This window comes from Amycolatopsis sp. FU40 (assembly GCF_021903635.1).
Taxonomy (GTDB): domain Bacteria; phylum Actinomycetota; class Actinomycetes; order Mycobacteriales; family Pseudonocardiaceae; genus Amycolatopsis; species Amycolatopsis dendrobii.
Genome location: NZ_CP091381.1, coordinates 8,523,085 through 8,636,800 on the forward strand (window position 1 = coordinate 8,523,085; position 113,716 = coordinate 8,636,800).

Below are 113,716 nucleotides of genomic sequence, written 5' to 3' on the forward strand. Positions count from 1 at the left end.
ACCGCGCGGGAGAACCAGCGACGCGTCGTGCAGCCGCCCGCTCCGGTGTTGCTGGAGCCGCGGGTGACGGTGCAGCACGGGCTCGGGCTCGGCTCCGTGGCGGGCGCGTTCAGCGCCGGTGCGCTGCTGGCCTGGCTGGGCAGGCGAAAGGGCTGAGACGGAAAAGGGCCTCCTTGAGCGAATCAAGGAGGCCCTTTTCCGTGGTCGTCACGAGCGGACGTTGCGCTTCCGCTGATAGCTGATGACAAACCCGGCCACGATGATCACGAGCACCACCACGGTCAGCACCCAGCCGGTGGCGCCGAACGGGTCCGGTTTCTGCGCCGCCGCGGTCGTCGCGCCCGCGGGGGTGACTTCCTTGTCCGACATCGGGGCGGCGTCGGAGCTCAGCGGCTGGTAGGCGATCTGACCGACCGGCTGCGCGCCGTTCTTCTCCAGCGCGAAGCCGTAGTCGAGCAGCTTCGCCGCCTGGTCGACCACCTTCGTCGGGCGCTGTTCGGCCCGCATCATCACGATCGCGAGGCGGTGGCCGTCGCGTTCCGCGCCGCCGACGTACGTGTGCCGCGCGTCGTCCGTGAAGCCGGTCTTCCCGCCGAGGAAACCGGGATAAACGCCGAGCAGCTTGTTGTCGTTGAACACCGGGATCGGCGGCTTCCCGTCGATCGCCGGGATCGTGTACGTCTTCGTCGCGACCGCCTTGGCGAACTCCGGCTGCTTCATCGCGTAGTGGAAGACCAGGCTCAGGTCGTACGCCGAGGTCGACATGCCCGGCCCGTCGAGGCCGGACGGGGTCGCCGCGCGAGTGTCCGTGGCGCCGATGCGGGCCGCGAGCGCGTTCATCTTGGCGACTGCCGCGTCGACGCCGCCCAGCGCCGTCGCGAAGGCGTGCGCCACGTCGTTGCCCGAGTGCATAAGCAGGCCGTGCAGCAGCTGGTCGACCGTGTAGTGCCCGCCCGCGGTGATGCCGACGCAGGTGCACTCCTGCTCGGCGTCCTCCTTCGTCGGGACGATGACCTGGTCCGGCTTGAGCTCGGTGACCACCACCAGCGCCAGCAGCGTCTTGATCAGCGACGCCGGCCGCTCGCGCGCGTGCGGGTCCTTCGCCGCGACGACCGCGCCGGTGTCGAGATCCTGAAGGACCCACGACGCCGAGGTGTCGCCAGGAGGCAGCGCGGGCGCGCCCGGCGGCAGGATCGGGCCGCAGCCGCCCAAGCGGTCGCCGCCGACCGGCTGGGCGGGCACCGGAAGCGGCGGCGGGACGGTCTGGCCCGGCTTCGGCTTCTCCGAGGTGTCCACTGGCGGCGGCGGCGCGGCGTGTTCGGTGCATTGCTCCGCCAGCGCCGGTGCGGCGAGGGCGACGGGCGCGGCGACGACTGCGAGGGCTGCGGCGAGTGTCGCGGCGAATGCTCGCAGCGACCGGGCGAAAGCGGGGTGCACCCACGCAATCTAGCGCCGATGGTCCGGCGGCATACTCGAGACATGCGCATTTCACGAGGTACAGCGATGGCCTTGTTCGCTTTCGGCATCTGGTCCTGGATCATCTGGATCACGTTCGCCAAGAATCTGTGGGCCAGCAACCAGTCGTGGGCGGCCGACGGTTCACCCACTGGGTACTTCATCGTGCACGCGGTGCTGACTGTGGTCTCGTTCGTGCTCGGCACCGCGATCGGGGTGCTCGGCTGGCGCGGCATCCGGGCGACCTCGAAGGAGCGCGCGAACACCTGATGCGGGGATGAGTCCTTTGGTCGGTGGCGGGGCGCGTCCGGGCTGGCTTAGTTTCGGGCGACCGACCATGGAGGCTAAATGTCCCGTTTACGTCGATTGCTCGTCCCGGTCGCGGTAGCCGGCGTCGCCGCCGGTGCGGTGGCCGTGCCCGCGTCCGGCGCGCCCGCGCCGTCGTGCGACACCACCAGCAAGCAGTACAGCTACGTCGTGCTGTACCAACCGGGCGAGAAGCAGCGTTCGGTCGACGCGGAGCTGACCGCCAAATGCGGCAAGCGGATCGCGTACTACCCGGAGATCGGCGTCGCGGTAGCCAGCTCGCGCAACGCGGACTTCGCCGATCGGCTCGGCGTGCAGCGGGCGTACTCGGCGGGCAAGGACGTCGCCGCGAAGGCCGCCGCCCGCGCCGGATTGCGCTCCGCGATCGGAATGCTGGAGCAGACGGAGAGCGTCGCCGCCGGTGACGATTTGTCGACTCAGCAGTGGGACATGCGGGCCATCCACGCTCCCGAGGCGAACAAGATCAACCCCGGTTCGCGGTCGGTCACCGTCGGCGTGCTGGATTCCGGCATCGATGCCAAGCACCCCGCGCTCGCGCACGCGGTAGACGCGCAGTCTTCAACCGGCTGTGTCACCGGCGCACCTGACGCTTCCGCCTGGGCCCCGACGAACTCCGACCACGGCACGCACGTCGCGGGCACCATCGCGGGCAAGGACCCGTCACGCGGCTTCACCGGCATCGCGCCGGGCGTGCGGCTGGCGTCGGTGAAGGTGGTGAACGACGACGGCTACATCTTCCCGGAGGCAGCCGTCTGTGGCTTTGTCTGGGCCGCACAGCACGGTTTTCAGGTGACGAACAACAGCTACTACATCGACCCCGGAATGTTCTACTGCCGCAACGAGGCGGGCGACGCTGCCGCGTACGAGGCCGTACGGCGCGCTGTCACTTACTCGACGCAGCGCGGGACTCTCAACATCGCTGCCGCGGGCAACTCGGGCTTCGACGTCACGAAGCAGACTGTGGACCCGAACCGTCCACACAAGATTGATTCATCGTGCGGCATCCTGCCGAAGGCGATCGACGGCGTGGTGACAGTGTCCGCGGTTGGTTACGCGGGGACGAAGGCTTACTACTCCAACTACGGCTCAGTCACCGTCACCGCACCGGGCGGGGATTCGGGGCAGATGCCGCCTGCCGGGGAAGGGGCGGGATGCCCGCTGTCGACGATCTTCAACGGTGCTTACGGCACTAAGTGCGGCACCTCGATGGCTTCACCGCACGCGGCTGGGGTTGCGGCGTTGTTGGCGTCTACGCATCGGAACGCGCCGCCGCGTGCTTTGACGGCTTTGCTTACCGCGGAGGCGGATCCGGTGGCTTGTGATGTGTCGGCGTGCTCCGGCTCGGCGCGAAACAACTCGTATTACGGGCGCGGCCTGGTCAACGCCCTCGACGCAGTTCGCTGACGCCTGTTCTACGTCCGTGAAGGGCTCCTTGAGGGAATCAGATTCCCTCAAGGAGCCCTTCACGGACATCGAAGCTAGGCGGGAGGTGTAGGTGGGGCGCCCAGGGATACCGGTGGGCGAGGGCGAGTAAGCGCGGCGGCGTAAGCGGCGCGCAGTTCATCCAGGACGGCCTTCGGCTCGGTTCGAAGCCTGGACGGCAGTGTTTGGACAACTGCAACCCCGAGCGAGGCGTAGCGAGTGTTCCGCCGCAACGTCCGCGCGTAGTCGGCTGGCCGGAAGTGGAAATTCAGAGAATCGATTTCCCAGGCCAGCCCTACGTCGTCCCACCAGAAGTCCGGACGGCCAGCGTAGCTGCCGGTACGGTCGTACAACACCTCATTCTGGTGAGTCGGCGGGTGTGGGAGAACCTTCGCCAGTTTCTGGGCTTCAGCTTCAGCGACAGATCTGGCGTTTGCCCATTCGGCGAGGAGGCGACGGGGAAGTGCCGTGCCGCGTTTGGTTCCGCGATCCAGTTCTTCTGCGAGTGATTGCGGAGTGCATCCTCCTCGTTGGACTGCTTCTATCATCGCCTGCCCGATGACGTTGACAGCCCGAGCCCGACGGACGAAGTCGGTCGTAGCCCTGGTCAGCGGAGCAAGCGGGACACCTGCACGCAGCCATGGGCGAGGCATGCGTTTTGTGCGCTCGACGGTGACAAAGTCGGAGCTGATCCTCTTGAGATGATGGGGGATCAGTACGTGGATCTTTCGCTCGCTCGTCGCAGGAACGGTCAAGTGCAGCCCGTGTCGGCGACATGCTTCTTCGCCGGTGACAATCGCGCCGCTCCCGGCGTAAAGCAGGGCGGCGTGCACGAGTTGGTCCGGCGTTGGATCGTTGTTGTGCAGGAGGATGATCCCGGGCAACAGCCGTCGCCAGGGTCCCCCGGGCAAGCATCTCCGATAGATGACCTTGCTGTTCATGTCCAGCGATTCCAGCGTCATCGCTCGAATCACCTGATGAGTGCTGTGCTGTGAGAGTGCGTCGGGTTCCTTCGCCCAACGGCCTTGTCGCTGCATCTCATAAATGCTGCCGCACCCGTAAGCGCGGAAAGATTGCCTAGCGCCAACCTGTGGACAACCCGCGACCTTGTGGATACGTAGCCAAAAGCCGTGAAGGGCTCCTTGAGGGAACCAGATTCCCTCAAGGAGCCCTTCACGGACCGCTAAAGATCAGACGCGTTTGAAGAGGAGCGCGCGTTTGACTTCCTGGATCGCCTTGGTCACCTGGATGCCGCGCGGGCAGGCGTCGGTGCAGTTGAACGTCGTGCGGCAGCGCCACACGCCCTCGCCGTCGTTCAGGATGTCCAGCCGCTCTTCGGCGCCCTCGTCGCGGGAGTCGAAGATGAAGCGGTGGGCGTTGACGATCGCCGCCGGGCCGAAGTACGAGCCGTCGTTCCAGTAGACCGGGCAGGACGACGTGCAGCAGGCGCACAGGATGCACTTGGTGGTGTCGTCGAACCGGTTGCGGTCGGCCTGGGACTGGATCCGCTCGCGGGTCGGCTCGTTGCCGTAGGTGATCAGATACGGCTTGATCGCCCGGTACGCCTCGAAGAACGGGTCCATGTCGACGTAGAGGTCCTTCAACGTCGTCAGGCCCTTGATCGGGGCGATGGTGATCTCGGTCTTCTTGCCGTTCTTCTCGAGCAGGTCCTTCAGCAGCACCTTGCAGGCCAACCGGTTGATCCCGTTGATCTGCATCGCGTCCGAACCGCACACGCCGTGCGCGCACGAGCGGCGGAAGGAGAACGTGCCGTCGATGTAGTCCTTGACGTAGAACAGCAGGTTCAGCACGCGGTCGGTCGGCTGCGCCGGGACGTCGTAGGACTCCCAGTGCGGTTCCTGGTCGACCTCCGGGTTGAACCGCAGGATCTTCAGCGTGACCTGGATCGGCGTGTGCTCGTCGGACGCCTTGGAGGAAGGCGCTTCAGGGGTGGCCGTCGTCATCAGTACTTCCGCTCCATCGGTTCGTAGCGGGTGAAGGTGACCGGCTTGTAGTCGAGCCGGATGTCGGACGACAGCCCCTCGCCCTGCTTGTAGGCCATGGTGTGCCGCATGAAGTTCGTGTCGTCGCGGTTCGGGTAGTCCTCGCGGGCGTGGCCGCCGCGGGACTCCTTGCGCGCGATCGCGCCGACGACCAGCACCTCGGCCAGCTCCAGCAGGAAGCCGAGCTCGACGGCCTCGAGCAGGTCGGTGTTGTACCGCTTGCCCTTGTCCGCCACGGTGATCCGCTGGTAGCGCTCCTTGAGCGCCTGGATGTCGGTCAGCGCCTGCTTCAGCGTGTCCTCGGTGCGGTACACCGACGCGTGCGAGTCCATCGTCTGCTGCATTTCCTTGCGGATGTCGGCGACGCGCTCGTCGCCGTGTTCCGACAGCAGCAGTTCCAGCTGTTCCTCGACCAGGGTGGTCGGGTTCTCCGGCAGCTCGACGTGCTCGTGCGCCAGCGCGTACTCCGCGGCGGCGATGCCCGCGCGGCGGCCGAACACGTTGATGTCCAGCAGCGAGTTCGTGCCCAGCCGGTTCGAACCGTGCACCGACACGCAGGCGACCTCGCCCGCGGCGTACAGGCCCGGGATGACGTGCTCGTTGTCGCGCAGCGCCTCGCCGTGGATGTTCGTCGGGATGCCGCCCATGACGTAGTGGCACGTCGGGAACACCGGCACCGGCTCCTTGACCGGGTCGACGCCCAGGTAGGTGCGGGAGAACTCGGTGATGTCCGGCAGCTTGGTCTCGAGGACCTCGACCGGGAGGTGGGTCACGTCGAGGACGACGTAGTCCTTGTTCGGCCCGCAGCCGCGGCCCTGCAGCACCTCCTGGACCATCGACCGGGCGACGATGTCGCGCGGCGCGAGGTCCTTGATGGTGGGGGCGTAGCGCTCCATGAACCGCTCGCCGTCGGCGTTGCGGAGGATGCCGCCCTCGCCGCGCACCGCCTCGGAGATCAGGATGCCCAGGCCGGCCAGGCCGGTCGGGTGGAACTGGAAGAACTCCATGTCCTCCAGCGGAAGGCCCTTGCGGAAGATGATGCCGAGGCCGTCGCCGGTGAGGGTGTGCGCGTTCGAGGTGGTCTTGAAGATCTTGCCCGCGCCGCCGGTGGCGAACACGATCGACTTCGCCTGGAACACGTGCAGTTCGCCGGTGGCCAGCTCGTAGGCGACCACGCCCGACGCGATCGGGTTGCCGTCCTCGCCCTCGGACAGGACCAGGTCGAGCACGTAGAACTCGTTGAAGAACTCGGTGCCGTGCTTGACGCAGTTTTGGTACAGCGTCTGGAGAATCATGTGCCCGGTGCGGTCCGCGGCGTAGCAGGCGCGGCGCACCGCGGCCTTGCCGTGGTCGCGGGTGTGCCCGCCGAACCGGCGCTGGTCGATCTTGCCCTCGGGCGTCCGGTTGAACGGAAGGCCCATCTTCTCCAGGTCGAGGACGGCGTCGATGGCCTCCTTGGCCATGATCTCCGCGGCGTCCTGGTCGACCAGGTAGTCACCGCCCTTGACGGTGTCGAAGGTGTGCCATTCCCAGTTGTCCTCTTCGACGTTCGCCAGCGCGGCGCACATGCCGCCCTGGGCCGCGCCGGTGTGGGACCGGGTCGGGTACAGCTTGGTGAGGACCGCGGTGCGGGCGCGCTGACCGGATTCGATGGCCGCGCGCATGCCGGCGCCGCCCGCGCCGACGATCACCACGTCGTACTTGTGGAACTGCATAGGGAAAGACTCCGCTAGCTAGTGGTGGGTGCGCCCTTAGGAGGCAGGCATCTCGGGGTCGAACGTGAAGATCACCATCGTGCCGACGGCCAGGATGAGCACCATCGAGACGTAGAGCAGGATCTTCAGCCAGAACCGGGTGGAGTCCTTGCGCGCGTAGTCGTCGATGATCGTGCGCAGCCCGTTGCCACCGTGGATCTCGGCGAGCCACAGCATCGCCAGGTCCCAGAACTGCCAGAACGGCGAGGCCCAGCGGCCGGCGACGAAGCCCCAGTTGATGCGGTGCACGCCGCCGTCGAGGATGTTCATGATGAACAGGTGGCCCAGCACCAGGATGATCAGCGCGAGCCCGGAAATGCGCATGAACAGCCAGCTGTAGAGCTCGAAGTTGCTGCGCCGGGCGGACGGGCGCCGCGGCGAGCGCGGCTTGTCGAGGATCAGAGCGTCGGCCATGGGATCAGGCACCCCCGAAAAGCGTCTCGACGGTGCGCTTCAGCATGAAGAACGCACCCGGAACCATCACGACCACCCACACGACGCCGATGACCCAGAGCATCGTCTTCTGGTACTTCGGGCCCTTGGCCCAGAAGTCGACCAGCAGGACGCGAAGCCCGTTGAGCGCGTGGAACAGCACCGCGCCGACAAGGCCGACCTCGAGCAGGTTCACGATCGGCGTCTTGTACGTCTCGATGACCTGGTCGTAGGTGTTCGGCGACACGCGCACGAGCGCGGTGTCGAGCACGTGCACGAACAGGAAGAAAAAGGTCAGCACGCCGGTGATGCGGTGCAGCACCCAGGACCACATGCCGGGGTCGCCCCGGTAGAAAGTTCCCTGCCGGCGTGAGGCACCCGCCCGATCGCTAGCTCCTGCCCCGCTTTCGGTGGCAGTGCTCGCCGTGGTGGACATCGGTGAACGGCCTCCAACGTCATGACTGTCGTGCCCGGGTGACCGGTGAGGTCCGCACCCGCGGCCGGGGTCGGTCCACTGGGGACAACTCCGGCGACGGTGCCGAGATCAGGGGCCATCGAGCGTGGATGCATGGATGCTAGACCCGACCCATACGCGCGGCTCACCTCCGGGTTCCTCTCTGTGACAGACCAGACACCGGTGACCACGCCAGACCACTCGGACGTGTGGTCTGGAGCACGTCTGAGCTGGCCGTGAAGGACTCCTTCCGGGAATCGGATTCCCTCAAGGAGTCCTTCACGGACGTTTCCCGGGCGAAAGCGAGGCCACGGTGAGTGATCGCGGCGGGCAGGGAGGCGGCTCTTGATCACGTTCGGCGCCGGATTGGTCGCGGATCGACCCTCCGAGTAAACGTTTGTGTTACGTAGCGTGCCGTTCCTATGGCGGTTACCCGGCGGTTGGGTACGGTCTGCCAGTTGAGCCCGGCGACCGTGACCGGGCCGTTCCTGGATCGTCCGCTGGATCAGCGGGGAGGGAGACACACGTTGCGTCGCATGCGTGGAACCGCGCTGGCCGCCGCGACCATGGCTGGGGTGCTTGCACTGGCCGGGTGCGCGAAGGACACCGGGGGAAGCAAGAACAACGCGTCCGGTTCGGACGGCAACGCGGGCTCGAACTGCATCACCGCCCCGAAGCCGCCCGCCGCGCCTGCCGCCGCCACGAGCAGCAGCGCCGCCTCGGGCAAGGTCGACGGCAGCAAGCTCAAGGTCGGCCTGGCCTTCGACGTCGGCGGTCGCGGTGACGCTTCCTTCAACGACGCGGCCGCCGCGGGCACCGACCGGGCGAAGTCCGACCTGGGCGTCCCGACCGTGAACGAGAGCACCGCGAGCGCGAGCGAGAGCGAAGCCGCCAAGCAGCAGCGGCTCGAGCAGATGGCGCAGCAGGGCCTGAACCCGATCGTCGCGGTCGGTTTCGCGTACGCGCAGTCGGTCAAGGCCGTCGCCACCAAGTACCCGAACACCAAGTTCGCGATCGTCGACGACGACTCGATCAGCCTCCCGAACGTCACGCCGCTGGTCTTCGCCGAGGAGCAGGGCTCGTTCCTGGCCGGCGTCGCCGCCGCGTACAAGAGCAAGAAGTGCCACGTCGGCTTCGTCGGCGGCGTGAACACCCCGCTGATCCAGAAGTTCGAGGCCGGCTTCCTGCAGGGCGCGAAGGCCGTTTCGAGCAAGATCAAGATCGAGGACGAGTACCTGACGCCCGCCGGCGACTTCTCCGGTTTCCAGGACCCGCCGAAGGGCAACGCGAAGGCGGCCGCGGAGATCTCCCGCGGCGCGGACGTCGTCTACCACGCTGCCGGCGCCTCCGGTAAGGGCGTGTTCGACGCGGCGAAGCAGAACAACGCGCTGGCCATCGGCGTCGACTCCGACCAGTACAACCAGAAGACGGTCGCCGCCGACAAGGACATCATCATCACCTCGATGATCAAGCGCGTCGACGTCGCGGTCTTCGAGTACCTCCAGGCCGTCGCGAAGGGCGACCTGAGCACGGTGCCGAAGCGCTTCGACCTCAAGTCCGACGGGGTCGGCTACTCGACCTCCGGCGGCAAGGTCGACGACATCAAGGACGTGCTCGACGGGTACAAGGCCCAGATCGTCTCCGGTGCCATCAAGGTTTCGGACAAGCCGGCCAAGTAACGCTCATGACGCGGCAGGGCTCGGAAGGATCTTCCTTCCGGGCCCTCACGCGTTTCCGACAGAACGGGATGTCCCCTCCGATGACCGAGATCGAGGCCGAAGCCGTCCCCGACCGGGGCGTGCCGGCCGTCCAGCTGACCGGGATCACCAAACGGTTCCCCGGCGTCGTCGCGAACTCCGACGTGAACCTCACCGTGGCGGCGGGCGAGGTGCACGCGCTGTGCGGCGAGAACGGCGCGGGCAAGTCGACCCTGATGAAGATCCTGTACGGGATGCAGCAGCCCGACGAGGGCAGCATCGCCATCAACGGCGGCGAGGTGAGACTGCGCAACCCGCAGGACGCCATCCGCGCCGGAATCGGCATGGTGCACCAGCACTTCATGCTCGCCGACAATCTGACCGTCGCGGAAAACGTGTTCCTCGGCGCGGAGGCACTGCACGGCATCGGCCGCGCGGCGCGAGCGCGTTTGGCGGAACTGTCGAAGCGGACCGGGCTGCACGCGAAGCCGGACACGCTGCTGGAGGAACTCGGCGTCGCCGACCGGCAGCGCGTCGAGATCGTCAAAGTCCTTTACCGCGGCGCGAAAATCATCATTCTCGACGAGCCGACCGCCGTGCTCGTGCCGCAGGAAGTGGACGCGCTGTTCACGACCGTCCGCGAAATGCAGGCCGACGGCTACACCTTCCTCTTCATCTCGCACAAGCTCGACGAGGTGCGCGCGATCGCCGACACGGTCACCGTGATCCGGCGCGGCACCACGGTCGGCACCGCGGATCCGAAGAAGATCACCAGCCGCGAGCTGGCCGAGATGATGGTCGGTTCGGAGCTGCCGAGCCCGGAGACGCGCGAGTCGACGGTGACCGACCGCGAGGTTCTGCGGGTACGCGAGCTGCGGCTGTCCGCCGAGGGGTCCGAGCGCAACGTGCTCGACGACATCTCCTTCACCGTGCACGCGGGCGAGGTGCTCGGCATCGCGGGCGTCGAGGGCAACGGCCAGACCGAACTGGTCGAGACGATCATGGGGATGCGCAAGGCGAGCGGCGGCCACATCGAGCTGACGCCGCCGGACGGCGAGACGCACGACCTGGTCAAGCTGGGCACGCTGGCGCGGCGCGAGGCGGGCATCGGCTACATCGCCGAGGACCGCACGCGGCACAGCCTGCTGCTCACGCAACCGTTGTGGGTCAACCGGATTCTCGGCTACCAGACGCGGGAACCGGTGTCCGGCGGGCAACTGCTCAACATCGCGGGCGCGCGCGAGGACACCGAACGGATCGTGCGCGAGTACGACGTCCGCACGCCCGGCATCGACGTTCCGGCCGCCGCGCTGTCCGGCGGCAACCAGCAGAAGCTGATCGTCGGGCGCGAGCTGTCCGGCAACCCGGTGCTGCTGATCGCTTCGCATCCGACGCGCGGCGTCGACGTCGGCGCGCAGGCGCTGATCTGGGAGCAGATCCGCCAGGCACGTGCCGACGGCCTCGCCGTGCTGCTGATTTCCGCGGACCTCGACGAGCTGATCGGGTTGTCCGACACCATTCGCGTGATGCTGCGCGGGCGGCTCGTGAGCGAGGCGAACCCGGCCACCGTCACCCCGCAGGAACTCGGTTCCGCCATGACCGGCGCCGAAGAAGGTGAAGACTCATGAGTTCGTGGCGCACGCGGCTGTTGCCGCCTCTGCTCGCGATCGCGTTCGCAGTGATCCTGTCCGCGATCGCGCTCGTCATCTCCGGTGCCGACCCATTGCAGGCGTACGGGACGATGATCGGCCAGCTGTTCAAGGGTTCCACCGCGGTCGACACGGTGAACCTCGCGACGGTGTACTACCTGTCCGGCCTCGCGGTGGCGATCGGGTTCCAGATGAACCTGTTCAACATCGGCGTCGAGGGCCAGTACCGGTTCGCCGCGGTGGTCGCCGCGATCATCGGCGGGGCGCTGCAGCTGCCGCCGGTCATCCACACCATCGTGATCTTGCTGGTGGCCATCGTTTCCGGGGCGCTGTACGCGACGATCCCGGCGGTGCTCAAGGTGACCCGCGGCGTCAGCGAGGTCATCTCGACGATCATGCTGAACTCGATCGTCGCGGGCATCATCGCGTTCCTGATCAACGCCGACCAGTTCGGCGTGCAGACCGGCAACAACATCGGGACCAGGGTGATCGCGCCGTCCGGCCGGATCCCGGGCATCCCGCTGGGGTCGGGCACGCTGTTCGGGTTCGTGTTCATCGCGATCGTGATCGGCGGCGCGTACTGGTTCATGCTGAACCGCACCCGGTTCGGCTTCGAGCTGAAGGCGAGCGGCGAGTCCGCGACGGCGGCCGCGGCCGGTGGCGTGAGCGCGAAGAAGATGACGCTCATCGCGATGCTGCTGTCCGGTGCGGTGGCCGGTCTGGTCGCCATGCCGGAACTGCTCGGCCGTGACTACAGCTACGGCATCACCGCGACCCAGATGTACGGCTTCACCGGCATCGCGGTCGCGCTGCTCGGCCGCAACCACCCCGGCGGCATCGCGTTCGGCGCGCTGCTGTGGGCGTTCCTGGACACCTCCGCGGTGTCGCTGGAGCAGATCAACGTGTCCAAGGAGATCGCGACGATCATGCAGGGCATCATCGTGCTCTCGGTCGTCGTGGCGTACGAGATCGTGCGCCGGGCCGACCTCGCCGCGGAACAGCGCAGGGTGGGCAGGGCGCTCGCCGGCAACGGCCGCAAGGGCGCCTCGGTCGCGGAAGGCGGTGCGGTGTGACCACCACGACGGAGTTCTCCCGGCCGGGTCCGGAGTCCGGGACGCCGATGCCGATCAAGCGCAAGCGGCCGCGGATCCCCGGCTGGCTGCGCGGCGTGATCTGGGCCGTGGTCGCGATCGCGGTCATGTCGACCGCGTCGTACGCAACCGATGTTTCGGCGCTGACGTCCAGCAACACCGCGTCGACCGCGCTGCGGCTGGCGCTGCCGATCCTGCTGTGTGCGCTGGGCGGGCTGTGGGCCGAGCGCGTGGGCGTGATCAACATCGGCCTCGAAGGCATGATGATCCTCGGCACCTGGGGTGCGGCCTGGGGCGCTTATTACGGCGGCGCGTGGGTCGGCCTGCTGGCCGCGATCGCGTTCGGCGCGCTGGGCGGACTGCTGCACGCGGTGGCGACGGTGACGTTCAACGTCAACCACATCGTCTCCGGTGTCGCGATCAACCTGCTCGGGCTCGGCGTCGCGAAGTATCTGGCGAACCTGATTTTCGAACCGCTGTCGGGCAACCCGCGCCAGTCGCCGCCGGTGCCGAAATTCGACACCTATTCGGCGGCCGGGCTGTCGGACTGGCTGGGGTCGCTGGAAGACCAGCAGCGCGTCGGATTGTCCGATGTCGCGGGCATTCTGCGCGGGCTGGTGACCGGAGTCGCGCCGCTGACCATGATCGCGATCGTGCTGATCCCGGTGAGCTACTGGATTCTCTGGCGCACGCGGTTCGGCCTGCGGCTGCGTTCGTGCGGCGAGAACCCGGTCGCGGCCGAGTCGCTCGGCGTGAACGTGTACCGCTACAAGTACGTCGGCGTGCTGATCTCCGGCGGGTTCGCGGGCATGGGCGGTGCCTCGCTGGTGCTGCTCAAGGGCGGGGCGGACTACCTGGAAAACCAGACGAACGGCCGCGGGTACATCGGCCTGGCCGCGATGATCTTCGGCAACTGGCGACCGGGCGGGCTGCTCGGCGGTGCCGCGCTGTTCGGGTACTCCGACGGTCTGCAACTCGCCGGTGGTGGCGACGCGGTGCTGGCGCTGCTGTACGGCGCGGTCATTCTGCTGGCGATCATCGTGATCGTGCAGCTGATCCGGAAGCGCTGGATCGCGGCTGCGCTCGGCGTCGTCGGCGCTGGGATTCTGTACGCGATCTACTGGACCAACGACACGCTGCCGAGCGACTTGATCCCGTACACCGCGCACTTCGTGACGCTGATCGTGCTAGCCGTTGCGTCGCAACGACTTCGGCCGCCGAAGGCGGATGGTGCGCAGTATCGGCGAGGTGAGGGCGACTGATGTCCGAAGTGGACTGGGAGGCGTTGCGTGCGGCCGCGGTTTCGGCTGCTTCGCACGCTTACGCACCTTATTCGGGACTGCATGTCGGCGTCGCGGCCATTGTGGACGATGGTCGGCAGGTGACGGGTTGCAATGTCGAAAACGCCTCGTACGGCTTGGGTTTGTGCGCTGAGTGCACAATGGCCGGACAATTGCGACTGTCCGGCGGCGGCCGTTTGGTTGCGGTGGCTTGCCGTAGCGGTGCGGGTGAGCTGTTGATGCCTTGTGGACGGTGCCGGCAGATCCTGTTCGAGCTCGGCGGTTCCTCTTGCCTGGTCGACACTCCGCGCGGAGTGCTGCCGATGTCGGAGGTGCTGCCGGACGCGTTCGGGCCGGAGGATCTGCCATGACTTTCACTGCGGTAGACGTCATCCGGACCAAGCGGGACGGCGGGCAGCTGAGTGACGAACAGATCGACTGGGTCGTCGACGCCTATACCCACGGAGCGGTCGCGGAAGAGCAGATGGCCGCGCTGGCCATGGCGATTTTCTTGCGTGGCATGGACGACGGCGAGATCGCGCGCTGGACCGGCGCGATGATCGACTCGGGCTCGCGGCTTTCGCTGGATGTCGCGCGCCCGACCGTGGACAAGCACTCGACCGGCGGAGTCGGGGACAAGATCACCTTGCCGCTGGCTCCGCTGGTCGCCGCGTGCGGTGCCGCGGTGCCGCAGCTGTCCGGTCGCGGGCTCGGCCACACCGGCGGGACGCTGGACAAACTGGAGTCGATTCCCGGTTGGCGCGCGGCTTTGTCTCTGGACGAGATCGCGGCGCAGCTGAACTCAGTCGGCGCCGTGGTCTGCGCGGCGACCGAGGGGTTGGCTCCGGCGGACAAGAAGCTTTATGCGCTGCGGGACGTCACGTCGACGGTCGAGTCGGTGCCGTTGATCGCCAGCTCGATCATGAGCAAGAAGATCGCCGAAGGCGCTTCGGGGCTGGTACTGGATGTGAAGGCCGGCTCCGGGGCGTTCATGAAGACCGTGCCGGAGGCGCAACTGCTGGCGCGGACGCTCGTGGACATCGGCACCGCGCACGGCGTGGCTTGCACCGCGTTGATCACCGACATGAGCACGCCGCTCGGCCGGGCCGTCGGGAACGCGGTGGAGGTTGCCGAGGCGGTTGAGGTCCTCCGCGGTGGCGGCCCCGCTGACGTCGTTGCACTGACGGTGGCGCTGGCTCGGGAGATGCTGGCGTTGGCGGGCATTTCCGTCGATCCGGCCGAGGTGCTGGCGTCCGGTGAGGCTTACGAAGTGTGGGCCCGGATGATCGCCGCACAGGGCGGGGATCCCTCGGCTGAGTTGCCGCGTCCTTCTACGGTGCACGTCGTCCCGGCGCCTGCTTCGGGGGTGCTGACCTCGCTGGACGCCTACGCGGTGGGCGTCGCGGCTTGGCGGCTCGGGGCCGGTCGGGCGCGGAAGGAAGACCCGGTGCAGGCCGCGGCGGGAATCCTGTGCCACGCGAAGCCAGGCGACGCGGTGGTGGAGGGGGAGCCGTTGCTGGAACTGCACACGGACACTCCGGATGCCTTGCCTGCTGCTCTTGCTGCTTTGGAAGGCGGGTTCTCGGTGGGTGCGGAGGCACCTGCTGCGACGGGGATCGTGCTGGACACGGTTCGGCCTTGACGCCTTGAACGACGAAGCCCCCGTCCGGATCCCGGACGGGGGGCTTCGTGCAAAGAGCGTCAGTCAGTCGACTCGTCCGAGTCGCCGCCGGCCTTCGCCTTGGCGTCAGCGGCCTTGGGCGAACGCCCGTTCCGCGAGCTGCGGCGCGGCTGCCGCGGGGCGGGCGGCGGCGGGGCGATCTGCTGCACCGCGGGTCCGCCGCCGAGCATGAGTTCCGCGAAGGTCGCCATCGCTTCGTCCAGCTGGCCGCCGATGCGGCGCACGGATTCGTCGTTGCTGCGGCGCACCAGCGAGTCGACCGCGTCGGTGTCCGGCTGCTTCGACAGCGTGCCTTCGACCTTCGACAGACCGCTGCGGACCGAGCCGTCCAGGTCGCCGATGCGGCCGGTGACGTCGTCCTCGACCTTGTCGATGCGGCTGGACAGGTCGTCGAGACGCTGGGTGATCGTTTCGAGCTTCGTGCCCACCGAGTCCAGCCGCGCGGCCGGGTCGATCATCTCGCCGGTGTCGGAGACCGCGCTCTTCAGCGCGTCGGTCGCGGTCGCGATGCGTTCCTTCGTCGCGCGGTCCAGTTCGTCCACGCGCGAGCGCAGTTCCTGGTCCGTGGTCTCGATCCGCTCGCGCAGCGACGTCTCGGCCATCTCGATCCGGTCGCGGATCGGGCCCTGCGTCGTCTGCGGCAGCGATTCGAGCTTCGCGTCCTGCTTGTCCAGGTGCCCGCCCAGCTCGTCGAGGCGGCGGTGGATGTTCTGCAGCTTGTCCTCGAGCCCGTCCATCCGGCCCGCGACGCCCTCGAACCGCGCCGCCACGCCGTCGAGGCGTCCGTCGAGCTGGGCGAAGGGCTTCGCCAGCTTGTCGACGATGCTCTCCACCGCGTGCGTGAGCGCGGCGATCGCGTTGTCCTGGGACTCCAGCCGCGTCATCGCCTCGTCGAGGCGTTCCGCCAGCACCCCGACCTCGGTCCGGTCCGGCAGTTCCGACAGCCGCTTGCGCACCGCGCCCAGGGAGTCCACCGGCGCGAGCCGGGCGTAGATGTCGTCGAGCGCGTCGAAGATCTGCTGCTGCTCGCTCTCACGAACCTCGGCCGCGCGCACCAGCATGTTGCGCATCCGGTCGAACGACGGAGCGGCAATGTGGTTGTCAGTGGTCACTGCGGTGTCCTTCGTCGGCGGGGAAAATGGAAGGGACTGACCCGAGCTTATCGATGAAGAAAATTGCTGTGCGTATGGCCCCCGGGGAACGCGGATAAGGGGCGCGCCACCCGGATGGCCGATTCCTTGCGCACAGTGCTGAGCAGAGGGTTGTTCCGGTGCTCTCGGTTACGGCCAGGTAGGGGAATGACAGCGAGGCTACCGTTGGAGCATGTCGGACGTAACCCCGTTGAGCGCGGAGATCCTGCGCCGCGCCCCCAAGGTCCTGCTCCACGATCACCTCGACGGCGGCTTGCGCCCCGGCACGGTGGCCGAACTCGCCGAGAATCTCGGCTACCGGGACCTTCCCGCGACGGATCCGGACGAACTGGGCCGCTGGTTCCGCGCCGCGGCGGACTCCGGTTCCCTCGTGTCGTATCTCGAGACGTTCGCCCATACGTGTGGGGTCATGCAAACGGAGGAAGCGCTGGTCAGGGTTGCCGCTGAAGCAGTGGAAGACCTGGCCGCGGACGGGGTCGTCTACGCCGAGCTGCGGTACGCGCCGGAGCTGTTCGTGGAACGCGGGCTGTCACTCGATGCAGTGGTTGAGGCTGTCCAAGAGGGTTTCGCGGAAGGGATGCGGAGGGTAGCCGCGGGCGGCGGGCGGATCCGGGTGCGGACGCTGTTGTGCGGGATGCGCCAGCACGCCCGCGCGCTCGAGATCGCCGAACTCGCGGTGCGCTACCGCGACGCCGGGGTGGCCGGATTCGACATCGCCGGACCGGAGGACGGATTCCCGCCCACCCGAAATCTGGACGCATTCGACTATTTGCGCCGGAACAATGCACACTTCACTATTCATGCCGGCGAAGCGTTCGGACTTCCGTCGATCGGCGAGGCAATCCAGTACTGCGGTGCGGAACGGCTCGGGCACGGCGTCCGGATCGTCGAGGACATCACCGCCGACGCCGACGGAAATGTCCATCTTGGACGGTTGGCGGGCTACGTCCGGGACCGGCGGATCCCGCTGGAGATCTGCCCCTCGTCGAATGTCCAGACCGGAACCGTGCCGTCGCTGGCCGAGCATCCCATCGGCCTGCTCGCCCGGCTGCGCTTCCGCGTCACCGTCAACACCGACAACCGGCTGATGAGCGGCTGCACGATGACCAGTGAATTCGCCGCGCTGGCCGAGACGTTCGGCTTCGGCCTCGACGACTTCCGCTGGTTCACGATCAACGCCATGAAATCCGCGTTCCTCGATTTCGACGAGCGGCTCGAGCTGATCGAGAAGGTCGTTAAACCCGGGTACGCGGCGCTCAGCTGAGCCCCGGCCCTTCGGACGCGGCCGCCCCGAAAGGCGGTTGCGTTCGTTAGCCATGCCAACTATCGTTCACTATGTAAGACATACTTCTCAACTAATGAGACGGTGGACGGAATGGCGCAGGTCGAGACCGGGGAGCAGGTGCGGCAAAAAGGCGGCTCGCGGCGGTGGCTGATCCTTGCGCTCGGTCTCGCCGCGCAGACCGCCAGCTGCTCGTTCCTTTACGGGCTGCCGTTTCTCGTGCCCGCCATGCGCGAGGCCGACCATTTGACGCTGGCGCAGGCGGGCACGGTCGTCGCCGCGCCGAGCATCGGCCTGCTGCTCACGCTCATCGCGTGGGGCGCGGCTGCGGACCGTTACGGCGAGCGCCTCATCATGGCGCTGGGCCTGGGCGTATCGGGGTTACTCCTCGTGTACGCCGCCCTGTGGCACCACCCGGTCGGACTTCTCTTTGGAGTGTTTCTCGTAGCCGGTGCGTGCACGGCTTCGGTGAACGCGGCGAGCGGCCGGGTCGTGATGGGCTGGTTCGCGAAATCCGAGCGCGGCGTCGCGATGGGGATCCGGCAGACGGCGCAGCCGCTGGGGGTCGGAGTGGCCGCGCTCGGGCTGCCGCCGCTGGCCGCGCAGTGGGGGTTCCAGGCGGCGATGCTGCTCCCCGCCGTGCTGGCGGTCGGCGTGGCGCTCTTGGTGGCGCTGTTCGTTGTGGACCCGCCGCGGCCGCCGCGCGCGGCGAAGAGGGAGCGGCCGCCGTCGCCGTATCGCAAGCCGTGGCTGTGGCGTGTGCACGGCGCGAGCGCGCTGTTGGTGGTGCCGCAGTTCGCGGTGTCCGCGTTCGCGCCGGTGTATCTGGTGTCGCAGCATCAGTGGACCGCTGCGCAGGCCGGGGTGTTCGTCGCGGTGGCGCAGGTGCTCGGCGCGCTCGGGCGGCTGGCGTCGGGGTATTGGTCGGACCGCGTCGGCAGCCGGTTGCGGCCGATGCGGCAGCTCGCCGTCGCGAGTGTGGTCGTGATGCTGCTGGTCGCGGTCGGGGACGCGACTTGGCTCTGGCTGGTGCTGGCCGCGCTCGTGCTGGCGGCGGTGATCACGGTGGCGGACAACGGTCTTGGCTTTACGGCATCGGCTGAGCTGGCCGGGGTCGCATGGTCGGGTCGCGCGATGGGGACGCAGAACACCGCGCAGAACATCGCCGCGTCGGCGACGCCGCCGTTGCTGGGCTTGGTGATCGGGGACAGCCGGTATGCGCTGGCGTATTGCGTGGCGGCGATTTTCCCGCTGCTGGCAATAGGGTTGGTGCCGGTGCGGGCGGAAAGTGCGGAGGGGTAGGGGTCGTGAGTGGCAATCCCGGTTAGAACCGGGATTGCCACTCACGAGACCTTGAGCCCGTCGAGGAAGAACGCCAAATGCCGCCGCCAGGTTTCCGTCGGTTCATGGATCAGCGGCGACATCGCGGTAACCAGCGGGGCGAGATCCTCTGGCTCGAAATCCGCGCGCAGCTGACCGGATTCCTTCGCCCGGTCCAAAACTCGCGCCGCGTGTACGAACCCGGCGTGGCACGCCTCCAGCACGGCCGGGCTCAACGGCATCCGCCGGGCGAGTGCGTCGTTGAGGCCGTGATCCTTGGCCTGCAAGGCGAATAGCCCGTCGAGGAACTCGGTGAACCCCTGCCACGGGTCAGGTTCCGCTAACGCCTTCGTCGCCAGTTCGTCCAGCGCGGCGATCTGCGCGGGCAGGATCGCGTCGACAAAGGCGTCCCGGGTCGGGAAGTGCGCGTACAGCGTGCCGATGCTGACCCCGGCGCTGCGGGCGATCTGCTCCAGCGGCGCGTCGAGGCCGTGCTCGCCGAACGCGCGCGTCGCGGCGGCCAGCAGCTTGTCGCGGTTGCGGGCGGCATCCGCGCGCAACGGCTTCGATCCGGTGGCCATGGGTCCCATCGTACAAAGTCGAGGCCGCCCTCGGGTTTTGTGGTAGCTTGGCGAGCAAAGTCGAGGGTGCCCTCGACTTATCGCTGGGGAAGGAAGCCAAGTCATGACCACTCGCCCGACCGCTGTCGTTCTCGGAGTCGGACCCGGCCTCGGAATGTCCATGGCACGCCGGTTCGCTGGGGAGGGATACAACGTCGCGCTCGTTTCGCGTACCGCTGAGCGGCACCCGGCCTACCTGGCCGAACTCGACAACGCGGAAGCGTTCGCCGGCGACGTCCGGAACGGAATCGGAGCGACACTCGACAAAATCACCGAACGGTTCGGGGTCATCGACGTCGCCTACTACGGCCCCGCCGCGATCGAACCGGACAGCATGCCTACGGACATCACCGACGCGACCGCCGAAGCCGTCGAGAAGGCGATGAGCTGGGTGTATCCGGCGGTCGAGGTGGTGGGCAAACTGCTGCCGGGCATGCTGGAACGCGGCAGCGGCGGATTCCTGTTCGCCGGCGGGCTCAGCGCGGTGCGGCCGATGCCCGCGCTCGGCGCGCTCGCGGTGTCGTCAGCGGCGCTGCGGAACTACGCGCGGACACTGCACGAGGGGCTGGCCGGCACCGGCGTGTACGCGGGCAGCCTGATCATCGGCGGTCTGGTCGAACGCGGCGACATTCACCGGATGGTCGTCTCGCAGCGGGAAAAATACGGCGACGCCGGCGGTCACACCCTGGATCCGGATGCGATCGCCGGCGTCGCCTGGAAGATGTTCTCCGCCGGTGACTCGGCCGAGAGCGTGTTCGACGCCCTCTAGCAGGTCTCAGAGGTTCAGACCACCGTGAGGCGGTTCTCGAAGTCCTCGACCAGCTTGCGCCAGGCGCTCTGCTCGGTGTCGAACGGAGCGCTCGGCTCGAGCCGGCTCGGGTCCGGCCGCAGCACGAACGACACCAGCCAGCCGAGGCTTTCGTTGGCCGCCAGCGCGGTTTCGACGGTGTCGTCGCCAGCCCATTCGGCGGCGTCGGTGATCAGCTCGACGGCCAGTTCCAGCTGGGTCGGGTCGATCGACTCCGGGCCCTCGGCGATGTCCTCGTCGAGGCCGGGGAAGACGTAGGTGTTGTCGGTGTCGACCTCGATCTCGAGCTCGCCTGCCGCCGCCTTCTCGCGCACCTCGTCCCAAGTGGACACCCCGGCGAGGTCGGTGTCGGCGAGCTCGTCACCCGCCTTGATCGCCTTGAGCAGCGCCTTCGGCGAGCTGAACACGTCGATCTCGCCCTCGTTGCCGAGGAACACCGGCTTGTCGTCGAGGTAGCAGCGCAGCGTGTAGTACTCCGCGCCGGAGGTGACGATCTTGATCGGGTCGATGCCGACCTCGCCCCAGAAGCCGACCGGCTCGTCCTCGGCGTCCTCGTCCTCGGCGTCGACCGCTTCGAGGTCTTCCGGCCCGCCGTCCTCTTCACCGGCCTCCGCCTCGGCGGATTCCTCGTGGAAGGCGGCCAGCTCTTCGGCGGTCTGCTCCAGCACCGCGGCGTCGACCTCCGGCACCGTCACCAGGTTGTCGATCGCGTCGAGCACGGTGTCCCACTTCTCGGAGACGGCCTTCGACAGGTCGTTCCACAGCGCTTCGCCCTCGCGCCCGGTGAACGGCAGCCGGCCCTGCTCCAGCAGCGAGAAGCCCTCGTAGGCGTCGAGCACCTCGTGCACCTCGTCCAGCTCGCACACGTCGGCGAGCGAACGCACGATGCCGACGATCTCGGCCAGTTCGCCGATCGTCCACGAGTCCGGCTCCTCGGCGACCAGTTCGGGCACGCCGACGAGGTCGTACGAGTGGTCGTCGTCCGGGATCAGCTCGGGCACGTTCAGCGCGGGCACCGCGTCCCACGCCGGGTGGTCGAGCAGGTCGTGCTGCTCGGCCGTGCGCACGAAGGCGGCTAGGTGCGCGGCGTCCGGGAAGGCGTACAGGTCGTCCTCGTCGCCGAGGAACGCTTCCCACTCCTCGCCGTCCTCCCGCCACCGCGGGGCCCAGAGGGTGACCACGTCGCCCTGCGGCAGCCCGAGCTCGATCGGGATGATGTCCTGTGCCATTGCCGAATCCTCCGCGAGTACCGCCCGTGTGCGCGCCCGCCTTTCCGTCCCCTCCGGCAGCGCGCGGTACCGGAAGCCTACGGGTTAGGGCAAGCACCCGCGATCTCCCCTGCACCTGCGGGCGGCACGGGGATGGCACGATGGGCGGCACGATGACTCTCACCGACCTCCTGCCAGCGGATCCCGACGCAGATGCCCTGTTCGAAGCCTTCACGACGTGGACGGCGGAACGGGGCATCGAGCTGTACCCGGCGCAGGAGGAGGCGGTGATCGAGGTCGTCTCCGGGGCCAACGTCATCCTGTCGACGCCGACCGGCTCCGGCAAAAGCCTCGTCGCGGTCGGCGCGCACTTCACCGCGCTCGCACACGGCAAACGCAGTTTTTACACCGCGCCCATCAAAGCGCTGGTCTCGGAGAAGTTCTTCCAGCTCATCGAGATCTTCGGGGCTGATCAGGTCGGCATGATGACCGGCGATTCGAGCGTCAACGCGGACGCGCCGATCATCTGCTGCACCGCGGAAATCTTGGCGAACATCGCGTTGCGCGACGGCGCCGGCGCCCCGGTCGGCCAGGTCGTCGCGGACGAGTTCCACTTCTACTCGGAACCGGACCGCGGCTGGGCGTGGCAGGTCCCGCTGATCGAACTGCCGAACGCGCAGTTCGTGCTCATGTCGGCCACGCTCGGCGACGTTTCGTTCTTCGAAAAGGACCTGACCCGGCGGACCGGACGGCCGACCGCGGTGGTCACTTCGGCGCAGCGGCCGGTGCCGCTCACCTTCCGGTACGCGCTCACGCCGCTGCACGAAACGATGTCCGAGCTGCTCAACGGCGGCCAGGCGCCGGTGTATGTCGTCCATTTCTCGCAGGCCGCGGCCATCGAACGGGCGCAGACGCTGATGAGCATCAACGTCACCACCAAGGCGGAGAAGGAAGCGATCGCCGACCTGCTCGGCGACTTCCGGTTCTCCGCCGGATTCGGCAAGACGCTCTCGCGGCTCGTGCGGCACGGCATCGGCGTGCACCACGCGGGCATGCTGCCGAAGTACCGGCGGCTGGTCGAAACGCTGGCGCAGTCCGGGCTGCTGAAGGTGATCTGCGGGACGGACACTCTCGGCGTCGGCATCAACGTGCCGATCCGGACCGTGGTGTTCTCGGCGCTGACTAAGTACGACGGTGTGCGCCAGCGGCATCTGAAGGCGCGCGAGTTCCACCAGATCGCCGGACGCGCGGGCCGGGCCGGGTACGACACCGACGGTTACGTGGTCGTGCAGGCTCCGGATCACGTGGTGGAGAACGCGAAGGCGCTGGAGAAAGCGGGCGACGACCCGAAGAAGAAAAAGAAGATCGTCCGGAAGAAAGCGCCGGAGGGCTTCGTCAACTGGACCGAGAGCACGTTCGACCGGCTGATCGCGGCCGATCCGGAGCCGCTCACGTCCAGCTTCCAGGTCAGCCACTCGATGCTGCTGAACGTGATTTCCCGGCCGGGCAACGCGTTCGACGCGATGCGGCATCTGCTGGAGGACAACCATTCGGACCGTCCGACGCAGCGGAAGCTGATCCTGCGGGCGATCGAGATCTACCGTTCGCTGCTCGCCGCCGGTGTCGTGGAGAAGCTCCCCGAACCCGATGCCGAGGGGCGCATTGTCCGCCTGACGGTGGACCTGCAGTTCGATTTCGCGTTGAACCAGCCGCTTTCGCCGTTCGCACTGGCCGCGATCGAGCTGCTGGACATGGAGTCCCCGTCGTACGCGCTGGACGTCGTGTCCATTGTGGAATCCACAGTGGACAATCCGCGGCCGGTGCTGTCGCAGCAGCAGTTCAAGGCTCGCGGCGAGGCCGTGCAGGCGATGAAGGCCGACGGGATCGAGTACGACGAACGGATGGAGCTTCTCGAGTCCGTCACGTACCCGAAACCGTTGGAGGAACTGCTCAACGCGGCTTACCAGTCGTATCGCGCTGGACATCCGTGGGTGGCGGATTACGAGCTGTCGCCGAAGTCGGTGGTGCGCGATATGTACGAGCGCGCGATGAACTTCGTGGAATACGTGGGCTTTTATCAGCTCGCGCGTTCCGAAGGCCTGGTGCTGCGCTATCTCGCCGACACCTACGACGCGTTGCGGCACACGGTGCCGGACGAGGCGAAGACCGAACCGCTGCAGGACCTCATCGAATGGCTCGGCGAATTGGTGCGCCAGGTCGACTCGAGCCTGCTGGACGAATGGGAAGCGCTGCGGCATCCGGACGAGGAAGGCCCGGTGTCGCATCGCCCGCCGGCCGAACCGCCCGCGGTCACGCGCAACGAGCGGGCGTTCCGGGTGCTGGTGCGCAACGAGTTGTTCCGCCGCGTGGAGCTGGCTTCGCGCCGGGCGTACGACGAACTGGGCTCGCTGGACGCCGCCTCTGGCTGGGACGCGGACGCCTGGGAAGACGCGATCGAGGACTACTTCGACGAACACGATTCCCTCGGAATCGGCCCGGACGCGCGCGGCCCGGCTTTGCTGCTGATCGAGCAGGAGCCGGATGTGTGGCGGGTCCGGCAGATCTTCGACGATCCGGCCGGCGACCATGACTGGGGAATCAGCGCGGAGGTCGATTTGCGCGCCTCGGACGAGGTGGGCAGCGCGGTGGTGCGGATCGTGGACGTCAACCAGCTCTGAGGGCCTAGGCCGCTCGGCGCGCATTCAGTGCTTCCGTCGGCTGCTCGTGACTCGGGTTTCGATGTCCTGGACAAGAAGATGCGGGAGATCGACCACCGCGTCCGCGCCCGCGGCCTTCGCGGCGGCTGCGGCGCTGGAACTGGCGTTCGCGGTGTAGACCACGACCGGAATCCGATTGCCCGCGGACCGGAGTTCCTGGATGAACCGGGTGCCCGCCTCCGGGTCGTCGTCGCGGCCGAGGTTGGTGACGACGGCGGCGAAGTCCATCCGGCTGAGGTAAATGCGCGCGGCCGCGCTGGTGGTCGCCGCGGTGACGAGCTTTCCGAGACGCTCCAGCGCGAGGGTTTCGTAGACGTTGTTGGCCGGATGGTCGTCGATCCAGAGCACCCGGGCCAGCGCGCTCGTCGCTCCCAGTTCGGGAAGTGCGCGCGGGGAGCTTTGAGCGGGCTTGGTCTTCTCGGCCTCGCTGATGTCTTCCTGTGCCTGTGCCGTGTTTTGCGGGGACAGGGACAGATCCATTTTGAAGATGTCGGCCAGGGAGAGCTTGAGGGTGCTCGGCCGGGTGCCTTTCTGGCCTCGCCACAGCAGCACCAGGACACCGGCCACGACGAGTACGCCGAGGATCAGGATGACAATGTTCGTGTCCATTTCGGCTACTCCTGATCGCTAGGGTTCAGCCGGGCGAGGGATACTCCGAGGTCCAGGGGTATGCGGGCGAGCGGATCGAGTCGACCGGTCTCCGCGAACATGTCTGCCATCGTCGAGGGACCGAACCGTCGGACGGAGAAGGCGGTCAGACCGGAGATATCGAGGTCGGCGACGTCTACCGGGGCCGAGGCATTCGTCCACAAGTACTCGTTGGACCGGGCCATCTCCATCGTTTCGCCGTACACCCGGCACATCGAGTGGAGAAGCCTGGCGATGGCGAACGCGTCATCCGGCTCTCCGCCGAGGAGATGGCTGGCGACTGACCAGTACTTGGCGATCGGGGTGCCCAGGCTTCCGACAGGGATGACGCCGGAGCGGTGGGGAGACCGGCGCGCGGCGGCCTGCGTGAATTGTCGGGCCGTCCTTGTTTCTAGGCTGCTTGCGGTGACGATCAAGTAGGCCTGTTGTTGAGGGTGTGCCCGGATTTCAGAAATGCCGAGGAACTCTGGCAGGTCCAGGGGCTCTCCGGTCAGCTCGGCGTACATCACGTACATCAGGTCGCTGATCCGGCCCGGGTCTTGCTTGTCAAGGGATCCCGCCATCGATTTCAGGTAATACCCGAACGGTTGCCCGAGTGCTTGGAAGAGCGCACCGGCTTGGCTGAGGCGGGACAGCGCGCTCGCGGGACTCAGGAGCAGTCGCCACTGCGCGGCCTCGCGCAGTGCGCTGGCCGCGTTAGCTCGAAGCATGAACTGGATGTCGTTGAGGCGCTCTTGTTCAGCGGGCTGAGATTGGCGTGCGATCGTTCTCAGTTCGGTGAGCGAGGTTTGCGCGCAGGCCTCGTGAAACTTGGCCGCACTGCGCACTTGCCCGATGGAGAGGCCGAGCGCTTGCAGGTCTTCGCCGTTCATTTCAGATCAGCTCCCGGACATTGCTCAGCGCCTCGGGCTCGGTGAATCGTGGATTCGGATGGACCAACGTCCGGTGGAAGGCCTTCTTCGAGCGGTTCAGCTCCCACTTTTCGCACGACTTGATCTGATTGTCGGGAACCATGATCTTGGCGGTCACTTCGCCTTCGGTTTGATACGCGGAGTACCGCCGGTAGGCGTTGAGATCACGTACCTCCTCGGCGACTCCTTCGACTTCCACAGCCGGTCTCGGGGCGAGCAGCACCCAGCAGGTGTACAGGTAGGCGAACTCGTGCTTACCGTATTCAGTGCCGAACCACAGAGCGGTGTCGCGTGCCCGCCGCACATGATTCGTGGCGGCGAAGGCGTCGCGCTCCACGGTGCCGGATGTTAGCGAGATGAAGGGGCTGTCCTCGCTGAAGGGAACTCGGGTGACCGGGTCAAGTTCGTCGAAGTGATTGATGTGCCGGTCGAGTGCCGTGGCCGTCAGCTTGTCCCTGACTTGACTGGGGCGGATTCTGCCCACTTTCCGCCACCAGTTGCAGAGGAGGCCGCCGTGGTTGTCGATCAGTCCTTTCGCCTTCTCATCGCTCTCCAGGTGCAGCCCTTTCACGCACCACTGGACGATCATGTTCGGCGGCCCTTCGTCGTTTTACTCGGCCAGGATCAGGAATGCAGCTTAGGCGGCTGCCAACGGGTGTAGCGCAGCATCGACCGGGCCATCACCGATGTCGGCATGGCGCGGAACATCGCATTCCGCACCGCGATCCCGACGGGGTTCGTCAACTGCTGGCCCATCCGGCCGGTTTGCCGAGCAGCGCGGGCAACGGCTTGACTGCGCGGGCGGCGTTCGGCGTCGTACCGGGCGAGTGCGGTGTCGAGGTCCGCGGACGAGAGAGCGTGAGCCAGTGTCACAGCGTCTTCCAACGCCTGGCAGGCACCTTGGCCGAGATTTGGTCGCATCGCGTGTGCGGCATCTCCGAGAAAGGCGACGCGACCGGACACATAGGACGGCAGCGGGGTCACCAGCTCGTAGACATCGTGGTGCAGCACGGATTCCGGGTCGGTCGCGTCGAGCAACGCGGTGATCGGTTCGTGCCAGGGGCCGAAGCGGCGGCGCATTTCGGCCAGTGGATCCGGGTATCGGGTGCCTGGTGGAACAGTCAACACCGCGTGCCATTCGGCTCGGCCGTCCGCCACGGCGATGTGGCCGAACTCGACTCCGCGGCCCCAGGTGAGGTTGAAGTCCGAAGAGGACAGTTCGACCGGTTGCGCGGTGATGGCCCGGACGACCGAAGATCCACTGTGGACAGGTCCTGGGTGCGAGGGAAAGAAGTGCTTGCGCAGCAGGCTGTTGACGCCATCAGCGGCGATGACCACGTCAGCTTCGTGGCGGCCGGATGAAGTGACCACGGTGCTGCCCTCGGCGGCGGTGACCTCGGCTCGCACCACCGGCGAGGGCAGCAAAGAACGCAACAACCGATGCAGTTCGTACCGCGCGATGCCGACGATCGGTGTTCCGGCGACGCGTTCGAGTTCGGCTCCGTCCATGCGGGCCAGCCAGGCTCCGCGCGGGTTGCGGGTGCTGACCGTGCGCTGGAAGCGGCCGGCGGCGCGAAGTGCGTCGCCGGCTCCTAACGCGTCCAGCGCTCGGACGCCGTTGGCGGCCAGGGAAATGCCGGAACCGGCGTCGTCCAGTTCGCCGGGCAGGCGTTCGAGGACCGTGACCTGCCAGCCGACCCGCGACAATCCGATGGCCGCGGCCAGGCCGCCGATTCCGCCGCCGACGACTATCGCTGATCCACCTGTGGGCACCCAGCCAGGATAGGGCGATTCAGGCGCTCATGAGCATGGAACGCGCATCTAAGCCGTCGACCCACAAGCCGATCGCCAGTCCGGCGGCGGCTTCCAGCAGGGCGGCTCGGTCGAGATCGCCGGCGGGCAGGGGAGTGCAGCCCAGGTCCTGGACCAGCTCCGTCGCCACGGCGACGGCCTCCGGAGCACCGCACAGCGGGACGCCGAGCGGGCGGCCTTCGAACAGCGGCGGGGTCATTCGCCAGACGTCCACGTGGGCGAGGTTGAACGCCTTCACCACTGCGGCTCCGGGGGCGTATCCGGCAATCCGCGCGGCCACGGGTTCGCCGGTCGCGCCGGGGGTGTTGGTGCAGTCGATGAGGACTTTGCCGGTGAGGTCGAGCGGGGTGAGCAGGGCTTCGAGGGCGGTGGTGGGGACGGCCAGCAGGATGGCGTCCGTTCGGGCCGCGGCGTCGGCCCAGTCCGCGACCTCGGCGCCGAGTTCGGTTGCCAAGGCGGCAGCGCTGGCGGGGGAGCGGCCGGAAACGGTCAGGTCGTGCCGGGTCCATTGGCCGCCGAGGGCGGAAGCCATGCCGCCGGTGCCGAAGAGAGCGATGCGCATGGGAAGGTCTCCTGTCGTCGCGTGGTTGTACGGAAGCGACGTTATGGACCACGGCAGGAACCGAAAGGTAACCATGGAGTTCATCGCCGACTGCCGCACCCGGCTCGCGTTCGACCTGGTGGCGAACACCTGGCATCCAGTTGTGCTGTGGGCGCTGAAGAACGGCCCGCTGCGGCACGGCGAACTGCGCACGCGCATCGGCGGGATCAGCGCGAAGGTGCTCACCGAGGCGGTGCGCAAGCTGGAACGCGACGGGCTCGTCGAGCGCACGGAGGGGGCGTACCGGCTGACGGAGCTGGGGGTGAGTTTCCTCGGGCCGATCGAGGGCTTCGGAAGGTGGGCGGCGGAGTACGGGGATCGGGTGGTGGAGGCCCAGGCTCGGGTGTCGTGAGTGGCAACGCCGGTTCTAACCGGCGCCAGCCCTCACGAGGGCAGTGGCCTGGCCCGCGCCAGTTCCAGCAGCGGTACGGCCGCCGCGGCGTCGGTGACCAGCGTCGACACCAGCCCGGACCGCAGTACGGCGTCCACCGCTTCGGCTTTCGGCCTGCTGTAACCGATCGCGATCACCTCGGGGACTGCCATCAGCTCCTCGTGGCTGATCGCCAGCACGTGGTGTGCCAGCCCGGTGCCGAGCGAGTTGCCGTCCGAGTCGAACAGCCGCGCGGCGACCTCGGCGGTCGCGCCCCGGGCGGCGATAGCGGCGCGTTCGGCCTCGTCCAGCGCGTCGTACACGGTGGACTCACCGGCCTCCCACGAACCGATGCTCACCACGGCTTTGGTGAGTTTCCCGAACTGGGCGAACGTTTCCGCGATGCCCGGCTGGTGCCGCAGGATCTCGGTGGTCCTCCGGTCGGGCAGCACGAGCGGGCCGAAGATCGGGTACGAATCGCCGCCGGACACCGAGGTCACGCGGCTGACCGTCTCCACCGAACGGCCGCGCATGTCCATTCCGGCCTGCACCCCGCACAACTGCACGATCGGGCAGCGCGGCAGGGTCCGGATCGCCTCGGTCATCGCGTTGACCGACCGCGCCCAGGACAGCCCGATGACATCGTCCGGGGTCGCGATCTCCTCCAGCAGCCGGGCGGCCAGCGCCCCGACCTGCTTGCGGACGACCTCCCTCGGCTCCTTTTCGGATGCTCGTTCGAGCACGAGCACGCGGTCCAGCCGGTAGGCGCGGCGGATGTCGTCGGACAGGTCGACGTCGATCGGCGCCGGCAGGTCGAACTCGATCCGCACCAGCCCGGACTCGAGCGCCGTGTCCAGCATCCGCGCGACCTTGAACCGGCTCATGCCGAACTCGTCGGCGATCTCCAGTTTCGAGGCGCCCTGCACGTAGAACCGCCTGGCCATGGTCGCCAGCAGCAGCGTTTCGGTCAGCGGTAGTGGCCCCTTTTTCCTGCTCACATGAGCAGGATAGCGCAAAAATGAGCTTTGCCGGTTGACGGATCCGCAGGCAGCGGCCTCTAATGCCTACGCATGTTACCTACGGCATAAGTCAAAATCGCTCAAACGAGCATCTTGGAAGGTGATGACGCATGCGCGCCGCGATCGTGGACCGGCCCGGGGAGATCCGGGTCGGCGAGGTTCCCGATCCGAAGCCCGGGGAGCGCCAGGTCGTCGTGAAGGTGGGTGCCTGCGGGATCTGCGGCACGGACCTGCACATCGCCGACGGGCATTTCCCGCCGACCCCGTATCCCATCGTCCCCGGGCACGAGTTCTCCGGGGAGATCGTCGAACTCGGCGCGGACGTGCCCGCCGAGTGGAAGGTCGGCGACCGGGTCGCGGTCGACCCGTCGATCTACTGCGGATACTGCACCCCGTGCCGGTCCGGGCACGGCAATCTCTGCGCGAACTGGAACGCGACCGGCGACACCGTCAACGGCGCCTTCGCCGAGTACGTCGCGGTGCCCGCCGACACCTGCTACCAGATGCCCGACTCGATGACCTGGGAACAGGGCGCGCTGGTCGAACCCGTTTCCTGCGCGGTGCACGGCGTGCGCCGGATCGGCGTGGAGGCGGGCGAACGCTTCCTCGTGGTCGGCGCGGGCACGATGGGCCTGATCATGCAGCAGCTCCTGATTCGCGCGGGCGCACACGTGACGATGGTCGACCGCAATGCGGCACGGCTTCCTCGGGCGACTGATCTCGGCGCGACCGCGGTCGCCTCCGACATGTCCGAATTGGACGACGAACGCTTCGACGCCGCCGTGGACTGCACCGGCGCGGCACCCGCGATCGAGGCGGCTTTCAACGCGCTGCACCGCGGTGGCCGGTTGCTCGTCTTCGGCGTCGCTCCGGCCGAAGCACGCGTCGCGCTCTCGCCGTTCCGCATCTACAACGACGAAATCACCATCGTCGGCTCGATGGCCGTGCTGAACAGCTACGGCAACGCGCTCGACCTCGTCGCGAACGGCTACATCGACACCGAAGCGCTGATCACCGACACTCTGCCGCTGGAGCAGTACCCGGAGGCGCTGGCGAAGATGCGCAGCGGGTCCGGCCTCAAGATCCAGGTGCTGCCCGGAGGTGGCGGCCGTGCGTAAACTCCTGTGCCTCCTTGCCGCGACAGCGTTGTTAGTGACGGGATGCGCCGGAGCCGGGGCGCTCGGCACCGGCGGGCGGACACTGGTCGTCGCGATCGTGTCCAATCCGCAGATGAAGGACGCCATCTCGCTCAAGGGCGAGTTCGAGCAGGCCAACCCCGGGATCAAGCTCAAATTCGTTTCCCTGCCGGAAAACGAGGCCAGGGCGAAGATCACCGCGTCCACCGCCACCCAGGGAGGCGAGTTCGACGTGGTGATGATCAGCAATTACGAGGCTCCGCAGTGGGCGGCCAACGGCTGGCTGGAGAACCTCGAACCGCACATGAAGGCGACGCCGGGATACGACGAGGCCGACTTCATCCCGAGCATCCGGCAGTCGCTGTCGTACGAGAACCAGATGTACGCGGTGCCGTTCTACGGCGAATCGTCCTTTGTGGTCTACCGCAAGGACCTGTTCCAGAAGGCCGGGCTGGACATGCCGGCGCATCCGACGTGGCAGCAGATCGCCGATTTCGCCGCGAAACTCGACGACAAGCAGGCGGGCATCTCCGGGATCTGCCTGCGCGGCAAGCCGGGCTGGGGCGAGAGCCTCGCGCCGTTCACCACGGTCGCGAACACCTTCGGCGCGCAATGGTTCGACAAGGACTGGAACGCGAAGCTGACCAGCCCGGAGTTCACCAAGGCGGCGAACTTCTACGTGAACCTGCTGCGCGACCACGGCGAGGTCGGCGCCTCCAGCGCCGGGTTCACCGAATGCGGCACGAAGTACGCCCAGGGCAACGCCGCGATGTGGTATGACGCCACGTCGATGACCGGCACCACGGAAGACCCGAAGACCAGCCACGTCGTCGGCAAGAACGGCTACGCCGCCGCGCCGGTGGAGAAGACCCAGGCGAGCGGCTGGCTTTACACCTGGGCGCTGGGCATTCCGAAGGTCGGCAAGAACAAGGACGACGCCTGGAAGTTCATGGCGTGGATGACCAACAAGGAGTACGCGAAGAAGGTCGGCCAGACCTACGGCTGGAACCGGGTGCCGCCCGGCACGCGCAAGTCGACCTATGAGATCCCGCAGTACAAGGAAGCCGCCAAGGCCTACGCCCAGCCGACGCTGGACGGCATCGCGGCGGCCAACCAGCAGAAGACGATGGTGAACCCGGTGCCCTACCCCGGCATCCAGTTCGTCGGGATCCCGGAGTTCCAGGATCTCGGCACCCGGGTGAGCCAGCAGTTGTCCGCCGCGATCGCCGGTCAGACCTCCGTCGCCGACGCGCTCGCGCAATCGCAGAAATACGCGGAAACCGTCGGAAAGTCGTATCAGGAGGTGCAGCGATGAGCACCCTCTCCGTCCCCGCCGGAACCGCGCCGGCGACCGCCAAGCCCGCTGCGAAGAAGGTGACCGGTTCGGCCGGGAAACGGCGGCTGCCGCTGCTGCCCGCGTTGATCTTCGTGATCGCGGTGACGCAGATTCCGTTCCTGCTCACCTTGTTCTACTCGTTCCAGTCGTGGAACCTGGTGCGTCCTGGCTCGCGGCATTTCGTCGGTTTCCGCAACTACATCGACGTCTTCACCGACACGACGTTCCTCGGCGCGCTGCTGAACACCGTGGTGCTCACCGTGGTCTGCGTGTTCCTTTCGCTGCTGCTCGGACTCGGGCTCGCAGTGCTGCTGGACCGGAAGTTCCTCGGCCGCGGCTTCGTCCGCACGCTGCTGATCACGCCCTTCCTGATCCTCCCGGCGGCAGGCGCGCTGCTGTGGAAGACCACGGTGTTCGACCCGACGTACGGGTTGCTGCACTTCGTGTTCGGCACGGACACCGACTGGCTTTCGCAGTTCCCGCTGGCCGCGGTGATGGCGCAGATCGTCTGGCAGTGGACGCCGTTCATGACGCTGCTGATCCTCGCCGGGCTGCAGAGCCAGTCGAAGGAGGTGCTGGAGGCGGCGTCGGTGGACGGCGCGAGCCGCTGGCGTACCTTCGTGTCGATCACGCTGCCGCACCTTTCGCGGTTCCTGCAGCTGGCCACGCTGCTCGGCGCGATTTACATCGTGAACAGTTTCGACGCGATTTTCCTGATGACGCAAGGCGGTCCGGGCACGGCCAGCACGAACCTGCCGTTCTACATCTACCAGCGCGCGTTCGAGGGCTTCGACATCGGACAGTCGTCCGCGATGGGCGTGGTGGTGGTCATCCTGACGATGATCGTCGCGACGTTCGCGCTGCGGCTGATGTTCCGCGCGTTCTCCGTGGACGGAGGAGTCAAGTGAGCACCGCAACCGCCACCGCCGCACCCGCCGCTACCGGCACCGCGCCGCCTCCGCGCCGCCGGACCAAACGCCGCTACGGTCCGGGCACGCTCACCGTCGCGACCTGGATCATCGCGATCCTCTTCGTTTTCCCGTTGCTGTGGATGATCCTCACCGCGTTCAAACAGGAGAACGACGCCTACACCGATCCGCCGAAGCTGTTCTTCACTCCGACGTTCGACCAGATATCGAACGTTCTCACCAGCGGTTTCCTGCCGTACCTGGGAAATTCGGCGTTCGTCACGGTGATTTCGACGCTGCTCGTGCTGCTGCTGGGAATCCCAGCCGCGTACGCGCTGTCGCTGGCCCCGGTCAAGGGCACGAAGAACGCGCTGGGCTTCTTCCTGTCGACCAAGATGCTGCCGATCGTGGCCGCGATCATCCCGCTGTACGTGATCTCGCAGAACACCAACCTGCTGGACACGGTGTGGGCGCTGATCATCCTGTACACCGCGATGAACCTGCCGCTCGCGATCTGGATGATGCGGTCGTTCTTCCTGGAAGTGCCCGGCGAAATGATCGAGGCGGCGCGGATCGACGGGGCGAACCTGCCGACGTTGCTGCGCAAGATCATCATGCCGGTGGTCGCGCCCGGGATCGCGGCGACCGCGCTGATCTGCGTGATCTTCTCCTGGACGGAGTTCTTCTACGCGGTCAACCTCACCGCCGCCAGGGCAGGCACCGTGCCGGTCTTCCTGGTCGGCTTCATCACCAGCGAGGGCCTGTACTGGGCTCAGCTGTCCGCCGCCGCGCTGCTGGCCTCGTTGCCGGTGATGATCGTCGGCTGGATCGCGCAGAACCACCTGGTGCGCGGGCTGTCCATGGGCGCTGTGAAGTAAGGGAGAACGCAGATGTCCGCTGAAGTGATTTACGACCAGGCGTCGCGTATCTACCCCGGCAACCCGGGCGTCCGCGCGGTCGACCAGTTGAGCCTCGAAGTGCCGGACGGCGAATTTCTCGTGCTCGTCGGCCCGTCCGGATCGGGCAAGTCCACCGCGCTGCGGATGCTCGCCGGGCTGGAGGACGTCAACGAAGGTGCGATCCGGATCGGCGACCGGGACGTCACCGATCTGCCGCCGAAGGACCGGGACATCGCGATGGTGTTCCAGTCCTACGCGCTCTACCCGCACATGACGGTTGCCGACAACATGGGTTTCGCGTTGAAACTGCGCGGTTTCCCGGCGGCCGACATCAAGAAGCGGGTCGACGAGGCCGCCAAGATGCTGGACCTGTCGCGGTTTCTCGACCGCAAGCCGAAGGCGTTGTCCGGCGGGCAGCGGCAGCGGGTCGCGATGGGCCGGGCGATCGTGCGCGAGCCGAGCGTGTTCCTGATGGACGAGCCACTGTCCAATTTGGATGCGAAATTGCGGGTGGAAACCCGCGCCAACATCGCGAAACTCCAGCAACGGCTCGGCACGACGACCATCTACGTGACCCACGACCAGGTCGAGGCCATGACGATGGGCGACCGGGTGGCCGTGCTGAAGGACGGCGTGCTGCAGCAATGCGCTTCGCCGCGGTCGCTGTACGAGAAGCCGGAGAACTCGTTCGTGGCCGGTTTCATCGGGTCGCCTGCGATGAACCTGGCGACGCTGCCGCTGTCCGACGGCGGCGTGCAGCTGGGCGACCTGGTCGTGCCGCTGCCCACCGAGGTGCGGACCGCGGCGGCTGGGCTGTCGGAGATCGTCTTCGGCATCCGGCCGGAGTCGCTGCGCCTGGTCGGCGAGGCCGACGACGGCTTCGAGCTGGTGGTGGAGCTCGTCGAGGAACTGGGCGCGGACGCGTACCTGCACGGCAAGGTCGGCGACGACCGGTTCGTGGTCCGGGTCGACGGACGGACGCCGCCGCGGATCGGCGACAACGTCCGGGTGGCGTTGCGCGGCGAGGGCGAGACGCACGCGTTCGATCCGAAGACGACGCTGCGGCTGGGCTGAGTGTGTCGTGAGTGTTCATGCCGGTTAGAACCGGGATGAACACTCACGACCCCCTACCTCTCGCGAGGGATGCGCCTCCCCCTTGCGCCTGATCCCTTCTGCCGCGCGCCAGACGACGCTGGACGCATGTCGTCGAAGCAAGCCGAGTTGCGCAGATGGCCGGGTTACGCGGCCGCGGCCTGGGGTCTCTTGTTCGCGATCCCCAGCTTCGTCTGGGCAACCGGCAGTACGTTCGGCGCGCAGTCGACTGTGTCGCCGTCGCTGGTGAAGCTCGCCCAGGACCGGGTGCCGTGGTTTGTGGCCGTCCTGGTGATCACCGGGCTGCTGAAGGTTTTCGGCGCAGTGGTCGGCGTCAGTCTGACGCGGCCGCGCGGCCGGTGGCTCAGCCAGACGATGGTGTTCTGCGGCGGTGGCGCCGCGATCCTGCTTACCTGGCACGGCGGGCTGTTCGTCGTGCAGGGCGTGCTGGTGAAGACCGGAGCCGTGACCGTCGATCCAGCGCTGAGCGAGCTGGTCGGCTGGTATCTCTACCTCTGGGGCCCATGGTTCATCGTCGGCGGTATCGCGTTCGCGGTGGCTGCCGCGCGGTATGTCCTGGACCGCGACGACCGACGCACGCTGACTCGGTACGGAGTGGTCGGCGCGCTCGGTGCGTTGGCGTTGTCGGTGGCCGCGGTCGCGACGGGAATCGGGTGAGTCAGCGGAGGGAACCGGCGAGGACAGTGCTCGCCATCTGGCGAACGGCTTCCTCGCTGGGCGGTTCCCCGGTGCGATCCGCGAAGAGCAGGTGACCGGCTCCGATGAGCGTCGGGGCCAGTGTCTGCACATCCGCACCCGGGGCGATCCGGCCGAGTTCTTGTTCTGCGGCAAGGTAATTCGCCAGCACGTGCGCCGCGTCGGTCGCCAACGGGATCCCCGGACCTGGCCGCGCGGCACGGAGCCGGTGCCGCAGTTCGTCGCGGAAGGTGATCAGGGCGACGATCGACACCGCGACCGACGAGAAGACCTCGGTGAGCACCTCGGCCACGGTTTCGACCAGGTCGCCGGTCCCGGCGTGCAGGTCGTCCGCGCGGGCTTCGAGACGATGGATCCGGTCGAGCACCAATGCGGCGAGGAAAGCGTCGAAATCCTCGAAATGCCGGTGCAGCACGCCCTTCGCGCAATCCGCCTCGGCGGTGACGGCGCGGCTGGTGAGTCCGCTGGGTCCCGCGCGCAGCAAAACCCGTTCCGCGGCGTCGAAAAGCTGAGCGCGAACGTCGCGGAGATGGATCCCGGTGGGCAACTCGAAGGTCCTTCCTGGCCATAGTGGGCGCTTGCCCACTATGGTGGGCGCATGCCCACTTTACCTCGTCCCGAACCGCATCAGCACCGGACCATGGCGGAGTCGTTCGGCGTCGATCCCGAGCGCTACGACCGGGCCCGCCCGCGTTACCCGGAAGAACTGGTGACCGCTGTCCTCGCGGCCAGTCCGGGAAGCGAACTGCTCAACGTCGGCTGTGGAACCGGCATCGAAGGGCGGCAATTCCACGCCCGCGGCGCCGTGGTGCTCGGCGTCGAGCCGGACGCGCGGATGGCGGAGTTCGCCCGGCGCGTTTTCCCGGTCGAGATCGCGAAATTCGAGGATTGGGACCCAGCCGGGCGGACGTTCGACGCCCTCGTGTCCGGGCAGGCGTGGCACTGGGTCGATCCGGCCGCGGGAGCCGCGAAGGCCGCGCAGGTGCTCCGCCCGGGCGGCCGGTTCGTCGCGTTCTGGCACGTCTTCATGCCGCCGGAAGAAATTTCGCTGGCGCTGGCGGACGCGTTGCGCAGGGCGATGCCGGATTCGCCGTTCAGCGGCAACTACCTGAAAAGCCCCAGCCCCGACGCCTATCAGCCGATGCTCGACAAAGCCGCGGACGGATTGGCCGGGACCGGCGCGTTCGGCACGGCGGAGAACTGGCATTACGCGTGGACGCAGGACTACAGCCGCGACGAATGGCTGGACCTGCTCGCCACGCAGGGCGGCGTCACCGTGGCGACGCCGGAGCAGCGCGACCAGATTCTGGCCGAGGTCGGCGCGGCGATCGACGCCCGCGGCGGACGGCTGACGACGAACTACTCGACCGCCGCGGTGACCGCCGTCCGCGTTGCCTCGTGAGTGCTTACCCCGGTTAGAACCGGCATAAGCACTCACGAGGTGCGTCACTCCTCGAGCGAAAGCGCTTGGCTCGGGCAGATGTTCACGGCTTCGCGCGCCTTCTCGACCAGTTCGCCGTCCGGAGTGTCGTTGAGGACGATGACCGTGCCGTCGTCCTCGCTCTGGTCGAACAGCGCGGGCTCGGTGAGCACGCACTGGCCCGCGCCGACGCACTTGCCGGTGTCCGCGATGATCTTCATGATGGCCTCTTCCTGGCTTGTGGTGGGAGCACTCTGATCTCTACCAGGTCACCGGCAACTGGTACAGGCCGAAGATCGTGGCGTCCTTCTTCACCGGCAGCTGGTCGGCCGGGAGCGTGCACGTGAGCGTCGGGACCCGGCGGAACAGCGTGTCGAACACGATTTGCAGCTCCATCCGCGCCAGGTTCTGGCCGAGGCACTGGTGCGGTCCGAACCCGAACGCGACGTGGTGGCGCGCGCCGCGTTCGAGGTCGAGCTTTTCCGGGCTCTCGAACACCTCCGGGTCCCAGTTCGCGGCGTAGCCCAGTACGAGCACGCCCTCGCCCGCCTTGATCGTGACGCCGCCGATCTCCACGTCCTCGGTCGCGACCCGCGCGGTCGCGCCTTCGACGATCGTGAAGTAGCGCAGCAGTTCCTCGACCGCGAGCAGCGTCTTGCCCGGATCGGCCTCGATCGTCGCGCGCTGCCCCGGGTTCTCCAGCAGCCCGATGGTGCCGAGCGAGATCATGTTCGCGGTGGTCTCGTGCCCGGCGACCAGCAGCAGGAACGACAGCCCGATCATCGCGTCGTGGTCGTAAGTGCCTTCCTCGCGACGCTTGACGATCTGCCTGCCGAGCAGGTCGTCGGTCGGGTCCTTCTCCTTCGCCGCGACGAGGTCGCTGAGGTACGCGCGCAGTTCCTCGGAGGCCTTCTTGCGATCCTCGATGCTGGTGCTGCGCCGGATGAGCGCCATGGTGCGCTCTTGGAAGTAGTCGTGATCGGCGTACGGGACCCCGAGCAATTCGCAGATCACCAGCGACGGCACCGGCAGCGAGAGCTTTTCCACCAGGTCAGCCGGTTTCGGCCCGGCGAGCAACTCGTCGATGAGACCGTCGACGATCTCCTGGATCCGCGGCCGCATCGCCTCGACGCGCTTCACGGTGAACTCGCCGAGCACCTCCCGGCGGGCCTGGCCGTGCTCGGGCGCGTCCATCCCGATCATGGCTTTCTGCTTGGTGTTGGTGAGGATCGCGGCCCCGCCCTCGGCCAGGAACGGGAAATTGGGCAGGAACCGGTCGGACGAGAACCGGCGGTCGCCGAGGATCTGCCGCGCTTCCTCGTGCCGCGAGGCCACCCAGGCCTCTTTGCCGCCGGGTATCCCCACGCGGGTGAGCGCGCTCTGCTCGCGCATCCGGACGTACTGCTCCGGCTGCGAGAACGGGCAGGTGCGGGCGACCGGCATGCGGAGTTCTTCAGTGGCAGTCATCGTTTCCCCTTCACCAGGTCACCGGGAGGCAGTACAGCCCGAAGACGCCGGAGTCGTGTTTGAACGGCAACTGGTCGACCGGCGCGGCGAGACGCAGCGTCGGAATGCGGCGGAACAACGTGTCGAACACGATCTGCAGTTCCATCCGGGCGAGGTTCTGGCCGAGGCATTGGTGCGCGCCGAAGCCGAACGCGACGTGGTGGCGGCCGCCGCGGGTGATGTCGAGCCGCTCGGGCTCGGGGAAGACCTCGGGGTCGAAGTTGGCCGCGTAGCTCAGGCCGAGGACGCCCTCTCCGGCCTTGATGGTGACGCCCGCGATGTCCACGTCTTCGAGGGCGACGCGGGTGGTGGCGAATTCGGCGATGGTGAAGTAGCGCAGCAATTCCTCGACGGCGTCGAGGGTTTTGCCCGGATCCTCCTTGATGGCGGCGAGCGCGTCCGGGTTCTCCAGCAACGCGACGGTGCCGAGCGAAATCATGTTCGCGGTGGTCTCGTGCCCGGCGATGAGCAGCAGGAAGGCCAGCGACACGAGATCGTCGTGGTCGTAGTCGCCCTCCTCGCGTTTCTTCGCGATCTGGCGGCTGAGGAGATCGTCCGCCGGCGCGGTTTCCTTCGCGGAAACCAGATCGGACAGGTAGTTCTGCATCGCTTCGACTGACTTGCTGCGCTCTTCGAAGCCCGTTTCGCGGTTGAGAAGCCGTGAGCTGTGCGTCTGGAAGAAGTCGTGGTCGGCGTACGGGACGCCGAGCTGCTCGCAGATCACCAGCGAAGGCACCGGAAGCGAAAGCGCGGACACCAGGTCGGCGGGCTGGTCGCCGGCCAGCATCGCGTCGATGTGCTGGTCCACGATCTCCTGGATGCGCGGCTGCAGCGCTTTCATCCGCTTGACGGTGAACTCGCCGACGACGCTGCGCCGGGCCGGACCGTGTTCCGGCGCGTCCATCGCGATCAGCGACGGGCGCAGCCTCGGCCGGCGCTGCTGGCCGTCCTTGAACAGGACCGGGAAGCCGGGATTGAAGCGGTTCGAGCTGAACCGCGGGTCGTTCAGCATCGCCCGCAGGTCCTCGTGCCGGTTGAGCACCCAGGCGCGCTGGCCGGTGTGCTCGAGCTCGACATAGTGCGCGCGAGCGTCGCGGAACCGGTCGTACTCCGGCGGCGGCGCGAACGGGCAGGTGCGCTTCATCGGGAATGCGGCCTGCTCAGGCTGGGTGCGGCTGGGCTGGGCGACTTCGGTCATCAGAACCCCCTGTGGTGGGTTTGCCCCGTTACGGAATGAATGTGGAGGATTACATTCCGGTTCACTGCCCAAGGTACCGAAGTGGAGGATCGTCGTCCACTAGCAACGGGGTGACAATTGCTGTCCGCCCCCGGTCGCCGGCACGTTTGCGCAGCTGGCCCGGCGTGCGAGAATGCGCGCCAACCGGGAAGAGGGAAGGCCGGGTATGAGTGCAGACCCCGAGACGCCGCTGCGGGCGGACGCGCAACGCAACCGCGACCAGATCATCGCCGCGGCTCGCGTCATCTTCGCCAGCCATGGTCCCGAGGTCCCGATGGAGGAGATCGCGCGCGCGGCAGGCGTCGGCGTAGGCACCCTCTACCGGCGATTCCCGGACCGCGACGCGCTCATCCGCGCGGTGGCGGTGGACAATTTCGCGGGCGTGCTGGACAACGCGCGGCGGCTGTCGGTGGAAGCGCCGACGGCATGGGAAGCGTTGGTGCAGCTGCTCTACCACGGCGCGGAACTGCAGTTGTCGATGCAGTTGTCGATGCTGTCGCAGCGGGCGCACGACATTCTCAAGGACGATCCCGACGTGGCGCACCTGCGCGAAGCGGTGCTGCTTGAGGTCGAAGGGCTGGTCGACCGGGCGCAAGCCGAGGGGACGCTGCGCAAGGACGTGGGCGCGGGAGACGTCGCGGTGCTGTTCGCCCGGCTGATCCGCCAGTTGCCCGCGCACCGGTTGAAATCGCCGGAGATCGCGACGGCCCGCAATATCGCGATCATGATCGACGGTCTGCGTGCCGGTCCGGCCACCACGCTGCCGGGGCGGCCGATCCACAAGGAAGACTTGCTCTGACCGTTTCTTCAGACGCGACGGGCCGCTTGGGGTTGCTCCGGCGGGGGTGATCTCACAACGGGCCATCGCCTTCCGGGTGCGGACGTCTTATCTCGTGAAAGCCGGTGCGGAGCCGCCGGAAAACGCGAGAGGGGACGAAACATGAAGAACATCCGCCGCATTGCCGTTGCTGTCGCGGTCGCCGGAGGCGCGGCCGCGGTCTTCGCCGGGACGGCCGGCGCCACGACCGCGGACTCGTCGGCGCTTCCGTGCACGGCGAACCAGTTCAGCACCAAGCTCGTCTACGGCGGGGCAGGCGCTGGCCAGCGCAACGCCGCGCTGCAGTTCACCGCGAACGAGGGCGAACGGTGCGTGCTGTCCGGCCGGGCTGACGTCAACCTGGTCGGCGCGCACAACGTCCTGGTCAACAACGAAGCTCCGGCCGACGCGCCGCCGGTGCTGATCGCGAACGGTTCGTCGGCGTACGTGCCGCTGCACTGGACCGCGATCGGATCCGACGACGAGCAGCAGACGCCGAACGCGATGACCATGACCGCTCCGGCCGACTCCAACCCGCACGGGGACCCGATCGACCCGAACGTGACGGTGGACTGGACCTTCGGCGCGGTGGACGCCGGGGCCGACAGCCACACCATCGACGTCGGCGCGGTGACGGCGGGCCAAGCGCCTGCCGCGTAAGGGATTCCGGTCAGCCGGGCGGGGCTGCGCGGGTGAGCGAATCGAGCACCCGCAGCAGCACCGCCCTGGCGGCGTCGCCCTCGGCCGCGACTGTCCACAGTAGATCCGCGACCTCGTGGTACGGGTCGACGTCGCTCGCGATGTGCTCGCCCTCGGGGGTTTCGACCATCGCGACGTCGTCGACGACCCAGAAGTCCGAGGTGACCGGGTAGGGCACGACGACGTCCGCGGGGATGATGCCGAAGCGGATGTTGGGGGTGCCGAGCAGTGCGAGCAGCTTGTGCACCTGCCCGATCATCACCTCCCGCGGCGCGTTCGGATAGCGCAGCGCGGCCTCGGAGGTGAGCAGTTCGATGGTCCGGCCGGGTTCGTAGAGGATCTGCTGGCGCTGCATCCGCGCCCGGACCGCCTCGGTGATGTCCTGTCCGCCGCCGTGGATCCGGGCGTGGGCGAGCAGGGTATGCCGCGCGTACTCCGGGGTTTGCAGTAATCCGGAGACAATTCGGAGGTCTACTGCACGAATTCGTAGAGCTCTGGCCTCCCGGGCAATGGATTCCTCTTGTCTGGCCCGGTGTCCTTCGCGGACTTTGTCTTTCCAGCTGGCGTGTGCGTCGCGGACCTCGACCAGTTGCTCCCGCAACTGCGCGGCCAGTTCCGGCGGCCCGCCGACGGCGGCGACCCAAGCGTCGAGGTCGTCGTCGCCGACGGTCTGCCTGCCGTTTTCGATTTTGCTGACCTTGGGCGCGTTCCAGCCGATGGCCTTGGCGAAATCCTTTCCGGTCTCGTAGCCCGCGTCGACCCGGAGCCGGCGCAGGCGATCGCCAAGCTCTGCCCGGCGTTTCTCGAAACTGGTAGGCACTCGCCCTCGCTATCGCATGCGGAATTCCTCGAACCCGATGGCATCTTCCCACACCTGGGGTCGAGTTTCGAGAAATCCTGGGCGACTAGTGCGTCTGAATCGCCGGGCTGCCCTTGCCTCGCCTGCGCCGGTCGTCGCGCTCAGGCTTCCTGCGGGAAGAACTTGAGCAGGCCAACGGGGATTTCGACGGCCGTCTCGGTGTCCGGCATGCCGCGTTCGCGCAGTTGCCGCAGCGCCTGCTCGTCGGTGACCCGGTATCCCTGGACGACGTACGTGCCGCGGTTGGTGCGATAAGCGTTGGGGCAGTTGCCGCCCGCGCTGGTGGTGCCGAGGAACTCGAGGGCGAGTGCTGCTTCGGGCTGAGCGGGATGCGGGGTCATGCGGAGTCCTCCTGACGTGCTGACGGCGCCTGTACCGGACACGGGGTAGTCGAAATTTCCCCAATGGCTCATGTTGGCAGAGAATTTCGCGAAAGGATAGAGGTGTGGCGCGAAATGTTGAGGGCCGGTGATCTTCGTTCAGGCAAGTTCGGCGAGCGTCAGCGTGAGCGCGTCGACGAGGTGGGCGCGGGTGCCGGAGTAGACGTTGATCTGCAGCCCGCCCGCGCCGTCCGGGCTGACGAAACTGAGCACGCGCCCGCGTCCGGTGAGGTCGATCGCGGACAGCGGGGTGCTGTGCGTCCGGCTGCCGTCCTGCCCGCGGACGGCGACGTGCATCAGGTGCACCGCGTCGCGCCGGGCTCGCATCAGATGCCGCAATTCGTCCGCGCTGGCCGACGATTCGGCGAGCGGATCGGCGGAGGCACTGTCGTAGTAGTCCTTGGGCACCTTGAGCGGCCGCAGCTTCGCCGGATCGCAGCCAGGCAACAGATCGACCAGGCTGCCACCGATGTCGCGCGGGGAAACAGGTTCGAGTTGCACGGACCGGTTGTCCGTCACGAGCCGCACCGCCTCCCGCCCGGCCGCCGCGACGAGAATCGCCCCGTTGTCCCCGCGCCGGGCGCCGAAATCGCTCCAGGAGTACACCTCGCGCCGGGCCTCGGCGAGAAGTTCGAGAGTGTCGCGCAACCGCGGACTGGGCGCACCGCTCGCCGCGAGCCCGAACCGGGCCAGCAACCCGTACGACTGGACCCGGAGCTTGTCCGCGAACTCGTCGGTCATGAACATCGGCGCGTGCTCGACCACGACGGGCGGGTCGCCGAGTTTCTCGTGCCCCCACACGGCGAGAAACGCCAACCGGGGCATCCGGACCGGTCTCTCGAGGATCGGCATCGCGCGTCCCCTTAGCCGCCGATGGTCGGTGGCGTCGGAGGCAGACCGGTGCGCGGATCTACGGCGCGGTCGCCGTCGTCGTCGGTGAGGGAGAAGGCCGAGTCGGATTCCAGGCCGTATTTGCGGTGGTGGTCTTGGGGGTCTTCGTCTTTGCGGCGGTTCGGGGTTGGGCCGCTCACGCCTGGGGCGCCTCGGGAACCGGGTGTGCCGCGGGTTGGGGTGGTTGTTGGGCGTGGTTCTTCGCCGGTGCCTTTTCCCGCGCCGGTGCCCGCACCAGCGCCTTTTCCTGTGCCCGTGCCCGGTCTTGGCGACGGGGCGCTCGTTCGGCTGCGGGGTTCGCCCGGGAGCTTGTTTTCCCTTTCAGCCCGCTTGCCTGCGCCCCGTCCACCGTCGTGGCCCACGGTTCCTTGCGCGGGAATCCCCGGCGTCCCCGTGCTGCTGCCACTCCCGGATCCGCCGGTGTAGGGCGCACCGCTGGGCGAACCCGTGGCCGTCGCCGGATCCGGCGACCATCCGGAGACCGTCGTGCGCTCGTCGGGTCCCGGTGCCCTGCCCGGTCCGGGTTTCGCGCTGGGGCCTTGCGGTACAGCAGCCCCGCTCACCGGCGGCGCAGCGGTCGGCGGATGCCCTGAGTTTCGCGGTTCCGGGAAATGCGGTGCCTCGTCAGGTCTTCGCCGCGCCTTCATCCGCGATCCGGCGGTGTTGCTCCGCCCGCCGAAATCGTCGAGCCGCCCGTAGTCGGTTTGCAGTTGCCGGCTCCCCGTACGGGCGTGCTGGACGTAAGCCTGATAGCGATCGACGTTCTGCTGGGCCATCGCGTTGTAATGGTTGATCTCCTTCTCCGCGTCGGTGTCCCACGGAGAAATCCGATCGAGGAAGGTCAACTGCGGCGGCTTGTCCGGCATCGGCTGCAGGGAGGTTTTCATCGCGTCGAACCCGTGCGCGACGTCGGACAAATTGGCGCTGTTGGTGGTGTAAATCGCCGCGGACACGGACGCGATCTCCGCCAGGGCGCGGATCCGAGTCCGCGCGGCATCCGCGGCCCGCCCGGTCCAGGCCGATTCGAGCCCGGTGCTCATGCGGGAGACGAGATCGCCGGCGTCGTGATGCTGGCTGCTGAGCTGCGCGGCCTGGCTGGCCCCGTCGTGCCACCCGGACGTTCCCGGCCCGCCGAGCACCTTCTGTGCCAGCTCAGGCGCGGGCACGGCTTCGGCGCCGGTGCTGCCGCAGAGCGCCGCGGAATAGAACTTGCCGAGATCGTCGACGCGCTCGCCGACCCCATGGCCGACGTCCTCGATCATCTCCAGGAAACCCATCACGAACCCGCCCGCCGCCGAAGATTGGCGATGACCATGTCGGCCGCCTGCCCCGCCACGGTGCAGGAGTCGGTGTTGCCTTTCTTGCTCTCGCCGAGGGTGATCGTCACGTCGACGGACAGGTCGTCCGCGGTGCCGACGCTGACCTGGCACAGGTCGTCTCCGAGATCGGCCCTGAACGCGACCGCGGGAAAACCTTGGACGGGAGGAAGCGGCCGCCAGAGTTTCGACTTCGGTTTGCTGTTGTGGTAGACGGCGCTGAGCCCCTGGCGATCCTCGGTGACGTAACCCGTGCTGACCGCGGAGCCGGAATCGATGTTGCTCCACCAGCAACTCGGTCCGAGCCCGGCGATATTCCTGAGCTTGCCTGCCGGCGCGACCGAGATGATGCGTTCCACCTGATCCGCGGTCAACGCGGTCTCGCACGGATTTCCGGAAAGGGCGCTCGCGGGCAGCGGATGCTCGACTTTGGGCGCACCGCTGTGCGGCAGTGCATTGGCTGCTGAGGTCGCGGGCGCCGGTGAAGCGGGGGGAGCGGGTGCTGGGCTGCCGCCACAGGCGGTGCCGAGGGCGACGATCACAGCTGCGACCAGAAGCGCGGGCGGGAGGCGGCGCATCATCCGGCAAGCCCTTCAGGCCGCGTGCCCGCGGTTTTGACGTCCTTGGCCGCGGCTTCGTCGGAACTTTCGGTGATTCCGAGTGCCTTCTCCAGCTTTCGCACCAGCTCGTCGGCGTAACGGTGCATCCGCTCGACGTTCGCGAGACCGGCTCCGAACGCGCCGGTTGATTGCCCGTCTCCGACCAGATTCGAGTTGTAAGAGTTGCTCGCGAACTCGTCGGCAGGGGGAGCGAGCCGGGTCAGGCTGTTCGCTATCTGCCGCATCTCGTTGAACTGTTCGCGGGCCTGTTTGGCCAGGTTGAGCATGCTCCGGGCGTCGTCGCGGCTCATGGTGAAGCCGGGGCCGGGCGGTGCGGCTCGGGTGTCGGCGATGGTGAAGGCGAAGTCCGGCAACCAGTTCTTACCTGCGTCAGCGGCAGGCTGGTCCATGTCCTCGCCCTCCCCAAGACACGGCGGACATTTCGCGCAACGGTCGGTTCGGTGCCTCGCGGCGCTATTCACCGTAGCCGACCGAGCACGACAAGTCGTGGGGGTCGAGTGCATTCGCAGGAAATCGGCAAGGGATTCGCGCAATTGGTCGAATGTGACTGCGACGAGGGAATGCAGCTGCGGAAATCTTTGTCCGGAAAAGCGGCGGTACGGCTTCCTGGGTGCAGGGCGGCTCACTCTACTCCTTCTTGGTTGGCCGCCCAACCCAAGTCCAATCCTGCCCGGCGCGCAATTTTTCGAATGGCCGCAGACAAAACCGCCGTTCCGGGTTAACCGGAACGGCGGTCTGGGTGCACTCGAATGTCAGACACCCATGGGGTGCCAGACGGTTTTCGCCTCCAGGTACCGCCGGAGGCGGGACAGGTCTGGTTCTGCCGTCCAGTCCGGTTCGGAGTCGGGGACGGACAGGACTCGTTTCACTGTCCCGGCGGCTTCCTGGGCCAGGGTGACGCGGTCTTCGGGGGTGGCGCCGGTCGGGTCGAGGGCGTTGACGTCTCCGTGCGAGGCCAGCCAGGGGCCCAGTTCCGCGGCGTGGCCGGTCAGGATGTTGGCGACGCCGCCGGGAACGTCGGAGGTGGCCAGTACCTCGGACAGGGTGATGGCGGGCAGGGGGCGGTCCGCGCTGGAGACCAGGACCGCCGTCGAGCCGGTGGCCAGGACGGGGGCCAGGACTGTCACCAGGCCCAGCAGGGAAGACTCTTGCGGGGCAAGGACGCCGACGACGCCGGTGGGCTCGGGTGTGGTGAAGGAGAAGTACGGGCCGGCGACGGGGTTGGCGGCGCCGAGGACCGAGGCGATCTTGTCGGTCCAGCCCGCGTACCACACCCAGCGGTCGATGGCGGCGTCCACAAGGGACTCAGCCTTCTTCGCGGGGATGCCCTCGCAGGCGGCTACCTCGGCGGCGAACTGGGCGCGGCGGCCCTCCATCACCTCGGCGACGCGGTAGAGCACCTGGCCTCGGTTGTAAGCAGTTGCCGACGACCAACCGGGGAACGCCTTGCGCGCGGCGGACACCGCGTCGCGCAGGTCTTTGCGTGACGCGTGGGCCGCGTTGGCCAGGAAAGCGCCTTTGGCGTCGGTAACGGGGTAGACCCGGCCCGATTCCGAGCGCGGGAATTTGCCGCCGAGATAGAGCTTGTAGGTTTTGGCGACGGAAATCCGGTCAGACATTGAGGTAGGCCTCCAAACCGGTGCGCCCGCCTTCGCGGCCGAAACCGGACTCCTGGTAGCCGCCGAAGGGAGCGGCCGGGTCGAAACGGTTGAACGTATTGGCCCACACAACGCCTGCCCGGAGCTGGTTCGCCATCCACAGAATGCGCGAACCCTTTTCGGTCCAGATGCCCGCGGACAAGCCGTACGGCGTGTTGTTCGCCTTCGCCACGGCCTCTTCCGGCGTGCGGAAGGTGAGGACCGACAGCACCGGGCCGAAGATCTCCTCGCGGGCGATCCGCATCGACTGGTGGACTTCGGAGAACACCGTCGGCGCGAAGAAGAACCCGCGGTCCGGCACCGGGCACGGGCTGGTCCAGCGCTGCGCGCCTTCCGCGTCGCCGGATTCGACCAGGCCGCGGATTTTCGCCAGCTGCTCGGCGGAGTTGATCGCGCCGAGGTCAGTGTTCTTGTCCAGCGGGTCGCCCAGGCGCAGCGTCGACACCCGGTACCGGAGCTTCTCCAGCACCTCCTCGGCCACCGATTCCTGTACCAGCAGCCGCGAGCCCGCGCAGCAGACGTGGCCTTGGTTGAAGAAGATCCCGTTGACGATCCCCTCCACCGCCTGGTCCAGGGGAGCGTCGTCGAACACGACGTTCGCGGCCTTGCCGCCGAGTTCCAGCGTCAGCTTCTTGCGGGTGCCCGCGACGGTCCGCTGGATCAGCTTGCCGACCTCGGTGGAGCCGGTGAACGCGATCTTGTCGACGTCCGGATGCTCCACAATGGACGCTCCGATGTCGCCGGCTCCCGGCAGGATGTTCACCACGCCCGGCGGCAGCTCGGCCTGCTGGCAGATCTCGGCGAACACCAGCGCGGTCAGCGGAGTGGTCTCGGCGGGCTTCAGCACGACGGTGTTGCCGGTGGCCAGCGCCGGCGCGATCTTCCACGCCAGCATCAGCAGCGGGAAGTTCCACGGGATCACCTGGCCCGCGACGCCGAGCGGCTTCGGGTCCGGGCCGTAGCCCGCGTAGCCGAGCTTGTCCGCCCAGCCCGCGTGGTAGAAGAAATGCGCGGCCGCGGTGGGCACGTCGGAATCGCGCGACTCCTTGATCGGCTTCCCGTTGTCCAGCGTTTCCAGCACCGCCAGTTCGCGCGAGCGTTCCTGGATCAGCCGCGCGATGCGGAACAGGTACTTCGCCCGCTCGCTGCCCGGCATTTTCGACCAGACCGACGTGTACGCCTTGCGCGCGGCCTTCACCGCGGTGTCCACATCGGAAGCCGACGCGGTGCCGACCTCGGCGAGGATCTCCTCGGTAGCCGGGTTGACCGTCTTGAGCGGCTCGCCGGAACCGTCGACGAACTCGCCGTTGACGAACGGCTTGTACTGCTCCTTCAGATTGGCCAGTGCGCGCGATTCCGGCGCGGGCGCGTATTCGAAGATGCCCATGTCAGTCCACCGTCACGTAGTCGGGGCCGCTGTAGTGGCCGTCCACCTGGGTGCGCCGCTGCAGCAGCAGGTCGTTGAGCAGGCTCGACGCGCCGAACCGGAACAGCTCCGGCGTGAGCCACTGCTCGCCCGCGACCTCGTGCACGGCGACGAGGTACTTGATCGCGTCCTTCGTCGTCCGGATCCCGCCCGCGGGCTTGACGCCGCGCAGTTCGCCGGTGCGCTCGTGCCAGTCGTGCACTGCCTGCAGCATCACGTGCGTGACCGGCAGCGTCGCGGCGGGCGACACCTTGCCGGTGGACGTCTTGATGAAGTCCCCGCCCGCCAGCAGCGCGAGCCAGGACGCGCGGCGGACGTTGTCGTACGTCGCCAGCTCGCCCGTTTCGAGGATCACCTTGAGGTGCGCCGAGCCGCAGGCCGCTTTCACGGCGCGGATCTCGTCGAACACCTCCAGGTAGCGGCCCTCGAGGAACGCACCGCGGTCGATCACCATGTCGACCTCGTCCGCGCCCGCCTCGACCGCGAGCCGGGTGTCAGCCAGCTTCACCGCGCGGCTCGTGCGGCCCGCCGGGAAACCGGTGGCGACGCTCGCCACCCGCACCCCGCTGCCCGCGAGCGCTTCGACGGCCGTCTCCACCAGGTCCGGGTACACGCACACGGCCGCGACGCGCGGGCAGTCCTGTCGCTCGGGGTCCGGCCGCATCGCCTTGGCGGCGAGACCGCGGACTTTGCCGCGCGTGTCGGCTCCTTCGAGCGTGGTCAGGTCGACCATCGACACCGCGGTGTCAATCGCCCACCGCTTGGCTTCCTTCTTGATGCTCCGGGTCGCGAGCCCTGCCGCGCGCTGCTCGACGCCGACCTGGTCGACACCGGGCAGCCCGTGCAGGAACCGCCGCAGGCTCGCTTCGTCGCGAGTGACGTCCGTCAGCGGCGACGGGGTTTCCGGCGCCGCTGCCGGGCTGGTGGTAGCTGTCATACCGCTGAGTGTAGGTGCGCGACAGCAGGCGCCGGAGCGCTCACCGGAATCTGTGGACAGCTGGTCACAGCCTCGCGGTTGTCCACAGCGCCGCGGCGCGGGCGGCAGTTTTTGTCGGTGTCGTGTGCAGCCGGGTTCAGGACTCGATCTGCGGTGCGTTCAGATCCTTGGCCGGCTTGCGGTACACGACGACGCCGCCCCAGAAGCCGAGGCCGTTGATCGTCACCGTCGGGGCGGTCGGCGGCGCCGGCGGCGCGCCGGACTTGTCCTCCAGCATGAACGCGCCCATGAAGCCGATGCCGGTCACGTTCACATTGATGTCGTCGGGGACGGTGATCTCGATCCCGCCCATGATCGCGACCGCGGTGATCGTGCACGATTTCTCGGCGAACCGGGCGCTGCGCAGGTCGATTTCGGCACCGCCCCAGAACGCGAAAGTCGTGTGCTGCTGCGGCAGGACCCAGCTGCCCTTGCGCACGGCCCCGGACATCACGCCGATCGACACGGCGGAACCGGGATGCCCGCCGACGCGGTTGTCCGGCAGCCCGAGCGCGCGCGAAGGGGCGGGCTGCAGCGACGCCGACGCGGTGGTGGCGACCGCGGCGCTGCCCGGCAGATCGGCGGTCACCGGTTTGAGGTCGGCGAACGTTTTCGCGGAGTAGACGCTGGAGAGCCGCTCTTCCAGTTCGTTGATCGTGATGCGGCCTTCGGACAGGGCCTGGTGCAGCACCTGCGCGACCTGCTCCCGATCGGCGTCCGACACGCGCATCTGGTCCGGGCCCGGCGTGGCTGGGTCTTCACTCACCTGGGGCAGCCTAGCCCTGTCAGGCCCGGCTCGGGTCCATCGAACGGTGGATAGGGGGATCATGGCGTGATGGATGCTGCGTTGATGGGGACTCTCGTGCTTCCGGACGGGGCTAGGTTGCGGGCGCGCGGGCTGGGGAAGCCGAAGCCGGAGGGGCCGGAGCCGGAATTCGGGCTGTATCTGGGGTCGCCGCGGATGCGGGCCAAGTACGACGCCTCGCTGACCTGGGAGCACCGGTGGATTCGGTGGCCGGACTTCCTCCTGCCGCGGGACCGGGAGGGGGCTCGGCGGGAGATTCTGGGGTTGCATGCTCGGGCTGTTGCCGGGGAGGCAGTGGAGGTGGCTTGCCTTGGCGGAGTGGGGCGGACTGGGACTGTGCTGGCTTGTTTGGTGACGTTGGGCGGGATGGGGGCGGAGGAAGCCGTGTCTTGGGTTCGGGAGAACCATCACGCGCGGGCGGTGGAGACGCCTTGGCAGCGGCGGTGGGTTCGGTGGTTTGCTGAACAGGGGTAGGGGCTTGCGAGAAACGTAGATATCCGGCTCATCCGAATCCGATTAAACCAAGTTGATGCTCGCTTTGCCCCTGATAGCGCTTCACGGATCTGCGCTCGAGAGCGGACCAGTCTTTTCGTGGCTTCTTCGAGACCAGCTGGAATCGCGAGTGACAGCGCATTCGCTGCTCAGGTCGCTGTCGGACAGTAGGACGATTGTCCTAGCCGGATTGCTCCGCTTTCGCCTGGTGCGCGACCTGATCATGTCGTAGCGTGCCGTATTGGGGTATTTCGGCCTAATGCCGGAGGGGGAAGGTTTCTATGCGTCGAAGACGCGTGCGCATCATGGTGTGCGCGGTGGTGCTATTGACAAGTGTTTTGTCGGCGGGTACGGCGGTGGGGGTCGAGCGGCCGGTGGCGTCCCCCCGTTCGGCGGGTCTGGCAGACGATCTGAAGTTGCTGGATCCCGCGGATTTGGTCTTGAAGATCGCCCAGACCCACCCGTACGAGATGGTGCGCACTTACGCTTGGGTCGCGTTGCTCGGCAAACCGCAGGATCAGTCCATCGCTGAGTTCCGCGCGCACGGCTATTACGAGGCGATGGAGCTCGCGAAGCAGAATGACGCGCAGAATATGGATTTCGCGAAGCGGATTCGAGACACCACGTCGCCCGAGTTCTCCCCTGAGGTCAATGCGGCGGCGGTGCGGGTGATAGCTGGCTCGCAGTCGGACCGGCAGCAGTTCGTTGATTCCGGATATGCCGCGGCGTTAGCTCGGGACAAGGCCGCGCGAGAAGAATCAGGCAAGCAGGAAGAGGCGCTGCGCGAAGCTGACCGCAAGTTCATCGAGGTGCTCGCCAAGAACGACCCTGGCAAGCAGGTCCGGCTGCGGGCACAGTGGGCGATCCGAGAGGGAGCAGGCAACGGCGCGCTGGTGGAGTTTTTCGCCTACGGCTGGGCCAGCGCGGCGAGGATCGATCTGGAGGGCTTCCTGCTCCGCGCGGCCGATAACGAGGCGAGGTGGCGGGCCAGCATCCGGCGGCTGTTCGTCGACGCGCAGGAAGCTGAACAGGCGGCGAACAAGGCTGCTGAGGAGTTCCGCGAGCAAGCCAGGCAAAACGCGGCGCGCGCGTGGCGGACAGCGGCCGATCAAGCGACTCCCGCACGTACCGAGTGGCAAGGTGCTGAGGACGCTGCCCGCACCCAGGCGGAGACCTGGCGGAGGGTCGCTGCGGCTGCGGAGGGCGCGGCAGGGCCGAACTGGGCAGCGATCCTCGCTCCGGCACACGACAACGAGCAACGGTGGGCGACGGAGCGGCAAGCCGCCGATAGCCAGGTCGCGAACTGGACTGCGCTGTGGGAGCTGGCGCAGGCCGGCGAGCAGCGAATGACGAAATAGCTGCTCGCTTGCAGGCACGCTGGCTCTCCTTCTTCGAACTATCCGGTTTTCTCGAATTCTTCGACGGGAGTACTCGTCATGTCTCGGTTACGAAGATCGGTCGTGGCATTTCTCGCGGTGTTGTTGCTGGCTGGGCTGGTTCGGTCCGTTCCGGCCGCGGCGGAGCGAGCCCCGGCATCGGGGCCGGCGCGGGCGGCTCCAGCCTCGGTGTGGCAGGGCTGGCAGTCGATAGGTGTTCCGGTCGATCCGTTCCTGAGGGACGTGGTCGCCGACTACGCCGAACTAGATGAAGACCATGAGGTGCGTGAGGCCGCACAAGCCGCGCTTGACGCATTCAGCACCGAATCGCTCGAAGCGTTTATGGCGACGGGCATCGACCAAGCCAAGGCCCGCGCGAGCACCCGCAAAGCGGGGGTCGCCCGGCAGCACCGCGAGCAGATCGAGGCCATGGCTGGAACAGGCGGTGCGATCTTCAACGCCGAGGTAGTGCGCGTTCTCGCCGGAACCGACGGGGATCGCGCCGACTTCCTCGCGTTCGGAGCAGAAATCGCCCGGAAGCGAGACGAGCAGACTCAGCTGAACGCCGAAGCTCGGGCGAAGCAGTTGCGTGACCGGGTGAGGTTGCTGGTGGCGACCGGCGGTCTCGAACTGCGCAAGGCCGCGCAGGCCGCGCTGGATGCGGGGGACGCCGCGATCGCGGCATTCTTCGCAACGGGCGGTTACGAAGCCGCCGTCGACCGCGACGTGCAAGCTCGGGAAGCATTGCTGGAACAGCAGCGGCAGCAGCGCGAGGCGGCTGAGAAGCTTTCCGCGTTGGCGAAGCGAGCGAAACAAGCCTGGGATGCCCGCCGGAATCTGCTGATCGCGCATGGCAACGGCGTTAACGCGCTGCGGCGGGCGGCGAACGCGATGACCCTGGCCGCGAATGAGTCGCGCACAGCTGCGCAGATCCTGGCTGCCCATGAAGCGGGCGGGGCGCATCCGCCAGAGGCGTTCAACGAGGTCAAACGTGAAGTCGCACGCCAGGTCGATAACACCCGGCAGGCCGCGACGGACGCGGAGCAGGCCGCGGTCACTGCACAGGCGCAGGCGGACATCCTCGTCGGGATCGACTTACCCTATGGCGCGCAATGGGCACGGATGGCGCAAGGGATGCACCTGGCCGCGCAGGCCGCCGGCGGTGCGGCAGAGACGGCCCAGCACACAATCGAAGCTACGGCCTCGACGGATGCCGCACGGGACGCGCAGGAGAAAGCGCAACGGAGCGCGGAGCAGGCCGCGAAGTGGCGCCAACAAGCCGAACAGCACGCGGCGGCCGCCGCGCGAGTCGCCGAGTCTGCGCAGTCGGAAGCGAACGCAGCGAAGGACGCCGCGACGCGAGCACGTGACGCCAGGATCTCGGCAGAACAGACAGCTCGGCAGGCATGGGCCGAGGCCGCCAAAGCACGGGAACAACGAAACATTGCGCAGCAGGAGGCGGGCAAGGCCGCCGAGGCGAGGAAACGCGCCGAGCAGGAACGAGGCACCGCCGCTCAGCAAAGAGCTGAAGCGGAGAAGCAGGCCGCCGTGGCGAAGACTGCCCGCGGCAACGCCGAGCGGCAGGCCGACGTAGCCCACGATGCTCGCCTGCGCGCGGAAGGTCAGGAGGGTGACGCCAAGAAGGCGGCTGATTCGGCGGAGACGGAGGAACGCAAGGCCGCCGCGGCCCGTGATCGGAGTTTCGTCGCGGAGCAGGCACGGCAAGCCGCCGAGGCCAAGCAGCAGGCGTTGGACGCGGGCGCGGCAGCGGCACGGGGCAAGCCGTACGAGCCGCAGGCCAAGGCCGCGGCCGAACAAGCCCGTCAGGAAGCGGTAACCGCGACGAACGCGGCCACCCAGGCCCGTAACGAAGCCAATACCGCCACATACGCGGCCGTGCAGGCACGCACTCACGCTACTGAGGCGAGTCGGGCTGCTGCCAGAGCGCGTGCTGCTGCCAATGAGGCCTGGGCTGCGTATGCCCGAGCTGATGCCGCTGCTAGCAAGGCTGAAGTGCACGCTGCGAACGCCCATGCACTGGCGATGCGCACCGACCAAAAGGCGGCCGAGGCTACCTCGAACGAGGTGCAGGCCGCGGAGCACGCCAACGCAGCGGTGCAGTTGTCTCAGCAGGCGGCGGTGGAAGCGCAGCAGGCGTTGTTCGCAGCCGGCCGAACCAAGGCCGAGGCGGACGCGGCCGCGCAGGAGGCGGTGTCCGCGGCAACACAGGCTGAGGTCTCGATCCGTGCTGCAGCGGCGGCGAGGGCGTCTTCGAACGGGATAGCTCAGCCCGCGAACACGGCGATCACTATCGTGGCTCCGTTCACCGGTGAGGACCTTGGCGCCGACTTCGCGGCCGAGGTGGCCCGGCAGGCCGGGCTCGTCGGCGAAGAGCAGGCAAGGCAGGCCGAATCCCGCGCGACCGAGGCGAAAGAGGCCGTCCGGCTGGCGCAGGAGGCTGCGGACCGGGCCTCGGCCGAGGTCAAGCCTGCCTATGATGCGGCGGCTGCCTCCGCCCGGTCCGCCGCGGCGGCAGCCCATTCTGCCGCTGAAGCGCAACGAGCCGCCGCCGATGCCGCGGCTCAAGGGGTACTGGCGCGGGCAGCAGCGGCGAGCGCCAATGACGCGGACCGGCAGGCACAGGACGATGCCAGACTGGCCAGGGATGCGGCCAACGCCGCTTGGGCCGACGCTACTATCGCTGGCCGCGCGGCCGACGACGCCGCGAGAGAGGCCGCGGCTGCGGACCAGGCGGCTGGCCGGGCCGAAGCCGACGCGGACGCGGCAAGACGGGCTGCGGACCGGGCCGAAGCCGATGCCTCCGCTGCCCGGCAAGCCGCTGAAAATGCGCGTAAAGACGCCGAACGCGCCGCCGAGATGGCTCGTAACGCCGTCAGCCACGCCACCGAGGCGCAGCAGTCGGCGGACCGAGCCGAGGAGCAGCGCCGACGAGACGAGGAAGAACTTCGTCGACGGCAGGCTCAGCAGGCCGGTGACTGTCTCGCCGAGTTGACCACAGAGCAGGCAGACGACCTGGCCAGCTTCGACGAAGGCAGTGCCGCGCTAGTGGACCACCGGAAAATCCGGCAGGAATGTTTCGGCGGCGGCGATGTGCTGGCTTACCTCGCCGAGGTGGGTGCCGACGTATTGCTCGAAGTCATCGGTGTGAACGATGCCATCCGGTGTTTCGGCGACGGGAACATCGCATCGTGCCTGTGGACCGTCGTCAACGTGCTGTCCTTGGCGACGATCTTCACCAAGCTGGTCCCCATCGGAAAAGCGATCGTCTCCGCAGTCACCAATATCGGGAAGTACCTCGCCAAATCCGAGCGCATCCAGAAGATCGCGGCGAAGGTCGAGTCCATTATCCAGCGGGTCAACAAGATATGCCCGGTTCGTCCTCGCGTTCCGGCGATGGCCAGCGCTGGGGGAAGCGCTACCGCCTCCGGACCGCACGCGGTACCGAGTTGGTTATGTGATCCGCTCCCGAACCTGGGAACCTACGACGAACTGGTCAAGGAACTCGCGGTAGCCGAGCGGCTGGGCGTTACTCCGATCCGAGTGGGTACCGCTGAGTTCGATGCACTGGTCGAGACGGGGGAAGTGATGAAATGGGCAGTGATGCAGGACGGGACTCTCAGCGTGGTGCCGAAGAGCAAAAATGGCGAGGAAATCAAACACACGGTGATCAGCCGCGGGCACGACGTCGCGTCGGCCGGAGAGGCGCGGGTGACGGGGTCATCCCGTACCGGCTACGTCGGCGTGGAGATCAACCTGCAGAGCGGGCACTACATCCCGCCGCGTAGCGGCTCCTTGGGGCGGGCTTACCTGCGCATCGGGAAAGACGCGTTCGCCGAGTTCGGGGTGTTTTTCCGATGATTCCCCCTCGGCAGGAACTGCACGGGCTCGGCTTTCGTGACCTAGCCGCAAGGCTGGAAGCCGCTCGGATAACGGAGCGTCCTCAAGCTGAGCCCGCCGACCAGGATGCCTATTACTACGACTGGTACCTCGCTGTCAGGTGGTTCAAGGAGAAGTTCGTCGAGACCTGCCGCGAACTGACCGAAGCTGAATGGCCTCGTTACGCCAAGCTGGCGGACAACCTTCTCTGGGCGGCGAAAGAGTTCAGCGACTTGGATCGAACACAATTGGTTTATGATCGGTTCCATCTATCCTCGGCATTGCTGAGGAGGGTGCCACCGCGGTCCGATATCCCGTTGCTGAACCCGGCTCAACTGCTTAAGGGGTATCTGTCGGAGCTCTCGATATCTCCGGAAGAAGCGAAGGAAATGAAATCGAGGCGAGACCTTCTGGATAAGGTTGATGAGAGAAAATTATGGGAAACCAGGTGGCTGATGTCGCAAATAAAGTTCGTGGACCATCTTTTTTCGGAATCACCCGAGCTGGATGAGTATCGAAAGTGGAAAGATGTGTGGCCGGAACCGCCAATCTGAGATCGGGGAGACTGAGGGGTGCGGATGACTGCGAACGAGAACTCGGCTGGCGGGCGGAGGGCGCGAAGATGGGTGTCGATAGCCGTACTTCCAGCAGTGGTCGTGCTGCTGACGGCAGGGCTGGTTACGCCTTCAGTTGCGGCCGCTGAAGGTGCTCCAGCGGTGTTGGGGCCCGTCGCGAACGCGCGCGCGCTCGGCGGCGCGGATTCAGCGGAGAAGCTGAAGGTGCTCGGCGAGATGGGAATGCTGGGCGATGCCAGCAGACTGCTTCCCTTGAGCGACTGCAGTTTCGTGACCGAGGTGGGGCAACGAGCGCTGGCTGTTGGGAAGAAAGCGGTTTCCGAAACCGCAAGACTGGCATGGGCGGACGGGGAAAGCGCATGCACGCGATGGATCCAAGAGTTGTTCTTTCACGCCCTGAGATCGGATCAAGAAAACGAATGGGGGACGCTCACGCTGAAGCAACACGCCGCGGAGGTGGTGGGGCTGAATGCCACCCCGCAGATGCTCGCGCTGGGCGTGAAGAACTTCGTCTTCGAGGTATACAACTGGGCGGTGTCGTCGGGGCAGTCCAGAGTCAAGGCGGCCGCGTTGACTGCCTATCGGGGCGCCAGTGCAGACCAGTTGACCTTCCTTGATGTCGGTGTTGTCGAGGCGCACAACCAAGACGTGCAGGACAAGATCGACCAGGACGATCAGAAAGACCAGGAACAGAAGGCGTTAGAAAAGTCTCGGGCCGCGAAGCGGAACGCGCTGACGGTCGTTCGAGCCCAGCCTACTGACGAATTGGCCAACCTGCCCGATCAGCAGTTCATTTCGGAAATCGTCCGAAGGGCCGAACGGGACACCAGCGTATACGCTACGGCTTTGACCGCGGTGCTCAGCGAGGACCCGGCTGTATGGAAGGAGTTCATCAACGCCGGGATCTACCGTGCACGGGATGCTGATCTGCGAAGGGATGCGCAGCAGCGCGCCGAAGCGGATCGTCGTCGAGTGCTGGAGATCAGGACTAAAGCCGCGCAGAGCCTGGTCCATCCGGCATTGGTCGCAGCCGCGGACAGTGCGCTGGCCGGCGGCCCCGCCGAGGTTGGCAACTTCTTGCTGTACGGGCAGTTCCAGTCTCTGTCTCAGTCCTTCGAGTCGGGCAAGCAAGGGAAACGCGGGCGTTATCTCAACGGCAACGGCTCCGGCGTTTGGCTCGGTCCGAACAAGCCGGGATCTGCGGGGAATGTGACGTGGACCATCCGGCCAGGCCTGGCCAATCCTGACTGTCACTCCTTCGAGATGTCCGGGAGCCTGAATTTCTTCCTGGTCCCTGACGGGGGTTCGCTGAGCCCGAACGGCAACCCGTTGTCCTCGTCGGTGTCCGTTTCGCCAAGCGACGACAGCGATGCTTTCCGAAGGAAGGCGACCTGGTGCGTCGAGAAGCGTTCGGCGGATACCCTGGCCTTCAAGTCAGCGGCTTACCCCAATTATTATCTTCGCCAGCAGCAGGATTCGTCGGTCGGTCTCGGCCGGAGCGGGCCGAGGTGTGAAGCCACTGAACCGTCGAGGCCAGGTCAGATCCCGCCGGAGATCTGCCTGCCTATGTGGAATCCTGACAATTTCGCGGCGGAGACCGCTTGGCGCATCGCAGTGCCGAATCCGCCGGATACGTCCTCGGAGATCACTCAGCGGTGGCTGAACGACGACGCACTCCGGGCTCGGGCAGGCGAGCCGGTGCATGCCGAGCAAGCCGATGGGTCGGTGCGATGGCGCGACTACCAGCACGCCCGCCTCTACTGGCGACAGGACACCGGTGTGCATGAGGTGCGCGAGAATATCCTGGATGCGTACCTGAAGCGTTTCGGCGGCCACCAGTTCGCGAACTTCGGGCCGCCGGTTACTGACCAAAGCGTCACGCCGGATGGAATTGGCCGGTACAACCATTTCGTCAACGGTGGATCGATCTACTGGACCCAGACAACCGGTGCGTACGGAGTCTGGGGCGCGATTCGGACAAAATGGGCGGAAATGGGCTGGGAACGCTCGTTCCTGGGCTATCCGACCAGTGACGAGTACGCGATCCCGGAGGGCAGGCGGAGCACCTTCCAGGGTGGTTGGATCGACTGGATCGCGGCCACCGGCAAGATCATGGTCTGCGCGGGATCGCCTGGGCAGTCAGCGTCCTGCCGACCGCCTGCCTGATACTTGTTCGGCGGGCTCTACGGGCACTCGTCGAGCCCGCCGAACCTCGTTCTCTGTCAGGTTCAAACCCCGGCCGCGTCGACGCGGCCGGCAGACGGCTGGAGGGAAGGGCAGGGCGCGTCGGCGAGACAGCAAAGGGCTACTCGCTTGGGCGGGGGCCAGCGGGACGAACTGGAGGAGAGGTTCGGTTCATGGTGGTCGACGGTCTGCTGACGGTTCACCTCGGGAAGGTCGAGCGCTCGGTCAGCCGCGGTTGTTGCCGGCCGATCTCGCCGAGCCTGTCCTTGCTCCGTTCGTGTGGCGAGTGTGGCGATGCCGCGGCGACCCGCCGGAAGTAATCGGGCCCACGAACGCGCGGGGAAAGAGTGGCGTCCTCGAACTGGGCAGCTAAGTTGTGCGGCATGGATGTGCATGTAGTCGATCACCCGCTGGCCAAGGCTCGTCTCTCGACCATGCGGGACGCTCGGACGGACAGTGCCGCGTTCCGGGCCGCGCTGCATGAGTTGACTGTCATGCTCGTTTATGAAGCCACGCGGGACGCGCCGGTGCGGACCGAGCGCATCCATACTCCGGTCGCGCGCACTGACGCGTATCGGCTGGCCAGTCCGCCGTTGCTGGTGCCTGTGTTGCGGGCTGGGCTTGGGATGGCTGACCAGGCGCACAAGCTGATCCCGGACGCGCAGATGGGGTTCGTCGGTCTCGCTCGCGACGAGGAGACGCTCAAGCCGACCCCGTACCTCGAGTCGTTGCCCGAGTCGCTCGCGGACCGGCCTGTGCTGGTGCTGGATCCGATGCTCGCCACCGGCGGTTCGATGGAGTACACGATCCGCCTGCTGACCGACCGCGGTGCTACTGACGTCACCGCCATCTGCGCGCTCGCCGCGCCGGAGGGGCTGGCTCATCTGGAGCAGACGGGGCTGCCGGTCCGGGTGGTCACGTCGAGCATCGACGAGCGGCTCAACGACTCCGGGTTCATCGTGCCGGGGCTCGGCGACGCGGGGGATCGGCAGTACGGGGCTAGGTAAGCCAGCCGGAAGCGTTGGCGTGCAAGGCTTTCTCGTACGCGTCGGAAACGCTGAAGCCGTCGGGCAGGCGGCCGGACAGTTCCAGTGACACCAGGCCGTGCACGAAACCCCACAGGCTGACGGTGATCAGTTCCGGCGCGACGTCCTGGAACTGGCCGGACGACACTGCGGCGCGGACTACGCCCATCAGCGGGGCGAGGGTGGCTTGGGCGACCTCGTCGGCCTCGGCGTTCGGTTCGAAGCCGGGGACGGAGCGGCTGAACATGATCGCGTACAGGTGCGGGTCGGCGAGGGCGCTTTCGCGGTACGCGATGCCCAGGCGCACGAGGTCGGGCACCGCGTCGCCGGACAGGGGGACCGTCGCCAGGCGGGCGCCGAAGCGGCGGAAGCCTTCCACGTACAGTGCGTTCACCAGGTCCGGTTTGCTGCCGAACAGCGAGTACACCGCGGTGGTCGACGTGCCGGAGTCGGCGGCCAGTTTGCGCAGCGACAGGGCCTTGGGGCCGTCCGCGGAGATCAGTTCGCCTGCCCGGTCCAGGAGCTTCAGCCGGAGGGTTTCGTCGTGGGTACGGGGGCGAGGCATGTACCCAGCGTAACGCAACAACGTTATAAAACGCGAGCGTAACCGCCGGTTTAAGATTTGACCTGGAGCGCACTCCAGGTCGTACTGTCGAGCGCATGAGCTACTCGATAGCGGAAGCCGCACGACGTAGCGGCCTGTCGATCGACACCCTCCGGTACTACGAACGGATCAAGCTTCTCGAACCGCCCGCCCGCGATTCGGCGGGGCGGCGCGCCTACTCCGACGAGGACCTGAACTGGCTCGGCTTCCTCACGAAGCTGCGGCTCACCGGGATGCCGATCAAGAGCATGCGCGAGTACGCCTCGCTGCGCAGGCACGGGGTGGCCAGCGCGGGGCGCCGCAAGGCGATCCTCGTGGAGCAGCGGCAGTCGGTCGCCGACCGGATCGCCGAGTTGCAGGGGTGCCTGGACATTCTGGACTACAAGATCGCCAACTACGAGCAGATCGAGCGCAAGGCCTTCGGCGTCGCGCCCGAGATGGAGGGAATTTCCGCGTGATCGGTACGAGGAAGCTCGGCGCACTGGAGGTCGGGGCACAGGGGCTCGGCTGCATGGGGATGAGCTCGGCCTACGGCGTGCGCGACAACGACGGCGAGTCCGTCGCCACCGTGCACCGGGCGCTGGAACTGGGGGTGACCCTGCTCGACACGGCCAACGTGTACGGCGCGGGGGAGAACGAGAAGCTCGTCGGCAAGGCGATCGCCGACCGTCGCGACCAGGTGGTTCTCGCGACGAAGTTCGGCATCGTGCACACCGACGAGGGCATGACCGCGCGCGGGGACGCCGCGTACGTGAAGCAGTGCTGCGACGAATCGCTCCAGCGGCTCGGGGTCGACCACATCGACCTCTACTACCAGCACCGCGTCGACCCGAACGTCCCGATCGAGGAGACCTGGGGCGCGCTCGCCGAGCTGGTCGAGGCCGGGAAGATCCGCTTCGCCGGGATCTCCGAGGCAGGCGCGGAGACCATCCGGCGGGCGCACGCGGTGCATCCGGTGACCGCGCTGCAGAGCGAATGGTCGCTGTGGACGCGCGGCATCGAAGACGAAATTCTCGGCACCTGCCGGGAGCTGGGGATCGGAATCGTGCCGTTCTCGCCGCTGGGTCGCGGATTCCTGACTGGCGCGGTCACCTCGGTGCAAGAGCTGCCCGAGGGCGACATGCGGCGCGGCCTGCCGCGGTTCGCCGAGGACAACTTCGCGCGCAACATGGCGATTGTCGAGGCGCTGCGCGCGCTGGCCGCGGACAAGGGCGTCACCGCGGGGCAGCTGGCGCTCGCCTGGGTGCAGGCCAAGGGGGCTGACGTTGTGCCGATCCCGGGCACGAAGCGGCGGAAGTACCTGGAAGAGAACGTGGGCGCGGCCGAGCTGGAACTGTCCGAAGAGGACATCGCGGCGATCGAAAAGGCCGCTCCGGCCGAGGCGGTCGCAGGCGAGCGGTACCCGGAGGCGCTCGCGCGCGTCACCGGCAAGTAGCGGCTGAAGCCGGCGCCCCGCGAGCGACGCGGGGCGCCGGGGTCCCGAAGACCGGGTACGTTCTGAGGGATTTCTGAGATCTTCCGACCACTCTGATCGCCGTCAGATCAAGGCGACGCGGGAGGTCGGTGTCATGGCGGACGTGCTGGACTACCTGGTGGTCGGAGCCGGGCCGGCGGGATTGCAGCTCGGGCGGCAGCTGGGCGGGGCCGGGCGCAGCTACCTGGTCCTGGAGCGCGGGTCCGTGCCCGCCGCGTTCTTCACGCGATTTCCCCGGCACCGCACGCTCATCTCGGTCAACAAGAAGTACACCGGATGGACCGACCCCGAGCTGAACCTCCGGGTCGACTGGAACTCGCTGCTCGACGACGGGCCTGATCCGCTCGTCTTCACCGACTACAGCGCCGAGATGTTCCCGCCCGCGGAAGCGTTCCTCCGCTACGCCGCTGATTACGCGGCGAAACACGAAATCAAGATCCGCTACGACACCGAGGTCACGCGGATTTCCCGCGCGGACGAAGTCTTCACGGTCACCGCCGCGGACGGGGCAACGTTCAGCGCGCGGCGGCTGATCATGGCGACCGGCGTGACCAAACCGTATGTCCCGGACGTGCCGGGCATGGAACTGGTCGACCAGTACGCCGATTACGACACCGAGCCGGAGCAGTTCATCAACCAGCGCGTTCTCGTGCTGGGCAAGGGAAACTCCGCGTTCGAGACCGCTGACAGCATCAATGCGTACGCTGCGGTGCTGCACGTCGCGGGTCCGCGGCCGGTCAAGCTCGCCTGGCGGACGCACTTCGTCGGACATCTCCGCGCGTACAACGCCGGCGTGCTCGATATGTACCAGCTGAAACTGCAGCACGCGATTCTCGACGGCGACGTCCGCGAGATCACCAAGGACGACGACGGCTACCACGTCAAATTCGCCTTCGCCCGTGCCGACGAACTGGTCAAGGAGATCCGTTACGACCGGGTCATCGCGGCGACCGGATTCCGGTTCGACGCCTCGATGTTCGACGAGGACTGCCGTCCGGAGATGACCATCGACGACCGGTTCCCAGCGCAGACCTCGTCGTGGGAATCGGTAAACGTGCCAGGGCTTTACTTCGCCGGGACGATCACTCAGGTCCGCGATTTCAAGAAGGCCACCAGTGCGTTCATCCACGGCTATCGCTACGGCGTCCGAGCGCTTTCCAAGGTGCTCGACGAGCGTTACCACGACATCGAGTGGCCGAGCACGGCCGTGGCAGGCAAGACCAGCGAACTGGTCGACGCGGTCATCCGCCGGATCAACCGTACTTCCGCGCTGTACCAGCAGTTCGGCTTCCTGGCCGACGTCCTCGTGGTCGACGGCGACCAGGCCCGCTACTACGAGGAAGTCCCGGTCGACCGGTTCAAGGACACCCCGCTGGGCGACAGCGCCAACGCGTTCGTGATCACCCTCGACTACGGGCCGGACCACGACAAGATCGACCCGTTCGATTTCACCGTCACCCGCGCGAGCCAGGACGTCGCGAACGATTCCGGTGAAGGGCATTACCTGCATCCGATCGTCCGGCATTACCAGGGCGGCGAATTGGTCGCGACCCATCACGTCACCGAGAACCTCGAAAACGAGTGGAACCGCCCGGTGCACGTGGACGCGTTGACCGCCTTCTTCACGAAGCAGCTCTGACATGCGCACGATCGCGGAGCTGGAAGCCATCGCGCGGGAGCGGATGGAACCAGCGCACTACGACTATTACGCTGGCGGGTCAGGCGACGAAGCCACTCTGCGGGCCAACGAAGAAGAATTCCGCCGCCGGGTGCTCGTGCCGCGAGTACTGCGCGGAGTAGGCAAACGCGACCTGGCGGTGGAAATCGCCGGATCACCGTTGTCGATGCCGGTTTTGGTGTGTCCGACGGCCTTCCATCGGCTCGCGCATTCGGACGGAGAACTCGCGACCGCGCAAGCCACCGCGGAGGCAGGCGCGGTTTTCGTGTGCAGCATGGCCTCGACGACGGCGGTCGAGGACGTCGCCAAGGTCGCGGACGTGCTGTGGTTCCAGCTGTATGTGCAGTCGGATCGGGAGTTCACCGAATCGGTGATCAGCCGGGCGGAGAACGCGGGTGCGCGGGCATTGGTGGTCACGGCCGATTCCGCGGTGCGCGGACGACGGGAACGCGAGCACCGGCACGCGTTCCACGATCTCCCTCCGGGGCTGGCCGCCGAGAACATGCGCGACAGCACCGGCCGCGTGCGCGACATCGAGATGCCCGCCGGCCTGACCTGGGACGACCTCATCTGGTTGCGTAACACCACGAAAATGCCGGTGCTGCTCAAAGGCGTGGTGCATCCCGAAGATGCCCGACGCGCGGTGGAGGCCGGAATCGACGGGATCTTCGTGTCCAACCACGGTGGTCGGCAACTCGACGGCGCGATTTCGAGCTTGGCCGCACTGCCCGCCATCGTGTCCGTTGTGGACGGTCAAGTGCCGCTGATTCTCGACGGTGGCGTGCGAAGCGGCGCGGACGTGGTCAAGGCACTCGCCCTCGGCGCGGACGCGGTCGGCGTCGGCAGGCCGGTGCTGTGGGGGCTCGCCGCGGCGGGGCAGGAAGGTGTCGCCGAAGTGCTGGAACGGCTGCGCGAGGAAACGGACACCGCACTCGGGCTGTGCGGGGCGCGGACCCCCGGCGAGCTGACCGCGGACCTGGTCCGATGAAACGGCTTGTGCTCGCCGGAGCGGCCGGGCTGATCGCGACCGCGCCGAAGTGGCTGCCCAGCCGGGTCGTCGCGCTGCGGAACCGGATTTTCGCGCTGGTCAACGGGGACGAGGGCTACCAGGTGCCGGTCGAGGACTTCCGCCGGGTGTACGCCGATCCGGCCGCCGACGGGCGCAGCGAGGGCGCCGCGCTGTCCGACCTGTTCTGGTACTGGCTCGCGCCCGGACCCCAGGTGCACCAGGAACATCTGGAACCGGGCCCGCGCTACGACGAGGTCGCCAAAACCACCCGGAACATCCTGGTCAAGTCGAAGGCCGAATCGCAGGCGCTGACCGAACGGGTCGCCGCGCGCGTGCTCGACCGGATCGAAACCGGGCCGGGACGGCTGATCCGCCTGCGCGACGAGATGATGCCGGTCTGGGCCGAGCTGTACTACGAGCTGGTATTCGGGGAGTCGTGTCCGCCGGAAGCACGGGACCTGATCGTCGGGCACGCAGACGACGTCGTTTCCGCGCTGAAGTGCGTGCGCCCGCGCAACATGCGCCGTCGCGCCCGGCTCACCGCTTACCTGCGCCGCCGCCTTGACGACGTACCGCATCCGCTGCCGTCCCAGCTCACCCGTGAGGAGCAGGTGTTCTATCTGCAAGGGACGTTCTTCAACACCGCGGTCGTGCAGATGTCCGAGGCGATGGCGCACCTGCTGATGGTGCTCGCCGAACATCCGCGAGTGCAGCGGCGGCTCGCGGAAAACCCGGACGACGACGAGTACTTCGACCGCGTGCTGGACGAATGCCTGCGTACCTACCCGCTGTTCGGCATCGCGCACCGCATCACCACCGGCGAAATCGAACTGGCCGACCGGACGATCGAAGCGGGCACCGTACTGCTGTTCAGCTACCCGGAATTCCACCACGCCGGAGTGGACCGCGCGGACGAGTTCGATCCGGAGCGCTGGGCCGGATGCCCCGCGCACGAGCAGAGAAATTTCTTGCCGTTCGGCGTCGCACAGAACCGGCCGTGCCCCGCGCGCGGCCTCGCCCCGGTGACCATGCGGGTGGTCGCCAGGGAATTCCTGCGCCGGTTCACCCTCGCCACGAGCGCCGCGCACACCCGGTCGATTCCCAATCGCGGACCGGTTTTCGTCACGCCGCGCGGAGCACGGAGCAATCCGCGGACCGCGCTGGCCTATTTGGCGGTGCGCGATCGCTGGGAAGACGTGTGGCGCAGCCTCGCGCAGTTGGTGTTCGGCACCTACATGGTGCTCGACGCGCGCCGGCTCCGGTTGTGCACCAAACACTTCCAAGGAGGAGCCCGATGAGTGCCGTAGAAGCCGCACCCGCGTTCTTCCTGGCGGCCGTGGTGATCCTGGCGGCCTGCCGGGCGGTGAACGCGCTCGCCGTGCGGCTCGGGCAGCCGCCGGTGGTCGGCGAGATGGTCACCGGCGTGCTGCTGGGCCCGTCGCTGCTCGGGCTCGTGGCGCCGGGTGTCCAGGAATGGCTGTTCCCGGACTCGGTGCGGACCCTGCTGTACCTCGGCGGCCAGATCGGGCTGGTCGTCTACATGTTCGGGGCGGGCTGCGAATTCCGGCTGAGCGCGCTGAAGGAAGGGCGGAAAACGGTCGCGGCGGTCTCCGCCGCGGGCACAGTCGTGCCGCTCGCGCTCGGCGTGGGGGTGAGCGTGCTCGGCGCGAACTGGGCCGGAATCTTGAAACCCGGGGTGTCGCCGGTGGTTTCGGCGGCGTTCGTCGCGGTGGCGCTCGCCATCACGGCGTTCCCGATGATGGCCCGGATCATCACCGAACGCGGCCTGGGCAACACGAGGTTCGGTTCCCTCGCACTGGCGTGCGGTGCCCTCGACGACGTCCTCGCCTGGATCCTGCTGGCCTTGGTGCTCGGCATGCACGCCGGTACCGCCGGTCCGATCGCGACGGCCATCGGCGGCGGAGTGCTGTTCGTGTTGCTGGTGTGGCTGGTGGTCCGCCGGATCGTCGCGAAGGTGATGGCCAACCCGCGCGTCTCGGTGGATCAGCGGATGCTCGTGACCGCCATGTTCCTGTTCGGTGCCGCGTGGTTCACCGACGTCATCGGGCTGTACGCGGTGTTCGGCGCGTTCGTGCTCGGGCTGGTGTTCCCGCGTGGCGAGGCGGCCGACACGGTGCTCGCGCGGATCATGCCGGTCGGCCGGGTCGTGTTCCTGCCGCTGTTCTTCACCTACTCCGGCCTCAACACGCGATTCGCGCTGCTCGCCGACCCGAAGCTGCTGCTGTTCGCGCTGGTCTGCATCGCGGTCGCAGTGGTCGGCAAACTCGGCGCTTCGTGGGGCGCGGCACGGATGACCGGCGAACCGCAACCGGTCGCGCTGCGGATCGGCGTGCTGGTGAACGCGCGCGGACTGATGCAATTGGTGGCGTTGAACGTTGGGCTGTCCGCCGGAATCGTTTCGCCCGCGTTGTTCACCGTGCTGGTGCTCGTCGCGCTCGTCACCACGATCATGACCTCGCCAGTGCTCGGCTGGCTCGACAAACGCGACGCCCGCCGGTACGCGGACGGGGAAATGCCCGAATTTCTCCTGAGTGGACGAAGCTGAGCGATTGCCTACGAAAGTCGAGGGTCGGATGGCCGGATCACTGCGAGTATGGACCTGTGCACGATGAGGCAGAGACCCCGGCGGCTTCCCGGGTGCTCCTGGTCGAGGACGATCGCGACCTCGCCGGGATGCTCGTCGAATTGCTCGCCGGAGAAGGTTACGAGACCGAAGTGGCCCACGACGGACAGCGCGGCCTGCACCTCGGGCTCACCGGAAGGCACGCGGTGGTGATTCTCGACCGGCGGTTGCCGGTGGTCGACGGCCTTTCGGTGCTGGCCCAGCTGCGCCGCCGGGCGGTGCCCGCGCGGGTGCTGGTGCTGTCCGCGCTGGGCGAGCTGGCCGACCGGGTGCACGGCCTCGACACCGGGGCCGACGACTACCTGGTGAAACCGTTCGAGACCGACGAACTGCTCGCGAGGGTGCGCGCGTTGTGCCGCCGCGACGCGGAGCACGCCGAATCCCTCCCGCTCGGCGCGGCGGCGCTCGACCTCCAGCGGCACGAGGTCGTGCTGCCGCGCGGGGAGCGGGTGACGCTGTCCGGACGCGAGTTCGAGCTGCTGCGCACGCTCGCCCAGCGGCCCAAAGCCATCCATCCGCGTGCGTCGCTGCGCGCGGGAGTGTTCGCCGAGTCCGCTGCTGAGTCTATTGTGGACACCTATGTGTACTACCTGCGGCGCAAGCTGGGCCGCGGCGTAGTGAAGACGGTGCACGGCCTCGGCTACCAGATCGGGGCGGTGTGACCACCGTCGTCGCCCCGGAGGCGCGTGCGCTGCGGCGCGCGCGGCGGACCATCGCGGGCCAGATCGCCGTGGTGATCACGATGGTCGTGCTCGCCGCGGGCGTGATCGCGTACTGGGTGCTGCTGCGCGGACAGGCAGCGGAAACCGAACGGCAGCTGGAATTCGCGCTGGGACACGGGCTTTCCGCGACCCCGCCCGGATGCACCTACCTGGTGACGCCGCAGGGGCACGCGCCTGCCGGGCGGCTCCCGTTCACGCTCCCGCCGATGCCCCCGGTGCCGAACGACGGCGACGTGGTGACCGAAGAACGCGTGCTCGACGGCGCGACGTACACCATCCGCACGGTCAACCGCGGCGGCGAAGTCTGGCAGGCGTACTTCAACGAGCATTATCTGATCTCGGACCGGGAACAGCTGCTGCTAGGGCTCGGGGTGGCCGAGCTGGTGGTGCTGATCGCGTCGGTGCTCAGCGGGTACCTGCTGGCCGGGCGGGCGATCCGGCCGTTGGGCGAGGCGCTGCGCCGGCAGCGGACGTTCGTCGCCGACGCGTCCCACGAGCTGCGGGCGCCGTTGACCCGGTTGCACACCCGCACGCAGCTCCTGGCCCGGCGCGGCGGCGCGGGACCGGCCGAGCTGGAAACCCTGGTGTCGGGAACCCGGGAATTGGGCGCGGTGGTCGACGATTTGCTGTTGTCCGCGCAGGCCTGTTCCGAGCGGCCGCAGCTGGAGCCTGTGCAGCTCGCGGTGCTGGCGGAACAGGCCGTGGCGGCGGAATCGGTTCGCGCGAACGACCGGCAGGTGGACCTCCGGCTGAGCCGTTCGCCCGGGCTGGAGGACGTGGTGCCGGGGGTGCCGACCGCGTTGCGGCGCGTGCTGTCCGCCTTGCTGGACAACGCGATCGGGCACACCCCGCCGGGCGGGTCGATCGAGGTGATTCTCGCCAACCCGGACGCGCGGCACGTCGAACTGCGCGTGTGCGACACCGGGACGGGCTTCCCGCAGCACGAAGCGGAACGGCTTTTCGAGCGGTTCGCCCACGGGCCGCACGGCGAGGGACGGCGGTTCGGACTGGGGCTGGCGTTGGTGCAAGAGGTCGTCGCGGGACACGGCGGGACGATCGCCGCGTTCGGCAAGCCTGGCGTCGGCGCGACGTTCACATTGCGCTTTCAACGGGCTTGAGCTTGCGGGCCTGGAACTTCTTGTACAGGAAGAAATAGAGCTTGATGTACTGGCCGACCAGTACGGCGTTGACGATCGTGCCCTCGCGGATGAAATGCGGTCCGCCGAGAAAGATCAGCCCGATGCCCGCCGAGACGGCCAGCAGGGTGCAGTCGAAGACGGTCTTGATGTTTCCCCATTTGCGGCCGGTCTTCTTCTGCAGGGTGTTGACGAACAGGTCGATCGGCATGAGCACCAGATTGGCGCGGATCATCAGGAAGAGCCCGAACGCCAGCATCGCGTCGGCGAGGAACAGCAACGCGAGATTAGCCGCGTACGGTGCCAGGGAGATCCATTTCGTCGCCATCAGGTTGAAGTCGAGCAGCGCGGCCAGGATCAGCGCCGGGACGAGCGAGAACAGGTTTTGGAGCTTGAATGCTCTTGGCAGCACCAAGAAAGTCAGGATGAGCATGAGCACTTCGAGCAGGAGATTGAACGTGCCCTGGCTGAGCGGCGGGAGCACGAGCGTCATCGTGCGGGTCAGGCTGCTTTGCGGGGAGATGCCGATCCCGGCCCGGATGGCCAGGCCGAGACCGAGCGTCAGCAGGTAGATGCCTGCGATGTAGGTGATCCAGCGCCGGACCACGTTTCCGTTGTCGATTACTCCCGCGTCTTTGTCGTAAGGCACGACCGCGACCTCCTCGTTGAGGGTTTACTTCATGAATCCGAAACGGTCGAGCGAGATGAACAGGGTCAGGAGTTTGTTGACGACGGGCTCGCCTTCGTTGCGGTTGCCCAGTTTTTCGAGCGCGGTGTCGACCGAGCGGGTCGCGTCGACGAGTTCGGCGAGGTTCATATCGGCCATCACGCCGTAGAATTCCAGCGGCAGGCACGCTGTCGTCTCGCCGTCCTCGGTCACGAGGCAGCCGCCGACCAGCGTGTCCAACTGCTTGAGGTTGGCGCACATCTCCGCGCTCTCCCTGCCGACGCTCACGAAGTACGCCGACGGGGCGGGCCAGAACGTCGACACCGCACCGCGGTCGATCGACACGCCCTTGAACAACCCGGTGACGATGTGCCGCTCTCCGTCGGCATAGCGCTGAACGACCGAAATGCGGTTGAGCCGCTTGCCTTCGTGCTCGGGCACGACCGCGCCGTCGCGGAACGGTACCCAGATCTCCTGGGCGAACTTGAGATGCCCGCGGCCGTAGACGTCGAAGAGCAGCACCTTCGCCTGATCGCCTTCTGCGGAGACCTCGATCGGCGTCAGGTCGAGCTGCTTGGACACCAGATCGGCGAGTCCCGGCTTCGGTTTCCTGGCCAGGCTTGAGTAATCGATGCCGACGCGGTTGAGCAGTTTGCGGTCGCGAGCCACCAGTTCGCCGCCCTTGAACACATACCGCGGATTGATTTTCGCGAGACTGTCCGTGAGGACGATGTCCGCGAAGCGACCCGGGCTGAGCGAACCGAGATCCCGGTCCTTGCGGAACGAACGGGCGGCGTACAGGGTGCCCATTTTGATCGCCTTGATCGGTGGCATGCCCATTTCGATCGCGAGCGAGATCACCCAGTCGATATGGCCCTGCCGCAGGACGCGGTCCACCGAGATGTTGTCGGCGCAGAGCTGGAAGTTCTCCGCGGGCCAGCGCCGTTTCACGATGGCGCGCAACATGGTCCGGATGACCTCGGGACTTCCGACACCGAACTTGATCTGCGTGTTCAGGCCGTAGCGGACGCTCTTTTCGATGTCGTCTTCGTTCCAGACGTCGTGGTTGTTGTCGACGCCGATCGCGGGCATGTAGTTCAGCAGCATGTCCGACAGCGCCGTGACCCCCCAATGGCAGTTCACGAATCCGGAATTCGCGCGGCCCAGCGCGGATTTGCGGAAGTCGTCGGCGTCCCCGGTCATGTAGGACAGGTGCGCCAGCTCGCCCAGCCCGATCACCGGGTCCATCTTCAGCATGGCCTCGGTGACGTCCGTCGAGGTCTTCTTTCCCGGCGCGAAAGCGTAAAGCCGGTACGGCAGCTTTTCGTGGTCGGCGAACAAGGTCTGGACGGCTTCCACCGCCTCGTTCCCGGCCGCGCTGGCGAAGTCCAGGGTTTCCCCGAAGACCGTCGTCGTTCCACTCGGGACGATCGCCTCCCCGAACGCCGCCGGATGCGCGAGCTGCGACTCGAAATGCAGATGCGCGTCGATCAACCCGGGGATCGCGTAAAGCCCCTCGCCGTCGAAAACCTCGCGCACCCGCACGATCGACTCGTCGGGGTTCAGTGCGATGATCCGCTGCCGGTAAACGAGAAGCGAGCCGGGACAGACACTTTCCGTGTGCACGTCGACGATGTGGAGATTGCGCAGCAGCAGGTCCGCTTCCCGCTCGCCGGCGAGAATGTCGAAGATCGTGCGTACGTGATCTTCTTGCGCGGCAACGTCTTCCGCCGCGAGCGGGGGATAGGTCGGCGATTCCGGCACGGTGTCCTCACTTCGGTGTCGTTGGTGCACTGATAGAACCCGCCGCACACCGTTGCTGACAAGCATTCATTTTCGTACGACGTGTACTCTTTTTTCGTACGCTTAGGAGGTCCGCCCGTGCTCCACTCCCGGTTGCTGCAGTACATCGACGAAGTGGCGCGCCTCGGCTCCATCCGCGCGGCCGGGGCGAAGCTGCACGTCGCGCCGTCGGCGATCAACCGGCAGATCCTGCTCCTGGAAGCGGAACTCGGTCAGCCGCTGTTCGACCGCCTGCCGCGCGGGATGCGTCCGACGCCGGCCGGGGAGGCGCTTCTCGCGCACGTCCGGCGCACCCTGCAGCAGTACCGCGAGACCGTCGCGGACATCCGCGACCTGCACGCGCTCGGCAGCGGCGAGGTCGTGATCGCGACGATGACCGGCCTGGCCAGCAGCGTCGTCGCCACCGCCGCGGCGGCGTTCCGGACCAGGCACCCGCGAGTCCGGATTTCGATCCGCACGATGACGACGCAGGACATCCTCCGCGCCGTCGAGGCCAGCGAAGCCGACCTCGGGCTCGGCTTCAACGTCCCGCCGTCCGCGCACCTCGAGGTCTGCTGGCAGATGAACACGCGGCTCGGCGTCGTCGTCGCGCCCCACCATCCGCTCGCCGGCGCGGACCCGATCCCGCTCGCGCAGTGCCCGCCCTATCCGCTGATCTTCGCCGACCGGTCGATGGTCATCCACGGCATCGTCGCGGAAGCTTTCGCCAAAGCCGGTCTCGACATCGAACCGGCTTTCCACACGAACTCGATCGAGACGATGAAACGGCTCGCGGCCTCCGGCGACGCGATCGCGTTCCTCAGCGAATTCGACATCGCCGAGGAGATCCGGGACGGACGGCTCGTCTTCCGGCCAGTGCGGGATGCGTTCAGCAACAACGTGGTTTCTTTGGTGCGCCGGGAAAAACACGGCCACGGGCTGGCGAGCCTTTTGCTGGCGGAGGACATCGTGGGCGCGCTGACTCACGCGCAGGCTCCGCGTCCGTGACCGCATGGTGTCCCGGTGCCGGGCTGCGTGGCTCGCCCGAGGCGTCCCAATGCCGCATTGGGGCTTTCGCACTGGCCGAATCGCGCCGCTCGAGCCGGGGCGGCTTCACGCACTGCGCTCGCTGCCCCTCGCTCACGGACCGAAGCGGGAGAGGGGGCAGCAGCCGGCTCAGTCGGTGAGACTGTCCGTCGGCAACAACGCCCGCAGCCGCCGCGTCGTCGCCTCGTACTCGACGTACGCGCGCGAATTCTCCGGCCCGCCGGCGGCCATCAGTTCGTCGTGCGCGATCGCCTGCTCCGCGATCACCGAGGCGAGCTGCACCAGAAACCGGGCCGAGCGTTCGGAGCGGATCGCCATCTCGGCGGAACCCGGCAGACCCCGCTCGGCGAACCCCTCGAAGACGACGGTGTTCTCGCGCTGCTTCTCCGCCAGCAACCGGCAGGTCGCCGATTGCTGGCGGAGCTGGTCGGCATAAGCCAACTGCGGCGAAGCGGCATCCCCGGGCTGGCTCACGCCCGACATGATGCCCGTTCTCCGCCGCGGACACCTACTGGATCGGTTCCTAGAACACGACGACCGTGAACACGGCGGAGACGGCGGCGGTGAACAGGGTGGATTCGGGGTGGAAGACCCGCAGCGTCACGCTCCCGGACACGTTCAGCCGGATGCCGAGGTCGAAGTCGTTGTCCGGCGAGCACGAGGCGGAGGCGAGGTTCACCCAGACCCCGGCCTGGGTTTGTTCCTGGAGGTACAGGATCCCGTCGTCGTCGCCGCGGCCCGCCGGGCCGGTCGCGAAATGCCCGTGGATCCGGACTTGCTCGCCCTTGTGCACCTTGGCCTTGACCGGTCCGGCCTTGATGTGCACCGGCTTCTTCTTGGCCGGCTGGTGCGCCGCCGGAATCGCGGCCTGGGCGGGCAGGGCGGTCGAGCAAAGGCCGGCGAGGGCGAGGGACAAAGCGAGACCGGCCCATCGGGCGCGGCGCCGCATCGAGGTCGTAGTCATGGACTTCAGCGCAGTCCACCGTCGTCCGCTCCGCCGCTCGATTCCCTCGACTGTCGGGTGACAGCACCGACAAGAGGGACCCGGCAGTTTCGTGACACTGTTTTAAAACAGTGTTATGGTGCGCTTCCGCACCCAAGGAGGCGACCATGCACGGCCCAGTCCAGTTGTTCACCGTCATCGCGCTCGTATCGCTGCCCACCGTCATGTACGGCGGCTACGCGCTGAGCGGCGTCCTGCGCCGCGGCGACCTCACCGAGAAGCAGCGCGGGTTCTTCCGCGCCGGGCACGCACACGCCGGCGTGCTGCTCGTCCTCACGCTCGCCGCATTGCAGCTGGTCGAGCACGGCGGGCTCGGCGACCCCGCGCGCTGGATCGTCTGCTTCCTGCTGCTGTTCGGCGTGCTCGCGCAGTCCGGCGGGTTCTTCGTCGCGATGCTGCGCACCCGCGTCGGCATGAGCGTCACGACCGGCGGCGCGGTGCTGCTCGGCGCGGCCATGCTGCTTACCGCTTACGGCGTCGCGTTCCCCTGACGAAATCGCTGGCGCCGGGTCGTTAAGCTGGATGACGTGCCTGAATACCTGTCAACTGCGCCTGTCAAGGGGACCCGAGACTTCCTCCCCGCCGAAATGTCCGTCCGCACGCAGGTGTTCGGCCATCTCTACGACGTGCTGGAGCGCTACGGCTACCTCCGCTACGACGGCCCGATCCTGGAGCAGGCGGAGGTCTACGAGCGGAAGTCCGGCCAGGAGATCGCCGACCAGCAGCTGTACACGCTCACCACGCGCGGCGGCGAACGGCTCGCGCTGCGCCCGGAGATGACGCCGTCGGTGGCCCGGATGATCGCCGGCCACGCGAAATCGCTGTCGTTCCCGGTGCGCTGGTACAGCCACCCGAACTGCCACCGCTACGAGCGCCCGCAGCGCGGCCGCGTGCGCGAGCACTGGCAGATCAACGCCGACATCTTCGGTTCGGAAAGCGCGAACTGCGAGATCGAGATGTTCGAGCTCATCCACGACCTGATGGGCGCGGTCGGCGCGACGCCGGACATGTTCGCGGTGCGGGTCAACGACCGGAACCTGCTGTCGTCGGCGCTGACCGACGTCGTCGGGATCTCGCCGGACCACCTGCCGCAGGTGTTCGCGCTCGTCGACCGGTGGGAGAAGACCTCGGCCGAGGAGCACGCGGCCAGCGCCGCCGAGATCGGGTTGTCGGACAAGCAGTACGAGAAGCTCGCCGAGACCCTCGGCGCCGGTCCGGCGCTGCTCGACGAGCTGCCCGCGGAGGTCAAGGCCGAGTCGAACCTGGTCAAGGTGCTCTCCAGCAGTGCGGCGAGCCTGGTCCGGTACGAGCCGCTGATCGTGCGCGGGCTGGCGTACTACACGTCGACCGTGTTCGAGGTCTTCGACACTTCGCCGCAGAACCGCCGGGCGCTGTTCGGCGGCGGCCGGTACAGCAACCTCGCCTCGATGTTCACCAAGGAGCAGATCTCCGGCATCGGGTTCGGCATGGGCGACGTGACGTTGATGGACTTCCTCGACACGCACGGTCTCACGCCGCAGCCGCGCAGCGAGGTCGACGTCGCGGTCATCCCGGTCACCGAGGAGCTGGCGGACCCGGCTCGCGATGTCGCGACGGTGCTGCGCAAGGCGGGCCTGCGCACCTCGACCCCGCTGGAACTGCGCAAACTGGGCAAGGAGCTCACTCGCGCGGACAAGGCGGGCGCGGTCGCGGTCGTCATCGTGGGCGAGGAGGACTGGGCGGCGGGCCGGGTGACGGTCCGGAGCCTGGCCACGCGCGAACAGCAGCAGGTCGCGGTGGCCGATGTCCCGGCCGCGGTGCGCGCGATGGTCTCGCCTGCCTGATTTTCCCGGGGCGGGTGCCGGTCTCCGGACTGGCGCCCGCCTTCTTTATCCGCCGAGTGGCGGATCCGGTGCGTTTTCGTCACTCACCGCAGTCGGCTGCCGATGAATCAGCTGCCGTCCTCGACCCTCCACAATGGACATAACCGTTGGGCCGGTCGGGGTGCCGGTGGTCCGCTGACTGGGACACGGACCGGTGCCGGATCCATGTTTCCCCGGCTTCGCGGGCCTGGTCGGCGCCCTCGGAGTTGAATCGAGCACGCTTGGTTGCCATTGCAGGGTCGTCATGATCGGTTCTTTGTAGTACCCTTGCGTAGTCGAGGTTGATCGCCTTCGTTGCGAACCCTTGACCTGGCCTGTTGCCGGAGGTCGACCCCCAGGGCTTCCGGTGACAGGCCTCTTTACTTTCCCGGGTAAGGCTTTCCGGTCCGCTCGCCGGACTGCACGCCGCTCACATGAGCGTCGCGGCAAGGGTTCCGCCGAGTTCGGTCACCGCTTCCAGCGCGGCTTTATCCGGTTCGCCCGTCACGAGCACGGGCTCGGCCACCCGGGTCCAGCCGAGCCCGGTCGTGATCGCGTCGAGTTGCCGCACGGTCCCGGACGTGTCGTTGTTGCCGTGCACGTACGCCCCGAACGGACGGCCCTTCGTCGCGTCCAGGCACGGGTAGTACACGGTGTCGAAGAAATGCTTCAACGCGCCGCTCATGCTGCCGAGGTTCGCCGGCGTGCCGAGGAGGTAGCCGTCCGCGGCGAGCACGTCGGCCACCGTCGCGCCGAGCGCGGGACGGCGGACGACGTCGACGCCTTCGATGTCCGGATGCTTCGCGCCGGCGAGCGCGGCCTCGAACATCGCCTGCATCGACGGCGACGGCGTGTGGTGCACGATCAGCAACGTTGGCATGGTTCTCCCGTCAGCGCAGCAGCGCGGTGATCTCCTCCCGGACCGCGTCGAGCACTTCCGTCGCGCTGCGCCGCGCGTCGGCGAGTCCGTCGGTCACCGGAGCCACCACTTGCAGGTACGCCTTCAGTTTCGGTTCCGTGCCGGACGGCCGCACTACGACACGCACGCCGTCGCCGCTCAGCCGGAGCACGTCGGCGTCCGGCAGGAGGTCTTCGAGCGTCACCGGCACCCCGCCGAGCGTGGCGGGCGGGTTCGAGCGCAACGCGGCCATGAGGCGTCCGCGCACGGAAAGATCGGTGACCCGCAACGACACTTGATCGGTGAGGTGCACGCCGTGCCGGGTCGCGATGTCGTCGAGGACGTCCAGCAGCGTGCGGCCCTCGGCCTTGAGCGTGGCGGCCAGGTCCGCGCCCGCGACCGCGGCGGCGATGCCGTCCTTGTCGCGAACAAAGCTCGGGTTCACGCACAGGCCGAGCGCTTCCTCGTACGCGAACACCAAGCCCTCGCCCGCGCGGACCAGCCACTTGAACCCGGTGAGCGTTTCCGCGTAGCGCGCGCCCTTTTCCTTCGCGATTTCGCCGAGCAGCGACGAGGACACGATCGTGGTGGCCACCAACGGGTCTGGATTGTCCGTTGTGGACAGAAGGTGCGACCCGAGCAGGACGCCGGTCTCGTCGCCGCGCAGCATCCGCCAGCCTTCGGGGCCGCGGACGCCGAGCGCGCACCGGTCGGCGTCCGGGTCGAGCGCCACCGCGAGATCAGCGTCCACTTCGGACGCCAGCGCCAGCAGGAGGTCGGTCGCGCCGGGTTCCTCGGGGTTCGGGAACGAGACGGTGGGGAAGTCCGCGTCCGGTTCGGACTGCGCGGAAACCAGGTGCACGTCAGCGAATCCGGCTCGGGACAGCGCGGCCCGCAAAGTCTCCGCGCCGACGCCGTGCAGCGCCGTCGCGGCGATCCGCAGCTCGCGCGTCGTGCCCCGCGGCAGCGCGCCGACCGCGGAAAGGTACGCCTCGCGCGGGTCGACGACCTCCGCGCCGGGCGCGCGCGGAATGCTCCGGGTGGCCGGGGCGGACTGGATCGCGCGCTCGATTTCGCCGTCGGAGGGCGGCACGATCTGCCCGCCGGTGGCGTCGTAAAGCTTGTATCCGTTGTCCGCGGGCGGGTTGTGCGACGCGGTGATCTGGATTCCGGCGACCGCGCCGTAGTGCAGCACCGAGAATGCCAGCAACGGCGTCGGCAACGGCTGCGGCAGCACCTTCACCGCGAACCCGGCGGCGCTCAGCACTTCGGCGGCGGCGGTGGCGAACGCTTCCGAACCGTGCCGCGCGTCGCGGCCGACCACGACCGCGCCGCCCGCGTGCCCCTGCGCGGCGAGCCAGGCCGCGACCCCCGCGGTGGTCCGCGTGACGACCGCGACGTTCATCCCGTTCGGGCCCGCGCGCACCGGTCCGCGCAGACCCGCGGTCCCGAACTCCAGCGGCCCGGCCATCCGGTCGGCGATCTCCTCGATCGCGCCGGGCTCCTTGCCCATCGCGCGGGCGAGGGCGGCGGTCAGCTCTTCGCGCGAGGCCGGATCCGGGTCGTCGGTGATCCAGCGGTAGACGGAATCGCGGAGGCGGGAATCGAGGCTGTCGGACACCCGGGCCAGCTTACGCGGATCCGGAAACCAGGTGGTCTTCGCCGATACCCTGGGCTAGTGCGCATTCTATTCACTTCCCTCGCCTCTTACGGGCACCTTTATCCGTTGCTGCCGCTCGCCGTCGCGGCGCGCGACGCGGGCCACGACGTGGTTTACGCGACCTCGTCCGAATTCCACCCGACCCTGGAGAAGGCCGGTCTCGAACCCGTCGCTGCCGGGTTGACGATGCAGGAGGCGTTCGCCAATCTCTTCGCCGGAGACGCCCGCAGCCGCAAGGAGATCCCGGAAGCCGAACTGAACGAGGCAATCGGCAAGGCCTTCGGCAAGCTGATGCCCACCCGGTTCATGACCGACCTCGCTCCGGTGCTCGCCGAACGGAAACCGGACCTGGTCGTGTACGAAATGGGCAATCCAGGCGGTGCGTTCGCCGCGAATCAGGCCGGTATCGCCGCGGTCGGGCACGGTTTCGGCCGGGTGTCCTCCGGCGGTCCGATGGACCACATCAGCGGTCAGATCGACGCCTTCGCCGCCGAAGCCGGACTCACCGGCAGCAGCAGGCTCTTCTGGGGGCACCCCTTCGTGGACATCTGCCCGCCGTCGGTGCAGGCGCCGGAGTTCGTCGCCGGGGCCCGGCGTGTGCCGCTGCGACCGGTCGGCTGGAGCGAACCGGGAGATCTGCCGTCCGGCATCGAAGGCCGTGACCGCGGCCGCCCGCTGGTGTACCTGACGCTCGGCACCACCCCAGCCAGCCAGGCGCATCTGCTGACCTCGGCGTTGCAGGGACTGGCTTCGCTCGACGTGGACGTGCTGGTGGCTACGGGTCCGGCAGTTGACGTCGCGGCGCTCGGCGAGGTGCCGTCGAATGTGCGGCTGGAGGCATGGGTGCCGCAGTCGGCACTGCTGCCGCACGTCGATCTGGTGGCGCATCACGGCGGCAGCGGGACCACGCTGGGCGCGTTTGCCGCGGGGGTGCCGCAGCTGCTGCTGCCGCAGGGCGCGGACCAGTTCACCAACGCGGACGCGGTGGTCGAAGCCGGTGTGGGAGCGAAACTGGTCGGCGATGAACTGACGACGGACGCGGTCCGCGAGACGGCCGGACGGTTGCTGGCCGACAGCACGGTGGCGGACGCCGTGCGCGGGCTGGCGGAGGAGGTCGCGGGGATGCCTTCGCCGGAGGAGGTGGCGGCGCAGTTGCCGCAGTATGTCTGAGTCGTGAGTGCTGGCACCGGTTCCAACCGGCGCCAGCACTCACGAGGGTCATGCGCGGGTGACGAGTTCCTTCAGCAGCGAACCCATCCGCGTCGCCGACTGCCGTCCGGCCTCGAGGACTTCCTCGTGGTTGAGCGGCTCACCGGTCATGCCCGCGGCCAGGTTCGTGACCAGCGACAGCCCGAACACCTCGAGCCCGGCCGCGCGAGCGGCGATCGCCTCCAGCACGGTCGACATGCCGACCAGATCGGCACCCATGGTGCGCAGCATCCGGATCTCGGCGGGCGTCTCGAAGTGCGGCCCGGGCAGGCCCGCGTACACGCCCTCCTCGAGCGAACCGTCGATCTCCCGCGCCAGATCGCGCAGCCGCTTGGCGTAGAGATCGGTCAGGTCGACGAAGTTCGCGCCGACGATCGGGGAGCGCGCGGTCAGGTTGAGGTGGTCGGAGATCAGCACCGGCTGCCCGACGTTCATGCCCGCGCGCAGCCCGCCGGCCGCGTTGGTGAGCAGCACCGTCCGCGCGCCCGCCGCCGCGGCCGTGCGCACGTTCTGCACGACCGGCTCGATGCCCTTGCCCTCGTAGAAATGCGTACGGCCGAGCAGGACCAGCGCGCGCTTCTCGCCGACCCGCAATGACCGCACCGTGCCGCCGTGGCCGACCGCTCCGGGCGGGGTGAAGCCCGGCAGTTCGCCGAACGGGATCTCCGCGTCGGCGGTTCCGATCACGTCCGCGGCCGGACGCCAGCCCGAACCCAGCACCACGGCGATGTCGTGCTTCTCGACGCCGGTGCGCTCGGCGATGACGGCCGCGGCCGCCTCCTCCAGGTTGCTCATGCCGCCGAGCGTATCCGGGCGCTGCGGGCCACGAGGAACGCGACCAGGCCGAACGGCGACAGGAAGATCGTCAGCAGGAGCAGCGGGCTGAGCACCCACCACGGGATCCGGTGCGTGCGCGCCTCGAAGAACATCCAGCGCGCGATGAACAGGTCGAACGCGATGAGATGCGCCCAGACCAGCGCGGCCCCGTACGACGTGCTCAGGAACCCTTGCAGGACACCGAGATCCGGCCGCTGCATCGCGTGCCACAGTTCCCCGAAGTGCGGGATCGCCAGCACGAAGTACCAGACCAGCGGCAGCAGCGGCACCCACGGCGAGGCCAGGATCCGGCGGGTGCCGCGCCAGCCGGGCAGGAAGATCATCAGCGCCCAGAACGGAACCGCGACGGGGAACGTCCAGGCGAAGACGGTCGGGTCGCTCACCGGACCGCCTTCCGAGCCGGCACCAGGATCGACGCCGCGGCAGCCGCCGCGATGACGCCGACGAGCAGCCCGGCGGCGGCCAGCGTCGTGCCGCTCGGGTGGATGAGGGGTTCGCCGCGTTCGGCCTGCCACAGGATCAGGCCGACGAGCCCCGCGTAGCCGGCCGAACCCGTCCACACCAGCCGCACGCGCACCGCGCTCTCGCGCAGCCGGGGCAGCCGTGTCGCGAGCACGGCGAGCCCGAACGCCAAGAGCGGCAACGCTTGCAGTGCGTGGAGGCCGATGAAGTGCGCGATGCGCAGGTCGCCGCCGGTGGTGCTCCAGCCGAGCAGCGGAAGGCCGGGGCCGCCGTCCGCGACGCCGACGCTGTGCGCGCCGATGAGGTCGGAATGCCCAGTGGCTTTGATCTCGGCCCGTTCGATCGGGGTCGGCTGGGTCATGGTCGCGCCGAGGCCGGCACCGATCAGCGCGAGGACCGCGCTGGTGCGCACCGCCCAGTGCACCGCGCGGTCTTCGATCCGGGTGAACATGAGCAGCACGGTGACCACGAGCGTGGCGAGCCAGAGCCCCGCGACCATGACCCCCATGGCCTGGAACAGCGCGGAGTCGAACGGGGACGTGTTCGCGAAGTGGCTCGGCCGGGCGCGGGCCGCTTGGAAGGCCATCGCCACGTACTCGGCGGCGAACAGCACGACGGAGACGGTCGAGGCGACGTTCGCGATCTTGCGCAACCGTCCGTTCAGCAGCGAGACGAGCCAGCTCCAGGTGAAGTAGTAGAGCCCGCCGGACACGGCGAACTTGAACGGTTTCGCCCACACCGGCGAGCCGAGCAGGGTCCGGTGGTCGATCAGCATCGCCGCGACGGTCAGCACGGTCGCGACGCCCATCGCCGCGGCGAACCACAGCGACGGACGGTGCCAGGTGCGCATCCGGGCGGTGGGCAACGTCGCCGCGGGCGGGTCGACGGTGGTGGTCATGAGGTCCTCCCAGTATGGATAGTGATGCTCTCCACTATGGGAAGTTAAACTATCTATCCTGAGATGTCCTCAGGGTTTTTCCCGGAAGTCCGGAAGTTAGGGTCGAGCGGGTGCGGATGGCAGAGCTGAGCGCCGAGTCCGGGATCCCGGTGGCGACGATCAAGTACTACCTGCGGGAGGGGCTGCTCCCGGCCGGGGAACGGACCAGTCCCAACCAGGCGCGCTACGGCGAGGAGCACGTGCGGCGGCTGAAGCTGATCCGGGCGCTGGTCGAGGTCGGCGGGCTGTCCGTGGCGACCGTGCGGGAGGTGGTGGCGGCGGTCGATTCGGATCGGGCCGCTTACAACGTGCTCGGGGTGATGCAGGGGGCGCTGACCCGGTCCGCGGTGGATGTTTCGGATGCCGACCGGGAATGGGCCATGGGATTGCTGGGGCCGATCGCTCGGGCGCACGGGTGGAAGTTCGGGCCGGACAATCCGGCGGTGGAATTTCTGGTGGGGACTGTGTGCACTATTCGGTCGCTGGGGCATCAGGCATTGCTGGATCAGATCGGGCGGTATGCGGAGGTCGCCGATCGGATCGCGGTGGCTGATTTGGATACCATTGACGCTATTGGGTCGATGGATCGGATTGTTGAGGCGGCGGTGGTGGGGACCGTTTTGGGGGATCGGTTGTTTGAGGGGTTGCGGAGGTTGGCTCAGGCGGCTGAGACCGCGCGGCGGTACTCGGAGGGGTGAATTCGGCTCGTCGCCTGGCGGCGATTACGAAGCTGCCGGGAAAGACAGGGTTGGGGCGATTTGGTCGAAGGTGGCGGAGGCTGTGTCTTCTTGTTCCGCGGGGACGGTCAGGGACAGCAGCCACAGGGTGTTGTCGGATTGCTTGATCAGCGCGAAGGTTGCTCGGGTGATCGCGGCGGAGTTGCTTTGCGCTCGTTCTACCGCGCGGAACATGACTTCGGTGCCGTTGGGCGTTTTCGTGGGTTCCCGGGTGAAGTTGAAAGAATCCTGCGAGCCCGAGGAGCGCAGTGCGGTCATCGCGTCGCCGAGGGAATATTTTTCGTAGAAGTTCGGGATTCGTTCCAGGCGCAGGGATTGGCGGCCGTCCGGGGAGATGTACTGGACCACCGTTGAGGTGCCGAATACCGACTTTCGGGACGCGATGAAGCGTTGCCATCCCTCGGGGACTGAGAGGGTGTATTCGCTGTCGCGGGAGACGTTTGCTGTTGCGCTTGCGTTGGCGTGCTGAGGGATCAGCTTCAGCGGCTGCGAGGAGCCCGCGACCGTGCCCAGGGTGGCCAGTGTTCCGGTCTCCGGGCTTTGCGGCGGCAGCAGGTTCTGCCCGCTCACCACGCGGGCCAGTGCGAAACCGCCGCCGCAGGCCAGGGCGAACAGGACCATTGAGGCGACCGCCAGCATTGCCGTGGCCTTGCCGCTGCGGCGTGGGGGTGGCGGCGGTAGCGGGGCGGGCAGCGGCGGGGGAGCTGGCAGCGGGGGTGCGGGAGTGAAGGCGGGGGCGGAGCCGGTGTTTCCCGAGCGCATGAACGGGAGAGGGCCTGGATCCGCTGCCAGCGCGGCGGGCTGCTCGGGGGTCTCCGGCTTCGGGGCGACCGTCTTGATGACCTGGGTGTCGGTGGCGTCCAGGTGGGCGGCGGTTTTCTTGCCGTCCGGCGTGCGGAACAGTTCGGGGCCGAACAGGTCCACGGTGGCCTTGGTTTGCTTCGGGTACAGCCGGTGGCGCACCTCGCGCAGGGAGATCCGCTTCTCCGGCTCCTTCTTCATCAGCGCGGCGATGACGTCGGCAAGCGGGCCCGGCTTCGGGCGCGGGACCTTGCCGTTCACGACCTTGCCCACGGTTTCCAGCGGGTCGCCGTCCGCGTCGTACGGGGGTGCTCCCTCGACGGCGGCGAACAGCGTCGCGCCGAGGCCCCACAGGTCGGCGTTCGGGGTGACTGCGCCGCCGGACGCGACTTCCGGCGAGATGTAGGCGGGTGAACCGAGCATGATGCCGGTCCTGGTCATGGTGGCTTCGGAGACGTTGCGGGCGATGCCGAAGTCGGTGAGCTTGATCCGGCCGTCGCTGGCGACCAGCACGTTGCCCGGTTTGACGTCGCGGTGCGTGATGCCTGCTTCGTGGGCCGCTTCGAGGGCGGCGGCTACCGCGATGCCGACTGCGGCGGCCTGTTCCACCGTCAGCGGACCGTGGTCGCGAAGCAGGTGCGCGAGGCTGCGCGACGGCAGCAACTCCATCACGACGAACGGGGCGTCGCCCTCGCGCGCGACGTCGTGCAGCGTGATGACGTTCGGATGCGACAGGACCGCGATCGCGCGTGCCTCGCGGAGCGTGCGCTCGCGCAGTTCGTCCGCTTGTTCGGCCGGGATGCCCGGCGGCACTTTCATTTCCTTGACCGCGACCGGGCGGTGCAGGAACTCGTCGTAGGCCGACCAGACCGTGCCCATCGACCCCGACCCCAGAACCGACCGCAGCCGGTAGCGCCCGGCGACTACCCGCGGCTGGTCGCCGCCGGTCGACGGCTCGGCTTTCGCGGAGCCGGTGCTGTCGGTGTTGCCGGGCTGGTCCAGGTCGCTGTTCTCCGAGGGCACCCCATGATTGTGGCCCAAGCCGCCGACACTCTTCGACTCAGCACCGCTACCCCTGAGTTCACCCGTACGGGGGGCGAGCAGAGTCACAGGTGCGGCTGGTGGCCTGCCTCTACCATCACTGGGTATGACGAACGTGGCTGGTCCGGAGTCGGCGCCGACTTCCGAGCCCGGGCTCGCGCTCGCGGCGGAGTTCCCGACCGCGGACCGCGCCCAGTGGCAGGAGCTGGTGGCGGGAGTGCTGCGCAAGAGCGGCAGGCTTCCCGAGGATTTCGCGGGTGCGCCGGAGAGCAAGCTCGTCTCCCGCACCTACGACGGCATCGAAATCCAGCCGCTATACACGTCTGACGATGCGGGCGGAGACCTCGGTTTCCCCGGGTTGCCGCCGTTCGTGCGCGGGGCCCGGCCGGAGGGTGTGGTCGACACCGGGTGGGACATCCGGGTCCGTCACCAGCGGGAAGACGTCCGCGCGGCCAACGCGGCGATCCTCGCCGACCTCGAAGGCGGCGCGTCCTCGGTCTGGCTGCGGCTCGGCGAGGGTTCGCTCCCGATTTCCGCGCTCGCGGACGCGCTGAACGAGGTGTACGTCGGCCTCGCGCCGGTGGTCCTCGACGCCGGTGCGGAGTACGAAACCGCTGCTCAGGCACTTCTCGACCTCTTCGCCGAGCGCGAGGTCCCGGCCAGCGAAGCCGTCGGCACGCTCGGTGCGGACCCGCTCGGCACCACGGCGCGCACCGGGCAGGCGCTGCCGCTCGGCCCGGCCGCCGAATTGGCCGCGAAGGTTGCCCGCAAGTACCCCAAGGTCCGCACGATCGTCGCCGACGGACTGCCCTTTCACGAGGCAGGCGGCTCCGACGCGCAGGAACTCGGCGCGACGATCGCGGCCGGCGTCGCTTATCTGCGCGCGCTCACCGAGGCGGGCCTGGACGTCGCCGCGGCGGCGGCGCAGATCGAGTTCCGGCTCGCCGCGACCGCGGACCAGTTCCTCACGATCGCCAAGTTCCGCGCCGCGCGCCGGCTGTGGGACCGGGTCCTCGAAGTTTCCGGTGCGGCCGCGGAAGCACGCGGGATGCATCAGCACGCGGTCACGTCGCCGTCGATGTTCACCCAGCGCGACCCGTGGGTGAACATGCTGCGCACCACCGTCGCCTGTTTCGCGGCCGGTGTCGGCGGCGCGGACGCGGTCACCGTGCTGCCGTTCGACGCGGCGATCGGCCTGCCGGACGCGTTTTCCTCGCGGATCGCCCGCAACACCAACGCGATCCTCATCGAAGAGTCGAAGCTGGGCAGCGTGATCGACCCGGCGGGCGGCTCCTGGTACGTCGAGAAGCTCACCGACGAACTCGCCGAAGCCGCGTGGCGCGAGTTCACCGCGATCGAAGCGGCGGGCGGCATCGAAGCCGAACTGGCCTCCGGCGCTTTGGCCGGACGGCTGGCCGAGACCTGGGAGAAACGCGCGAGCCGCCTCGCCACCCGGCGCGACCCGCTCACCGGCGTCAGCGAGTTCCCGAACCTGGAAGAAAAGCCGGTCACCCGCGACCCGGTTCCGTCCACTATGGACGGAGGGCTGCCGCGGCACCGGTACGCCGAGGAGTACGAGAAGCTGCGCGACGCGTCCGACGCCTGCCTCGCTGAACACGGCGAGCGACCGAAGGTTTTCCTGGCGACGCTGGGTCCGGTCGCCGCGCACACCGCCCGCGCGTCCTTCGCGACGAACCTGCTGCAGGCGGGCGGCATCGAGGCAGTGAACCCCGGCGCGACCGACGACCTGCCCGGCGCGTTCCGCGAGAGCGGCGCGAAGATCGCTTGCGTCTGCGGCACCGACGCGGCGTACGAGGAACAGGCCGCGTCCGTCGCGGCGTCCCTCGGCGCGGACAGCGTGCTGCTGGCGGGCAAGGGAACCTACGACGGAATCAGCGGCAACCTCTATGCCGGGTGCGACGCGCTCGAAATCCTGACCAGCCTCCACGCACAGCTGGGAGTCTCCGCATGAGCATCCCGAATTTCGCCGGCATCCCGCTCGGCACGCCGGAACCGGGCGACCGCGCCGCGTGGGCACAGGCCGTGCAGGACGCCACCGGCAAGGGCCCGGACGCGCTCGCCTGGGAAACGCCAGAGGGCATCGGCGTGAAGCCGGTCTACACCGCCGCCGATCTGTCCGATGTGGACTTCCTCGGCACGTACCCGGGCATCGCTCCGTACCTGCGCGGGCCGTACCCGACGATGTACGTCAACCAGCCGTGGACGATCCGCCAGTACGCCGGGTTCTCCACCGCACAGGAGTCCAACGCCTTCTACCGCCGCAACCTCGCGGCCGGGCAGAAGGGCCTGTCGGTCGCGTTCGACCTCGCGACCCACCGCGGCTACGACTCCGACCACCCGCGCGTGTCCGGCGACGTCGGCATGGCGGGCGTGGCGATCGACTCGATCTACGACATGCGCCAGCTGTTCGACGGCATCCCGCTGGACAAGATGTCCGTCTCGATGACGATGAACGGCGCGGTGCTGCCGGTGCTCGCGCTGTATGTGGTCGCGGCCGAGGAGCAGGGGGTGAAGCCGGAGCAGCTCGCGGGGACCATCCAGAACGACATCCTCAAGGAGTTCATGGTCCGCAACACCTACATCTACCCGCCGCAGCCCTCGATGCGGATCATCTCCGACATCTTCGGCTACACCTCGCAGCACATGCCGAAGTACAACTCGATCTCCATCTCCGGGTACCACATGCAGGAGGCCGGAGCGACCGCTGATCTGGAGCTGGCGTACACGCTCGCGGACGGCGTCGAGTACATCCGCGCGGGCGTCGAAGCCGGGCTGGACGTCGACAAGTTCGCGCCGCGGCTGTCGTTCTTCTGGGCCATCGGCATGAACTTCTTCATGGAGGTCGCGAAGCTGCGCGCCGCACGCCTTCTGTGGGCGAAGCTGGTGAAGCAGTTCGATCCGAAGTCGCAGAAGTCGCTGTCGCTGCGTACGCACTCTCAGACGTCAGGCTGGTCGCTCACCGCGCAGGACGTCTTCAACAACGTCACGCGTACGTGCGTCGAAGCGATGGCTGCCACCCAGGGGCACACGCAGTCGTTGCACACCAACGCTCTCGACGAAGCGCTCGCGCTGCCCACCGACTTCTCCGCGAGGATCGCGCGCAACACACAGCTGTTGCTGCAGCAGGAATCCGGCACCACACGCGTCATCGACCCGTGGGGCGGCAGCGCGTTCGTCGAGAAGCTCACCTACGACCTCGCGCGCAAGGCGTGGGGCCACATCACCGAGGTCGAGGGCGCAGGCGGCATGGCGCGCGCGATCGACGAAGGCATCCCGAAGCTGCGCATCGAAGAGGCGGCCGCGCGTACGCAGGCGCGCATCGACTCGGGACGACAGCCGGTCATCGGCGTGAACAAGTACCAGGTCACTGACGACGAGCAGATCGATGTGCTGAAGGTCGACAACGCGGGCGTACGCGCACAGCAGCTCGAGAAGCTGCGTCGGCTGCGCGAAGAACGCGACCCGCAGGCCACCGAGGACGCGCTGCGCCGTCTCACCGAAGGTGCGCAGAACAACGGCAACCTGCTTGAGTTGGCCATCAACGCCGCGCGCGCGAAGGCGACCGTCGGCGAGATCTCCGACGCCTTGGAGAAGAACTGGGGCCGCCACTCCGGCCAGATCCGCACGATCTCCGGCGTGTACCGGGAAGAGGTGGGGAAGTCGGACAACGTCGAGAAGGCCCGCGAGCTGGTCGACAAATTCGCTGAAGAGGAAGGCCGCCGCCCGCGCATCCTCGTCGCGAAAATGGGCCAGGACGGCCACGACCGCGGCCAGAAGGTGATCGCCACCGGCTTCGCCGACCTCGGCTTCGACGTCGACGTCGGCCCGCTGTTCTCCACCCCGGCCGAGGTCGCCCGCCAGGCGTCCGAGGCCGACGTGCACGTGATCGGCGTGTCCTCGCTGGCCGCCGGGCACCTCTCGCTGGTGCCCGCGCTGCGCCACGAGCTGGCCGAACTGGGCCGCGAGGACATCATGGTCGTGGTCGGCGGCGTGATCCCGCCGCAGGACTACCCCGAGCTGCGCGAAGCGGGAGCGGCGGCGATCTTCGGCCCGGGCACGGTGCTCGCGGACGCGGCGATCGACCTGCTCCAGCAGCTGGCCGCGCAGGAGTCCTGAACCTTGCCGCGGCGGATCGACGTCGGCGAATACGCCAAGGGCGTGCTCGCGGGCGACCGGGGGACCCTGTCCAAGGCCATCACGCTGGTCGAATCGCACCGGGAGGACCACCGGCGGCAAGCGCAGGAGCTGCTCGTCGAGCTGCTCCCGCACGCGGGCGGCGCGAAACGCGTCGGCATCACCGGCGTACCCGGAGTCGGCAAGTCGACATTTATCGACCAGCTCGGCACTGACCTCACCACCGCCGGGCACCGGGTCGCGGTGCTGGCCGTCGACCCGTCCTCGACCCGCACCGGCGGCTCGATCCTCGGCGACAAGACCCGGATGGCGCGGCTGGCGGTCGATCCGAAGGCGTTCATCCGGCCGTCGCCGACGTCCGGCACGCTCGGCGGCGTCGCCCGCGCCACCCGCGAGACGATCGTGCTGATGGAGGCGGCCGGCTTCGACGTCGTGCTCGTGGAGACGGTCGGGGTCGGGCAGTCCGAGGTGACCGTGGCGAACATGGTCGACTGCTTTCTCTTCCTGACGCTGGCGCGCACCGGCGACCAGTTGCAGGGCATCAAGAAGGGCGTACTGGAACTCGCCGACGTCATCGCCGTGAACAAGGCAGACGGCCCGCACGAACGCGACGCCAAGCGCGCCGCGCGCGAACTGCAGGGCGCGCTGCGGATGATCTACGGCAAGGACGCGTTGTGGACGCCGCCGGCGCTCACGTGCAGCGGGCTCGAAGGCAGCGGCCTCGACGAAGTGTGGGCGGCGATCGGCAAGCACCGCGAGGTGCTCACCGAATCGGGTGATCTTGGCGAGCGGCGCAAACGCCAGCAGGTCGACTGGACGTGGTCGATGGTCCGCGAACAGCTGCTCGACCGGCTCACCGCGCATCCGGCCGTCCGCGCGCAGGTAGCCGACGTGGAACGAGCGGTGCGCGACGGAGAACTCACCGCCACGCTGGCCGCGCAGCGGATCTTGGCGGCGTTCGCCGAACCCTCTTCTTGAACGTTGTCCAAGAAGAAAAAGCGCTGTCCGCACAAGTGTCTTTTGACCGTCTCAGGGGCTTATTGCGCTCGACGGTCGTCAGCACGGGGCGAGCGGACGCGCCTCCACCGCGTGGCGGCTGACGCGCCCGCGCTTCGACGGGCACAATGCACGGTGACGGCGTAGAAGGGAAGTCATGGCGAAGGTGCGGGGACTGCTGCTGGCCGGTCTGCTCGGCGTGCTGCTCACCGGAGTGCTGCCGGTCGCGGCGTCCGCGGCGACCCCGGCTCCGGCCTCGGTCTCCGTGGCGGCCGAGACGGCGATCACGCAGGTGAACGCGCTCCGCCAAGCCCCGCCGGGACCGGTGCTGGACCCGTCCCAGACCGACAAGGCCAACGCCGACAAGACGAAGAAGAACCTCATCGCGGGCGGGGCCGCGGTGGTGCTGCTCGCCATCGTGTTCTTCGGCCGCCGCCACCGCATCAAGCGCCGCAAGGCCCAAGGCGGCTGAGCTTTCCGGCGTTCACCCACGCCGAACTTCGTCAGCCGTTCGCCGCAGATCCGCTACCGGCCGTCTTGGTCGAACGGCAGCGCGCCGCCGCTTGCCACCTGCATGGTGCACGATCGACTGCAATGCGTAAGACAGATCGATCGGCACGTTGCGTGTTCCCCTGCGCTCGTGTTGCGGGAGGAGGTGCGGCGTGACGGTGCTGGACTCACGGCCGGACGTTCCAGGTGACCACAACCCGATCGCGGCGCCCGGCGCGCTGCTGACCGAAGCCGGCGTCAGCATGGCTCCGGTGGAAGACCTTGGCGCGGGCCGCGGCCCGTTCTGGCTGGACGACTGGCTGCGCGCGAACGCGACCGACGTGCTCGCGTGGCGGCGGCACATCCACGCCCACCCCGAGCTGTCGCGCAACGAGTTCGCGACGACCGAGCTGATCGTCTCGCTGCTGCGCCGGGTCGGGCTCAAGCCGTGGGTGCTGCCCGGCGGCACCGGCGTGGTGTGCGACATCGGCAAGGGCGAGCGTTGCGTCGCGCTGCGCGCGGACATCGACGCGCTGCCGCTGACCGAGGACACCGGCCTGCCGTACTCCTCCACCACCGAGGGCGCGGCGCACATGTGCGGCCACGACGCGCACACCGCGATCCTGCTCGGTGCCGGCCGCGCCCTCGCCGGAGCGCCTGAACTGCCCGGCCGCGTGCGGCTGATCTTCCAGCCCGCGGAGGAGGTCATGCCCGGCGGCGCGCTGGACATGATCGCCGCGGGAGCGCTGGAGGGCGTCGAGCGGATCTACGGCCTGCACTGCGACCCTCGGCTCGAAGCGGGCAAGGTCGGCACCCGGGTCGGCGCGCTGACGTCCGCCGCCGACCTGATCGAACTGCGCCTGACCTCGCCCGGCGGACACACGTCGCGGCCGCATCTCACCGCTGATCTGGTCTACGCGCTGGGCACGGTCATCACGTCGCTGCCGTCGGTGCTGTCCCGGCGCGTCGACCCGCGCTCCGGCACGGTGCTGGTGTGGGGCGCGGTGCACGCCGGACAGGCCGCGAACGCGGTCCCGCAGGACGGCGTCCTGCGCGGCACGCTGCGGACGGCCGACCACGAGGTGTGGAAGTCGCTGGAGCCGCTCGTCGCGTCTTCGGTGGAATCCCTGCTGGCCCCGACCGGGGTCGGCTTCTCGCTCGACTACCGGCGCGGCGTGCCGCCCGTCGTGTCCGACGCTGAGTCGACCGCGCTGATGCGCGCCGGGGTCGAGGCGGCGGTCGGCGAAACAGGGCTCGCCGGGACGGAACAGTCGTCCGGAGGCGAGGACTTCGGCTGGTACCTGGAGCACGTCGGCGGTGCCTTCGCCCGGCTCGGCGTGTGGTCCGGTCCGCCCGCTCCGCAGGCCGACATCCACCGCCCGACGTTCGTTCTCGACGAGCGCGCGCTGCTCGTCGGAGTGCGCACTTTGGTGCACACCGCACTGGCCTCACTGGCCTGAGTTATCCACAGGCGCCGCGCCGATGTGGATAACTCAGGCGGGTGAGAGGTACCCCTCGTGCGGGGGTGTCAGCGGGGGATTACCCGGCGTGGTCTAGACCGTAGGGTACCCTGCCGCGACCCGTTTACAGAGAGTCATTTCGGACTTTTGTGCTGCCCGAGTGCGGCGGTGGGCCGGTGGCTGTCGGTGACGGATTTCGTGTTGTGCGGCAACGGCTTTGGCGGAATCCGAGGCTGACCGCAGCGATCCGCTGACCTGATTTCTGCCGTCATTTTTGGTGACGCGCTGCTATTTTTCCTGCGCTCTGAGGTGTTGGATGCCCGTGTGGGTGAGCCTCTGCCGTGTGGTATTGGGCAGCTGTCCGACAAGCTTGTGGAGCACCTCGTCGCACGGAGTTATCCACAGGGCGGTGCCGTTGGGGACAACTTCCGGCCCTCTGCTACGGCGGGTGTGGATGACTCCGGAAACGAGCGTTCCGGGCCGCCCGCCGCGAGGTCGAGGCCGCCGGGGTGGTTCGCCTCTCGAACGGCTGAACGTCCGTGAGGGGGCACCCTCGCGGACTCAGGGTTCCCGTCACGTACTTCACCGGGACCATGCAGCCCGCCGCGGCTACTGAGAAACCTGCATGGGGACGCTGGCCTCTTCGCCGAGCCACCGCGGTCCCGCCAGCTCCTGCGGTCTGGGCAACCACGCCTCAACCGCGCCCGCAGCCTCGCCTTAAGTTCCTGGCATGGAGACGCAGAGTCCGTGAGAGTTCCCCTCGCGGACCGTCAAGGAGAAAGCGTCAGCCGCTGATCCCGGTGCACGGCCGGGTGCGCAGATCGTCGACGTAATCCGCCGGGGCCCCGGCCGCCTCCGCGGCATCCGCCAGCACCCCGAGATAGCGCGCCGAGGGCAGTCCGCCCTCGTAGGCGTCCAGCACGTACAGCCAGGCCAGCACCGAGCCGTCCATCGTCTGGACCCGCAGCCGGATCTTCGTGTGCATTCCCAGCTCGCCGCCTTCCCAGCGGTCGAGCCGGTCCTCGTCGAGCCCGGTCACGTCGTACAGCACGACGAACACCCGCGACGACGGGTCCTCGACGATGGTGGCCAGCGCGCCTTCCCACCCGATGTCCTCGCCGCCGAAGGTCAGCCGCCAGCCTTCCAGCCAGCCGGTGCCCGCCATGGGCGAGTGCGGGGCGCGCTCCAGCATCTGGGCGGGCTCCATGTTGGATCCGTAAGCGGCATACAACGGCACGCGGCACAGCCTAGCGACCTCTGTTCGCCGCGACCGGATGCACATGCCGTGTCCGGGCACTTCGCTTGCCGGTCAGGTTCGCCGCGTAGGGTCAGGGCCACCGCCAAGCACGTGTGACATAGGAGGACCCAGGTGACCAGGATCGTGATCATGGGTGGCGGCCCGGCGGGCTACGAAGCCGCCTTGGTCGCGGCGCAGCACGGCGCCGACGTGACGATCGTCGAGCGGGACGGCCTGGGCGGCGCCTGTGTCCTCTACGACTGCGTGCCCTCGAAGACGTTCATCGCGTCGTCCGGCGCGCTCGCGAAGATGCACGACCTCGGCGAACTCGGCATCAACACCGACCTCGCGGACACCACCGTCGACCTGCCGACCGTGCACGGCCGGGTGAAGGGCCTGGCGCTCGCGCAGTCGGCCGACATCCGCGCCCGCGTGCAGCGTGAAGGCGTTCGCGTGATCACCGCCCAGGCCCGCTTCGCCGACGACGAGCCCGGTCTCGCCACCCACACGGTTGAAGTCACGCACGCCGACGGCACGGTCGAATCGCTGTCCGCGGACGTCGTGCTGATCGCTACCGGGGCCACCCCGCGCGTGCTGCCCGGCGCGGTGCCGGACGGCGAGCGGATCCTGGACTGGCGGCAGCTGTACGACCTCACTGAGCTGCCCGAACACCTCGCGGTGATCGGCTCCGGCGTCACCGGCGCCGAGTTCGCGTCCGCGTACACCGAGATGGGCGTGAAGGTCACCGTCGTGTCCAGCCGCGACCGCGTGCTGCCGCACGAGGACGCCGACGCCGCCGCGGTGCTCGAAGAAGTCTTCACCCAGCGCGGCACCACGGTGGCCAAACAGGCCCGCGCGGAACGCGTCGAGCGCACCGAGAAGGGCGTCGAAGTTCACCTGGCCGACGGTCGCGTGATCGAGGCAAGCCACGCGCTGATGACCGTCGGATCCATCCCGAACACCGCCGACATCGGCCTCGATCGCGTCGGCATCGAGCCCGGCCCCGGCGGCTTCATCGCGGTGGACCGGGTGTCGCGCACGAGCGTCCCCGGCGTGTACGCGGCGGGCGACTGCACCGGCGTGCTGATGCTCGCGTCCGTGGCGAGCATGCAGGGCCGTATCGCGATGTGGCACGCGCTGGGCGAGGGTGTCGCGCCGATCAAGCTCAAGACCGTCGCGGCGAACGTGTTCACCCACCCGGAAATCGCGACCGTCGGCATCAGCCAGCAGGCGATCGACTCCGGCGAGGTGCCCGCGCGCACGATCATGCTGCCGCTGGCGACCAACGCGCGCGCGAAGATGGAAGGCCTGCGCCGCGGTTTCGTGAAGCTGTTCTGCCGTCCCGCCACCGGCGTGGTGGTCGGCGGTGTCGTGGTCGCGCCGTCGGCGAGCGAGCTGATCCTGCCGATCGCGCTGGCGGTGCAGAACCAGCTGACGGTGGACCACCTCGCGCTGACGTTCTCGGTGTACCCGTCGCTGTCCGGATCGATCACCGAAGCGGGCCGCCAGCTCATGCGGCACGACGATCTGGACTGATTTTCCGCGTCCGGGCAACCCCGTGCCGCACACCGCGTCTTGCGGGGTGAAGACGGGTGGCACGGGGAAGGAACGAGGGTGCGCAAGAGCGCGATTTTCGCGGTGGCGGCGGCGATCGGATTGGCCGGGACAGCGGTCCCGGCGGTGGCGGCGGACGGTCCGGCGCCCGATCCAGTGACTGTGCAGCTGAACCAGGACACCGCGGTGCTGCACGGCCAGGTGAACGTCTACCAACGCGGCTCCGGCCCGAACCTGGCGCTCGCCTACTGCCCTGGAGCCAACGCGGGCACAGCGGCGTTCAGTTCGCCCGCGTTGAAGTTCTCTCAGTACTTCTACGGCGAGATGGTCGGGGTGAAGGCCACGATGAGCGCGCACGCGAACCTGGTGCCTGGCACCAAACCCGGTAGTTACCCGCTCACCGTCACGTGCGCCGGGAAGCAGTACAACGCGACATTCACCGTGCCCGCCGCGCAGGTGTCCCGGGTGCCCCAGGGCGCCGCGAAAGCGGGCGACGGGAGCCTCGCCGGGTAATCATCCAGGCTCGCCAAAAACCGCCGGAAATTGTTTCCGGCGGTTTTTTCGTTCCCGGGGCAACCCCGCGGCGGGCGGAGACGTCTTGTTGTTGTCGGAGCGAAAACGCCCGGGCCGCAGGGGGAACTGTCGGCCGGGCGCGGATTCGCCGCCGTTGTATGCGGCGGGAATCGCATTTTTCATCAAGGGGAGTGTCATGAAGCGTACCGTTGTTTTCTCCGCCCTCGTCGCCGCCGGAATGCTTTCGGCCGCACCGGCTTTCGCCGCTGAAACGTCCGCCACGCCGCCTCCGTCGAGCACCGTCACCGCTCCGCCGTCCTCCTCGCCGGAGGAACCGCCTGGCGACAGCGGCGGCGTGCCCAAGGCATTCATCCGGGTGCTGCCGTCCTCCGGCCACGCCGGGGACCGCGTCACCGTGCGCGTCGGCTGCGAGGCCTCGGAGATCCAGAACCTGAACTCGGCGGCGCTGCAGTTCGGCAAGCTGCACCCGGTCGGTCCGCAGAACGACCCGTCGAAGGCGCCGATCTCGCAGGGCGCCGCGACTGTTCGCAGCGGCGTGAAGCCCGGCACGTACCAGGTTTCGTTCTCCTGCGGCAGTGCCGACCTCACCACGAAGTTCACCGTGCTGGGCGCGAAGCCCGCCCCGAAGCCGACGCCCACCCCCGCGCCCAAGCAGGTCAGCAAGGTCCCGTCCGGCGCGCCGCAGACCGGCGGCACGGACGGTCCGGTCGCGGACGACCAGTCGAACCTCGGACTCCCGATCGCGGCCGGCGCGATGGGCGTGCTCGCCCTCGGCGGCACCGGGCTCGTGGTGGCGCGTCGGCGCCAGCGTGGCTGACTAGTCTCCTGGGCCTGGCCGCTTTCGCGCGGCCAGGCCTGGGCGGATCGGGGGAAAGATGATCAGGACGACACTCGCCGCGGCGTCCGTCGCGCTCGTCGCGCTGCTGGCCGGATGCTCGGCCGGTTCGACGACCGCGGCACCCGCTTCCAGCGTTCCGCCGGTTTCGTCGGTTTCGTCGGCAGCCCTGCCGAAATCGGAGCCGGTCTCGCTGGACATCCCGAGCATCGACGCGCATTCCAGCCTGGTGCCGCTCGGCCTCAACCCCGACAATTCGGTCCAGGTCCCGCCGGTCAGCACCCCATTGCAGGCCGGGTGGTACGAAAACGGCCCGACGCCCGGCGAAGTCGGCCCCGCGGTCGTGCTCGGACACGTCGACGGAAACAAGCACAAAGGGATCTTCTACCGGCTCAAGGAAATGAAGCCGGGAGACGACGTCGACATCGCCCGCCGCGACGGCACCACCGCGCACTTCGAGGTGACCAAAGTGGACCAGGTGCCCAAGGACGTCTTCCCGACCGAGGAGGTCTACGGGGACACTTCGGATCCGGAGTTGCGGTTGATCACCTGCGGCGGCGCCTTCGACCGGACCGAGCACAGCTATGTGGACAACATCATCGTGTACGCCCATCTGGTGAAGGGCGGGCGCTGACCCCGCGCATTGAACAAGACGCCCCCGATTTTGTCGGTCCCCGGTGCGACACTGTGGCGGTTGGCACAATTCTGGGAGGCACGCATGATCACCAGGACAGAACCGTGGCCCGCGGGCACACCGTGCTGGGGCGACTTGATGGTGCCTGACCGCGACAAGGCGGTCACGTTCTACGAGTCGCTGCTCGGCTGGACAGTCGAATCCGGCGGCCCGGAGACCGGCTATTACGGAATGGCGCAGATCGCCGGCAAGCCGGTCGCGGGCATCGGGCAGATCCCGCCGGAGCAAGCGGGCATGCCGCCGATGTGGACGACGTACCTGTCAGTGTCCGATGTAGACAAAACCGTAGCCGCGATCGCCGAAGCGGGCGGACAGGTCATCGCACCGCCGATGGACGTCCTGACCGAAGGCCGGATGGCCATCGCGACCGACCCGACCGGAGCGACGTTCGGCCTGTGGCAGCCGGGCAGGCACTCCGGCACGCAGGCGACGCTGACGCCCGGGGCTCCCGCGTGGAACGAATGCATGACCCGGGATTTCACCGCGGCCAAGCAGTTCTATGGCGATGTGTTCGGGTACGGCTTCGGGGACATGTCCGGGCCGGGCTTCACGTACGCGACGCTGGACGTCGACGGCAGGCCGGTTGGCGGCCTCGGCGAGTTGCCCGCGGACAGCCCGGCATCGCCGGGGTGGGTGACGTACTTCTGGACCGCCGACGCGGACGAGTCAGCAGCGCGAATCCCGGACTTGGGTGGCACGGTGGTGAGCCCGCCGGCGGACACGCCGCACGGCCGGATGGTGATCGCGGTGGACGACCAGGGGGCTGGCTTTTCGCTGATGGCCCCCAACGCCCAGTCCGGAACTCAGGACGGGTGGGGGTGAGGTTGATTCGGACCTCGCGAAACCGGCTCGGGCGAGCTGGCTGAAAGACGAGGCGGTGGGCGAGCACGCCATCGGTGTTGAGCGGGGCCGCGCGGCGGCCACGCGGTGTTGAGCGGGGCCGCGCGGCGGCCACGCGGTGTTGAGCGGGGCCGCGCGGCGGCCACGCGGTGTTGAGCGGGGCCGTGCGGTGGCCACGCGGTGTTGAGCGGGGCCGTGCGGTGGCCACGCGGTGTTGAGCGGGGCCGTGCGGTGGCCACGCGGTGTTGAGCGGGGCCGTGCGGTGGCCACGCGGTGTTGAGCGGGGCCGTGCGGTGGCCACGCGGTGTTGAGCGGGGCCGTGCGGTGGCCACGCGGTGCTGGGTGGGGGCGCGGGCGGTCATGCGTTGCTGAGCGGTGCTGGGTGGGGGCCGCGCGTTGCTAAGCGAGGCCGCGCGGTGGTTGTGCGGTGCTGAGCTGAGCCGCGTGGCAGCCATGCGGTGTTGAGCAGGGGCGTGCGGCAGTCACGCCGTGCTGGGTGATGGCGCGGTGGTCACGCGGTGCTGAGCGGGGCCGCGCGGCGGTCATGCGGTGCTGGGCGGAGCAAGCCGACTCGGCCGCAGTCCTGCCGAGCTGAGCTGGTGTCGTACCGACGTGGCGGCGGGCTGGGCAGCGCTGGCCAGAAGTACGTGAGGGGAGCCTTGAGGGAATCGGATTCCCTCAAGGCTCCCCTCACGACCTGTCACCCAGGCAGGCGGTAAGCCGTCGTTGAACCGCCGGTCAGGCAGCGGCGACCGGAAGTATCAGTCCTCCACCCAGTCGAAGGTCTTCGTCACCGCCTTCTTCCAGTTCCGGTATTCCTTCTCCCGCCGCGACTCGTCCATCGACGGGTCCCACTGCTTGTCCTTCGCCCAGTTGGTCCGGATGTCGTCCTCCGACTCCCAGAACCCCACCGCCAGCCCGGCCGCGTAAGCCGCGCCCAGTGCGGTCGTTTCGTTCACCACCGGGCGGATCACCGGCACGCCGAGGATGTCCGCCTGGAACTGCATCAGCAGTTCGTTCACGACCATCCCGCCGTCGACCTTCAGCGACTTCAGCGGGACGCCCGAGTCGGCGTTCATCGCGTCGATCACCTCTCGCGACTGGAACGCCGTCGCCTCCAGCACCGCTCGCGAGATGTGGCCCTTGTTCACGAACCGGGTCAGGCCGACGATCGCGCCTCGGGCGTCGGAGCGCCAGTACGGGGCGAACAGGCCCGAGAACGCGGGCACGAAGTACGCGCCGCCGTTGTCGTCGACCGTTCGGGCGAATTCCTCGATCTGGGCCGCCGACGAAATCAACCCGAGGTTGTCGCGCAGCCACTGCACCAGCGAACCGGTGACCGCGACGGAGCCCTCCAGTGCGTACACCGTGTCGTTCGAGCCGATCTTGTAGCAGACCGTCGTGAGCAGGCCGTTCTCCGACAACACCTTCTCCGTGCCGGTGTTCAGCAGCACGAAGTTGCCGGTGCCGTAGGTGTTCTTGGCCTCGCCCGGCGAAAGGCACGCCTGGCCGAACGTCGCCGCCTGCTGGTCGCCCAGGATGCCCGCGATCGGCACTTCCGCGAGAGCCCCGCGCGGGCGGACCTTGCCATACACCTCCGACGACGACCGGATCTCCGGCAGCATCGACAGCGGGATCCCCATCTCCGCCGCGATGTCCTCGTCCCACTGCAGGGTGTCGAGGTCCATCAGCAGCGTGCGCGACGCGTTCGTCGGGTCCGTCACGTGCACGCCGCCGTCGGTGCCGCCGGTCATGTTCCACAGCACCCAGGTGTCCATGTTGCCGAACACCAGATCGCCCGCCTCGGCCCTGGCCCGCGCGCCCTCGACGTTGTCGAGGATCCACTTGATCTTCGGGCCGGAGAAGTACGTCGCGAGCGGGAGACCGGTCTTCGAGCGGTAGCGCTCCTGGCCGCCGCCGAGCGCTCCCAGTTCGCCCGCGATCTTGTCGGTGCGGGTGTCCTGCCAGACAATCGCGTTGTACACCGGCTTTCCGGTGTTGCGGTCCCACACGAGCGCCGTCTCGCGCTGGTTGGTGATGCCCACCGCGGCGATGTCGGTCGGCCGCAGGTCGGCCTTGGCGAGCGCGCCCGCCGCGACCGCGCGGGTGTTTTCCCAGATCTCCTCGGCGTTGTGCTCGACCCAGCCCGCTTTCGGGAAGATCTGCTCGTGCTCGCGCTGGTCGACCGCGACGACACGGCCGGAGTGGTCGAAGATCATGCAACGCGTCGACGTGGTGCCCTGGTCGATCGCGGCGACATACGAAGTCATGGATTCCCTCCGGAAAGCTGGATCAGGTCAGGTTGTGCACGGCCAGGTACACCAGCGCCGCCAGCGCGGCGCCGACGAGCGGACCGAGGACCGGCACCCACGAGTAGTTCCAGTCCGGGTCGCGCTTGCCCTTGATCGGCAGCAGGAACGCGTACGCGATGCGCGGGCCGAGGTCGCGGGCCGGGTTGATGGCGTAGCCGGTCGGCCCGCCGAGGGAAATGCCGATCACCAGCACGACGAACGACACCCCGGCGTAGCCGAGCGCGGTGTTGCCGAAGGTCGGCGTCCCGTCCGCGGCCGTCTTGAACGCCGGGGTCAGCAGGATCCAGCCGACCAGCACGAAGGTGCCGATGATCTCGGTCACCAGGTTCCACGCCTTGTTCCGGATCTGCGGGGCGGTGGAGAAAATGCCCAGCGTCTCCTCCGGATTCGGATGGTCGTCGAACTGCAGTTTGTAGGTCAGCCAGCACAGCACGGCGCCGAGAATCGCGCCGAGCATTTCGCCGATCAGGTAGAACGGCACGTCCGCCCACGAAACCTTGCCCGAAATGGCCAGGCCGAGCGTGACCGCCGGGTTCAGGTGCGCGCCGGTCGGCGCGGCGAGGCTGGCGCCGGCGAACACGCCGAAAGCCCACCCGAAAGTGATGAACAGGGTTCCGGCTTGGAAGCCGTTGTTCTTGCGCAGCACGACGTTGGCGACCACGCCGTTGCCCAGCAACAGGAGCACCGCTGTACCCAGCAGCTCCCAGACGATGATCGCGCCCGGACTCAAACTCACGCTTCCCGCACCTCCACACTGGACAGTCTGTGCAGGGCCGATCACGTCCGGCCACAGCCCCGTAGCCGACCCCAGTTCGCGGCACGTTACCGCCGCGTACGCGCGCAATCCATAAGCCGGGCGAACCAATGTGACCATGATCGTCATGGGTTCCGCCACACGTGTCACCTCGGGGTCAGCAGACGATCACGCAAGCGTGCGATGCTGGGGAAGGTGGAGCACGAGGAGGAACGAGTGGTGACGAACCCGCAGAACGGCAGCGACCCGGCCCGGCTGGGTCCGGCGGGCCGGGAGGAATCCTGGCGGCGCTTCGGCGACGAGACCTTCGACCTGGTCGTGATCGGCGGCGGCGTCGTCGGCGCGGGCACCGCGCTCGACGCGGCGACCCGCGGCCTGCGGGTGGCTCTCGTCGAGGCCCGCGACCTGGCGTCCGGCACGTCGAGCCGGTCGAGCAAGCTCTTCCACGGCGGCCTGCGGTATCTCGAACAGCTTGAGTTCGGCTTGGTGCGCGAAGCGCTGCACGAGCGCGAGCTGATGCTGACGAAGATCGCGCCGCACCTGGTGAAGCCGGTGAGCTTCCTGTACCCGCTGACGCACCGGATCTGGGAGCGTCCGTACACCGCCGCCGGGCTGCTGATGTACGACACGATGGGCGGCGCCCGCTCGGTGCCAGGCCAGAAACATCTCACCCGCGCGGGTGCCCTCCGAATGGTCCCCGCGCTCAAACGGTCGGCGCTGATCGGCGGCATCCGGTATTACGACGCGCAGTCAGACGATGCCCGGCACACGATGACCGTCGCGCGCACCGCCGCGCATTACGGCGCGGTGGTCCGGACCTCCACCCAGGTCGTCGGCTTCCTGCGCGAGGCGGACCGGATTTCCGGCGTGCGCGTGCGCGACGTCGAGGACGGCCGCGAGACCGAGATCCACGCCGGGGCGGTGGTCAACTGCACCGGCGTGTGGACCGACGAACTGCAGCGGCTGTCCGGCGGCCGCGGCCGGTTCCGCGTGCGCGCCAGCAAGGGCGTGCACATCGTCGTTCCGCGCGATCGGATCGTGTCGGAGTCGGGGATGATCCTGCGCACCGAGAAGTCGGTGCTGTTCGTCATCCCGTGGCGCAACCACTGGATCGTCGGCACCACCGACACCGATTGGAATCTCGACCTCGCGCATCCGGCGGCCACCAAGCACGACATCGACTACCTGCTCGAACACGTGAACTCGGTGCTCGCGACGCCGCTGACGCACGACGACATCGAAGGCGTGTACGCGGGCCTGCGTCCGCTGCTGGCCGGCGAGAGCGAAGAGACGTCGAAGCTGTCGCGCGAGCACGCGGTCGCGCGGGTCGCGCCGGGCTTGGTCGCGATCGCGGGCGGCAAGTACACGACGTACCGGGTGATGGCGGCCGACGCCGTCGACGCCGCGGTGGTCGACCTGCCGGGCCGCCCGCCGTCGTCGATCACCGACAAGGTCCCGCTGCTCGGCGCGGACGGCTACCACGCGCTGGTCAACCAGGCCGATCACCTGGCCGCGGAGCACGGGCTGCACCCGTACCGCGTGCGGCACCTGCTCGACCGCTACGGCTCGCTGGTGCACGAGGTGCTGGCGCTCGCGGCGGACCGGCCGGAATTGCTCAAGCCGATCGAGTCGGCGCCGGATTACCTCGGCGTGGAGGTTGTGTACGCGGCCAGCCACGAGGGTGCGCTGCACCTGGAGGACGTCCTCGCCCGGCGCACGCGGATCTCCATCGAGTACGCCCACCGCGGCGTCGACTGCGCCGAGCAGGTCGCCCAGCTGGTGGCCGGCGTGCTGGGCTGGTCGGAGGAAACGACCAAGCGCGAGGTCGAGGTCTACCGGGCGCGGGTCGAGGCGGAGCGGGATTCGCAGTTGCAGCCGACGGACGAGTCGGCGGACGCGTTGCGGGCGGCCGCGCCGGAGGCTCGCGCCGGATTGATCGAGCCGGTCAGCTGAGGTTTCCTCGTGGGTGCCGGGAAGAACCGGCACTCACGAGGGCTTGAGCACCCAGCGGATGAGCGTCTCCCCGCTGGGCGAGGGCCGCTCCTCGGGCCCGACTCGGCTGAACCCGGCGCGCCCGGCGACAATCGCGGACGCGGTGTTGCTTTCGTCGTGCCGGTAAGCGATTTCGTGCAGCCCCAAGCGGGCGAATCCGAACTGGATCGCGGCCGAAAGCGCTACTGCCGCGATGCCTTTGCCCCGTTCGGCCGGATGCGTCCACACCGACGCCTCGGCGGTGCCGAAGGCGAGGTCCAGATCGCGCAGCCCGACCTCGCCGAGCAGGCGGCCGGTCGCCGGTTCCGCGACCGCCCACGAGCAGCGTTCGTCGCACGCCCACTGCGCGGCGCGCAGCGTCACGTACTCGGTGGCTTCGTCGGGGGTGCGCAACCGGTAGTTCAGCACGTACCGCCGGTGCCGCGGGTCCGCGAACGCCTCCATCAGCGCGGGCCGGTCGTCGAGATGCCGGTCCGCGCGCAGCTGACGCAGGTAGTACGCGCCCGCGTTGATTTCCACGGGTTCCACAAGCCGAGCCTAACCGCCTGGAACCGGAAAACGGCTGCGTGCCGCGTCACGACCGGGGAGGACGCGGGGTGAAAAATCCTTGCCGGTTCGGGCAGTACCGCGGAAAGACCGCCCCGGCGGCATGATCGTCCTGGCAGCGTTGCCGGTATGCCGGACAATCTGACCCAGTTTGCCGCCGACCACGCCCGTCTGCACAGATGGGACGACCTTCCCGCCTTCCTCGCCGACGACCGGACCTGGACGTTCGCCGAGGTCTACGCCGGGGCCGCCCGCGTCGCGGGCGGTTACCGCGCCGCCGGGCTGCACCGCGGCGACCGCGTTCTGCTCGCGCTTCCGGACAGCATCGAAATGGTCTGGTGCCTGCTCGGCGCGTGGCAGGCCGGAATCGTCGCGATTCCGGTGAATGTCCAGATGAGCCACGACGATCTGACCCGCGACATCCGCACCGCCGAACCCGCGCTGATCGTCGCGGACCCGGAAACGGCGGGCTGGCTCGACGACGCCGGGCTCGCTCCGACCACCGGTGCGGAACGGCTGGCGGCAGCGGAGCCGGAGACGGAGTTCGCGCCGGGCGGCGACCATCCCTCGCACGCGATGTTCACGTCCGGCACCACCGGCGCTCCCAAGCTGTGCTTCTTCCTCCACAGCAACTTCGGCCCGTCGATGCTTCGCACGGACGGCGTCGGCACGGTGGCGTTCTCGGTGTCGCGCATGTATTTCGCCGGCGGCCTGTACTCCTCGGCGATGGCCACGATCTGCACCGGCCAGACGTCGGTGCTCTCGCGGCCGCGTGCGACTCCGGCCGCCGCGCTGGAGTTGATCCGTCGCCACAACGTCGCGACGCTTTTCGCGCAGCCGAGTTTCTACGCGCGTCTGCTGCTGGAGCCGGGGCATGCCGAGATTCTCGGCAAGCTCCGCGGCGCGATGTGCGCCGGCGAGGTGCTTTCCGCGCGGCTGCGGGAGAAGCTGATGCCGATCTTCGAGGACCGGTTGGTCAACCTTTACGGCGCTACCGAGGCCGGCGGGTACGCGATGGGCCGTCCGGCGGACTACCTCGACCCGTCCGCGGTCGGGCCGGCTTACGAGGGCCGTTCGGCACGCGTTGTGGCCGACGGTCAGGAAGTGGCGGCCGGTGTGCAGGGCGAACTGCAGGTTCTGGTCCCGTTCGCCACGCGCGGTGTCGCTCGCGGCAGCCTCGGCCCGGATCAGGTGACCGACATCTGGTGGTCGACCGGCGACCTCGCGTCGATCGACGAGCAGGGCGTCATCCACGTCTACGGACGGCTGGACGACGTCGAGGTGATCGGCGGGCAGAATGTGGTTCCCGGCGAGGTCGAACGGCTCCTCGAAAGCCACCCGAAGGTGCGGGAAGCGGCGGTCAGCGCGGTGCGGCGCGACGCAGGGGACACGACGTTGCGCGCCTACGTGGTGGCGTCGGCGGGTGCGGGTGACGACGACTTGGGCGCGGAGCTGGTCGCGCTGACTCGCGAACATCTGTCGTGGTACAAGGTGCCGCAGGACGTGACGTGGCTGGAAGCGTTGCCGCGCAACGGGAATGGCAAGGTGCTGCGACGGCAGCTGCGTGCCGCGGGCGGTCAGCTGGCTTGAGCCGGGGAAGGGATCGCCGGGAACTCCGCGTGCACGGCGGTCCCTTCCCCACGCGCGGATTCGATAGTCAGCGAGCCCGCCACCCGTTGCACCCGCTGACGCATGGCTTCCAGGCCGAAGCCGGTGCCGTCGCCGCGGTCGCCGGGGGCGAAACCTCTGCCGTCGTCCCGGATGTCGAGCATGACCAGGTCGCTGGTGTAGGTGAGCGTGATGCCGATCCGGTTGGCGTGCGCGTGTTTTTCCGCGTTGGCCAGGGCTTCCTGAGCCACCCGGTACAGCGCCACTTCCAGCTCCGGCAGCAACGGCCGCGCGTCGCCTTCTACGTCGGCGGTCACCTTGGCACCGGAGGTGCCGGACGCGCGATTCGCTAATCCTGCCAAAGCTTCCGGCAAATGCGAGTCCGCCAACGGCTCCGGGCGCAACGCTTGAACCGCTCGGCGCGCCTCGGTGAGACTGTCCTTCGCCAGCGTGTGGACGTGGTCGAGATGCCGTTGCCGATCCGCGGCTTCGGTCGCCCGGTCGGCGGCCTGCAACTGGGTGACGATGCCGGTCAATCCCTGGGCGACAGTGTCGTGAATTTCGCGGGCCATGCGCTGTCGCTCGTCGAGCACGCCTGCCTCGCGGGCTTGGGTGAGCAGTTGTGCGTGCAATGCCGCGTTTTCCGTTAGCGCCGTTTCCAGCTGCGCGTTCGATCGGGCGAGTTTTTCATTGGTACGACGGCGTTGCTCGTTTTCCGCGCCGACGAACCACGCCACGTACAGAATCGGCCCGACGATTGAAACCGCGGTGATCCATGGCGGCGAAGGTTGCCAAATTCCCTTGGCCAGCAACGGAACCACCGCCGTCGCGGCCGCCGCGAAGATACTCCAGCGGGTGGGGAACAAGATGAACGCGATCGGGTAGCCGATCGAAGCGAAGGCGGTGAACGGATCCAGCCTTGACGTGAGCACGGTCGCGGCGGCCAGCAACACAACGAAGAATCCGATGGCCAGCCACGGTTTCCGGGTGCGCTGCGGGAAGACCGGGATCAGCACCAGCAGCCACAGTCCGCTCGCTGCGGCCAGAAGCAGTGTGGTGCGCCATTGCGCGGGATCGCCGTGCGGCTGACCAGCGGCGATGATGGTGCACACCGCGAGCGCCAGAATCCCGACCACGGCGAACACCGGGCCCGCCCATCGCTCGGCCTTCGGGTCGATCGAACCCGGCCGCAGCCCCATCATCGGACTCGGCCGCGACGCGCGTTCCGGCGGGCTCAGCGCCGCCGCCATCCGCTGAACAGGATCAGCAGCAACGGCAGCGCGAACACGATCAGCAGCCGTCCGCGCGTCACGATGAGCACGACGACCGCCAAGGCGATGGAAAGCGGCACCGAATACCGCCACACGAACGCGCTCAGCTTGCCGTTGCCCGCGGCCGGGACGACCGGTTCCGGCCGGGCCGTGGCCAGCAGCGCGCTCGGCCGCGGCGAGGGCAGGTCGTCGAACAGCGGCACGAGTTCGCTGACCAGCTTGGCTGACGTGACCTTCGCCGAACGGCTGCCGTACTCGTCGATGTCGAGGCGTCCGGTGCGGACGTGCTCGGAAAGGACGTCGAGCGCGTCCTGTCGTTCGGCGTCGCTCAGCCGCAGGTCAGCCATGGTCCGCCTCAGCGGTCCAGCCGGCGCTGCCGCCGGTGCTCGTCGCGCATCGCGCGGAACTCCTCGCGGCGTTCCCGGTGCCGGTCGTGGTGGTGGTGATGGTCGTGGTGCTCGAAACCCTTGCCCCAGAGCGCGCGGCCGACCGCGGTGAGCGCGATCGGCGCGAAGATCACCGGCCATCCCGCGGTGCCGGTGGCGATCAGGGCGATCGCCGCGATCCACACCAGCGGGACCAGCGCGGCGACGGCGCGTTGCCCTGCCGACCACTCCGGCTGCCGCGCGGCGACCTCGCCGGACGCCGCGGGCTGCGGCACGGGCATCGGCGGTGGCGCCGCGGCCGGTTCCGGGGCGGCGGTCGCGCCCGCGCCGAACACCGGATGCGGCACCGGAAGGTCGGTGAACAACTCGCCCAGTTCGCCCCGCGTCTTGGCCGCGGTGATCCGGGCGGAACGTTCGCCGAACTCGTCGATGTCGATCCGCCCCGCGCTCATGTGCTCGCCGAGCGCATGCAGCGCGGACTCTCGCTCCTGGTCGCTGATCCGCAGCTGCGGAGACGGAACCTCAGTCACGTAGTCGATGGTAGGCCGCGCGAGCGCGCGGCACCCACGACATTCAGCACAACTTCAGTCCTTGAGCTCCAAGAGTTGCGTTCCCTGCGTGACCGCGGAGCCGATCTCGACCGAAAGCCCGGTGACGGTGCCCGCTTTGTGTGCGGTTACCGGGTTTTCCATCTTCATCGCCTCGAGCACCACGATCAGCTCGCCCGCCTCGACGTGCTGGCCTTCCTCGACCGCGATCTTCACGATGGTGCCCTGCATCGGCGCGGTGACCGCGTCGCCGCTCACCGCTGCCTTCGCGCCGCCCGCTCGCTTGCGCGGCTTGGCTTTCGTCGCCGCGGGCGCGCCGCCGCCTTCGAGGGCGAACCCGCCCGGCAGCGACACCTCGAGCCGGCGTCCGCCGACCTCGACCACGACGTTCTGCCGCGGCGCCTCTTCCTCGGCCTCGATGTCCGGCGCGACGAACGGCTCGATCTGGTTGTCGAATTCGGTCTCGATCCAGCGGGTGTGCACGCTGAACCCGTTCTCGTCGCCGATGAAGGCCGGGTCGTTCACGATCACGCGATCGAACGGCAGCACCGTCGCCATGCCCTCGACCTCGAACTCGGCCAGCGCGCGACGGCTGCGCTCCAGCGCGTTCGCCCGGTCCGAACCGGTGACGATCAGCTTGGCGAGCATCGAGTCGAACTGGCCGCCGATCACGCTGCCGGATTCGACGCCGGAATCGACGCGCACGCCCGGACCGGACGGGGCGACGAACTTGGTGACCGTGCCCGGCGCGGGCAGGAAGCCGCGGCCGGCGTCCTCGCCGTTGATGCGGAACTCGATCGAGTGGCCGCGCGGCGTCGGGTCCTCGGTGATCCGGAGCTTCTCGCCGCGCGCGATGCGGAACATCTCGCGGACCAGGTCGAGGCCGGTGGTCTCCTCCGAGACCGGGTGCTCGACCTGCAGCCGGGTGTTCACCTCGAGGAAGGAAATGGTGCCGTCGACCGCGACGAGGTACTCGACGGTGCCCGCGCCGTAGTAGCCGGCCTCCTTGCAGATGGCCTTGGCCGACTCGTGGATCCGGGCGCGCTGGTCGTCGGACAGGTACGGCGCGGGGGCCTCTTCCACCAGCTTCTGGTGGCGGCGCTGCAGCGAGCAGTCGCGGGTGCCGACGACGATCGCGTTGCCGTGCTGGTCGGCCAGCACCTGCGCCTCGACGTGCCGCGGCTTGTCCAGGTAGCGCTCCACGAAGCATTCGCCGCGGCCGAACGCGGCCACCGCCTCGCGCGTCGCGGACTCGAACAGTTCGGGGATTTCCTCACGCGTACGGGCGACCTTCAGGCCGCGGCCGCCGCCGCCGAACGCCGCCTTGATCGCGACCGGCAGGCCGTGCTCGTCGGCGAACGCGATGATCTCGTCGGCGTCCTTCACCGGCTCCTTGGTGCCGGGCACCAGCGGCGCGCCCGCGCGCATCGCGATGTGCCGCGCGGTCACCTTGTCGCCGAGGTCGCGAATCGACTGCGGGCTCGGCCCGATCCAGGTCAGGCCCGCGTCGAGGACGGCCTGGGCGAACTCGGCGTTCTCGGAGAGGAAGCCGTAACCGGGGTGGACCGAATCGGCGCCGGACCGCTTGGCGGCGTCGAGGATCTTGTCGATCGCGAGGTAGCTCTCGGCCGCGGTGTTCCCGCCGAGGGCGAACGCCTCGTCGGCGAGACGCACGTGCGGAGCGTCGCGGTCCGGGTCCGCGTACACGGCCACGCTCTGCAAGCCGGCGTCCTTCGCGGCCCGGATCACGCGAACCGCGATCTCGCCCCGGTTCGCGACCAGGACCTTGGTCACCGGACCGCCTGTGCTCGCGGTGTCCTGCTCGCTCACCACATACCTCCCGTGCCCGTCGCCGCGCTGCTGGTCAACCGGGAGTCTACGGACCAGGAACGGGCCTGGATTGAGAGGTGGACCACCCGGTTCGGTCCTGTTTATACCCGTCCGGCGGGAGCCTGATGCCGCAGTTGTGCCGGTAGTTCGGAGTCGAGCACGATGACGTCGTAGGGGTTGACCTGGTGCACCAGCGCCAGGTTTTCGGTGTTGACCAGGATCCACGGCTGGTGTTCGCCGCAGCAGTCGACGAGCCGGTCCAGCGCGGTGAACGCGACCAGCGCGGTGCGGCCGTCCGGGGTGCGGCGCAGTTCGACGTTGGCTCCGGTCTGGCCGTCGGTGGTCGGGCCGGTGGGGCCGGTCGGCAGATAAAGGGCCGGGGGCAAATTGGGGTTCGTCACTCCGACAACATAGACGGACACGGTGCGCAAGGTCGCTTACAGTCTCGGATATGCGGACTTGGCCGAAGCGCGTCCCGCGATCCGCGCTGCTCACCGCCGTTCTCGCGGCGGTGGTCACGGCGGCGGCGCTCGTCGTGGTCGTCGCGTTGCGCCCGAAGCCGGACGGCGCGGTGACCATGACGCCGCGCGAGCCCGCCGCGGCTCCGGTGGAAGCGCCGTCCTCGACCTGCGGAAACGGTCCGTGCAAGCAACTGGCCGCGGTGAGCGTCGGCGGTACCCCGGTCGTGTTGCTGACAGACGCAGCGGGCGGATCGGGCCGGGTCCAGGTCGGGCAGCAGCCGTTCGAACTGGCGATCACGAACCTGGGTGCGAAGCTGACGGCGAATTCCCTGCGCTGCATCGACGGGTCGACCGCCGCGTGCCTGATCCGCGGCGACGCGGCTGGCGGTTCGTACGGCGAACTGCTCACCGAGTCCGGCGGCGTGTGGCGCGACTACGGCAAGCCGTATTTCTCTGACGCCGGTTCGCTGTCGCTCTACGACGTGAGCCAGGACGGCCGTGCGGACGTGATCGTCGTCCGGCACGAATGCCCGAAGGCGGTGTCCGGCACGCCACGTTGCCAGGCGGCTCCGGTGGTGGCGGAGGTGTACGAACTCGACGGCGAAGTGATGGGCTGCACGAGCACCGTCACCGCGCCGTCGGATTTCCGGGGCTGGCCGGACGTCGAACTGAAGAAATCCCAGCTGCGGCGCTGTTCCGGCAACTCGTGAGTGGCGATGCCGGTGAGAACCGGCATCGCCACTCGCCAGGCCTCAGGCCGTGGCGGGCCGGGCGGCGGCGCCCTCGTCGCGGTGGTCCGGCCGAACGGTCTGGGTGTGGAGGATTTCTTCGTCGAGCAGGCCTTCGCTGCGCGCGACGATCGTCGGGACCACGATCTGGCCCGCGACGTTCGTGGCGGTGCGCATCATGTCCATGATCGGGTTCACCGAGTAGATCAGCGCGATGCCGAGTGCGACCTGCTTGGCGTCGAGCCCGATGAACGCGGTGGTCAGAGTCAGCGCGGTCAGCCAGCCGGTGGTTCCCGCGGTGGCCAGCGCGCCGACCACGGCGACGACCACGATGCCGACGTACTGGCCGAAGCTCAGCGGCACCCCGGCGAGGTTGGCGATGAAGATCGCGCCGATCGCGGGGAACACGGCGGCGCAACCGTCCATTTTGGTCGCACTGGCGAGCGGGGTGGCAAACGCGGCGTACCCGGGGTCGACGCCGAGATTGACCGCGGACTGCCGGGTCAGCGGCAGCGTGGCCGAACTCGACTGCGAAGCGAACGCGAACTGGATCGCGGTGCCCGCCTTGGCGAAGAACGTCAGCGGGTTCACCTTCGCGACGAACTGCAGCAGGATCGGGTAGACGACGAACAGGATCAGCAGGCAGCCGACGTAGACCGCGATCGTGGTCGAGAGCAGCGGGCGGAACAGCGCGTCGCCGTAGTTGGAGACGGCGGCGCCGATCAGCCCGATGATGCCGATGGGCGCGAGGCGCACGATCCAGCCGAGGTAGCGCTGGATGATTTCGAAGACGCTCGTGGTGAAGTCGACGAACGGCTTCGCCTTGTTGCCGAGGCTGTAGGCGGCGGCGCCGATCACGACGGCGAGGAACAGCACCTGGAGCGTGCTGCCCTCGGCGAAGGCAGAGAAGAAGTTCTCCGGGAGCAGGCCCTTGATGAAGGCGTCCCAGGAACCCCAGTGGCTCATGCTCTTCGCGGCTTTGTCAGCGTTCTTCGCGGTGGCCGCGACGCCCTCGCCGAGTCCGCCGGAGCCGGGGTTGAACAGTTTGCCGATCGCGATCCCGATCAGCGAGGCGATGAACGAGGTGATCGCGAACCACAGCACGGTCTTGCCGCCGAGCCGCGCGGCGGTGCGGCCGCCGCCGAGGCCGCGGAGGCTGTTGATGCCGACCACGATCGCGGTGAAGACCAGCGGGATCACCGCGATCTGCAGCAGCGTGGTGAAGATCGTGCCGATGTGGTCGAGGGTGTCGGTCAGCCAGCCGGCTTCAGTCGTCCGTGCGATGACGCCGAGGCCGGCGCCCACGACAAGCGAGCCGAGCACGGCCGCGGCGAACACGCGCGGCTTGGTGTACGTCCTGACGAAGGACATGTGCCACCCCAGAGAGGTCGAGAGTTTCCGCTGACCCGGGTGCGGGCCAGCGTCGACTTTCCCCGATCACTCGTCCGAGTGACACATCGTCCCAATATGTGAACTAGTTCCACATTTCGGTCACGCTGACGCCCACCTCGGCGAGCAGCTGGCGCAGCAGCGGAAGACTGATCCCGATGACGCTCGACGGGTCCCCTTCGACGCCCTCGACGAACCACCCGCCGAGCGCGTCGAGCGTGAAGGCCCCCGCGACGTGCAGCGGTTCGCCGGTGGCGACGTAGGCGTCGATCTCGGCCTGGCTGGGGTTGGCGAAGTGCACGGTGGTGGAGCGGGTGCCGGAGGCTTCCTTGGTGCGCTGCCCGCCGTCGAGCCGGACCACAGCGTGCCCGGTGAGCAGGACGCCGGACCCGCCCGCCATCCGAGCCCACCGCTGCTTCGCGACCTCGGCGGTAGCGGGCTTGCCGACCATCTCGCCGCCGATGGAAAGCATGGAATCGCACGCGACGATCACGGCATCAGGCTCGGAAACCATCTCGACGACGGCGTTGGCCTTGGCCTTCGCGAGAGCTGAGACGAGCTCGGCGGGTTCGGGGTCGGTGAGGGCCGCGGCGACAGCGTCCTCGTCGACACCGGACACGACGACGGCCGGGTCTAGACCGGCGCTGCGCAGGACGGCGAGGCGGGCGGGGGACTGGGACGCGAGGACTAGACGCACGGTCTCGAACGCTACCTGGGTTGGGTGCGGCGCGCGGTTGTGCCCCGGGAAGGTTGGGCGGCGCGTTGAGACGGTGATGCGGGCGGAGTGGGCGTCGCGGCCAGGGTCTGCGAGCCGTGGGCGAGGTCTGGCATCGAGTCAGACTCCCGGCGCAGGCTTGCGCCGGGAAGCCGGCTCGGTGGCTTCAAAGCGAGGAAGATGCCTGGCGGGCCGGGATTTCTGCGCCGGGAGGCCTCGCGGATGCGAATCCGCCGCGGCGGATTCGCATCCCGCAACATTGCTGTGACGGGAGGCGAGTCGCTCGGCTCTCGTCGCCTGCCGTGCCCCGGCTGGGTCGCTGTCAGCCGGGGCCGTCGCGATCAGTCGTTCATCGGGCTGGCTCAGGCGTAGGGGCGGTCGGCGCGGGCGTGTGCGGCCGGGGCGACACTCGGCGCAAAGCCGCTGCTGACAGGACTCCCAGGATCAGCACCGCGATCGGCAGGATCAGGGTCGCGCGGGCGGCGTCGGTGAGTCCATTGTGGACGACCTCGCCGGCGAGGCGGCCCGCTTGTGCGGCGAGGTCCGCCGGGAGCCCCGGGATTGCCGCTGGGCCGCCGGAGGAGCCGAATTCGCCGGTGGACGCCGCGGCGTGGGCGATGCCCTCGGTGAAAGGGGCGCGGTACTGCTCCGGCAGTTGCGCGGCGGCGGTGGCCGCCTCGCTCGTGATCGAGGCGCTGATCCTCGCTTGCAGGAGCACGCCGATCGCGGCGCTGCCCAGGACACCGCCTACCTGGCGGGCGGTATTGAAGATGCCCGAGGCGGTACCGGTGAGCCGCGGTTCCACCGACGCCATCGTCAGGTTGCTCATCGGCGAGAAGATGCAGCCGACGCCAAGGCCGCACACCAGCAGAGCCGGGATCAATGCCCACGGGCTCGTGTCCGGGCGGGCTTGCAGCGCGATGATGCCGACGCCCGCGGCCAGCAGGGCCAGGCCGCCCATCACCAGGTACTTGCCGTTGATTTTGTCCGAAGCTCGGCCGACGAAGGGTGCGATCACGCCGGACAGCAACGACATCGGGGCGGTGAGCAGGCCGGCCATCGTGGGGGACAGGCCGAGCACCGTCTGGATGTAGATGATCAGCGGAAGGAACATGCCGGTCATCGTGAAGCCGACAGTCGTCGCGGTGAGGGTGCCCGCGGAGAAGTTGCGGTTCGCGAACACCTGAAGCGGGACCAGCGGTTCACGGCGGTTGTAGTGCTGCCACAGCACGAAGGCGATCAGCAGCACCACGCCAGCCCCGATGATTTCGAAGACGGTGATGCCGCCGAATACCGTGCCCCAGTCGTACTGCTGTCCATTTTGGACACCGAAGACGACGCAGAACAATCCGGCCGCGGACAGCAGGATGCCGATCAGATCGAACGAGTGCGAGTGCTTGGGCTGCCAGTCCGGCACCAGCCACAGCGTCAGTGCGATGGCGACCACGCCGATCGGCACGTTCACGTAGAAGATCCACTCCCAGCCGAGGTGCTGCACCAGCACGCCGCCCAGCAGCGGGCCGGTGATCGTGGCCAGGCCGGCCACGCCGCCCCACGCGCCCATCGCCGCGCCGCGCTTCGCGGGCGGGAACAGGTGGCTGATGAACGCCAGCGTCTGCGGCGTCATCAGTGCGGCGCCGATGCCTTGCACCGCACGGGCGGCGATCAGCATTTCGACGTTGCCGGACAGCCCGCACCACAGCGACGAAGCGGTGAACACGACAAGCCCGGCGACGAACACGCGCTTCGGGCCGAAGCGGTCGCCGAGGCGGCTGGTGAACAGCATCGGCACGGCGTAGGTGAGCAGGTAGACGCTGATTACCCACACCACGGAGTTCAGCCCGGCGCCGAGATGCTGCAGCATGGCGGGCACCGCGATGGACACGATCGTGGTGTCCAGCAGGATCATGAAGAACCCGATGCAGAGCGCGCTGAGCGCGGCCCACGGGTTAACCGGTCTTGCGTTCATGGTTTTCCTTGAGCTTGAGTTTGTTGTCCTGGAAAGGGATCCGGCCGCTGTCGAGGTCCGCGAACAGCTGCTCGATCCATGCGAGCTCGAACTTCCGCTGCGCCACGCTGAACCGGAAGTCGAGCCAGTAGATTTCGGGGGTGCCGTCGGATTCCAGCCGCTCGATGATCACTTCATCGGAGGCCACGGCCGCGCGCAGCCGGGTGATCCGGTGCTCCAGTTCGAGCAGCGCCACATCGCGTCCGAGATCGTCGATCACGGCGAG

At 68.1% G+C, this 113,716-nt stretch carries 108 protein-coding genes (2 of these 108 running past the window's edge); 55 read left to right on the top strand and 53 right to left on the bottom strand.

Annotated features, from left to right (window positions below; genetic code table 11):
- Positions 1–156: the 3' portion of an inner membrane protein YhjD gene (yhjD, locus tag L3Q65_RS40415; protein ID WP_182894553.1), read on the top strand. It extends 858 nt beyond the left edge of the window; the window shows 156 of its 1,014 coding nt (coding positions 859–1,014); the start codon falls outside the window, past its left edge; its stop codon occupies positions 154–156.
- Between the two features lie 51 nt (positions 157–207).
- Here the strand turns inward: yhjD and L3Q65_RS40420 are convergent, their stop codons facing one another.
- A complete protein-coding gene (locus L3Q65_RS40420) occupies positions 208–1,437 on the bottom strand; it encodes a D-alanyl-D-alanine carboxypeptidase family protein (protein WP_182894552.1) in 1,230 nt (409 codons plus the stop codon).
- Between the two features lie 42 nt (positions 1,438–1,479).
- On the opposite strand from L3Q65_RS40420, the gene L3Q65_RS40425 reads away from it, so the two are divergent.
- Both L3Q65_RS40425 and L3Q65_RS40430 read left to right on the top strand, forming a co-directional pair.
- Positions 1,480–1,725, top strand: coding sequence for an SCO4848 family membrane protein (locus L3Q65_RS40425; protein WP_093575906.1), 246 nt, complete (start codon positions 1,480–1,482; stop codon positions 1,723–1,725).
- 78 nt (positions 1,726–1,803) lie between these two features.
- Entirely contained in the window at positions 1,804–3,186 is a 1,383-nt protein-coding gene (locus L3Q65_RS40430) for a S8 family serine peptidase (RefSeq protein WP_237598002.1), read from the top strand.
- A 74-nt stretch (positions 3,187–3,260) separates the two neighbouring features.
- Here the strand turns inward: L3Q65_RS40430 and L3Q65_RS40435 are convergent, their stop codons facing one another.
- From L3Q65_RS40435 to sdhC, 5 genes are all read right to left on the bottom strand, one after another.
- Positions 3,261–4,166 (bottom strand): hypothetical protein, encoded by a 906-nt coding sequence (locus L3Q65_RS40435; protein ID WP_237598003.1) that lies wholly within the window; start codon positions 4,164–4,166, stop codon positions 3,261–3,263.
- A 228-nt stretch (positions 4,167–4,394) separates the two neighbouring features.
- On the bottom strand, positions 4,395–5,168 hold the full coding sequence (locus L3Q65_RS40440) for a succinate dehydrogenase iron-sulfur subunit (RefSeq protein ID WP_037816151.1): 774 nt from the start codon (positions 5,166–5,168) through the stop codon (positions 4,395–4,397).
- Positions 5,168–6,922: a succinate dehydrogenase flavoprotein subunit gene (gene sdhA, locus L3Q65_RS40445; protein WP_237598004.1), complete on the bottom strand. Its 1,755-nt coding sequence runs from the start codon at positions 6,920–6,922 to the stop codon at positions 5,168–5,170. Before sdhA ends, L3Q65_RS40440 begins: the two co-directional genes overlap by 1 nt.
- 36 nt (positions 6,923–6,958) lie before the next feature.
- Positions 6,959–7,375 (bottom strand): succinate dehydrogenase hydrophobic membrane anchor subunit, encoded by a 417-nt coding sequence (locus L3Q65_RS40450; RefSeq protein WP_037816149.1) that lies wholly within the window; start codon positions 7,373–7,375, stop codon positions 6,959–6,961.
- 4 nt (positions 7,376–7,379) lie between these two features.
- Positions 7,380–7,829 carry a succinate dehydrogenase, cytochrome b556 subunit gene (sdhC, locus tag L3Q65_RS40455; protein WP_078870582.1) on the bottom strand — a complete coding sequence of 150 codons (450 nt, stop codon included), beginning with the start codon at positions 7,827–7,829 and terminating at the stop codon, positions 7,380–7,382.
- A 554-nt stretch (positions 7,830–8,383) separates the two neighbouring features.
- On the opposite strand from sdhC, the gene L3Q65_RS40460 reads away from it, so the two are divergent.
- From L3Q65_RS40460 to L3Q65_RS40485, 6 genes are all read left to right on the top strand, one after another.
- Positions 8,384–9,526: a BMP family protein gene (locus L3Q65_RS40460; protein WP_182894549.1), complete on the top strand. Its 1,143-nt coding sequence runs from the start codon at positions 8,384–8,386 to the stop codon at positions 9,524–9,526.
- 80 nt (positions 9,527–9,606) lie between these two features.
- The gene (locus L3Q65_RS40465) at positions 9,607–11,172 is read left to right on the top strand and encodes an ABC transporter ATP-binding protein (RefSeq protein ID WP_182894548.1); all 1,566 of its coding nucleotides are present in this window, start codon (positions 9,607–9,609) and stop codon (positions 11,170–11,172) included.
- Positions 11,169–12,266 (top strand): ABC transporter permease, encoded by a 1,098-nt coding sequence (locus L3Q65_RS40470; protein ID WP_182894547.1) that lies wholly within the window; start codon positions 11,169–11,171, stop codon positions 12,264–12,266. The genes L3Q65_RS40465 and L3Q65_RS40470 overlap by 4 nt, the downstream gene beginning before the upstream one ends.
- A gap of 47 nt (positions 12,267–12,313) precedes the next feature.
- The gene (locus L3Q65_RS40475; RefSeq protein ID WP_237600998.1) at positions 12,314–13,546 is read left to right on the top strand and encodes an ABC transporter permease; all 1,233 of its coding nucleotides are present in this window, start codon (positions 12,314–12,316) and stop codon (positions 13,544–13,546) included.
- On the top strand, positions 13,546–13,935 hold the full coding sequence (locus tag L3Q65_RS40480) for a cytidine deaminase (protein ID WP_009072565.1): 390 nt from the start codon (positions 13,546–13,548) through the stop codon (positions 13,933–13,935). The genes L3Q65_RS40475 and L3Q65_RS40480 overlap by 1 nt, the downstream gene beginning before the upstream one ends.
- Complete coding sequence (locus tag L3Q65_RS40485) at positions 13,932–15,206, top strand: thymidine phosphorylase (RefSeq protein WP_237598005.1); 1,275 nt, start codon at positions 13,932–13,934, stop codon at positions 15,204–15,206. Before L3Q65_RS40480 ends, L3Q65_RS40485 begins: the two co-directional genes overlap by 4 nt.
- A gap of 59 nt (positions 15,207–15,265) precedes the next feature.
- Here L3Q65_RS40485 and L3Q65_RS40490 read toward each other — a convergent pair whose 3' ends face one another.
- Positions 15,266–16,357 carry a PA containing protein gene (locus L3Q65_RS40490; RefSeq protein ID WP_237598006.1) on the bottom strand — a complete coding sequence of 364 codons (1,092 nt, stop codon included), beginning with the start codon at positions 16,355–16,357 and terminating at the stop codon, positions 15,266–15,268.
- Positions 16,358–16,568: 211 nt separating this feature from the next.
- On the opposite strand from L3Q65_RS40490, the gene L3Q65_RS40495 reads away from it, so the two are divergent.
- The gene (locus L3Q65_RS40495; RefSeq protein ID WP_182894545.1) at positions 16,569–17,660 is read left to right on the top strand and encodes an adenosine deaminase; all 1,092 of its coding nucleotides are present in this window, start codon (positions 16,569–16,571) and stop codon (positions 17,658–17,660) included.
- Between the two features lie 111 nt (positions 17,661–17,771).
- Positions 17,772–18,980: an MFS transporter gene (locus L3Q65_RS40500; RefSeq protein ID WP_182894544.1), complete on the top strand. Its 1,209-nt coding sequence runs from the start codon at positions 17,772–17,774 to the stop codon at positions 18,978–18,980.
- A gap of 41 nt (positions 18,981–19,021) precedes the next feature.
- Here L3Q65_RS40500 and L3Q65_RS40505 read toward each other — a convergent pair whose 3' ends face one another.
- A complete protein-coding gene (locus L3Q65_RS40505) occupies positions 19,022–19,579 on the bottom strand; it encodes a TetR/AcrR family transcriptional regulator (RefSeq protein WP_237598007.1) in 558 nt (185 codons plus the stop codon).
- A gap of 103 nt (positions 19,580–19,682) precedes the next feature.
- Between L3Q65_RS40505 and L3Q65_RS40510 the strand changes: the two genes are divergently transcribed.
- Complete coding sequence (locus tag L3Q65_RS40510; RefSeq protein ID WP_182894542.1) at positions 19,683–20,387, top strand: SDR family NAD(P)-dependent oxidoreductase; 705 nt, start codon at positions 19,683–19,685, stop codon at positions 20,385–20,387.
- Between the two features lie 14 nt (positions 20,388–20,401).
- On the opposite strand, the gene L3Q65_RS40515 is transcribed toward L3Q65_RS40510, so the two are convergent.
- Entirely contained in the window at positions 20,402–21,655 is a 1,254-nt protein-coding gene (locus L3Q65_RS40515) for a primosomal protein (RefSeq protein ID WP_182894541.1), read from the bottom strand.
- Positions 21,656–21,807: 152 nt separating this feature from the next.
- On the opposite strand from L3Q65_RS40515, the gene L3Q65_RS40520 reads away from it, so the two are divergent.
- Entirely contained in the window at positions 21,808–24,312 is a 2,505-nt protein-coding gene (locus L3Q65_RS40520) for an RNA helicase (protein ID WP_182894677.1), read from the top strand.
- 24 nt (positions 24,313–24,336) lie between these two features.
- On the opposite strand, the gene L3Q65_RS40525 is transcribed toward L3Q65_RS40520, so the two are convergent.
- Genes L3Q65_RS40525 through L3Q65_RS40545 form a run of 5 tightly spaced genes read right to left on the bottom strand, consistent with a single transcriptional unit; the run spans position 24,337 to position 28,284 of the window.
- Entirely contained in the window at positions 24,337–24,960 is a 624-nt protein-coding gene (locus L3Q65_RS40525; protein WP_182894540.1) for a response regulator, read from the bottom strand.
- Positions 24,961–24,965: 5 nt separating this feature from the next.
- Positions 24,966–25,871: a hypothetical protein gene (locus L3Q65_RS40530; protein WP_182894539.1), complete on the bottom strand. Its 906-nt coding sequence runs from the start codon at positions 25,869–25,871 to the stop codon at positions 24,966–24,968.
- A 1-nt stretch (position 25,872) separates the two neighbouring features.
- Complete coding sequence (locus L3Q65_RS40535; protein WP_237598008.1) at positions 25,873–26,499, bottom strand: hypothetical protein; 627 nt, start codon at positions 26,497–26,499, stop codon at positions 25,873–25,875.
- A gap of 35 nt (positions 26,500–26,534) precedes the next feature.
- Positions 26,535–27,683, bottom strand: a complete 1,149-nt coding sequence (locus L3Q65_RS40540) for an FAD-dependent monooxygenase (RefSeq protein WP_182894537.1) — start codon at positions 27,681–27,683, stop codon at positions 26,535–26,537.
- Between the two features lie 19 nt (positions 27,684–27,702).
- Positions 27,703–28,284 (bottom strand): NADPH-dependent F420 reductase, encoded by a 582-nt coding sequence (locus L3Q65_RS40545; RefSeq protein WP_237598009.1) that lies wholly within the window; start codon positions 28,282–28,284, stop codon positions 27,703–27,705.
- Between the two features lie 73 nt (positions 28,285–28,357).
- Between L3Q65_RS40545 and L3Q65_RS40550 the strand changes: the two genes are divergently transcribed.
- The gene (locus L3Q65_RS40550) at positions 28,358–28,675 is read left to right on the top strand and encodes a helix-turn-helix domain-containing protein (protein ID WP_237598010.1); all 318 of its coding nucleotides are present in this window, start codon (positions 28,358–28,360) and stop codon (positions 28,673–28,675) included.
- Between the two features lie 32 nt (positions 28,676–28,707).
- Here the strand turns inward: L3Q65_RS40550 and L3Q65_RS40555 are convergent, their stop codons facing one another.
- Positions 28,708–29,637, bottom strand: coding sequence for a sugar-binding transcriptional regulator (locus L3Q65_RS40555; protein ID WP_182894676.1), 930 nt, complete (start codon positions 29,635–29,637; stop codon positions 28,708–28,710).
- A 185-nt stretch (positions 29,638–29,822) separates the two neighbouring features.
- Here L3Q65_RS40555 and L3Q65_RS40560 point away from each other — a divergent pair, with 185 nt between their 5' ends.
- From L3Q65_RS40560 to L3Q65_RS40585, 6 genes are all read left to right on the top strand, one after another.
- The gene (locus L3Q65_RS40560) at positions 29,823–30,830 is read left to right on the top strand and encodes a zinc-dependent alcohol dehydrogenase family protein (RefSeq protein ID WP_237598011.1); all 1,008 of its coding nucleotides are present in this window, start codon (positions 29,823–29,825) and stop codon (positions 30,828–30,830) included.
- Positions 30,823–32,163, top strand: coding sequence for a sugar ABC transporter substrate-binding protein (locus L3Q65_RS40565; protein ID WP_182894534.1), 1,341 nt, complete (start codon positions 30,823–30,825; stop codon positions 32,161–32,163). The genes L3Q65_RS40560 and L3Q65_RS40565 overlap by 8 nt, the downstream gene beginning before the upstream one ends.
- A complete protein-coding gene (locus L3Q65_RS40570; protein WP_182894533.1) occupies positions 32,160–33,092 on the top strand; it encodes a carbohydrate ABC transporter permease in 933 nt (310 codons plus the stop codon). Before L3Q65_RS40565 ends, L3Q65_RS40570 begins: the two co-directional genes overlap by 4 nt.
- Before the next feature lie 107 nt (positions 33,093–33,199).
- Positions 33,200–33,970 (top strand): carbohydrate ABC transporter permease, encoded by a 771-nt coding sequence (locus tag L3Q65_RS40575; protein ID WP_182894675.1) that lies wholly within the window; start codon positions 33,200–33,202, stop codon positions 33,968–33,970.
- 12 nt (positions 33,971–33,982) lie between these two features.
- Positions 33,983–35,065, top strand: a complete 1,083-nt coding sequence (locus L3Q65_RS40580) for an ABC transporter ATP-binding protein (protein ID WP_220508098.1) — start codon at positions 33,983–33,985, stop codon at positions 35,063–35,065.
- Between the two features lie 126 nt (positions 35,066–35,191).
- Positions 35,192–35,761: a DUF3995 domain-containing protein gene (locus tag L3Q65_RS40585; protein WP_237598012.1), complete on the top strand. Its 570-nt coding sequence runs from the start codon at positions 35,192–35,194 to the stop codon at positions 35,759–35,761.
- Between the two features lies 1 nt (position 35,762).
- Here L3Q65_RS40585 and L3Q65_RS40590 read toward each other — a convergent pair whose 3' ends face one another.
- Positions 35,763–36,347 (bottom strand): TetR/AcrR family transcriptional regulator, encoded by a 585-nt coding sequence (locus tag L3Q65_RS40590; RefSeq protein WP_237598013.1) that lies wholly within the window; start codon positions 36,345–36,347, stop codon positions 35,763–35,765.
- Between the two features lie 51 nt (positions 36,348–36,398).
- Between L3Q65_RS40590 and L3Q65_RS40595 the strand changes: the two genes are divergently transcribed.
- A complete protein-coding gene (locus L3Q65_RS40595) occupies positions 36,399–37,202 on the top strand; it encodes a class I SAM-dependent methyltransferase (RefSeq protein ID WP_237598014.1) in 804 nt (267 codons plus the stop codon).
- A 44-nt stretch (positions 37,203–37,246) separates the two neighbouring features.
- On the opposite strand, the gene L3Q65_RS40600 is transcribed toward L3Q65_RS40595, so the two are convergent.
- The 3 genes from L3Q65_RS40600 to L3Q65_RS40610 are packed head-to-tail and all read right to left on the bottom strand — an operon-like array spanning position 37,247 to position 39,924.
- A complete protein-coding gene (locus L3Q65_RS40600) occupies positions 37,247–37,441 on the bottom strand; it encodes a ferredoxin (protein WP_037356317.1) in 195 nt (64 codons plus the stop codon).
- A 40-nt stretch (positions 37,442–37,481) separates the two neighbouring features.
- Positions 37,482–38,687: a cytochrome P450 gene (locus tag L3Q65_RS40605; protein ID WP_182894529.1), complete on the bottom strand. Its 1,206-nt coding sequence runs from the start codon at positions 38,685–38,687 to the stop codon at positions 37,482–37,484.
- A gap of 10 nt (positions 38,688–38,697) precedes the next feature.
- Positions 38,698–39,924, bottom strand: coding sequence for a cytochrome P450 (locus L3Q65_RS40610; protein ID WP_182894528.1), 1,227 nt, complete (start codon positions 39,922–39,924; stop codon positions 38,698–38,700).
- Between the two features lie 205 nt (positions 39,925–40,129).
- On the opposite strand from L3Q65_RS40610, the gene L3Q65_RS40615 reads away from it, so the two are divergent.
- Positions 40,130–40,762, top strand: coding sequence for a TetR/AcrR family transcriptional regulator (locus tag L3Q65_RS40615; RefSeq protein ID WP_182894527.1), 633 nt, complete (start codon positions 40,130–40,132; stop codon positions 40,760–40,762).
- 141 nt (positions 40,763–40,903) lie between these two features.
- Positions 40,904–41,440 carry a DUF4232 domain-containing protein gene (locus L3Q65_RS40620; protein WP_182894526.1) on the top strand — a complete coding sequence of 179 codons (537 nt, stop codon included), beginning with the start codon at positions 40,904–40,906 and terminating at the stop codon, positions 41,438–41,440.
- A 10-nt stretch (positions 41,441–41,450) separates the two neighbouring features.
- Here L3Q65_RS40620 and L3Q65_RS40625 read toward each other — a convergent pair whose 3' ends face one another.
- From L3Q65_RS40625 to L3Q65_RS40670, 10 genes are all read right to left on the bottom strand, one after another.
- Complete coding sequence (locus L3Q65_RS40625; RefSeq protein WP_182894525.1) at positions 41,451–42,299, bottom strand: helix-turn-helix transcriptional regulator; 849 nt, start codon at positions 42,297–42,299, stop codon at positions 41,451–41,453.
- Positions 42,300–42,439: 140 nt separating this feature from the next.
- Positions 42,440–42,679, bottom strand: a complete 240-nt coding sequence (locus L3Q65_RS40630; RefSeq protein ID WP_182894524.1) for a hypothetical protein — start codon at positions 42,677–42,679, stop codon at positions 42,440–42,442.
- Between the two features lie 138 nt (positions 42,680–42,817).
- A complete protein-coding gene (locus L3Q65_RS40635) occupies positions 42,818–43,570 on the bottom strand; it encodes an ESX secretion-associated protein EspG (protein WP_182894523.1) in 753 nt (250 codons plus the stop codon).
- An 11-nt stretch (positions 43,571–43,581) separates the two neighbouring features.
- Positions 43,582–44,886: a hypothetical protein gene (locus tag L3Q65_RS40640; protein WP_237598015.1), complete on the bottom strand. Its 1,305-nt coding sequence runs from the start codon at positions 44,884–44,886 to the stop codon at positions 43,582–43,584.
- Entirely contained in the window at positions 44,886–45,467 is a 582-nt protein-coding gene (locus L3Q65_RS40645) for a DUF3558 domain-containing protein (protein ID WP_237598016.1), read from the bottom strand. The genes L3Q65_RS40640 and L3Q65_RS40645 overlap by 1 nt, the downstream gene beginning before the upstream one ends.
- Positions 45,468–45,502: 35 nt before the next feature.
- A complete protein-coding gene (locus tag L3Q65_RS40650) occupies positions 45,503–45,934 on the bottom strand; it encodes a hypothetical protein (RefSeq protein ID WP_182894520.1) in 432 nt (143 codons plus the stop codon).
- Between the two features lie 363 nt (positions 45,935–46,297).
- On the bottom strand, positions 46,298–47,164 hold the full coding sequence (locus L3Q65_RS40655; protein ID WP_182894519.1) for an aldehyde dehydrogenase family protein: 867 nt from the start codon (positions 47,162–47,164) through the stop codon (positions 46,298–46,300).
- Positions 47,157–48,590, bottom strand: a complete 1,434-nt coding sequence (locus L3Q65_RS40660; RefSeq protein WP_237598017.1) for an aldehyde dehydrogenase family protein — start codon at positions 48,588–48,590, stop codon at positions 47,157–47,159. The genes L3Q65_RS40655 and L3Q65_RS40660 overlap by 8 nt, the downstream gene beginning before the upstream one ends.
- Position 48,591: 1 nt before the next feature.
- A complete protein-coding gene (gene deoC, locus L3Q65_RS40665) occupies positions 48,592–49,566 on the bottom strand; it encodes a deoxyribose-phosphate aldolase (RefSeq protein ID WP_182894517.1) in 975 nt (324 codons plus the stop codon).
- Between the two features lie 136 nt (positions 49,567–49,702).
- Entirely contained in the window at positions 49,703–50,335 is a 633-nt protein-coding gene (locus L3Q65_RS40670) for a DUF1707 domain-containing protein (protein WP_182894673.1), read from the bottom strand.
- Between the two features lie 105 nt (positions 50,336–50,440).
- Between L3Q65_RS40670 and L3Q65_RS40675 the strand changes: the two genes are divergently transcribed.
- The 6 genes from L3Q65_RS40675 to upp all read left to right on the top strand — a co-directional run bounded on the left by L3Q65_RS40675 (position 50,441) and on the right by upp (position 59,941).
- On the top strand, positions 50,441–50,884 hold the full coding sequence (locus tag L3Q65_RS40675; RefSeq protein WP_237598018.1) for a protein tyrosine phosphatase: 444 nt from the start codon (positions 50,441–50,443) through the stop codon (positions 50,882–50,884).
- 314 nt (positions 50,885–51,198) lie between these two features.
- Positions 51,199–52,260 (top strand): hypothetical protein, encoded by a 1,062-nt coding sequence (locus tag L3Q65_RS40680; RefSeq protein WP_182894516.1) that lies wholly within the window; start codon positions 51,199–51,201, stop codon positions 52,258–52,260.
- Between the two features lie 102 nt (positions 52,261–52,362).
- Entirely contained in the window at positions 52,363–56,157 is a 3,795-nt protein-coding gene (locus tag L3Q65_RS40685; RefSeq protein ID WP_237598019.1) for a hypothetical protein, read from the top strand.
- Positions 56,154–56,729 carry a hypothetical protein gene (locus tag L3Q65_RS40690; RefSeq protein ID WP_237598020.1) on the top strand — a complete coding sequence of 192 codons (576 nt, stop codon included), beginning with the start codon at positions 56,154–56,156 and terminating at the stop codon, positions 56,727–56,729. Before L3Q65_RS40685 ends, L3Q65_RS40690 begins: the two co-directional genes overlap by 4 nt.
- Positions 56,730–56,825: 96 nt before the next feature.
- Entirely contained in the window at positions 56,826–58,916 is a 2,091-nt protein-coding gene (locus L3Q65_RS40695; protein ID WP_237598021.1) for an AbfB domain-containing protein, read from the top strand.
- Positions 58,917–59,317: 401 nt separating this feature from the next.
- Entirely contained in the window at positions 59,318–59,941 is a 624-nt protein-coding gene (upp, locus tag L3Q65_RS40700; protein ID WP_116205731.1) for a uracil phosphoribosyltransferase, read from the top strand.
- Here the strand turns inward: upp and L3Q65_RS40705 are convergent.
- Entirely contained in the window at positions 59,934–60,524 is a 591-nt protein-coding gene (locus L3Q65_RS40705; protein WP_182894512.1) for a TetR/AcrR family transcriptional regulator, read from the bottom strand. The two genes, upp and L3Q65_RS40705, sit on opposite strands and share 8 nt — an antisense overlap.
- A 95-nt stretch (positions 60,525–60,619) precedes the next feature.
- Here L3Q65_RS40705 and L3Q65_RS40710 point away from each other — a divergent pair, with 95 nt between their 5' ends.
- The 8 genes from L3Q65_RS40710 (at position 60,620) to L3Q65_RS40745 (ending at position 69,208) form a co-directional block, all read left to right on the top strand.
- On the top strand, positions 60,620–61,021 hold the full coding sequence (locus L3Q65_RS40710; protein WP_009072633.1) for a MerR family transcriptional regulator: 402 nt from the start codon (positions 60,620–60,622) through the stop codon (positions 61,019–61,021).
- The gene (locus tag L3Q65_RS40715; protein WP_182894511.1) at positions 61,018–61,998 is read left to right on the top strand and encodes an aldo/keto reductase; all 981 of its coding nucleotides are present in this window, start codon (positions 61,018–61,020) and stop codon (positions 61,996–61,998) included. Before L3Q65_RS40710 ends, L3Q65_RS40715 begins: the two co-directional genes overlap by 4 nt.
- A gap of 133 nt (positions 61,999–62,131) precedes the next feature.
- Positions 62,132–63,676: an NAD(P)-binding domain-containing protein gene (locus L3Q65_RS40720; RefSeq protein WP_237598022.1), complete on the top strand. Its 1,545-nt coding sequence runs from the start codon at positions 62,132–62,134 to the stop codon at positions 63,674–63,676.
- A gap of 1 nt (position 63,677) precedes the next feature.
- Positions 63,678–64,703, top strand: coding sequence for an alpha-hydroxy acid oxidase (locus L3Q65_RS40725; protein WP_237598023.1), 1,026 nt, complete (start codon positions 63,678–63,680; stop codon positions 64,701–64,703).
- Positions 64,700–66,022, top strand: a complete 1,323-nt coding sequence (locus L3Q65_RS40730; protein ID WP_182894508.1) for a cytochrome P450 — start codon at positions 64,700–64,702, stop codon at positions 66,020–66,022. Before L3Q65_RS40725 ends, L3Q65_RS40730 begins: the two co-directional genes overlap by 4 nt.
- A complete protein-coding gene (locus L3Q65_RS40735) occupies positions 66,019–67,290 on the top strand; it encodes a cation:proton antiporter (RefSeq protein WP_182894507.1) in 1,272 nt (423 codons plus the stop codon). The genes L3Q65_RS40730 and L3Q65_RS40735 overlap by 4 nt, the downstream gene beginning before the upstream one ends.
- 92 nt (positions 67,291–67,382) lie before the next feature.
- The gene (locus tag L3Q65_RS40740) at positions 67,383–68,030 is read left to right on the top strand and encodes a response regulator transcription factor (protein WP_182894672.1); all 648 of its coding nucleotides are present in this window, start codon (positions 67,383–67,385) and stop codon (positions 68,028–68,030) included.
- Positions 68,027–69,208, top strand: a complete 1,182-nt coding sequence (locus L3Q65_RS40745) for a HAMP domain-containing sensor histidine kinase (RefSeq protein ID WP_237598024.1) — start codon at positions 68,027–68,029, stop codon at positions 69,206–69,208. Before L3Q65_RS40740 ends, L3Q65_RS40745 begins: the two co-directional genes overlap by 4 nt.
- Here L3Q65_RS40745 and L3Q65_RS40750 read toward each other — a convergent pair.
- Positions 69,183–69,875: a YitT family protein gene (locus L3Q65_RS40750; protein WP_237598025.1), complete on the bottom strand. Its 693-nt coding sequence runs from the start codon at positions 69,873–69,875 to the stop codon at positions 69,183–69,185. The genes L3Q65_RS40745 and L3Q65_RS40750 overlap by 26 nt on opposite strands.
- A 24-nt stretch (positions 69,876–69,899) precedes the next feature.
- Positions 69,900–71,723: an adenine deaminase C-terminal domain-containing protein gene (locus L3Q65_RS40755; RefSeq protein ID WP_237598026.1), complete on the bottom strand. Its 1,824-nt coding sequence runs from the start codon at positions 71,721–71,723 to the stop codon at positions 69,900–69,902.
- 51 nt (positions 71,724–71,774) lie between these two features.
- Here L3Q65_RS40755 and L3Q65_RS40760 point away from each other — a divergent pair, with 51 nt between their 5' ends.
- On the top strand, positions 71,775–72,683 hold the full coding sequence (locus tag L3Q65_RS40760) for a LysR family transcriptional regulator (RefSeq protein ID WP_237598027.1): 909 nt from the start codon (positions 71,775–71,777) through the stop codon (positions 72,681–72,683).
- A 168-nt stretch (positions 72,684–72,851) separates the two neighbouring features.
- Here L3Q65_RS40760 and L3Q65_RS40765 read toward each other — a convergent pair whose 3' ends face one another.
- Both L3Q65_RS40765 and L3Q65_RS40770 read right to left on the bottom strand, forming a co-directional pair.
- Positions 72,852–73,205, bottom strand: a complete 354-nt coding sequence (locus tag L3Q65_RS40765) for a hypothetical protein (RefSeq protein WP_182894502.1) — start codon at positions 73,203–73,205, stop codon at positions 72,852–72,854.
- A gap of 40 nt (positions 73,206–73,245) precedes the next feature.
- Positions 73,246–73,686, bottom strand: coding sequence for a hypothetical protein (locus L3Q65_RS40770; protein ID WP_237598028.1), 441 nt, complete (start codon positions 73,684–73,686; stop codon positions 73,246–73,248).
- A 146-nt stretch (positions 73,687–73,832) separates the two neighbouring features.
- Between L3Q65_RS40770 and L3Q65_RS40775 the strand changes: the two genes are divergently transcribed.
- Positions 73,833–74,216 (top strand): hypothetical protein, encoded by a 384-nt coding sequence (locus L3Q65_RS40775; RefSeq protein WP_182894500.1) that lies wholly within the window; start codon positions 73,833–73,835, stop codon positions 74,214–74,216.
- A gap of 36 nt (positions 74,217–74,252) precedes the next feature.
- Entirely contained in the window at positions 74,253–75,548 is a 1,296-nt protein-coding gene (gene hisS, locus L3Q65_RS40780; protein WP_182894499.1) for a histidine--tRNA ligase, read from the top strand.
- 448 nt (positions 75,549–75,996) lie between these two features.
- On the opposite strand, the gene L3Q65_RS40785 is transcribed toward hisS, so the two are convergent.
- Positions 75,997–76,446, bottom strand: a complete 450-nt coding sequence (locus L3Q65_RS40785; RefSeq protein ID WP_009072659.1) for a flavodoxin family protein — start codon at positions 76,444–76,446, stop codon at positions 75,997–75,999.
- A 10-nt stretch (positions 76,447–76,456) separates the two neighbouring features.
- Positions 76,457–78,085, bottom strand: a complete 1,629-nt coding sequence (locus L3Q65_RS40790) for a phospho-sugar mutase (protein ID WP_182894498.1) — start codon at positions 78,083–78,085, stop codon at positions 76,457–76,459.
- Between the two features lie 57 nt (positions 78,086–78,142).
- Between L3Q65_RS40790 and L3Q65_RS40795 the strand changes: the two genes are divergently transcribed.
- Complete coding sequence (locus L3Q65_RS40795; RefSeq protein ID WP_237598029.1) at positions 78,143–79,294, top strand: glycosyltransferase; 1,152 nt, start codon at positions 78,143–78,145, stop codon at positions 79,292–79,294.
- A gap of 48 nt (positions 79,295–79,342) precedes the next feature.
- On the opposite strand, the gene L3Q65_RS40800 is transcribed toward L3Q65_RS40795, so the two are convergent.
- Genes L3Q65_RS40800 through L3Q65_RS40810 form a run of 3 tightly spaced genes read right to left on the bottom strand, consistent with a single transcriptional unit; the run spans position 79,343 to position 81,530 of the window.
- Positions 79,343–80,128 carry a purine-nucleoside phosphorylase gene (locus tag L3Q65_RS40800; RefSeq protein WP_182894496.1) on the bottom strand — a complete coding sequence of 262 codons (786 nt, stop codon included), beginning with the start codon at positions 80,126–80,128 and terminating at the stop codon, positions 79,343–79,345.
- A complete protein-coding gene (locus L3Q65_RS40805) occupies positions 80,125–80,553 on the bottom strand; it encodes an ABA4-like family protein (protein WP_237598030.1) in 429 nt (142 codons plus the stop codon). The genes L3Q65_RS40800 and L3Q65_RS40805 overlap by 4 nt, the downstream gene beginning before the upstream one ends.
- Positions 80,550–81,530 (bottom strand): hypothetical protein, encoded by a 981-nt coding sequence (locus tag L3Q65_RS40810; RefSeq protein WP_237598031.1) that lies wholly within the window; start codon positions 81,528–81,530, stop codon positions 80,550–80,552. Before L3Q65_RS40810 ends, L3Q65_RS40805 begins: the two co-directional genes overlap by 4 nt.
- 149 nt (positions 81,531–81,679) lie before the next feature.
- Between L3Q65_RS40810 and L3Q65_RS40815 the strand changes: the two genes are divergently transcribed.
- The gene (locus L3Q65_RS40815) at positions 81,680–82,267 is read left to right on the top strand and encodes a MerR family transcriptional regulator (RefSeq protein ID WP_312872216.1); all 588 of its coding nucleotides are present in this window, start codon (positions 81,680–81,682) and stop codon (positions 82,265–82,267) included.
- Between the two features lie 24 nt (positions 82,268–82,291).
- Here L3Q65_RS40815 and L3Q65_RS40820 read toward each other — a convergent pair whose 3' ends face one another.
- Complete coding sequence (locus L3Q65_RS40820; protein WP_237600999.1) at positions 82,292–83,986, bottom strand: serine/threonine-protein kinase; 1,695 nt, start codon at positions 83,984–83,986, stop codon at positions 82,292–82,294.
- Between the two features lie 268 nt (positions 83,987–84,254).
- Between L3Q65_RS40820 and L3Q65_RS40825 the strand changes: the two genes are divergently transcribed.
- From L3Q65_RS40825 to L3Q65_RS40845, 5 genes are all read left to right on the top strand, one after another.
- A complete protein-coding gene (locus L3Q65_RS40825) occupies positions 84,255–86,120 on the top strand; it encodes a methylmalonyl-CoA mutase family protein (protein WP_182894493.1) in 1,866 nt (621 codons plus the stop codon).
- Complete coding sequence (gene scpA, locus L3Q65_RS40830; protein WP_182894492.1) at positions 86,117–88,285, top strand: methylmalonyl-CoA mutase; 2,169 nt, start codon at positions 86,117–86,119, stop codon at positions 88,283–88,285. Before L3Q65_RS40825 ends, scpA begins: the two co-directional genes overlap by 4 nt.
- A gap of 3 nt (positions 88,286–88,288) precedes the next feature.
- A complete protein-coding gene (meaB, locus tag L3Q65_RS40835) occupies positions 88,289–89,281 on the top strand; it encodes a methylmalonyl Co-A mutase-associated GTPase MeaB (protein ID WP_237598032.1) in 993 nt (330 codons plus the stop codon).
- A 175-nt stretch (positions 89,282–89,456) separates the two neighbouring features.
- Positions 89,457–89,771: a hypothetical protein gene (locus L3Q65_RS40840; RefSeq protein ID WP_182894491.1), complete on the top strand. Its 315-nt coding sequence runs from the start codon at positions 89,457–89,459 to the stop codon at positions 89,769–89,771.
- Positions 89,772–89,961: 190 nt separating this feature from the next.
- Positions 89,962–91,248: an amidohydrolase gene (locus L3Q65_RS40845; protein WP_182894490.1), complete on the top strand. Its 1,287-nt coding sequence runs from the start codon at positions 89,962–89,964 to the stop codon at positions 91,246–91,248.
- Positions 91,249–92,032: 784 nt separating this feature from the next.
- On the opposite strand, the gene L3Q65_RS40850 is transcribed toward L3Q65_RS40845, so the two are convergent.
- A complete protein-coding gene (locus L3Q65_RS40850) occupies positions 92,033–92,485 on the bottom strand; it encodes a gamma-glutamylcyclotransferase (RefSeq protein WP_182894489.1) in 453 nt (150 codons plus the stop codon).
- A 132-nt stretch (positions 92,486–92,617) separates the two neighbouring features.
- Between L3Q65_RS40850 and L3Q65_RS40855 the strand changes: the two genes are divergently transcribed.
- From L3Q65_RS40855 to L3Q65_RS40875, 5 genes are all read left to right on the top strand, one after another.
- Positions 92,618–94,021, top strand: coding sequence for an NAD(P)H-quinone dehydrogenase (locus tag L3Q65_RS40855; RefSeq protein WP_182894488.1), 1,404 nt, complete (start codon positions 92,618–92,620; stop codon positions 94,019–94,021).
- A 78-nt stretch (positions 94,022–94,099) separates the two neighbouring features.
- Complete coding sequence (locus L3Q65_RS40860; RefSeq protein ID WP_182894487.1) at positions 94,100–94,552, top strand: hypothetical protein; 453 nt, start codon at positions 94,100–94,102, stop codon at positions 94,550–94,552.
- Between the two features lie 196 nt (positions 94,553–94,748).
- On the top strand, positions 94,749–95,390 hold the full coding sequence (locus L3Q65_RS40865; RefSeq protein ID WP_237598033.1) for a hypothetical protein: 642 nt from the start codon (positions 94,749–94,751) through the stop codon (positions 95,388–95,390).
- Positions 95,391–95,448: 58 nt separating this feature from the next.
- Positions 95,449–96,042, top strand: coding sequence for a class F sortase (locus tag L3Q65_RS40870; RefSeq protein WP_182894485.1), 594 nt, complete (start codon positions 95,449–95,451; stop codon positions 96,040–96,042).
- Between the two features lie 84 nt (positions 96,043–96,126).
- The gene (locus L3Q65_RS40875; protein ID WP_237598034.1) at positions 96,127–96,924 is read left to right on the top strand and encodes a VOC family protein; all 798 of its coding nucleotides are present in this window, start codon (positions 96,127–96,129) and stop codon (positions 96,922–96,924) included.
- Between the two features lie 779 nt (positions 96,925–97,703).
- Here L3Q65_RS40875 and glpK read toward each other — a convergent pair.
- Both glpK and L3Q65_RS40885 read right to left on the bottom strand, forming a co-directional pair.
- Positions 97,704–99,212 (bottom strand): glycerol kinase GlpK, encoded by a 1,509-nt coding sequence (glpK, locus tag L3Q65_RS40880; RefSeq protein WP_182894483.1) that lies wholly within the window; start codon positions 99,210–99,212, stop codon positions 97,704–97,706.
- Positions 99,213–99,234: 22 nt separating this feature from the next.
- Positions 99,235–99,984, bottom strand: coding sequence for an MIP/aquaporin family protein (locus L3Q65_RS40885; protein ID WP_182894669.1), 750 nt, complete (start codon positions 99,982–99,984; stop codon positions 99,235–99,237).
- A 207-nt stretch (positions 99,985–100,191) separates the two neighbouring features.
- Between L3Q65_RS40885 and L3Q65_RS40890 the strand changes: the two genes are divergently transcribed.
- Positions 100,192–101,961, top strand: coding sequence for a glycerol-3-phosphate dehydrogenase/oxidase (locus L3Q65_RS40890; protein ID WP_237598035.1), 1,770 nt, complete (start codon positions 100,192–100,194; stop codon positions 101,959–101,961).
- Positions 101,962–101,994: 33 nt separating this feature from the next.
- Here the strand turns inward: L3Q65_RS40890 and L3Q65_RS40895 are convergent, their stop codons facing one another.
- Positions 101,995–102,528 (bottom strand): GNAT family N-acetyltransferase, encoded by a 534-nt coding sequence (locus tag L3Q65_RS40895; RefSeq protein ID WP_237598036.1) that lies wholly within the window; start codon positions 102,526–102,528, stop codon positions 101,995–101,997.
- Positions 102,529–102,675: 147 nt separating this feature from the next.
- Between L3Q65_RS40895 and L3Q65_RS40900 the strand changes: the two genes are divergently transcribed.
- The gene (locus L3Q65_RS40900) at positions 102,676–104,136 is read left to right on the top strand and encodes a class I adenylate-forming enzyme family protein (protein ID WP_237598037.1); all 1,461 of its coding nucleotides are present in this window, start codon (positions 102,676–102,678) and stop codon (positions 104,134–104,136) included.
- On the opposite strand, the gene L3Q65_RS40905 is transcribed toward L3Q65_RS40900, so the two are convergent.
- The 5 genes from L3Q65_RS40905 to L3Q65_RS40925 all read right to left on the bottom strand — a co-directional run bounded on the left by L3Q65_RS40905 (position 104,124) and on the right by L3Q65_RS40925 (position 108,590).
- Positions 104,124–105,404 (bottom strand): sensor histidine kinase, encoded by a 1,281-nt coding sequence (locus L3Q65_RS40905; RefSeq protein ID WP_237598038.1) that lies wholly within the window; start codon positions 105,402–105,404, stop codon positions 104,124–104,126. The two genes, L3Q65_RS40900 and L3Q65_RS40905, sit on opposite strands and share 13 nt — an antisense overlap.
- The gene (locus L3Q65_RS40910) at positions 105,389–105,772 is read right to left on the bottom strand and encodes a DUF1707 domain-containing protein (protein ID WP_182894480.1); all 384 of its coding nucleotides are present in this window, start codon (positions 105,770–105,772) and stop codon (positions 105,389–105,391) included. Before L3Q65_RS40910 ends, L3Q65_RS40905 begins: the two co-directional genes overlap by 16 nt.
- Before the next feature lie 8 nt (positions 105,773–105,780).
- On the bottom strand, positions 105,781–106,341 hold the full coding sequence (locus tag L3Q65_RS40915) for a DUF1707 domain-containing protein (RefSeq protein WP_237598039.1): 561 nt from the start codon (positions 106,339–106,341) through the stop codon (positions 105,781–105,783).
- Positions 106,342–106,395: 54 nt separating this feature from the next.
- Entirely contained in the window at positions 106,396–108,189 is a 1,794-nt protein-coding gene (locus L3Q65_RS40920; protein WP_182894478.1) for an acetyl/propionyl/methylcrotonyl-CoA carboxylase subunit alpha, read from the bottom strand.
- A 101-nt stretch (positions 108,190–108,290) separates the two neighbouring features.
- Complete coding sequence (locus L3Q65_RS40925) at positions 108,291–108,590, bottom strand: SAV_915 family protein (RefSeq protein ID WP_182894477.1); 300 nt, start codon at positions 108,588–108,590, stop codon at positions 108,291–108,293.
- A gap of 50 nt (positions 108,591–108,640) precedes the next feature.
- On the opposite strand from L3Q65_RS40925, the gene L3Q65_RS40930 reads away from it, so the two are divergent.
- The gene (locus L3Q65_RS40930) at positions 108,641–109,360 is read left to right on the top strand and encodes a hypothetical protein (RefSeq protein ID WP_237598040.1); all 720 of its coding nucleotides are present in this window, start codon (positions 108,641–108,643) and stop codon (positions 109,358–109,360) included.
- A gap of 42 nt (positions 109,361–109,402) precedes the next feature.
- Here the strand turns inward: L3Q65_RS40930 and L3Q65_RS40935 are convergent, their stop codons facing one another.
- From L3Q65_RS40935 to L3Q65_RS40950, 4 genes are all read right to left on the bottom strand, one after another.
- Entirely contained in the window at positions 109,403–110,749 is a 1,347-nt protein-coding gene (locus tag L3Q65_RS40935; protein WP_237598041.1) for a dicarboxylate/amino acid:cation symporter, read from the bottom strand.
- Positions 110,750–110,852: 103 nt separating this feature from the next.
- Positions 110,853–111,464, bottom strand: a complete 612-nt coding sequence (locus tag L3Q65_RS40940; RefSeq protein WP_182894474.1) for a nucleoside triphosphate pyrophosphatase — start codon at positions 111,462–111,464, stop codon at positions 110,853–110,855.
- Between the two features lie 367 nt (positions 111,465–111,831).
- Entirely contained in the window at positions 111,832–113,451 is a 1,620-nt protein-coding gene (locus L3Q65_RS40945; protein WP_182894473.1) for a DHA2 family efflux MFS transporter permease subunit, read from the bottom strand.
- A protein-coding gene (locus L3Q65_RS40950; RefSeq protein ID WP_182894472.1) for a PadR family transcriptional regulator crosses the window boundary here: on the bottom strand, positions 113,432–113,716 show its end. 324 nt of this gene lie beyond the right edge of the window; only the last 285 of its 609 coding nucleotides appear in the window; its start codon lies off the right edge, out of view; it ends in the stop codon at positions 113,432–113,434. Before L3Q65_RS40950 ends, L3Q65_RS40945 begins: the two co-directional genes overlap by 20 nt.

Coding starts and splice junctions, on each gene's coding strand:
- L3Q65_RS40425 (WP_093575906.1), top strand. CDS start 1,480: ATGCGCATTTCACGAGGTACAGCGATGGCCTTGTTCGCTTTCGGCATC.
- L3Q65_RS40430 (WP_237598002.1), top strand. CDS start 1,804: ATGTCCCGTTTACGTCGATTGCTCGTCCCGGTCGCGGTAGCCGGCGTC.
- L3Q65_RS40435 (WP_237598003.1), bottom strand. CDS start 4,166: ATGACGCTGGAATCGCTGGACATGAACAGCAAGGTCATCTATCGGAGA.
- L3Q65_RS40440 (WP_037816151.1), bottom strand. CDS start 5,168: ATGACGACGGCCACCCCTGAAGCGCCTTCCTCCAAGGCGTCCGACGAG.
- sdhA (WP_237598004.1), bottom strand. CDS start 6,922: ATGCAGTTCCACAAGTACGACGTGGTGATCGTCGGCGCGGGCGGCGCC.
- L3Q65_RS40450 (WP_037816149.1), bottom strand. CDS start 7,375: ATGGCCGACGCTCTGATCCTCGACAAGCCGCGCTCGCCGCGGCGCCCG.
- sdhC (WP_078870582.1), bottom strand. CDS start 7,829: ATGTCCACCACGGCGAGCACTGCCACCGAAAGCGGGGCAGGAGCTAGC.
- L3Q65_RS40460 (WP_182894549.1), top strand. CDS start 8,384: ATGCGTGGAACCGCGCTGGCCGCCGCGACCATGGCTGGGGTGCTTGCA.
- L3Q65_RS40465 (WP_182894548.1), top strand. CDS start 9,607: ATGACCGAGATCGAGGCCGAAGCCGTCCCCGACCGGGGCGTGCCGGCC.
- L3Q65_RS40470 (WP_182894547.1), top strand. CDS start 11,169: ATGAGTTCGTGGCGCACGCGGCTGTTGCCGCCTCTGCTCGCGATCGCG.
- L3Q65_RS40475 (WP_237600998.1), top strand. CDS start 12,314: ATGCCGATCAAGCGCAAGCGGCCGCGGATCCCCGGCTGGCTGCGCGGC.
- L3Q65_RS40480 (WP_009072565.1), top strand. CDS start 13,546: ATGTCCGAAGTGGACTGGGAGGCGTTGCGTGCGGCCGCGGTTTCGGCT.
- L3Q65_RS40485 (WP_237598005.1), top strand. CDS start 13,932: ATGACTTTCACTGCGGTAGACGTCATCCGGACCAAGCGGGACGGCGGG.
- L3Q65_RS40495 (WP_182894545.1), top strand. CDS start 16,569: ATGTCGGACGTAACCCCGTTGAGCGCGGAGATCCTGCGCCGCGCCCCC.
- L3Q65_RS40500 (WP_182894544.1), top strand. CDS start 17,772: ATGGCGCAGGTCGAGACCGGGGAGCAGGTGCGGCAAAAAGGCGGCTCG.
- L3Q65_RS40505 (WP_237598007.1), bottom strand. CDS start 19,579: ATGGCCACCGGATCGAAGCCGTTGCGCGCGGATGCCGCCCGCAACCGC.
- L3Q65_RS40510 (WP_182894542.1), top strand. CDS start 19,683: ATGACCACTCGCCCGACCGCTGTCGTTCTCGGAGTCGGACCCGGCCTC.
- L3Q65_RS40515 (WP_182894541.1), bottom strand. CDS start 21,655: ATGGCACAGGACATCATCCCGATCGAGCTCGGGCTGCCGCAGGGCGAC.
- L3Q65_RS40520 (WP_182894677.1), top strand. CDS start 21,808: ATGACTCTCACCGACCTCCTGCCAGCGGATCCCGACGCAGATGCCCTG.
- L3Q65_RS40525 (WP_182894540.1), bottom strand. CDS start 24,960: ATGGACACGAACATTGTCATCCTGATCCTCGGCGTACTCGTCGTGGCC.
- L3Q65_RS40530 (WP_182894539.1), bottom strand. CDS start 25,871: ATGAACGGCGAAGACCTGCAAGCGCTCGGCCTCTCCATCGGGCAAGTG.
- L3Q65_RS40535 (WP_237598008.1), bottom strand. CDS start 26,499: ATGATCGTCCAGTGGTGCGTGAAAGGGCTGCACCTGGAGAGCGATGAG.
- L3Q65_RS40545 (WP_237598009.1), bottom strand. CDS start 28,284: ATGCGCATCGCTCTCTTCGGCACCGGCGGCATGGCTTCCGCCCTCGGC.
- L3Q65_RS40550 (WP_237598010.1), top strand. CDS start 28,358: ATGGAGTTCATCGCCGACTGCCGCACCCGGCTCGCGTTCGACCTGGTG.
- L3Q65_RS40555 (WP_182894676.1), bottom strand. CDS start 29,637: ATGGCCAGGCGGTTCTACGTGCAGGGCGCCTCGAAACTGGAGATCGCC.
- L3Q65_RS40560 (WP_237598011.1), top strand. CDS start 29,823: ATGCGCGCCGCGATCGTGGACCGGCCCGGGGAGATCCGGGTCGGCGAG.
- L3Q65_RS40570 (WP_182894533.1), top strand. CDS start 32,160: ATGAGCACCCTCTCCGTCCCCGCCGGAACCGCGCCGGCGACCGCCAAG.
- L3Q65_RS40580 (WP_220508098.1), top strand. CDS start 33,983: ATGTCCGCTGAAGTGATTTACGACCAGGCGTCGCGTATCTACCCCGGC.
- L3Q65_RS40585 (WP_237598012.1), top strand. CDS start 35,192: ATGTCGTCGAAGCAAGCCGAGTTGCGCAGATGGCCGGGTTACGCGGCC.
- L3Q65_RS40595 (WP_237598014.1), top strand. CDS start 36,399: ATGCCCACTTTACCTCGTCCCGAACCGCATCAGCACCGGACCATGGCG.
- L3Q65_RS40600 (WP_037356317.1), bottom strand. CDS start 37,441: ATGAAGATCATCGCGGACACCGGCAAGTGCGTCGGCGCGGGCCAGTGC.
- L3Q65_RS40605 (WP_182894529.1), bottom strand. CDS start 38,687: ATGACTGCCACTGAAGAACTCCGCATGCCGGTCGCCCGCACCTGCCCG.
- L3Q65_RS40610 (WP_182894528.1), bottom strand. CDS start 39,924: ATGACCGAAGTCGCCCAGCCCAGCCGCACCCAGCCTGAGCAGGCCGCA.
- L3Q65_RS40615 (WP_182894527.1), top strand. CDS start 40,130: ATGAGTGCAGACCCCGAGACGCCGCTGCGGGCGGACGCGCAACGCAAC.
- L3Q65_RS40620 (WP_182894526.1), top strand. CDS start 40,904: ATGAAGAACATCCGCCGCATTGCCGTTGCTGTCGCGGTCGCCGGAGGC.
- L3Q65_RS40630 (WP_182894524.1), bottom strand. CDS start 42,679: ATGACCCCGCATCCCGCTCAGCCCGAAGCAGCACTCGCCCTCGAGTTC.
- L3Q65_RS40635 (WP_182894523.1), bottom strand. CDS start 43,570: ATGCCGATCCTCGAGAGACCGGTCCGGATGCCCCGGTTGGCGTTTCTC.
- L3Q65_RS40640 (WP_237598015.1), bottom strand. CDS start 44,886: ATGGGTTTCCTGGAGATGATCGAGGACGTCGGCCATGGGGTCGGCGAG.
- L3Q65_RS40650 (WP_182894520.1), bottom strand. CDS start 45,934: ATGGACCAGCCTGCCGCTGACGCAGGTAAGAACTGGTTGCCGGACTTC.
- L3Q65_RS40655 (WP_182894519.1), bottom strand. CDS start 47,164: ATGTCTGACCGGATTTCCGTCGCCAAAACCTACAAGCTCTATCTCGGC.
- L3Q65_RS40660 (WP_237598017.1), bottom strand. CDS start 48,590: ATGGGCATCTTCGAATACGCGCCCGCGCCGGAATCGCGCGCACTGGCC.
- deoC (WP_182894517.1), bottom strand. CDS start 49,566: ATGACAGCTACCACCAGCCCGGCAGCGGCGCCGGAAACCCCGTCGCCG.
- L3Q65_RS40670 (WP_182894673.1), bottom strand. CDS start 50,335: ATGCGCGTGTCGGACGCCGATCGGGAGCAGGTCGCGCAGGTGCTGCAC.
- L3Q65_RS40675 (WP_237598018.1), top strand. CDS start 50,441: ATGGATGCTGCGTTGATGGGGACTCTCGTGCTTCCGGACGGGGCTAGG.
- L3Q65_RS40690 (WP_237598020.1), top strand. CDS start 56,154: ATGATTCCCCCTCGGCAGGAACTGCACGGGCTCGGCTTTCGTGACCTA.
- upp (WP_116205731.1), top strand. CDS start 59,318: ATGGATGTGCATGTAGTCGATCACCCGCTGGCCAAGGCTCGTCTCTCG.
- L3Q65_RS40705 (WP_182894512.1), bottom strand. CDS start 60,524: ATGCCTCGCCCCCGTACCCACGACGAAACCCTCCGGCTGAAGCTCCTG.
- L3Q65_RS40710 (WP_009072633.1), top strand. CDS start 60,620: ATGAGCTACTCGATAGCGGAAGCCGCACGACGTAGCGGCCTGTCGATC.
- L3Q65_RS40720 (WP_237598022.1), top strand. CDS start 62,132: ATGGCGGACGTGCTGGACTACCTGGTGGTCGGAGCCGGGCCGGCGGGA.
- L3Q65_RS40725 (WP_237598023.1), top strand. CDS start 63,678: ATGCGCACGATCGCGGAGCTGGAAGCCATCGCGCGGGAGCGGATGGAA.
- L3Q65_RS40730 (WP_182894508.1), top strand. CDS start 64,700: ATGAAACGGCTTGTGCTCGCCGGAGCGGCCGGGCTGATCGCGACCGCG.
- L3Q65_RS40735 (WP_182894507.1), top strand. CDS start 66,019: ATGAGTGCCGTAGAAGCCGCACCCGCGTTCTTCCTGGCGGCCGTGGTG.
- L3Q65_RS40755 (WP_237598026.1), bottom strand. CDS start 71,723: ATGCTTGTCAGCAACGGTGTGCGGCGGGTTCTATCAGTGCACCAACGA.
- L3Q65_RS40765 (WP_182894502.1), bottom strand. CDS start 73,205: ATGTCGGGCGTGAGCCAGCCCGGGGATGCCGCTTCGCCGCAGTTGGCT.
- L3Q65_RS40770 (WP_237598028.1), bottom strand. CDS start 73,686: ATGACTACGACCTCGATGCGGCGCCGCGCCCGATGGGCCGGTCTCGCT.
- L3Q65_RS40775 (WP_182894500.1), top strand. CDS start 73,833: ATGCACGGCCCAGTCCAGTTGTTCACCGTCATCGCGCTCGTATCGCTG.
- L3Q65_RS40785 (WP_009072659.1), bottom strand. CDS start 76,446: ATGCCAACGTTGCTGATCGTGCACCACACGCCGTCGCCGTCGATGCAG.
- L3Q65_RS40800 (WP_182894496.1), bottom strand. CDS start 80,128: ATGAGCAACCTGGAGGAGGCGGCCGCGGCCGTCATCGCCGAGCGCACC.
- L3Q65_RS40810 (WP_237598031.1), bottom strand. CDS start 81,530: ATGACCACCACCGTCGACCCGCCCGCGGCGACGTTGCCCACCGCCCGG.
- L3Q65_RS40820 (WP_237600999.1), bottom strand. CDS start 83,986: ATGGGCACGGTCTGGTCGGCCTACGACGAGTTCCTGCACCGCCCGGTC.
- L3Q65_RS40825 (WP_182894493.1), top strand. CDS start 84,255: ATGACGAACGTGGCTGGTCCGGAGTCGGCGCCGACTTCCGAGCCCGGG.
- scpA (WP_182894492.1), top strand. CDS start 86,117: ATGAGCATCCCGAATTTCGCCGGCATCCCGCTCGGCACGCCGGAACCG.
- L3Q65_RS40840 (WP_182894491.1), top strand. CDS start 89,457: ATGGCGAAGGTGCGGGGACTGCTGCTGGCCGGTCTGCTCGGCGTGCTG.
- L3Q65_RS40865 (WP_237598033.1), top strand. CDS start 94,749: ATGAAGCGTACCGTTGTTTTCTCCGCCCTCGTCGCCGCCGGAATGCTT.
- L3Q65_RS40870 (WP_182894485.1), top strand. CDS start 95,449: ATGATCAGGACGACACTCGCCGCGGCGTCCGTCGCGCTCGTCGCGCTG.
- L3Q65_RS40875 (WP_237598034.1), top strand. CDS start 96,127: ATGATCACCAGGACAGAACCGTGGCCCGCGGGCACACCGTGCTGGGGC.
- glpK (WP_182894483.1), bottom strand. CDS start 99,212: ATGACTTCGTATGTCGCCGCGATCGACCAGGGCACCACGTCGACGCGT.
- L3Q65_RS40890 (WP_237598035.1), top strand. CDS start 100,192: ATGCTGGGGAAGGTGGAGCACGAGGAGGAACGAGTGGTGACGAACCCG.
- L3Q65_RS40900 (WP_237598037.1), top strand. CDS start 102,676: ATGCCGGACAATCTGACCCAGTTTGCCGCCGACCACGCCCGTCTGCAC.
- L3Q65_RS40905 (WP_237598038.1), bottom strand. CDS start 105,404: ATGGCGGCGGCGCTGAGCCCGCCGGAACGCGCGTCGCGGCCGAGTCCG.
- L3Q65_RS40910 (WP_182894480.1), bottom strand. CDS start 105,772: ATGGCTGACCTGCGGCTGAGCGACGCCGAACGACAGGACGCGCTCGAC.
- L3Q65_RS40930 (WP_237598040.1), top strand. CDS start 108,641: ATGCGGACTTGGCCGAAGCGCGTCCCGCGATCCGCGCTGCTCACCGCC.
- L3Q65_RS40935 (WP_237598041.1), bottom strand. CDS start 110,749: ATGTCCTTCGTCAGGACGTACACCAAGCCGCGCGTGTTCGCCGCGGCC.
- L3Q65_RS40945 (WP_182894473.1), bottom strand. CDS start 113,451: ATGAACGCAAGACCGGTTAACCCGTGGGCCGCGCTCAGCGCGCTCTGC.